The 115,343-nt window shown below is 42.5% G+C and carries 93 protein-coding genes and 2 tRNA genes (1 of these 95 only partly in view); 44 read left to right on the forward strand and 51 right to left on the reverse strand.

Going from position 1 to position 115,343, the window contains the following annotated elements:
- From L6773_RS04710 to L6773_RS04730, 5 genes are all read left to right on the forward strand, one after another.
- Window positions 1-462, forward strand: partial view of a Gfo/Idh/MocA family protein gene (locus tag L6773_RS04710; protein WP_237852702.1) — the end only. It extends 615 nt beyond the left edge of the window; 462 of the gene's 1,077 nt are visible here — the last part of the coding sequence; the start codon falls outside the window, past its left edge; the stop codon is at window positions 460-462.
- A gap of 118 nt (window positions 463-580) precedes the next feature.
- Window positions 581-925: a hypothetical protein gene (locus tag L6773_RS04715; RefSeq protein WP_237852703.1), complete on the forward strand. Its 345-nt coding sequence runs from the start codon at window positions 581-583 to the stop codon at window positions 923-925.
- A gap of 51 nt (window positions 926-976) precedes the next feature.
- A complete protein-coding gene (locus tag L6773_RS04720) occupies window positions 977-1,156 on the forward strand; it encodes a hypothetical protein (protein WP_237852704.1) in 180 nt (59 codons plus the stop codon).
- A 400-nt stretch (window positions 1,157-1,556) separates the two neighbouring features.
- Entirely contained in the window at window positions 1,557-2,012 is a 456-nt protein-coding gene (locus L6773_RS04725; protein WP_237852705.1) for a transposase, read from the forward strand.
- A gap of 396 nt (window positions 2,013-2,408) precedes the next feature.
- Entirely contained in the window at window positions 2,409-3,434 is a 1,026-nt protein-coding gene (locus tag L6773_RS04730; protein WP_237852706.1) for an alpha/beta hydrolase, read from the forward strand.
- A 135-nt stretch (window positions 3,435-3,569) separates the two neighbouring features.
- On the opposite strand, the gene L6773_RS04735 is transcribed toward L6773_RS04730, so the two are convergent.
- A complete protein-coding gene (locus L6773_RS04735) occupies window positions 3,570-4,370 on the reverse strand; it encodes a carbon-nitrogen hydrolase family protein (protein WP_237852707.1) in 801 nt (266 codons plus the stop codon).
- A 177-nt stretch (window positions 4,371-4,547) separates the two neighbouring features.
- Between L6773_RS04735 and mce the strand changes: the two genes are divergently transcribed.
- On the forward strand, window positions 4,548-4,949 hold the full coding sequence (mce, locus tag L6773_RS04740; RefSeq protein ID WP_237852708.1) for a methylmalonyl-CoA epimerase: 402 nt from the start codon (window positions 4,548-4,550) through the stop codon (window positions 4,947-4,949).
- 69 nt (window positions 4,950-5,018) lie between these two features.
- Here mce and L6773_RS04745 read toward each other — a convergent pair whose 3' ends face one another.
- The 6 genes from L6773_RS04745 to L6773_RS04770 all read right to left on the reverse strand — a co-directional run bounded on the left by L6773_RS04745 (window position 5,019) and on the right by L6773_RS04770 (window position 11,157).
- Window positions 5,019-5,618 carry a riboflavin synthase gene (locus L6773_RS04745; RefSeq protein ID WP_237852709.1) on the reverse strand — a complete coding sequence of 200 codons (600 nt, stop codon included), beginning with the start codon at window positions 5,616-5,618 and terminating at the stop codon, window positions 5,019-5,021.
- Window positions 5,619-5,621: 3 nt separating this feature from the next.
- Window positions 5,622-6,740, reverse strand: a complete 1,119-nt coding sequence (ribD, locus tag L6773_RS04750) for a bifunctional diaminohydroxyphosphoribosylaminopyrimidine deaminase/5-amino-6-(5-phosphoribosylamino)uracil reductase RibD (RefSeq protein WP_237852710.1) — start codon at window positions 6,738-6,740, stop codon at window positions 5,622-5,624.
- Between the two features lie 111 nt (window positions 6,741-6,851).
- Window positions 6,852-8,606, reverse strand: a complete 1,755-nt coding sequence (locus L6773_RS04755) for a peptidylprolyl isomerase (RefSeq protein WP_237852711.1) — start codon at window positions 8,604-8,606, stop codon at window positions 6,852-6,854.
- Window positions 8,607-8,747: 141 nt separating this feature from the next.
- Complete coding sequence (locus tag L6773_RS04760; RefSeq protein ID WP_237852712.1) at window positions 8,748-9,677, reverse strand: MlaD family protein; 930 nt, start codon at window positions 9,675-9,677, stop codon at window positions 8,748-8,750.
- Window positions 9,678-9,682: 5 nt separating this feature from the next.
- Window positions 9,683-10,423, reverse strand: a complete 741-nt coding sequence (locus L6773_RS04765; protein WP_237852713.1) for an ABC transporter ATP-binding protein — start codon at window positions 10,421-10,423, stop codon at window positions 9,683-9,685.
- A complete protein-coding gene (locus L6773_RS04770) occupies window positions 10,420-11,157 on the reverse strand; it encodes an MlaE family ABC transporter permease (protein WP_237852714.1) in 738 nt (245 codons plus the stop codon). Before L6773_RS04770 ends, L6773_RS04765 begins: the two co-directional genes overlap by 4 nt.
- A 274-nt stretch (window positions 11,158-11,431) precedes the next feature.
- Between L6773_RS04770 and aroC the strand changes: the two genes are divergently transcribed.
- From aroC to L6773_RS04795, 5 genes are all read left to right on the forward strand, one after another.
- Window positions 11,432-12,613, forward strand: a complete 1,182-nt coding sequence (aroC, locus tag L6773_RS04775) for a chorismate synthase (RefSeq protein ID WP_237852715.1) — start codon at window positions 11,432-11,434, stop codon at window positions 12,611-12,613.
- Window positions 12,603-12,950 (forward strand): tetratricopeptide repeat protein, encoded by a 348-nt coding sequence (locus L6773_RS04780; protein WP_237852716.1) that lies wholly within the window; start codon window positions 12,603-12,605, stop codon window positions 12,948-12,950. The genes aroC and L6773_RS04780 overlap by 11 nt, the downstream gene beginning before the upstream one ends.
- Window positions 12,931-14,109, forward strand: coding sequence for a LysM peptidoglycan-binding domain-containing protein (locus L6773_RS04785; RefSeq protein WP_237852717.1), 1,179 nt, complete (start codon window positions 12,931-12,933; stop codon window positions 14,107-14,109). Before L6773_RS04780 ends, L6773_RS04785 begins: the two co-directional genes overlap by 20 nt.
- A 5-nt stretch (window positions 14,110-14,114) precedes the next feature.
- Window positions 14,115-14,834 (forward strand): CPBP family glutamic-type intramembrane protease, encoded by a 720-nt coding sequence (locus L6773_RS04790; protein ID WP_237852718.1) that lies wholly within the window; start codon window positions 14,115-14,117, stop codon window positions 14,832-14,834.
- 182 nt (window positions 14,835-15,016) lie between these two features.
- Window positions 15,017-15,592: a sigma-70 family RNA polymerase sigma factor gene (locus L6773_RS04795; RefSeq protein ID WP_237852719.1), complete on the forward strand. Its 576-nt coding sequence runs from the start codon at window positions 15,017-15,019 to the stop codon at window positions 15,590-15,592.
- Here the strand turns inward: L6773_RS04795 and L6773_RS04800 are convergent.
- The 5 genes from L6773_RS04800 to L6773_RS04820 form a co-directional block, all read right to left on the reverse strand.
- Window positions 15,589-16,869, reverse strand: a complete 1,281-nt coding sequence (locus L6773_RS04800) for a sensor histidine kinase (RefSeq protein WP_237852720.1) — start codon at window positions 16,867-16,869, stop codon at window positions 15,589-15,591. The genes L6773_RS04795 and L6773_RS04800 overlap by 4 nt on opposite strands.
- 79 nt (window positions 16,870-16,948) lie before the next feature.
- On the reverse strand, window positions 16,949-18,202 hold the full coding sequence (gene clpX / locus L6773_RS04805; RefSeq protein WP_237852721.1) for an ATP-dependent Clp protease ATP-binding subunit ClpX: 1,254 nt from the start codon (window positions 18,200-18,202) through the stop codon (window positions 16,949-16,951).
- 126 nt (window positions 18,203-18,328) lie between these two features.
- Window positions 18,329-18,979, reverse strand: coding sequence for an ATP-dependent Clp endopeptidase proteolytic subunit ClpP (clpP, locus tag L6773_RS04810; protein WP_304622108.1), 651 nt, complete (start codon window positions 18,977-18,979; stop codon window positions 18,329-18,331).
- Window positions 18,980-18,985: 6 nt separating this feature from the next.
- Window positions 18,986-20,293, reverse strand: a complete 1,308-nt coding sequence (tig, locus tag L6773_RS04815) for a trigger factor (protein ID WP_237852722.1) — start codon at window positions 20,291-20,293, stop codon at window positions 18,986-18,988.
- Between the two features lie 39 nt (window positions 20,294-20,332).
- A tRNA-Leu gene (locus tag L6773_RS04820) sits at window positions 20,333-20,419 on the reverse strand.
- 199 nt (window positions 20,420-20,618) lie between these two features.
- Between L6773_RS04820 and cutA the strand changes: the two genes are divergently transcribed.
- The 4 genes from cutA to L6773_RS04840 all read left to right on the forward strand — a co-directional run bounded on the left by cutA (window position 20,619) and on the right by L6773_RS04840 (window position 23,354).
- Window positions 20,619-20,981 (forward strand): divalent-cation tolerance protein CutA, encoded by a 363-nt coding sequence (gene cutA, locus L6773_RS04825; RefSeq protein WP_237852723.1) that lies wholly within the window; start codon window positions 20,619-20,621, stop codon window positions 20,979-20,981.
- Between the two features lie 3 nt (window positions 20,982-20,984).
- On the forward strand, window positions 20,985-21,722 hold the full coding sequence (locus L6773_RS04830; RefSeq protein WP_237852724.1) for an enoyl-CoA hydratase/isomerase family protein: 738 nt from the start codon (window positions 20,985-20,987) through the stop codon (window positions 21,720-21,722).
- Window positions 21,719-22,570, forward strand: coding sequence for a LytTR family DNA-binding domain-containing protein (locus L6773_RS04835; protein WP_237852725.1), 852 nt, complete (start codon window positions 21,719-21,721; stop codon window positions 22,568-22,570). The genes L6773_RS04830 and L6773_RS04835 overlap by 4 nt, the downstream gene beginning before the upstream one ends.
- Window positions 22,571-22,670: 100 nt before the next feature.
- The gene (locus L6773_RS04840; RefSeq protein ID WP_237852726.1) at window positions 22,671-23,354 is read left to right on the forward strand and encodes a DUF2306 domain-containing protein; all 684 of its coding nucleotides are present in this window, start codon (window positions 22,671-22,673) and stop codon (window positions 23,352-23,354) included.
- Here L6773_RS04840 and L6773_RS04845 read toward each other — a convergent pair.
- Window positions 23,347-24,582 (reverse strand): M48 family metallopeptidase, encoded by a 1,236-nt coding sequence (locus tag L6773_RS04845; protein WP_237852727.1) that lies wholly within the window; start codon window positions 24,580-24,582, stop codon window positions 23,347-23,349. The genes L6773_RS04840 and L6773_RS04845 overlap by 8 nt on opposite strands.
- Before the next feature lie 198 nt (window positions 24,583-24,780).
- Here L6773_RS04845 and L6773_RS04850 point away from each other — a divergent pair, with 198 nt between their 5' ends.
- The 7 genes from L6773_RS04850 to L6773_RS04880 all read left to right on the forward strand — a co-directional run bounded on the left by L6773_RS04850 (window position 24,781) and on the right by L6773_RS04880 (window position 30,976).
- A complete protein-coding gene (locus L6773_RS04850; RefSeq protein WP_237852728.1) occupies window positions 24,781-25,713 on the forward strand; it encodes a ring-cleaving dioxygenase in 933 nt (310 codons plus the stop codon).
- Window positions 25,714-25,846: 133 nt separating this feature from the next.
- Window positions 25,847-26,506 (forward strand): alpha/beta hydrolase, encoded by a 660-nt coding sequence (locus tag L6773_RS04855; RefSeq protein WP_237852729.1) that lies wholly within the window; start codon window positions 25,847-25,849, stop codon window positions 26,504-26,506.
- Between the two features lie 52 nt (window positions 26,507-26,558).
- Window positions 26,559-26,930 (forward strand): hypothetical protein, encoded by a 372-nt coding sequence (locus tag L6773_RS04860; protein WP_237852730.1) that lies wholly within the window; start codon window positions 26,559-26,561, stop codon window positions 26,928-26,930.
- Window positions 26,931-27,071: 141 nt separating this feature from the next.
- Window positions 27,072-27,578 (forward strand): hypothetical protein, encoded by a 507-nt coding sequence (locus tag L6773_RS04865; protein WP_237852731.1) that lies wholly within the window; start codon window positions 27,072-27,074, stop codon window positions 27,576-27,578.
- A 126-nt stretch (window positions 27,579-27,704) separates the two neighbouring features.
- Window positions 27,705-29,252: a cation:proton antiporter domain-containing protein gene (locus L6773_RS04870; RefSeq protein ID WP_237852732.1), complete on the forward strand. Its 1,548-nt coding sequence runs from the start codon at window positions 27,705-27,707 to the stop codon at window positions 29,250-29,252.
- A gap of 2 nt (window positions 29,253-29,254) precedes the next feature.
- A complete protein-coding gene (locus L6773_RS04875) occupies window positions 29,255-29,902 on the forward strand; it encodes a DsbA family protein (RefSeq protein WP_237852733.1) in 648 nt (215 codons plus the stop codon).
- A 168-nt stretch (window positions 29,903-30,070) separates the two neighbouring features.
- Window positions 30,071-30,976: a diacylglycerol/lipid kinase family protein gene (locus L6773_RS04880; RefSeq protein WP_237852734.1), complete on the forward strand. Its 906-nt coding sequence runs from the start codon at window positions 30,071-30,073 to the stop codon at window positions 30,974-30,976.
- Here L6773_RS04880 and L6773_RS04885 read toward each other — a convergent pair.
- Window positions 30,970-31,170, reverse strand: coding sequence for a hypothetical protein (locus tag L6773_RS04885; protein ID WP_237852735.1), 201 nt, complete (start codon window positions 31,168-31,170; stop codon window positions 30,970-30,972). The two genes, L6773_RS04880 and L6773_RS04885, sit on opposite strands and share 7 nt — an antisense overlap.
- Before the next feature lie 125 nt (window positions 31,171-31,295).
- Here L6773_RS04885 and L6773_RS04890 point away from each other — a divergent pair, with 125 nt between their 5' ends.
- The 4 genes from L6773_RS04890 to L6773_RS04905 all read left to right on the forward strand — a co-directional run bounded on the left by L6773_RS04890 (window position 31,296) and on the right by L6773_RS04905 (window position 37,132).
- Window positions 31,296-32,588, forward strand: a complete 1,293-nt coding sequence (locus L6773_RS04890; protein ID WP_237852736.1) for a choice-of-anchor B family protein — start codon at window positions 31,296-31,298, stop codon at window positions 32,586-32,588.
- Complete coding sequence (locus L6773_RS04895) at window positions 32,585-33,502, forward strand: aldo/keto reductase (protein WP_237852737.1); 918 nt, start codon at window positions 32,585-32,587, stop codon at window positions 33,500-33,502. The genes L6773_RS04890 and L6773_RS04895 overlap by 4 nt, the downstream gene beginning before the upstream one ends.
- A 93-nt stretch (window positions 33,503-33,595) precedes the next feature.
- Complete coding sequence (locus tag L6773_RS04900; protein ID WP_237852738.1) at window positions 33,596-35,689, forward strand: T9SS type A sorting domain-containing protein; 2,094 nt, start codon at window positions 33,596-33,598, stop codon at window positions 35,687-35,689.
- A 213-nt stretch (window positions 35,690-35,902) separates the two neighbouring features.
- Entirely contained in the window at window positions 35,903-37,132 is a 1,230-nt protein-coding gene (locus tag L6773_RS04905) for an aminotransferase class I/II-fold pyridoxal phosphate-dependent enzyme (protein WP_237852739.1), read from the forward strand.
- 45 nt (window positions 37,133-37,177) lie between these two features.
- Here L6773_RS04905 and L6773_RS04910 read toward each other — a convergent pair whose 3' ends face one another.
- Window positions 37,178-37,717: an HIRAN domain-containing protein gene (locus tag L6773_RS04910; protein WP_237852740.1), complete on the reverse strand. Its 540-nt coding sequence runs from the start codon at window positions 37,715-37,717 to the stop codon at window positions 37,178-37,180.
- 131 nt (window positions 37,718-37,848) lie between these two features.
- On the opposite strand from L6773_RS04910, the gene L6773_RS04915 reads away from it, so the two are divergent.
- Both L6773_RS04915 and L6773_RS04920 read left to right on the forward strand, forming a co-directional pair.
- Window positions 37,849-38,931, forward strand: a complete 1,083-nt coding sequence (locus tag L6773_RS04915) for a serine hydrolase domain-containing protein (protein ID WP_237852741.1) — start codon at window positions 37,849-37,851, stop codon at window positions 38,929-38,931.
- A 553-nt stretch (window positions 38,932-39,484) separates the two neighbouring features.
- Entirely contained in the window at window positions 39,485-41,584 is a 2,100-nt protein-coding gene (locus L6773_RS04920; RefSeq protein WP_237852742.1) for a S9 family peptidase, read from the forward strand.
- A 258-nt stretch (window positions 41,585-41,842) separates the two neighbouring features.
- Here the strand turns inward: L6773_RS04920 and L6773_RS04925 are convergent, their stop codons facing one another.
- Window positions 41,843-42,094 (reverse strand): hypothetical protein, encoded by a 252-nt coding sequence (locus L6773_RS04925; protein ID WP_237852743.1) that lies wholly within the window; start codon window positions 42,092-42,094, stop codon window positions 41,843-41,845.
- A gap of 228 nt (window positions 42,095-42,322) precedes the next feature.
- Here L6773_RS04925 and L6773_RS04930 point away from each other — a divergent pair, with 228 nt between their 5' ends.
- The 3 genes from L6773_RS04930 (at window position 42,323) to L6773_RS04940 (ending at window position 47,738) form a co-directional block, all read left to right on the forward strand.
- Entirely contained in the window at window positions 42,323-43,363 is a 1,041-nt protein-coding gene (locus L6773_RS04930; protein ID WP_237852744.1) for an MBL fold metallo-hydrolase, read from the forward strand.
- 270 nt (window positions 43,364-43,633) lie between these two features.
- Window positions 43,634-46,681 (forward strand): PVC-type heme-binding CxxCH protein, encoded by a 3,048-nt coding sequence (locus tag L6773_RS04935; RefSeq protein ID WP_237852745.1) that lies wholly within the window; start codon window positions 43,634-43,636, stop codon window positions 46,679-46,681.
- Window positions 46,682-46,859: 178 nt separating this feature from the next.
- A complete protein-coding gene (locus tag L6773_RS04940; protein WP_237852746.1) occupies window positions 46,860-47,738 on the forward strand; it encodes a hydroxypyruvate isomerase family protein in 879 nt (292 codons plus the stop codon).
- A 187-nt stretch (window positions 47,739-47,925) separates the two neighbouring features.
- Here L6773_RS04940 and L6773_RS04945 read toward each other — a convergent pair whose 3' ends face one another.
- Window positions 47,926-49,098 (reverse strand): InlB B-repeat-containing protein, encoded by a 1,173-nt coding sequence (locus L6773_RS04945; protein WP_237852747.1) that lies wholly within the window; start codon window positions 49,096-49,098, stop codon window positions 47,926-47,928.
- A 266-nt stretch (window positions 49,099-49,364) separates the two neighbouring features.
- Here L6773_RS04945 and L6773_RS04950 point away from each other — a divergent pair, with 266 nt between their 5' ends.
- The 3 genes from L6773_RS04950 to L6773_RS04960 all read left to right on the forward strand — a co-directional run bounded on the left by L6773_RS04950 (window position 49,365) and on the right by L6773_RS04960 (window position 52,260).
- Window positions 49,365-49,973 (forward strand): Tll0287-like domain-containing protein, encoded by a 609-nt coding sequence (locus L6773_RS04950; RefSeq protein WP_237852748.1) that lies wholly within the window; start codon window positions 49,365-49,367, stop codon window positions 49,971-49,973.
- Window positions 49,974-50,190: 217 nt separating this feature from the next.
- The gene (locus tag L6773_RS04955) at window positions 50,191-51,009 is read left to right on the forward strand and encodes a hypothetical protein (protein WP_237852749.1); all 819 of its coding nucleotides are present in this window, start codon (window positions 50,191-50,193) and stop codon (window positions 51,007-51,009) included.
- Window positions 51,010-51,258: 249 nt separating this feature from the next.
- On the forward strand, window positions 51,259-52,260 hold the full coding sequence (locus L6773_RS04960; RefSeq protein WP_237852750.1) for a zinc metalloprotease: 1,002 nt from the start codon (window positions 51,259-51,261) through the stop codon (window positions 52,258-52,260).
- Between the two features lie 222 nt (window positions 52,261-52,482).
- Here the strand turns inward: L6773_RS04960 and L6773_RS04965 are convergent.
- Window positions 52,483-52,555, reverse strand: a tRNA-Met gene (locus L6773_RS04965).
- Between the two features lie 112 nt (window positions 52,556-52,667).
- Window positions 52,668-53,624 carry a sugar phosphate isomerase/epimerase family protein gene (locus tag L6773_RS04970; RefSeq protein ID WP_237852751.1) on the reverse strand — a complete coding sequence of 319 codons (957 nt, stop codon included), beginning with the start codon at window positions 53,622-53,624 and terminating at the stop codon, window positions 52,668-52,670.
- A 320-nt stretch (window positions 53,625-53,944) separates the two neighbouring features.
- Here L6773_RS04970 and rocD point away from each other — a divergent pair, with 320 nt between their 5' ends.
- The 6 genes from rocD (at window position 53,945) to L6773_RS05000 (ending at window position 60,428) form a co-directional block, all read left to right on the forward strand.
- Window positions 53,945-55,222, forward strand: coding sequence for an ornithine--oxo-acid transaminase (gene rocD, locus L6773_RS04975; RefSeq protein WP_237852752.1), 1,278 nt, complete (start codon window positions 53,945-53,947; stop codon window positions 55,220-55,222).
- A 198-nt stretch (window positions 55,223-55,420) separates the two neighbouring features.
- The gene (gene lat, locus L6773_RS04980) at window positions 55,421-56,764 is read left to right on the forward strand and encodes an L-lysine 6-transaminase (protein ID WP_237852753.1); all 1,344 of its coding nucleotides are present in this window, start codon (window positions 55,421-55,423) and stop codon (window positions 56,762-56,764) included.
- Window positions 56,765-56,787: 23 nt separating this feature from the next.
- Window positions 56,788-57,678, forward strand: a complete 891-nt coding sequence (locus L6773_RS04985; protein ID WP_237852754.1) for a cytochrome c — start codon at window positions 56,788-56,790, stop codon at window positions 57,676-57,678.
- A gap of 231 nt (window positions 57,679-57,909) precedes the next feature.
- Window positions 57,910-58,449 (forward strand): carboxymuconolactone decarboxylase family protein, encoded by a 540-nt coding sequence (locus L6773_RS04990; protein WP_237852755.1) that lies wholly within the window; start codon window positions 57,910-57,912, stop codon window positions 58,447-58,449.
- A 101-nt stretch (window positions 58,450-58,550) separates the two neighbouring features.
- A complete protein-coding gene (locus L6773_RS04995) occupies window positions 58,551-59,450 on the forward strand; it encodes a cytochrome c (RefSeq protein ID WP_237852756.1) in 900 nt (299 codons plus the stop codon).
- Window positions 59,451-59,591: 141 nt separating this feature from the next.
- Window positions 59,592-60,428, forward strand: coding sequence for a helix-turn-helix transcriptional regulator (locus tag L6773_RS05000; RefSeq protein WP_237852757.1), 837 nt, complete (start codon window positions 59,592-59,594; stop codon window positions 60,426-60,428).
- A gap of 13 nt (window positions 60,429-60,441) precedes the next feature.
- Here L6773_RS05000 and purL read toward each other — a convergent pair whose 3' ends face one another.
- Window positions 60,442-62,679, reverse strand: a complete 2,238-nt coding sequence (purL, locus tag L6773_RS05005; RefSeq protein ID WP_237852758.1) for a phosphoribosylformylglycinamidine synthase subunit PurL — start codon at window positions 62,677-62,679, stop codon at window positions 60,442-60,444.
- Between the two features lie 239 nt (window positions 62,680-62,918).
- Window positions 62,919-63,629, reverse strand: coding sequence for a YjjG family noncanonical pyrimidine nucleotidase (locus tag L6773_RS05010; protein WP_237852759.1), 711 nt, complete (start codon window positions 63,627-63,629; stop codon window positions 62,919-62,921).
- Window positions 63,630-63,868: 239 nt separating this feature from the next.
- On the opposite strand from L6773_RS05010, the gene L6773_RS05015 reads away from it, so the two are divergent.
- From L6773_RS05015 to L6773_RS05025, 3 genes are read left to right on the forward strand one after another with little or no spacing between them, the layout of a single operon-like run.
- Window positions 63,869-64,456: a LemA family protein gene (locus L6773_RS05015; protein ID WP_237852760.1), complete on the forward strand. Its 588-nt coding sequence runs from the start codon at window positions 63,869-63,871 to the stop codon at window positions 64,454-64,456.
- Between the two features lie 12 nt (window positions 64,457-64,468).
- Window positions 64,469-64,921 (forward strand): TPM domain-containing protein, encoded by a 453-nt coding sequence (locus L6773_RS05020; protein WP_237852761.1) that lies wholly within the window; start codon window positions 64,469-64,471, stop codon window positions 64,919-64,921.
- Complete coding sequence (locus tag L6773_RS05025) at window positions 64,911-65,684, forward strand: TPM domain-containing protein (RefSeq protein ID WP_237852762.1); 774 nt, start codon at window positions 64,911-64,913, stop codon at window positions 65,682-65,684. The genes L6773_RS05020 and L6773_RS05025 overlap by 11 nt, the downstream gene beginning before the upstream one ends.
- A 139-nt stretch (window positions 65,685-65,823) precedes the next feature.
- On the opposite strand, the gene L6773_RS05030 is transcribed toward L6773_RS05025, so the two are convergent.
- The 28 genes from L6773_RS05030 to thrA form a co-directional block, all read right to left on the reverse strand.
- Window positions 65,824-66,705 carry an SDR family NAD(P)-dependent oxidoreductase gene (locus tag L6773_RS05030; RefSeq protein WP_237852763.1) on the reverse strand — a complete coding sequence of 294 codons (882 nt, stop codon included), beginning with the start codon at window positions 66,703-66,705 and terminating at the stop codon, window positions 65,824-65,826.
- Between the two features lie 337 nt (window positions 66,706-67,042).
- Complete coding sequence (locus L6773_RS05035) at window positions 67,043-69,466, reverse strand: GH92 family glycosyl hydrolase (protein WP_237852764.1); 2,424 nt, start codon at window positions 69,464-69,466, stop codon at window positions 67,043-67,045.
- 51 nt (window positions 69,467-69,517) lie between these two features.
- A complete protein-coding gene (locus L6773_RS05040) occupies window positions 69,518-70,822 on the reverse strand; it encodes a GH36-type glycosyl hydrolase domain-containing protein (protein ID WP_439653423.1) in 1,305 nt (434 codons plus the stop codon).
- A 159-nt stretch (window positions 70,823-70,981) separates the two neighbouring features.
- The gene (locus L6773_RS05045) at window positions 70,982-74,209 is read right to left on the reverse strand and encodes a GH92 family glycosyl hydrolase (RefSeq protein ID WP_237852766.1); all 3,228 of its coding nucleotides are present in this window, start codon (window positions 74,207-74,209) and stop codon (window positions 70,982-70,984) included.
- Between the two features lie 143 nt (window positions 74,210-74,352).
- On the reverse strand, window positions 74,353-75,639 hold the full coding sequence (locus L6773_RS05050; protein ID WP_237852767.1) for a glucosidase family protein: 1,287 nt from the start codon (window positions 75,637-75,639) through the stop codon (window positions 74,353-74,355).
- A 353-nt stretch (window positions 75,640-75,992) separates the two neighbouring features.
- Complete coding sequence (locus L6773_RS05055; protein ID WP_237852768.1) at window positions 75,993-78,746, reverse strand: GH92 family glycosyl hydrolase; 2,754 nt, start codon at window positions 78,744-78,746, stop codon at window positions 75,993-75,995.
- A gap of 78 nt (window positions 78,747-78,824) precedes the next feature.
- The gene (locus L6773_RS05060) at window positions 78,825-81,230 is read right to left on the reverse strand and encodes a GH92 family glycosyl hydrolase (protein WP_439653424.1); all 2,406 of its coding nucleotides are present in this window, start codon (window positions 81,228-81,230) and stop codon (window positions 78,825-78,827) included.
- A gap of 132 nt (window positions 81,231-81,362) precedes the next feature.
- Window positions 81,363-82,130, reverse strand: coding sequence for an SDR family NAD(P)-dependent oxidoreductase (locus tag L6773_RS05065; protein ID WP_237852770.1), 768 nt, complete (start codon window positions 82,128-82,130; stop codon window positions 81,363-81,365).
- Between the two features lie 9 nt (window positions 82,131-82,139).
- Entirely contained in the window at window positions 82,140-83,114 is a 975-nt protein-coding gene (locus L6773_RS05070) for a DUF4432 family protein (protein ID WP_237852771.1), read from the reverse strand.
- Window positions 83,115-83,182: 68 nt separating this feature from the next.
- Complete coding sequence (locus tag L6773_RS05075; protein ID WP_237852772.1) at window positions 83,183-84,262, reverse strand: lactonase family protein; 1,080 nt, start codon at window positions 84,260-84,262, stop codon at window positions 83,183-83,185.
- Between the two features lie 43 nt (window positions 84,263-84,305).
- Window positions 84,306-85,382: a mannonate dehydratase gene (locus tag L6773_RS05080; protein ID WP_237852773.1), complete on the reverse strand. Its 1,077-nt coding sequence runs from the start codon at window positions 85,380-85,382 to the stop codon at window positions 84,306-84,308.
- Window positions 85,383-85,399: 17 nt separating this feature from the next.
- Window positions 85,400-88,870: a glycoside hydrolase family 38 N-terminal domain-containing protein gene (locus tag L6773_RS05085; RefSeq protein WP_237852774.1), complete on the reverse strand. Its 3,471-nt coding sequence runs from the start codon at window positions 88,868-88,870 to the stop codon at window positions 85,400-85,402.
- A 22-nt stretch (window positions 88,871-88,892) separates the two neighbouring features.
- Window positions 88,893-89,444 (reverse strand): hypothetical protein, encoded by a 552-nt coding sequence (locus L6773_RS05090; protein ID WP_237852775.1) that lies wholly within the window; start codon window positions 89,442-89,444, stop codon window positions 88,893-88,895.
- A gap of 193 nt (window positions 89,445-89,637) precedes the next feature.
- The gene (locus tag L6773_RS05095) at window positions 89,638-91,209 is read right to left on the reverse strand and encodes a RagB/SusD family nutrient uptake outer membrane protein (protein ID WP_237852776.1); all 1,572 of its coding nucleotides are present in this window, start codon (window positions 91,207-91,209) and stop codon (window positions 89,638-89,640) included.
- 22 nt (window positions 91,210-91,231) lie between these two features.
- Window positions 91,232-94,384 carry a SusC/RagA family TonB-linked outer membrane protein gene (locus tag L6773_RS05100; protein ID WP_237852777.1) on the reverse strand — a complete coding sequence of 1,051 codons (3,153 nt, stop codon included), beginning with the start codon at window positions 94,382-94,384 and terminating at the stop codon, window positions 91,232-91,234.
- 264 nt (window positions 94,385-94,648) lie between these two features.
- Window positions 94,649-96,025: a sugar porter family MFS transporter gene (locus tag L6773_RS05105; RefSeq protein WP_237852778.1), complete on the reverse strand. Its 1,377-nt coding sequence runs from the start codon at window positions 96,023-96,025 to the stop codon at window positions 94,649-94,651.
- 6 nt (window positions 96,026-96,031) lie between these two features.
- A complete protein-coding gene (locus tag L6773_RS05110; RefSeq protein WP_237852779.1) occupies window positions 96,032-98,689 on the reverse strand; it encodes an ROK family protein in 2,658 nt (885 codons plus the stop codon).
- A gap of 66 nt (window positions 98,690-98,755) precedes the next feature.
- A complete protein-coding gene (locus L6773_RS05115) occupies window positions 98,756-99,481 on the reverse strand; it encodes a GntR family transcriptional regulator (protein ID WP_237852780.1) in 726 nt (241 codons plus the stop codon).
- A 436-nt stretch (window positions 99,482-99,917) separates the two neighbouring features.
- Window positions 99,918-100,769 carry a DUF5777 family beta-barrel protein gene (locus L6773_RS05120; RefSeq protein WP_237852781.1) on the reverse strand — a complete coding sequence of 284 codons (852 nt, stop codon included), beginning with the start codon at window positions 100,767-100,769 and terminating at the stop codon, window positions 99,918-99,920.
- Window positions 100,759-101,322: a YceI family protein gene (locus L6773_RS05125; protein WP_237852782.1), complete on the reverse strand. Its 564-nt coding sequence runs from the start codon at window positions 101,320-101,322 to the stop codon at window positions 100,759-100,761. The genes L6773_RS05120 and L6773_RS05125 overlap by 11 nt, the downstream gene beginning before the upstream one ends.
- A 19-nt stretch (window positions 101,323-101,341) precedes the next feature.
- Window positions 101,342-101,818 carry a c-type cytochrome domain-containing protein gene (locus tag L6773_RS05130; RefSeq protein ID WP_237852783.1) on the reverse strand — a complete coding sequence of 159 codons (477 nt, stop codon included), beginning with the start codon at window positions 101,816-101,818 and terminating at the stop codon, window positions 101,342-101,344.
- 39 nt (window positions 101,819-101,857) lie between these two features.
- On the reverse strand, window positions 101,858-102,316 hold the full coding sequence (locus L6773_RS05135) for a cupredoxin domain-containing protein (protein WP_237852784.1): 459 nt from the start codon (window positions 102,314-102,316) through the stop codon (window positions 101,858-101,860).
- A 50-nt stretch (window positions 102,317-102,366) separates the two neighbouring features.
- Complete coding sequence (locus tag L6773_RS05140; protein ID WP_237852785.1) at window positions 102,367-103,725, reverse strand: outer membrane beta-barrel protein; 1,359 nt, start codon at window positions 103,723-103,725, stop codon at window positions 102,367-102,369.
- A 5-nt stretch (window positions 103,726-103,730) separates the two neighbouring features.
- A complete protein-coding gene (locus tag L6773_RS05145) occupies window positions 103,731-104,258 on the reverse strand; it encodes an RNA polymerase sigma factor (protein ID WP_237852786.1) in 528 nt (175 codons plus the stop codon).
- 114 nt (window positions 104,259-104,372) lie between these two features.
- The gene (locus L6773_RS05150; protein ID WP_237852787.1) at window positions 104,373-105,242 is read right to left on the reverse strand and encodes a hypothetical protein; all 870 of its coding nucleotides are present in this window, start codon (window positions 105,240-105,242) and stop codon (window positions 104,373-104,375) included.
- Between the two features lie 620 nt (window positions 105,243-105,862).
- Window positions 105,863-107,170, reverse strand: a complete 1,308-nt coding sequence (gene thrC / locus L6773_RS05155; RefSeq protein WP_237852788.1) for a threonine synthase — start codon at window positions 107,168-107,170, stop codon at window positions 105,863-105,865.
- 73 nt (window positions 107,171-107,243) lie between these two features.
- On the reverse strand, window positions 107,244-108,191 hold the full coding sequence (locus tag L6773_RS05160; protein WP_237852789.1) for a homoserine kinase: 948 nt from the start codon (window positions 108,189-108,191) through the stop codon (window positions 107,244-107,246).
- A 92-nt stretch (window positions 108,192-108,283) separates the two neighbouring features.
- A complete protein-coding gene (gene thrA / locus L6773_RS05165) occupies window positions 108,284-110,758 on the reverse strand; it encodes a bifunctional aspartate kinase/homoserine dehydrogenase I (protein ID WP_237852790.1) in 2,475 nt (824 codons plus the stop codon).
- Window positions 110,759-111,114: 356 nt separating this feature from the next.
- On the opposite strand from thrA, the gene proC reads away from it, so the two are divergent.
- Entirely contained in the window at window positions 111,115-111,924 is an 810-nt protein-coding gene (gene proC / locus L6773_RS05170; protein ID WP_237852791.1) for a pyrroline-5-carboxylate reductase, read from the forward strand.
- 195 nt (window positions 111,925-112,119) lie between these two features.
- Here the strand turns inward: proC and L6773_RS05175 are convergent, their stop codons facing one another.
- Window positions 112,120-114,618, reverse strand: coding sequence for an acyl-CoA dehydrogenase (locus tag L6773_RS05175; RefSeq protein ID WP_237852792.1), 2,499 nt, complete (start codon window positions 114,616-114,618; stop codon window positions 112,120-112,122).
- A gap of 12 nt (window positions 114,619-114,630) precedes the next feature.
- A complete protein-coding gene (locus tag L6773_RS05180) occupies window positions 114,631-115,218 on the reverse strand; it encodes a TetR/AcrR family transcriptional regulator (RefSeq protein WP_237852793.1) in 588 nt (195 codons plus the stop codon).
- Window positions 115,219-115,343: the final 125 nt, after the last annotated feature.

Here is a 115,343-nt window from a genome sequence, read left to right on the forward strand (position 1 = left end):
ATTGCAGACGACCAATACAACTACGGCCAGCTGCAGGTTCGGTTTGATGATGGTTCCGTCGGCTGGTACGAATCCGGTTGGGGCCCAATGATGAGCGAGCAGGCCTATTTTGTGAAAGATATCATCGGCCCAAAGGGAAGTGTGAGCATCAGCAAAAATACATTTGACCTGCCTCGCGGTTCTTCTGCAGATATTTCATCTCATACCTCTGTTCAAAAATTCAGGCTTCATCATTCCGAAAAAGACGAAAACGGGAAGCTCACCAAAGACGATGAGATCATTGACGCACCGGATGAGGCGAGCCACGATGAACTCTGCTACTTCGAGCAGGAGTATTTTCTGAAAGCAATCAAAGAGGATCTGGATTTGTCCGACCATTTGAGAGAAGTGGTTCACACGCTGAAAATTGTGTTGGCGAGCGATGAGTCGGTCAAGACAGGCAAGGCGGTGGATTTGGGATAACTAGATATTATTCAAACTATGAAATAAATTATCTGGTATCCACAATAGCACCATTATACTGTAAGTTGAATCATCATATTATTTTACAATGTCTATACCGCTATAAAAATAAAGTAAAATGTTATTCTTATTAGATTTATCCGCAAGTAATTCAAATTCATTATCAACTGAAAATTGGATCTCAATCGGAGTTTTATTAGTAGCATTAATTACACTGATTGTGAATTTTTTTCTAACTCGTTCTCAAATTAAAACTGCTTTAAAATCAATTAAGCTTCAGATTAAATCTTCTCAGGAAATTGCAAAGGAGGAAATTAACAGAGACGTCAAATCTACCAACAGAATGGTCTGGATAAATGAACTTAGAGATTCTGTAAGCGAATACGTTGCTAATCATGAATACATTAAATTGGCTTCTCAAAATGATTCAAATACTAAAACTGGAACACCCTCACAAGAATGAAAAGAGGGATTTAAAAGATGGACAACACTCTCCTATAAAATAGAACTCTTATTGAATCCAGAAGAAGAGAAATCAAAAGAACTTAAAAAGTTAATGGTTCAATTAAATGAAGCCACTGATTATCATTCAAAAAGGAAAGAAGAGCTATACGAGGAAACTAAAAATTCTATTCTTTCAGTAACCAAAGAGATATTAAAAGAAGAATGGGAAAGAGTAAAAAGGTTAGAATAAGAATCATATCCTTGAATGTAAGTTAATTACGTAAAAATATCATTGGAATTCGTTTTTTAGCACAAATGAGTAAAAAAAATCTTTAATATTAACAAAGAGCAAAGTAAAAAAGACAATTGAAAATCTTTCAGACTCGTTTACAATAGATGAACTAATCGATCAACTAATCTTTATTGAAAAAGTTGAAGAAGGAATTAGTAGTGTCTATCGAAAATATAACCAGGCTGAAAGCCTGCAATAATCCAGCCTGGGGCACTCGCCCCAGATAAAAGCAAGGGAAGAAACCAAGGAAGGCTGACAGCCTGAAAAAGACTCTACTAATCCATTGCACAATATTATGTGTAAGGGATTGCGGATTTTCGGCTCATACTATAAACCGTTAAGAAATTCAATTAATGTTATGAGCCAATCCTTATCTATTCTCTATACCCATGCTACATTTGGAACAAAAGGACGTAATCCCTGGATTAACAAGGAAATCGCCAATGATTTACATGCATACATGGCATCTATCTTCAAAGCGCTTGATAGTCCTGCTGTGATCATAAACTCCATGCCGGATCATATTCATGTGTTGTTTCGCATGTCAAAAACCGTAACATTAGCTGAGGTTATGGAAGAGATAAAAAAAAGCTCATCCAAATGGATGAAAAATCAGCCAATGGGAACACCATTATTTTATTGGCAAAGAGGATACGGAGCATTTTCTGTGAGTGGTTCACACCTAGCTTCTGTAACCAGATATATCACCCGCCAAAAAGAGCATCACAAGAAGTTAACATACAGAGAAGAGGTTGAACGCTTGATAAAAAAATATAATGTGGAAGAATATAATCCGGAGTATTATTGGGATTAACTCCAAGTTAAATCAATAGATGGTTTCCTGAATGGATATGGTCTATAGCAGGCTTACAGCCTGCCGCTTTAATGGCTATATACACCTGGGGCGAACTGCCCCAGGCTGTGTTCTGTCAGGCTTTCAGCCTGTATTATTGGAATGTTCGGATAGATACAGGTAACCAATTTTTGTAAATAAATATAACCGGGACAGCCAAACTTGGAATCATGGACTGTTTCTCTAACAACATCCGATGCTCAAGCCCCGGCATTTCACTTTTTTATAGTGTCTATTTTTGACCGGGAAGGCTATGGAATTGAAATAGTAGTATATGTTTAGCGAATTAAATAGATTAATCGCTTGTAACTGCCAAAATGAAACGCATCTTCAATGCTTAGCATCAATCCGTTTTCAATGAAAAAGATCTTTCTCGTTATTCCCATTATATTTCTGAGTGTCCAAGTTGTCCAGGCCCAGCAAGGGACCAAGGAGCGCATAAAAGTTTACAGTCATGCCATTGAAGGCAATCTCATTGGTGATCCTGCCGAGCGCGATGTATCCGTTTACCTGCCTCCTTCTTACCAGGAAGATACCAGCCGCCGTTTTCCAGTACTGTATATGCTCCATGGATTTACGGATTCCGACAGTCAATGGTTTGGATGGGAAGATCATTGGATTAATCTTTACGATGTAATGAACCAGTCGCTGGCAGAAGAGCTTTCCAGGGAGATGATTGTGGTGATGCCGAATGCTTATAACCGTTTCAAGGGAAGCATGTATGCCAGCTCGCCGACCATCGGCGATTGGGAAACCTTTGTCACGAAAGAATTGGTGGAGTATGTCGATGCCAATTACCGCACATTGCCCGATGTAAAAAGCCGTGGGCTCGCCGGGCATTCAATGGGAGGATACGGGACCATTCGCCTGGGAATGAAAAACCCGGATGTTTTTTCATCCATCTACATGATGAGTCCATGCTGCATGGAAGGAGGAGTAACCGACAACAAAGAATTTATGGATACAATGGAGTCCTTCACTACAATCAATCAGTTGGAGGATGCCTCTTTCTTTGAATTAGCAACGCTGGCAACATCTGCCGCCTTTGCTCCCAATCCCAATAATCCGCCTTATTATCTCGACCTTCCATTTGATGATGGCGAAATTCGCCAGGACATCGCTTACAAAATTGCCGCAAACCGAACACTTTACACCGTTGAGCAATACATCCCCAATTTAAGAAAGCTGGAAGCTATTGCCATGGATGCCGGATTACAAGATCAAGGTATTCACGCATCTACAAAAAAGCTGCATGAATTATTGGATATGTATCAGATATCGCATGAATATGAGAGCTATGAAGGTGATCATATCAATCGTATTGCCGAACGCATTCGAACGAAGGTACTGCCTTTCTTCTCAGAACATTTGGTTTTTGAGTAGGGTTAACGCGTACTCCTTCACTGGGAATTTAGTTTTGGGGTAGCGAAAAAGGTTTTTACCCTCTGAGTAAGTAGCCTTAATAATGGAGAAGAATATCCATCAGACCGCTCAAAGCGTTCAGATGGGTACGTTTTTTTATAACACCCGATGCTCAAGCGCCGGAAGTTTTCTCCTGACCTCTTTAAGATCATCAAGCTTCAACTCAGCCATCGCCATTCCGGGTTCTTCTCCGGCATCAGCGAAGATATTACCCCACGGATCGATAATAAGTGCATGTCCATGGGTTTCTCTTTTTTTACCATGTTTGCCGGTTTGAGCCGGAGCCACAACGAATGCGCTGTTTTCAATAGCTCTTGCTTTTAATAGAGTTTCCCAATGTGCTTTCCCGGTAGGCCGAGTAAAGGCAGCCGGAACAAACAAAATATCCGCACCCTGTTTCACTAACTCGCGGTAGAGTTCGGGAAAACGAACATCATAACAGATGGATAGTCCGGCTTTCATTCCAAATTCAAAAAGCTCTGCAACCACGATATCTCTTCCAGCCTTAACCATATCAGACTCCCTGTATGTTTCTTTTTCGGAAAGCTCTACATCGAACAGGTGGATCTTATCATAAAGCGCAATTGTCTCTCCATTTGGGTTGATCAGTCTCGCACAATTGGACACTTTCCCGTTTTCAACCGGTACCGGATAACCTCCGCCAAGCAGATAGATCTCAAATTCTACCGCCCATTCCTTCAGCGCTTTTTCCGTGGCTCTTGAAATCTCTTCAGCCTGTTCCAATCGTTTTTGTTCATCTCCCATGAATGCAAAATTTTCGGGTAGAGCAACCATATCGGCTCCCTTACCGGCGGCTTTTTTCACAAAGTTGTAGGCCATCTCCAGGTTTTGACCGAGATTGGGCTGGCTATTGAGTTGTATGGCTGAAATTTTCATTCTCTTGGTTCTCTGTTGTTAGTAGTTGGTTGTTGGTTGTTGGTAAAATTGAGAAAAAACCAATAACGACCAACTCAATTGGCCAATCTATCCGAAGATCAGTAATTCCCTTATTGATACTCAGGTTATGACTGAATAGTTTATTTTAAAACGGATCAACCAAAAGAACGGGAAATCATGTATATCGATCATATAGGAATTGCTGTAAAAGATCTTGAGGCAGCTATTGAAACCTACGAAAAACTACTTCAAACTCCTTGCTACAAAAGAGAGGTTGTGGAAAGCCAAAATGTAGAGACTGCTTTCCTTCAAACCGGTGAATCGAAAGTTGAATTACTGGGCGCAACAGATCCTGAATCTGTGATCAACAAATTCATAGAGAAAAAGGGCGAAGGAATGCACCATGTAGCGTTTGAGGTGGATGATATTCAAGCCGAAATTAAAAGACTCAAATCAGAAGGATTTACACTTTTGAGTGATAGTCCCAAGCCGGGAGCCGATCAAAAACAGATTGTATTCCTGCACCCGAAAAGCAGTAATGGAGTTTTAGTTGAGTTGTGCCAAACTGTTAAGCAGTAATCCATCGGATGAGAAACTTTACAAATCTTCTGAGTAGTTAGTAAAAACTCATCCGATGATTTTTAGAGGCTAATTTTCCTCTTCCCGGCTTTTCAAATACTTGAGTATATACTTTCCGAACACATCAAATTCGAGGTTCAGGTGGTCTCCCACTGTTCTTGATTTGAAATTAGTGTTCTCCCAGGTATAAGGAATCACAGCAACGGTACAGACATTATCATGATCCCTGGCTACGGTCATGCTAATACCATCGATTGCTATACTACCCCGACCCACGATGTAATCTGTATGTTCTTCAGGAAATTCAAAAGTTAAAAGTACATCGGCTCCCTTTTGGTCGATTTTTGTGACTGTTCCCACAGTATCTACATGACCCTGTACAATGTGACCTTCAATCGCTTTCTCCAGTGTTAATGACCGCTCAAGATTTACGGGATCTCCCACCACCAGGTCTCCCAGGTTGGTCTTACTGAGTGTTTCATTTACGCACTGTACATCGAATGAGTCGTCATCAAAAGATACAACAGTCAGGCAAACGCCGTTTACCGCGATACTTTCATCCACATGCACTTCCGAAACAAAAGGTGCTTTGATACTAAGCTCTTTTGCCCCGTCCATTTGCGTTACTTTCTTTATAGTACCAACTTCTTCAATAATTCCTGTAAACATAATTCAAAGATTTGCTGTTAATAAAATATCCTGGCCTGTTTGCTGCCAGTTATGATCCCTGAAGGGTACAATATCCTCCATCCTGTTGATATCAAGATTGACGATAGATTTGGTACCCCCTCCTAATAATTTTGGCGCTATGAAAAGCTGAAGACGATCTACGAGACCTCTTTTTAAAAGTGCTGAAGAGAGCTGCTGTCCACCCTCTACGAGAAGTGATGTAATTCCATGATCAGCCAGTTTTCTCATTCCTTCTTTCAATCGTGAATGGCCGTTTACTTTCTCCACGTGAATAATCTCACCCCGAAAATAATTGCTTTGTAACATCTTAAGCATTGGGTCAGCCTCGTCTTTAGATTTCTTCCTGTTGTGAGTGATCACAATCGTCTTTTCCTCAAACTGATCGGAAAACAGGTTTAAATTTCTCGGCAGTTCAAATGGACCATCAATAACCACACGTTTAGGTTGACGTCCCTCTACCAACCGAACTGTTAATGACGGATTATCGTGCAGTGCTGTATTTCGACCAACCATGACCGCATCATTCTGACTTCTCCATATGTGAACCTTCTCCCTGGATTCTTTTGAGCTGATCCATTTTGAATCACCGTTTGGCGCCGCAATGTATCCGTCAGCAGTTTGAGCAATTTTTAGCGTTATAAACGGCCGGTTGAACTCTATATAGTGAAGCCAGCATTCATTCAATTCCTTAGCTTCCTTTTGCAGAATTCCCGTATCCACATCAATTCCCTCATTTCTAAGAAGCTCCAACCCGCGGCCATTTACTTTTTCGGATGGATCCTTCATCGCCACTACAACCCTTTTGATCGGTTTATCCGCCAACATTTGAGCACAGGGTGGAGTTTTTCCGTGATGAGAACAAGGTTCAAGAGTGACGTAAACAGTGGCATTTTTTAAGTTATCCGCATCATCAACTTGATTCATTGCATTTACTTCAGCATGTGCCTTACCGTAGCGTTCGTGATAACCCTCGCCAATTACATCACCCTCTTCCGAGACAATCACACATCCTACCATCGGGTTTGGAGACACATATCCCCTTCCCTTTTCTGCCAGGCTGAGGGCACGCTGCATCCAGATTTTATCTTGCTTTGCCGTCACGGATTTTGATTTTAAAAATGAATCCTCTAATAAATAGGGACTTCTTAAAAATAAAAAAGGGTAAGAGATTTCCCTTACCCTATCATCAAATAAAACTAATTTTTTGTCTTACTATTGCAACATTTCTCTTCTGTTATCAACTATATCGGCTTCAGCTTTTAGCTGATCCAAAAATACTTGATTAAATGCCATAAACTTCTGCTGTTCGAGACGACTTTGGATCTGTTGCCTTTGTGTATCTGTTATGTTTGCCGGATCAGCCTCAGAAAGTTCAGTCACCTCTATAACGTATACACCATTTTCGCCCGGTATCGGCTCAGAAAGATCGCCTTGTTCCATATCGAAGATCTCCCCAATTACACCAACTTCGCGACCCGCATCAGGAATGCGTGTGGCTGCCATTCGCAGATCCTGTACTTCCTGGATCTCTTTGTCGGATGCCGTGGCTATCGCTTCCAGGCCGGAATTGTTTTGGTACATCTCCTGTACGCGTTCGAGCATCATATTTTTTCGCTTTTCGTTGATTACAAGAGTTTCAACCTGGCTTCGAACTTCTGGAAATGGACGCGGACCTTCGGGTGTTTTTTGAATCATCTGAACAACTAAGAAAAAGTTGTTTGTTTCAATCGGTTCAGATATTTCATCTTCAGAAAGACTCTCCAATATCCGTAAGGTGCTTTGACTTTGTCCGATTCCGGGAATAAATGAACTTCCCTTTGATGCCGTGCCTTCCTGCACCTCAAGTTCTCTGCGCTCCGCTTCCTGCATAAAGCCTTCCGAGGATGCGTAGAATTCAAACTCGCTCGCTTGTTCTGCAAGCCGGTCGATCGTTGCAATCGGATCTGCCACTACCGGATAGGAAAGAACACCAAACTTAATTTCATTTCCTCGTTGATCTACTTTTTTGAACACATGAGGATCACCGTTAATCATCACCACATCCGATACTTCACCTACGTCAAGATCCACAACCGGTTGATATTCTTCCCGAATTTCATCAGCCGGCACATACGCGCCTGTATAATCGACAGTGGATCCATATCTGTCGAGGAAAAGGGAGTCATCCTGAGCATTTGCAAATGCTCTACCCAAATCTGCTACCTCATTCACAATGTTGGTTGTATCCTGCGCGGTCGGAGTTTTATCCCAGCTTACATATCTGAATCGATAAGTTTCAGCTCGTTCGAAACGATCTTGATTGTCCTGGTAATATGCACGCAGCTCCTCTTCTGTTGCCGTAATTTCTTCTGCTGGAATATCAGCATAGGGAAATCGCAGATATCGAATATTCGCGTACGAATTTTCTTTGATATACTCGTTTCTAACCTCAAGAGAATTTACTTTTAACCCTGATGAGATATAGCTGCTCATTTTTTCCTGGCGCCGGGTATCACGAAGCTGCTGTTCCACTTGAATCCAGGCCTCGCTGTTCTCAGGAGATTCAATGGCCGCCCGAAGTGCAATTCTGTCGATCGTACCGTCTTCAGCCTGGAACTGCTGACGAATAAATGGGGCGGGATTCTCGCCGGTAACCATTTCAAGCAACTCATTGTCAGTTACTGTAATACCGATCTCGTTCATCTTTTGCTGAATCAGTTCAGCTGCAACAAGGTCTTCCCAAGCCTGGTTTTCGTATGTTGCTCTCATTTCCGGGTTAACCGATCCGCCGGTTCTCTGTTGATACTGCTCGGTATAAAAATTCACTCGCTGATTGTATTCATTCAGAGAGATGGCCTCACCGTTTACACTTCCAAGTGAACGCGGACCCACTGTCAGCGCATCAAAAACCTGTGTATCGGCCAATACCCATAAAATTCCAAATGAGAAGATCAGTATCCATAAAATGGAAGCTGTACTGTTTCTCATTTTTTCCATTACACCCATAGGAAAACCTCAAAAAATCTATTTAACTGTTAATAACTGCGATTATTTAATAGCCACGAAATATACAATAACTCTGCACGAAGCACAACGGATGGAGATCGATGTTCATTGCCTAAGCAATCTTTAGAACACTTCAATGATGCTCATATGTTTGAGATATTTCCCCGGATCTTCATTAATGCCCTTCACCAGTTTGTTCAGTTCTATTGTCAGTGAATCCAGGTTTTCATACACTGAGGGATCATTGATTAGCTTGCCCATCGTACCCTCCCCGTTATTCAATTTGTCCAGGAGTTGATTAAGGCTTGCTGATGCCGTTTCAAGTTCTTCGCGCACAACGGAAAGTTCCCGCACATTTTCTTCGAGTGAAGTCATAAGACTATCAACCTTAGGACGGTTGTTCGTTGCCAGTGTATCCAATTGACTTATAACACGGCTGCCTGATTCAATGGCCAAATCGATGTCTCCCCGCTTTTCTTCCAGAAGATTTGCGACTCTTTCCGAAGAATCCAAAAGATTGCTCAGTGTTTCGTCGAGTTTACCGCGGGTTTCATCATCCACGGTTTCATTCAGCTGGCGTAAAAACTGGTTTAATTCGTTGATGGAGTTAGACACATCCGAACCAAGCTGTTCTCCCTGATCACCAAGAGTTTCCATGATGGTTTGGGCATACGTACCTGCAATTTCATCACCTGTTTCCACAAACTGAGAGGAACTGCCCATCTCAATTACTATTGATTTTCCTTCAACAATACCAAGTGAAGTGAGGTTTGCCCTGGAATCTTCAGGAATATTTACATCTGTATCGATACTCATACCCACCTGTACATTGTTTTCGGGGGTCAGTTGAACAGAATTAACCGACCCAACGCGAACACCTTTAATATACACCAGGCTTCCGTTACTGATTCCATCCGCTTTTTCAAAGGTACTACTTATATTTAGTGACGTTCCAAATATGGGTACATCGCGCATGAAACGAAATCCGATAATGGCTACCACCACCGCCAGAAAAACGGTTATTCCTACTTTAGCTTCGTTGCTCAATTTCATTTTGTTTATTGTTTTATTTGATATTCACTGGCCGTGATAAAATTGACTAAATCTTTCTGATTGCTTTGTTTCATCTCATCGATGGTTCCAAACCAACTTAGCTTCTGTTGATCTAAAAATGCAACTTTATCGGCTACTTCCAACACACTATGCATATCATGAGTAACAACAATTGAAGTCACATCAAATTGACGGGCCATATCTAAAATCAATCCGTTGATTTCATCTGCTGTTTGCGGGTCTAAGCCGGATGTGGGTTCATCATACATAATATACTTTGGCTCCAGGATAATCGCCCGCGCCAGTCCCACACGTTTTCTCATACCGCCTGAAAGTTCCGCCGTTTCCTGTTGTGCTGCATTCTCAAGGTTCACGTAACGCAGCGCCCTCATTACATTCTCATGAATTTCCTCTTCGTTTTGATTCGTAAAGTATCGAAGAGGGAATGCTACATTCTCAAACGTATTAATGGAATCAAAAAGTGCAGATCCCTGGAAAAGCACTCCAAACTTCTGCCTGAGCAATCGCTTGTCCACATAATCCAGGTCAAAAATATTCTTTTCATCAATGATGATCTCACCTTCATCCGGGGTTAACAGAGCGTTGATATGCTTTAGCAAAACGGATTTACCGCATCCTGAGCGACCGATAATCGCGGTAATATCTCCTTCCTCAATTGTAAAGGATACGCCTTCCCATACCAAAAGGTCACCAAAACTCTTTTTTAAATTTTTAATCTCAATCATAATAACAACGCTGCTAAAATAAAATCAGCTAAAAGAATATAGATACAACCCAATACGGTAGCCTGGGTGGTACTGTTTCCCACACCTTCTGCACCCCCTGTGGCAAAATATCCTTTATAACAGGCTATAGATGTAATGATAAACCCAAACACGAATGATTTCACCACTCCGAAGGCAACATCCCAGGGATAAAAATACATCCGGGCTCCTTCAAGAAAATCAGCCGGAGGAACCTGGCCAGAAAAATAACCTGCAGCCACACCGCCTGCCAATCCGCAAACACTTGCTACTATATAGATCACCGGGAACATCAAGATACCGGCAAGCACCCTGGGAACAACTAAAAATGAAACCGAATTAAATCCCATCGATTCAAGCGCATCAATCTGTTCACTCACGCGCATGGTTCCTAATTCTGTTGCAACCCTCGCCCCTACCTTTCCGGCGAGAACCAGTCCGGATATCACCGCAGCGAGTTCAATTAATATGGATTGCGATACAATGGCACCAATCGTTGAGAGAGGAATAAATGCAGACTCGAGCTGGTAGGCTGACTGCAGAGTCATTACAGAACCGGTAAAAATTCCAACTAAAATAATAATGGGTACCGAGTCGTACCCCACCTTAACCAATTCCTGAAAGAGATTCTTTCGATAGGTGCTGAACTCCGTTGATGAACGAAGTCCTTGGTATAACAGGGAACTGTATTTTCCTAATTCTTTAAATACACGCATGTAGCGTACTTCTCATAAAAATTTATTACCTGAGCTCCTTTGCTCAAAGTTTTGAACCGCTAATATTACAAAAGTTTTATCCAAAATGCGGATACCTTCAAACAGCAATAATAGCACATAAAAACTACAAAAGGTTTTTGCAAATTGAAGGTTTTTGACTCAATTATTCCACACTATTTTTATAGAAGATGATTCAAGCAGTTCGTCTTTATATCTCTTATTTTTCCCCACACTGTTTGTTAACTTATATTTTTTAACTGATATCCAGAATTTAATGATCCGATATTTTACAGCAGGCGAATCTCATGGACCCGGCCTTACCGGAATTGTAGAAGGTGTTCCGGCCGGGCTTGAAATTACAGAAGAATACATTGAACAACACCTTGTCCGCCGGCAAAAGGGGTATGGACGCGGTGGTCGAATGGCTTTTGAAAAAGATCATGCGGATATACAATCCGGTGTTCGATTCTCTAAAACCATGGGAGCCCCCATTGCGCTGTCGATGGTAAATCGAGCCTATGAAAAAGATGACAGCAACTGGCCAAAGGTCATGGCCAAAGACGGTGAACGTGGAGATGTTGAAAACATAACACTGCCCCGCCCCGGCCATGCAGATCTCGTTGGACTCCAAAAATATAGATTTAAAGATATTCGCCCCGTCATTGAACGATCCAGCGCGCGCGAAACTGCTATGCGCGTGGCTTGCTGTTCCATTGCACGAAAATTCTTAAAGGAATTTGGTATAGAAATTGGCGGCCATGTAATCCAGCTCGGTAAGATTGGGTATAACGGGTGGGACTCTGTAAGAAAAGCTGCCGATCCACTTGCAGAAAATGGTGCTGAATCGATCTACAAAGCTGCGGATGAATCAGATGTGCGATGTTTAGACGAAGAACTCAGTCATGAAATGCGAGAGGAGATCAAAATCAAACGAAAAGAGGGCACCTCTCTTGGCGGTATTTATGAAATTGTTGTGACCGGTCTCCCGGCAGGATTGGGAAGCCACGTTCACTGGGATCGAAAACTGGACGGACAGTTGGCCCAGGCTATTGTCAGCACCCAAGCAATGAAAGGTGTTGAGATAGGTCTCGGTTTTGATGCAGGTAAAACGCACGGCCATAATGTACATGATGAAATTATTTATGAAAATGATTCATTCAAACGCCGAACTAATCGCCTTGGCGGCTTTGAAGGCGGGATGACAACCGGCATGCCGATAATCATTCGCGGAGTGATGAAACCGATTCCTACCATGATTAAGCCTCTGAAAACCGCCGATATCGAAACAAAAGAGGAGCAGGATACCCGATATGAACGATCAGACGTATGTGCACTTCCGCGAGCTGTGGTGGTAGTGGAGAGTGTCATCGCACCGGTGATTGCCAATGCCATCCTCGAAAAATTCGGCGGTGACTCTATGTCTGAAATTCTCGAACGCTATCAAAATGAAAAGTAGCCGGCAGAAAATAAGAGACCTTGCAGCACAACTGAAAGAGCATCCAGACGATTCCTTTACAAAATTTGCACTGGCATTGGAACTGCTGAAGAAAGATGACGTTAAAAAAGCGAAGGTTTTGTTTGAGTCGATTTTAAAACAAGATCCAGATTATTTAGGCGTTTATTATCATCTGGGTAAACTTTATGAACGGACGGGTCGCATGAAGGACGCTCAACAGATGTTTACAGACGGCCTTGAAATCGCAAAACAACAAAAAAATGAACGAACGGCCCTCGAATTGAAGGAAGCGCTTGAAACTATAAATATTGAATTGAATGATGATTCTATCTCTTAAAAAAATTTTTCTTTCCTCTCTTATTTTATGCATCTCAATTTTTGCGGATTTTTCTGATACTGCATTCGCCCAGCAGCAGTCTCAACAGGAGCATACCGTACAGCAGGGTGAAACACTCTTTAGCATTTCTCAACAATATGGTGTAACTGTTGGAGAACTGAGGGAATGGAATAATTTACAATCGAATGAACTTCAATTGGGACAGGTTCTTATTGTGGCACCCCAAACCAATGAAGATAGAATTCTACATGAGGTGCAAGCCGGTGAGTCCCTTTTCGGAATTTCACAACAGTACAATGTTACAATTGCTGAAATCCAGGAATGGAACAACTTAGAGAATACAAACCTGGAAGCTGGTACTGATCTTATCATCTATCCTCAGGAAGAGCGAACCGAAGAACAACCCTCTATTGATGATCTTGAGGATATGGACGAAGAGGAACGAACTTCGATTGTTGAACGATATTCTGAATCAGCCGCTGAAAGTGAAACCTACACCGTAAAAAGTGGAGATACTCTCTACGGTATTGCACGCCAGCATGATATGACTATTACAGAATTGCGGCAGATTAACAATCTTCAAGATGACATGCTCCGGGTTGGGCAGCGAATCACAGTGAAAAAGATCCAAACAGCTCCATCTGTCGCTGAAGGTGCTGAGAACTCTACTCCACAAGGTAAATTTGCAACTTATCGCGTTCAGAGTAATGAAAATACACAAAGAGTTCTCGACAAATTTAATATGACACGGAATGAGTTTGAAGCTCTGAATCCGGGAATGGATGCAGGTAATATTTCACCGGGTCAACAGATTACGGTACTGTTGCCTCCCACACGGAATTTCGACAATCCCTACCTCCCCGATGCTAACCTCGAAGATCTCGGAACGGTTCCGGTGATGAGCTATTCAGAGGGTGATAAAGCTACTCCCACAACCAGCGGAGAGCTATACAGCCCGGACCAGCTTTCGGCTGCGCACTCCAATATGGCACTTGGAAATGTGATTTTTATTGAAAACCCATCCAATGGAAAGGGAATTTTCGTTCGCGTTAATGACAGACATTCAGGTGAAGGGTTAAAATTATCACACAAAGCCTTCAGTATGCTGGATTTTTCAAGTATTGAACAGCCGGTTGTAACCATCTACCTGGACAACTGAAAGCTGTGCAGCGAAAGTCGCGTTCATACCTGGATCAAACCGGAGGGATTTTATATAGTTACCTGATCTCCATTCCTCTTTTGATTTTATATGAACTTCTGATTTGGATTTCACAGCCCCCGGATCAAGCTGTTCGAATTTCTGTAGATATTCTGTTCAAGTCCCTTTTCCAATTTCTGGGAGTCAATGCAATTTCGGCAACTCTTCTTGTAGCTGCTTTTATTGGGGCTGTAGTTTTATATCGGAAAAGATCTGAACTGCCGCATCTTCGATCATCTTATTTCCTAACAATGATCCTTGAATCCGCAGTTTATGCGGTATTAATCACCGTGGTGATTGTTGGTTTGCTGGAGGCAGTTTTAACAATGAATCTATCTGAAAGCATCGAAGCACTCAGTAAAGTTCAGTTATTTGCCCTATCACTGGGAGCGGGACTTTATGAGGAGTTGTTCTTCAGGGTGATTTTAGTAGGGGGTTTATCACTTATTTTTATGAAATTTCTTTCAAAAAAGACAACCGCTTATATAATCTCGGCGGTTATTGCAGCTCTAATATTTAGTGGGGTTCATTATGTTGGCCAATTTGGTGATTTTTTTACACTTGGATCGTTTTTATTCCGGTTCCTATTTGGCTTAGCACTAAATGTTATTTATGTTACGAGAGGGTTTGGGATAGCGGCATGGACACATGCTTTGTACGATATTTTCGTAATTTCACAAATGTAATGATAGGAACGAATTAATTATTCATTCAGGTTTAAAGTAGATGTAATTAAAATCTACTCACCCGATCAATTCTATCAATTAGTTAAATTGATATCGGTGTTGTAAATTCTATTTGAATCAAACGAGTTGATTGTTACTTGACCAATAATTAAAAAAACTGTTCTGACAAACAACGCATAGGGATGGCAGAACTCACAAATAAAGAATTAAAAAAACAGGAAGATTTTAACGAAGAGATCATTCCTCATCTGGATGCATTGTACAACTTTGGCCTTCGGTTAACTTCTGATCCGAATGATGCTGAAGACCTCGTACAAGATACGATCGTTAAAGCTTATCGCTTTTTCAGCAGCTACGAGAAAGGTACGAATGCCAAAGCCTGGTTATTTAGAATCCTGAAAAATTCATACATCAACAATTACAGGAAGAAGTCCAAGAAACCCCAGCAGGTTGATTATGATGAAGTCTCTACTTTTTATGAGACGATCCGTGCTGAACGAACAGACACTTCCGATCTCGAAGATAAAATGTTCCGAGAGCTTATAGATGACGAACTCTCCAATGCTCTCGATAATATTCCGGAGGATTTCAGAACCGTTGTTCTTCTCTGCGACGTAGAAGATTTCACCTACGAAGAGATAGCCAACATGCTGGATGTTCCCATCGGTACAATTCGATCGCGGTTGCACCGAGGCAGAAACTTATTGAAAGCCGAACTTATGGATTACGCTGCCAAACGGGGTTATGCCGGCGATTAAATTGGAAGTGTAATTCGAATTATTGTTCCCTTGTTGATCTCTGTAGAATAGATAAATATTTTCCCTTTGTGATACTCTTCAATAATTCGTTTTGTCAGGCTTAATCCAAGTCCCCATCCACGTTTTTTCGTACTGTAACCGGGTTTAAACACCTCTTTTAAATATTTCCTGTCGATACCCGATCCCGAATCCTCCACATCAATTATCATTTGATTTCCGTCCTGGTGCACTGTAATGGCTACATAAGCATCAGCCACTGTTTCCTTAATGGCATCCATGGAATTTTTGATGAGATTTTCTACTGCCCACTGAAACAACTCCGGATTTAAATGTGCTTTCGTATCCGTTTCGATCTTCTTTCGAACATCAATCGATTTTCCAAGTGATGGCAAACGACGTTTCATATAGGAAATCACTTCATCAATTATCGGTTCCGGGTGAACCACTTTAAGCTCAGGCTGTGATCCGATTTTATTGAAACGTTCAGCGATTCCTTTCAGCCGGGTGACATCATTTTCAATTTCATAAGCAATAGATAAATTGTCTTCATCATTTTGATTTTTATCCTTCAAAAGTTGAAGCCAACCATAAATACTGGATAAAGGTGTCCCCAGTTGATGAGCAGCTTCTTTGGTCATACCCACCCATAAATTTGATTGCTCTGACCTTGTAATACTTTTATATGTGATGTAACCCACCCCAAGCAGAAGAGCCAGGATTCCAAATTGTACATAGGGGAAAAAGCGGAGATATCGCACTGTTGGACTTTCACCATAATACACATACTGGTTCTGCATTTGTTCATCATCACCAAAGGTAATGGTGATGGGTTCATGAAATTCAGCAAAACTTTCAGCTAATTCTTTTACATCTGTTTCTTCGTCTTCTATGAATCGGTAATGTACCGGGAAACCAGAATCATCCATTACAATAACCGGTATATTGAAGAGGTCGGGAGGTGTAATAATCTCTTGTGTAACAAAATCTTCCGTAAATCTTGCCGCCTCTGCCGATCGAATCATTCTCTCCAAACTGTCGGGAACATTCGGGTACATACTGAGCATATCAGCCACCCGGTTCAGTGTTGTACTTACCTCAAGGTGAACAGGATCATAATTGAACTCAAATGCTTTTGCCCAAAGCTCCACACTTTTTCTCTCCTGCTCCATAATCCTATTGATAAGAATCTGGTTATATATAAACGAGGCACCGGCCAAAAGAATTAGAAGGGAAACAAGGATAATCTTTATCCGGCTGGATGGAAGTAGTGTATTCATGGTTGAGCCCGATTAAAAGACAAAGCTTAAACGCCAAAATTACATGAACACACAATGAGTAGGCATTGTGTGCGGGCAGTTAAGCAGTCGCCTTATGTTTTTCGTAAATCGGAGGAGCCTTTTTCTCAACAGTTTCACGTGTTATGATGCACCGTTTTACATTTTTCATCGAAGGAATTACAAACATGATCTCCAGCATTGATTCTTCCAGGATAGATCGTAATCCTCGTGCACCGGTTTTCCGCTGACGCGCTTTTTCTACAATTGCATCAAGTGCTTCCTCTTCAAATTCAAGCTCAACATCTTCCATATTAAACAGCTTTTTATACTGCTTTGTGATGGCATTCTTTGGCTTGAGTAAAATTTCGATCATAGCTTCATCGGAAAGTTCCTCGAGTCCGCATATCACGGGCAGGCGGCCAATCAGCTCAGGGATCAGTCCAAATTTCTGGAGATCTTCCGGCTCGACGTGTGTAAATATTTTGGGATCATCCTTATCAAATTTTTCCTGATCCTGAGAATGGAAACCCATCGCACTGGTTGATAGACGGCGTGCAATCACCTCTTCCAACCCGCTGAATGCTCCTCCGCAGATAAAAAGTATTTCTGAAGTATCCAGCTGTATAAAGCTCTGTTCCGGGTGTTTTCGACCGCCTTTCGGTGGAATATTTGCAGTGGTTCCTTCAAGAATCTTTAAAAGGGCCTGTTGTACACCTTCACCGGACACATCGCGAGTAATGGATGGATTGTCACTTTTCCGGGATACTTTATCAATTTCATCGATATACACAATTCCGCGCCGGGCTCGCTCAACATCGTAATCGGCAGCTTGCAACAAGTTGCTCAACATGCTCTCAACATCTTCGCCTACGTAACCGGCCTCGGTTAGAACCGTCGCATCAGCAATGGTAATGGGGACATCAATAATATTGGCAAGTGTTCTGGCAAGAAGAGTTTTTCCCGATCCGGTTGGCCCCAACAACATAATGTTACTCTTCTCGATAACGGTGTCATCAAGCTGTATTTCGGAACTCCCGGAAATTCGCTTGTAGTGATTATAAACCGCAACGGAAAGTGTTTTCTTTGCTCCCTCCTGGCCAATCACATACTCATCAAGCCTGTTTTTAATCTCAACCGGTTTGAGTATCGGCTTATACTGCTTTTCGCGACGACGCGCCAGGGATGAGAGATCGCTCTGAATGATACTGGATGCATCTTCTACACAGTGATTGCAAATATATACATCCGGTCCGGCAACCATAGAATTCACGTCATGGCTGGATCGCCCACAAAAAGAGCAATAGACCGAGTCGTTATCTTTCTTTTTACTCATAGTTGGTTGTATTTATTGCTTTAAAGTATGCAATCTCAACAATTTTTCAGAAAAATTCTGAGAATTGCAGTGATCTACTTCGAAAGGTAGAATCAGAAAATTTGAAAAAAGAAATTATTAGCGTAACTATTTTTTCCCGTTGCGACGCATAACGGAATCAATCAAACCATAATCCTTGGCTTCATCCGATGTCATCCATTTATTTCTGTCTGAATCTTCAACCACCTTGTCAACAGGCTGCCCGGTATGCTCGGCCAGAATACTGCTCAACTCTTTTTTGAGCCGTATAATCTCCTGGGCTTCAATCTCTATATCACTGGCCTGTCCCTGAACTCCACCCAACGGTTGATGAATCATCACTCGTGAGTGTGGGAGGGCGTGTCGTTTGCCTTTGGCACCGGCCGTCAATAAGACTGCGCCCATAGATGCGGCCATACCTACACAAGTTGTAGATACATCGCTTTTTACAAATTGCATGGTATCATAAATGGCCATTCCAGCAGACACAACGCCACCGGGACTGTTTATATACAGGTTAATATCTTTTTCAGTATCCTGCGAATCAAGGAACAACAATTGAGCTACGATAGAACTTGCTACAGCATCATTCACCGGCGTACCCAAAATTACAATTCGGTCTTTTAACAGCCGTGAATAGATGTCATATGCACGTTCGCCGCGGTTGGTAGTTTCCACTACCATGGGCACCAAGTTGTTTTGAATTTGATTAATATCGTTCATCTCTGGTAATTCAAATAGGGGTTGTTTGTAATTCATGGTAATCTATACCTGTGGAATTTGTTGCTTTTCGTTTTCCTCTTCTCTCTTCTTACGAAATTCATCCTTTGAGAGTTCATTGATAGTAACTTCTTCAGTCAACTTATCAAAAACTTTATTCTCCCTGATATTATTGCGTAGATTTTCAAGTTGATTCGGGTTCTGAGCATAATAACTCTTTAACTGTTCAGCTGTTGCTCCATACTTTGCAGCTTCAACCCCGATATACTCGTCAATATCTTCCGGTTTAATTTCGATATCATCAAATTTCTCCTGGAGTTTATGGCTGATAAATCCCCACTTAGCCTGTTGCACGGCCTGCTCACTCATATTTTCTTTATACTCCTCAACATCAAATTCGGGTGGCAGATCGCCGCCGGACTGCTGCTTGGCGTATTCAACAAAATTATTTTTGATCTGTTCGAGCATCACTTCAGGTACTTCAAATTCATGGGCCTCGGCCATGGCCTGGATTGCATCCTGGCGAAACATCTCATCAGATGACTGATCATAATAATCCTGCATCTGGCTTTTAATGTAGCTCTTGAACTCATCTACATTTTTTGCCTGGCCGTTGGAGTTTTGTTTTGCAAATTCATCATTCAGTTCAGCTTCATGGTTGACTTCAACTTTTTTAACATGAAGTTCAAATCTGTCTACTTCTTCATCTTCGCCAAGCTCCATCTCTACAACATCACCAACTTTATGGCCAACAAGGTGTTCGCGAAAATCAGCTGCCGCATCTTGTCGAAGGTCCAGCTTTTGGTCTTCATCCTTTTCTCCCTCAATAGGATTTCCATCCTCATCTAATGAAACGGCGTCAACTGTTACCCGGCTTTCTTCAGTAATCTCATCTTCCACCTCTTCCCAGTTACCTTGTCGCTGAAGTGTTCGTTCAATCTCCTCTTCAACTTCTTCATCGGATACATCATGCACCATCTTGTCGATGGCAATCTCTTTCAGATCTTTTAGCTCAAACTCAGGTTTTGCACCAATTTTAAAAACAACCTCAAGCTCATCATTCTCCCAGCTCATATCCAGCATCTGGGTTTCGCCAACCGGCTCATGCTCGGGTACAATCTCCTTTTCATAAACCTCTTCAACATAACTGTTGATCTCTTCCATTTCGATCTCTTTTCCAAAACGCTTCTTAATGAGACCAATTGGCACTCGTCCGGGTCGAAAGCCCGGCATCTGAATTTGAGATTTATACTTTTTATAGGCCTTATCAAATTTTTCAGACAAGTCTTCTCGATTCGCCTTGATTGTTATTTCCTTGTCTACGGAGGTAAGTTCCTCAACGGATAGTTCCACTTGTGTTACCTAAATGTTTTTAAAATATTTGGATTGAGTTGGTACGAGAGGGGGGACTCGAACCCCCACACTGTTTAGAGTACCAGATCCTAAATCTGGCGCGTCTACCAATTCCGCCACTCTCGCGCAAATTCTGATAAATTTTTATCAGAGCCTGATAAAATACGGTTTTTCGACTGTGGTTTCAACTATTCAATTTTGTTTGAATACAGATGCCCATAAGCTTTAATTTCGCTAATCTTATTGCTTTTTTCAGAAAATTCATCCAACTATTCTCTGATATTTTGTAGCTTTTAAGTTCAAATTAAAACTGTTGTAATTACCCATGTTCAGAAATCTCCGCTTTGTTTACGTAACCACGAAAAATCGAGATGAAGCTAAACAGATTGGCAGCATCATTGTAGAGGAAAAACTTGCCGCCTGTGCCAACATCATCGATGGAATGGAATCTATTTATCACTGGAAAGATAAGATCGAAACCAGCAGCGAATGTATCCTAATTTTAAAAACCAGTTATAGCAACGTTGGAAAAATGACCCGCCGGATTAAAGAACTCCATTCGTATGAAGTTCCCTGTGTCATCAGCCTGAACATCGCCGAACAGGAGGGCAATCCCGACTACCTGAACTGGATACGAGATTCCGTCCGCAAACCCCTCCCGCAGGATGAAGACCTGCGAACCGACTAACCCATGTCTTTAATCATCAAAAGAGAACCGTTCATCACAGAGGCAGCTATTAACCGGCCAGAGGTGATGAATGCGATCAATTTTGATGTGATGGATCAACTTGAGTCCCTGCTGGATGAGCTTGAGAAAGATGAGAAACTGCGGCTTTTTGTACTGACGGGTACCAACAACAGCTTTATCTCCGGTGGTGATCTGCGTGAATTTCATCAAATTAAAGACGCAGAAGGTGCAAAAGAGATGACGCGCCGGATGATTTCGATTCTCGAGCGAATTGAGAATTTCCCCTGCTGGACGCTTGCCGCAATGAACGGACCTGCGTATGGCGGTGGATGGGAAACGATATTATCTTTTGACTTTCGGATCGCAATATCAACGGCTGCAATTGGTTTCACTCAAGGAAAATTCTACCTGCCACCTGGTTGGGGAGGCATCACAAAACTGACCGAGACTGTTGGCAGAAATCGAACCCTCTATTGGTTAGCCTCACAGAAAATAATTGATGCAAAGACAGCCCTGCAATCCGGCTTGATTCAAGATGTTTTTGACAGTAACGACTATGAAGAGAAACTTGCACGCCTGAAAAAATCGCTGATTAAAAACGACCGGAAATTTATCGAGTATATCAAAAGAAGAGATCTCCAAAATTCACAAGATGAGATTGAACCGTTCAGCACTTTTTGGGAGAGTGAGGAGCACCTGGAACGAGTGGAAAAATTTCTCTCACACAGGAAAGAAAAATGATTCAGTTTCTAAACAAGCCGTATCCTTTCGAATACTCAGTAAAAAAGTATACCTGGATCACCATTGGAACGACTCTTTTTGTAACATTCTTCCTCTTCTTTTTTCAACCCTTTGGCCTGTATGTATTTGACGGATTAAATTTATTTATCATCTCCCTTGAATTCGGATTGGCAACCGGGGCCGTCATGGCCGTCTCATATTTTTTGGTGATACCATTGTTTCCGAATTTTTTTAATGAGGAGAACTGGACTGTCATCAAACATATCTGCTGGGTGGTTATGCTGCTGATCAATATCGCAATTGCAAATACTCTCCTGATGTACCTTCTTGATTTAGGCAGCATTTCATGGAGAGCAATTCTTATCTCACTTGGACAGGTAATGGCTTTGGGAATCATCATAACCACTATTATTGTCTCACTCGATTACCTTCGGCATTTCAAAGAAAATCAAAAAGAAGCTCAAAAAATCTCTGCCCATCCCGACCTTAAATCTGATTCAAATAAAACCATCTCTCTTTTTTCTGAGAATGATAAAGAACAGCTTCACCTAAAAACAGAAGAACTCTTGTATCTCACATCTGCCGATAATTATGTGGAAGTAGTATATCAATCAGGTAAAAAAATAACTCAAAAGCTACTTCGTGGAACACTTCAGCGAGCTGAGGAGAAAATCGATCAACCCGGCATCATCCGCTGCCACCGTTCATATATCGTAAATCTTCACCAAGTGGTCGCTGTGGATGGAAATGCCCAGGGTTACGAGCTCAACTTAAGAGGGTTGGATAAGCCTATTCCCGTCTCCCGATCCTACAAAAAAGACGTTATACGTTTTTTAAAGGGCACATAAGCCTGTAATTCATCCCTCCATTCATATTTTCATCCCATAAACCAAAACAGAGAAGTTTCCTTTTTTATTATGGGCTTGAATTGAAACCCAAAAAATAATTATGACTTCAGGCATGCTCATTATTCACATCATCGCAGGTTTTTTGGCTCTTGTTACCGGTGCAATTGCCATATCAACGAAGAAGGGAAAAGGAGTGCACACAACGATGGGAAAAATTTATTTCTGGTCAATGGTTTTGGTTGCTGTCACATCTCTTTACCTCTCCGTTGTAAAAGTAATTCCATTTTTATTTTTAATTGCCATATTCAGCTTCTACTTGACTTGGAGCGGGTACAAAGCTATCCATTGGAAAAACAGATCTTTACCTACCTTTTTTTATTGGTTTGATTCAATTACCACTCACATTGTAGCACTTTTCGGAATCATTATGATTTTACTTTCTGTGCTCACTTGGTTTGGCATTCATGTCAATGCGGTGATTTCATCATTAAGAATTGTCTTGCTGGTGTTTGGAATCGGCACGCTCATATTTACATTCGAAGATCTAATTCTTCTGTACCGTAACAAATCTTCAAAAAAATTCTTGTGGATGTACACTCATATCGGTCGGATGCTGGGAGCTTACATCGCCACTTTAACTGCATTTTTAGTGGTGAATGGAGAATTCTTTCCTTCACCACTCATTGCGTGGCTGGGCCCCACAATCATAGGAACTCCCCTGATCATCTATTGGATTCGAAAGTACCGCTTGAAAATGGAGCCTAAACCAAAAACGGCTAACTGATATTTCGGATGGCTTGAATTCTCTTCAACACCGGTGGGTGCGAATAATTCAAAAACACATAAAATGGGTGTGGTGTGAGATTACTCAAATTATCCTTGGAGAGCTTTTTTAGAACATTGACCATCTCTTCTGAATTCTGGATGGTTGTTGATGCAAAGTGATCCGCCTCGTATTCATGAGAGCGACTGAGCTTCTGCATCGCAATTCCTAAAATAGTTTCGATGGGTGAATAGAGCATTCCGAAAAACAGGAGTCCTGCATAAACACTCATCTGATCCATATAGAATGCATCAAAAAGTGCCGGTACCTGCAGAAAGATGGAAAGCAGCGCAAACATAATTCCGGTTTGCAGAATGCTGATCCCCATATTTTTGATGATATGTTTCTTCTTATAGTGACCAATTTCATGTGCCAATACCGCCACCAGTTCCTCTTTGGTATGATTTTCAATCAGTGTGTCAAACAGGGCGATCCGTTTGTTCTTTCCAAAACCGGTAAAGAATGCATTCGATTTTGAGGATCGTTTTGATCCGTCCATTACATAAATTTCCTGCAGGGGGAAGTCTACTTTGTCGGCATAATTCTCGATCGCTTCACGAAGTTCTTCATCCTCAAGAGGCTCAAATTTGTTGAAAATGGGCATAATCCATGTCGGAGCGATGTATTGCATCACCAAAGAAAAAGCCGTCACTACAAGCCAGGCATAAACCCACGCCCACGTTCCGCCATACTCAAAGAAGGCGATGATTCCCGCAAGAAGCGGCGCTCCTATCACAACAGAAAGCAACAGGCCTTTCACCCGGTCCATCACAAATGTTTTCGGCGTGGTTTTATTGAAGCCGAATCGCTCCTCAATCACAAAAGTGGAGTAGATACTGAATGGCAGAGAGATAATTGTTTTAGCGATGATCAGCACACCGATAAAGATTAACCCGGTGACAATCACCCCAAAATCAAAGCCTCTCGCCCACTGGTCCAGCCAGTTGAATCCCCCGGCAAACCAGAAAACAAGAAGCAGAATCAAATCAAATGTGCCTGTAATAAATCCAAACTTCGTTTGTACCCGAGTGTATTCCTGTGATTTGGCATAGGTCTCCTCATCATAAACACCATCAAATTCATCCGGTAGCTCTTTGGATAACGCTTTTAAATTCAGGCGATTAGAGACGATTTCGAGCACAAAATCAACCAAAATCGCAGCTAAAATTATGACTGTAAAAATATTCATGAACAGTTCTCAGGTATTAATGACTTCTTTTTTTGACTAAAAATTTTTCAACTTCAAAGGTACAAAAAACGCGCCATACCAGCACATTATGTTAAACTGATTTCATTTTTGGATTGATATAGTCATTTAATTTAATATTAAACTATTTTTCTGAAATTTTAGTTATTATTGTCATACACCCATCAAACAGAAAACACTATGGCAGATAAAATAAAAGGATTGCACCATATTACCGCGGTATCGGGTCCGCCGAAACAGAACTATGAGTTTTACACCCGGGTATTAGGGCTTCGATTTACAAAGAAAACCATCAATTTCGATGATCCGGGAACCTATCATTTGTACTACGGAAATTATGAAGCCACTCCCGGCAGCTCTATCACATTTTTCCCGTGGGAAGCTGTTCCGCAGGGCATTCCAAAGACAGGGGAGGCTACCGTTGTGTCGTATGCTGTTCCAAATGATTCCATCGATTTCTGGTCTGATCGTTTCAAAAAGCATGGTGTTGAGATTCTGGATGAAGTGAATCGCTTTGGAGGCCAGGGAATTCGGGTAAAAGATATTGAAGGGATGATGATTGAGCTGGTGGAATCTGAAGGAGTGGACAGCATCAAACCGAAAAAAACGGAAGGTATTCCCAATAAATCTGCTATTCGCGGATTTTACGGAACCACACTTTCCCTGGCTGATATCGGACGAACCGCTGAATTGCTTCAAGAATTCGGATGGGAAAAATCAGGAGAAGAATCTAATATTACACGATTTCTATCTGAACCCGAAAACCATCTTGGAGCTGTCATTGATCTCAAAAAAGAAAACCTGAATGGCCGGTTTGGCCGCGGATCGGTTCACCATATCGCGTTTCGTGTTCCCGATGATGACACACAGCTCGCATGGCGTGAAAAGCTGAAAGAGCTGGGCTTTAACCCAACACCGGTACAGGATCGGCAATATTTCAGATCGGTCTATTTCAGAGAACCGGGTGGTGTTTTGTTTGAAATTGCGACCGATATTCCAGGTTTTACCAAGGATGAAGAGTTAGAGAATCTTGGAACAGATCTAAAACTACCGCCCTGGTATGAAAAGCACCGGGAAGAGATTGAGAGCAGATTGGTGCCACTGGATTCTTAATTGTAAGCCGGACAGCTTGTCCGGCTCTTGAAATATACATTGACAAAAAATTTTGTTGCTAATTATCCGCTTAGCATCTGTAAACTTTAATTAAATTTAGGAGGTAACGGACAGGCTGTCTGTTGTACATTTTATGTTCAGAGCAAATTCCGAAAAACCATTTCACGGACCGCACCAGAACTCAAACATTGTCACTCATGGAGTCTCGCCGGAAGACGCTGAACTTGCGATGGTCATGATACATGGCCGGGGTGCTACCGCGGAAAGTATTATTACACTCTCCAATGAGTTTGATACCGGAAATATCCACTATCGAGCGCCCCAGGCAAACCAGTTTACGTGGTATCCTCACTCTTTCCTTCAACCCACCGAGCGAAATGAGCCCGGCTTATCCTCGGCTCTTCAGGTACTGTTTGATATCGTTTCTGACCTGGAAGCCGAAGGGATCCCGAAAGAAAAAATCGTCCTTCTTGGATTTTCCCAGGGTGCTTGTTTGGCTACTGAATTTATTGCACGGCATCCCGCAAAATATGGCGGATTGATTGCATTGAGCGGTGGACTCATTGGCGACTCTATCAATCAAGAAAACTACGACGGAGACCTTGAGGGCACACCCTATTTTGTAGGATGTTCAGATGTAGATCCCCACATTCCTGTTGAACGTGTAGATGCTTCAGTGAACGTGTTGGAGAAACTGGGCGCTGACATAACAAAAAAAATCTACCCCGGAATGGGTCATACTGTTAATCAAGACGAGATTAATCATATTATACAAATTCTTGCATCACCTTAACAAAGATTTGCCAAAAGCGTATTATGGGTTGTAGAATTTTTATATTTATTTGATGAATATTTTTTCAAAAATAAATTCTGTTTTCCTGGCCGCAGCGGTTGTATTCTCAACATTTGGCCAGCTGCAAATCTTACAGGGTGTTGAGCAGGGCTTTACCCATACAACAGCGAATGATGCTGCTACATATTCTAACATTACCAGTCAGAACATCTGGGGTGTTATCAACCTGGACGGCAGCAATTCATTATTTAATCTCTTTTCGAATTCCGAGTCTGAAGAAGACCGGAAGAACAGTTTAGAGTCGATAACAGGGCGAGAATCTGCACTCACAAAAATTTCCTCCCTTTATCTTTTACTTGCAAGAGATATTACACTCAGCCCCTCAATAGAAGACTTACTCTATCCTTTCCACTTCTACTTTTAGATAAACTCATCTTTGATTTTATCGAGGCTCAATTTCTGAGCCTTACTTCCTTACAAACAACTATACACTCCGAAACAGGTATTTCTCAAAGGATCTGTTTCATGGATTTGGAGTGTATCTAATCAAAAAAATTATACAAAGATGAAAGTAGATTTACCCTCTCTGATTATTGGTATATGTGCACTGGCCACGTTTGCAGTGCCGATTGCATGGTATCAAATATCAGAAAAAATGAAAGAAAAGAAATTACATAATGAGATATCTCGTTATGCCCGGCAAGAAAACTTAACCCTTACCAACGAAGAAGTTTGGGGAGATCAATATGCGTTGGGCATAGACAATAACAGCAGAAAAATTGTCTATTTAAAACACAGTGAAGATGGCGATCAAAAAGAGTTCATTGATCTTTCAAAGGTTCAAAAATGCAAAGTTTCGAACGGTACAAAAACCGTTCACGATGCAGATGGAAAGAAAAATGTTCTCACCAGTATTGATCTGCTATTCCATTTTCGGAATTCTGGAACAGGAGCTTTATCCCTGGAAGTTTATAATGACTCAAATGGACGATCACTGACCTACGAACTTTCTATAGCCAATAAATTGGCACGAAAAATTGGTTCATTAATTGATACAAATACTAACAGTTAAAAATTGACCAACTATTGAAATAAATTCCGGGGCATTAAAAATTGTCCCGGATTTTTAGCTTACGTGTATCACTCTAAAACAATTGGTACCTTCTGCATTCAATTGTGAAACACAAATTGCATGTAAATGGATATCATTTGGATAGGCGTTGCTTTCTTATTTGGATTTGGTGTATCAAAAATTAAACTGCCTCCTTTGGTTGGGTTTCTCCTGGCAGGAATTACCTTGTCTATTGCAGGTTATGAACCCGGTGAAATGCTACACGAGATTTCACATCTTGGGGTGATTTTTTTGCTGTTTACAGTGGGTTTACACATCCGTCTTAAAAATATTCTTCGATTTGACATACTTGGCGTAAGCCTCTCTCACTTGCTGCTTTCTGTGTTAATTTTCACACCGATTGCCCTTGCTTTTGGTTTTGAGCCTCAAGCCGCTCTTATCATTGCCATTATGCTTGGTTTTTCTAGCACTGTTTTAACAGCAAAAAACCTTGAACGACGCAACGAACTCGGTGCTTTCTATGGCCGTTCAGCAATTGGTATCCTGATTGTGCAGGATCTCGTTGCGATTGGACTCATCGCCTACACGGGTGGCGGCGCACCTTCCTATTGGGCACTATCACTATTTGCATTGCCACTGACCCGACCTCTTATTTTAAAATTACTGTCCGGTATTCGAGAAGATGAGATTTGGATGCTTCTGGGACTTGTACTTGCTCTCGGCGGAGCCGCTCTTTTTGAATTTTTCAATGTTTCAGGTGAGCTTGGTGCTCTTGCGGCCGGAACTTTACTGGCTTCGGATGAACGTGCTGACAAAATCGGGAAGAAAATGTGGGGAATTAAGGAAGCTTTCCTTGTTGGCTTTTTCCTGGAAGTTGGACTCACTGGTTTTCCGGATTCAACCGGGTTCTATTTTATCGGGGTACTCCTTTTGTTACTCCCCATAAAATCGATGCTCTTCTACATCCTTTTTACCTGGTTCCGATTTCGCGGCCGAACCGGTTTTTTGGCAACTATATCTCTCACTTCTTACAGTGAGTTTACACTTATTGCCGGTACCGTTGCCATTCAAAATGGGTTTCTGCCGCAGGAGTCCCTAGTTGTGATGGGCTTATTAACGGCCATCTCATACGCGTTGAACTCTCCCGTTAGTATCAAAGAAGAGAAAATCTGGAACGCTTGGCACGATTTCCTCATGAAATTCGAGCGGGAAGGAAAGCATCCGGAACATCAGGCAGTATCTCTGGGATCGGCCGAGTACCTGATCGTTGGGATGGGAAATGCCGGACGTGCTGCTTATGACAAACTGAAGAACGACGGTAAACCTGTAGTTGGAATGGACATCGACCCCGGCCGGATTGAACGAAATCTTGCCGAGGGAAGGCGTGTTATTTATGGGGATATCCAGGACCGGGATTTATGGCTGAGTCTCGAACTTAAAAATATAAAATCAGTGATGATCGCCATGGGTAATCAAAACGTTAAAGTAAATGCTACAAAAACTCTTCGGGCTACCGGTTTTGATGGATTGATCTATGTCTTAACAATGCGCGAAGAGGAAGCAAAAATTATGCAGGAAGCCGGTGCAAGTGCGGTTTCCATCCCGATTAAAGAGGCCGGCGAACGACTTGCTGAATTGAGTGCTGAAATTGAAACCAAAAGAGCTAATGCTTAGATATGAAACCAACACTGATCTACGCTAATGATCCCCTATGCGGATGGTGCTATGGATTTCATCCGATAATGAAACGGTTGCATAACCGTTTTAATGACGATTTGAATCTAAAGGTTATTCCGGGTGGACTTGCAACGGGAGAAAATGCACAAAAAATTGCTGAGGGCTACGATTATATCCTGAATGCACTTGAACGAGTTGAAGATACCACAGGTATTGAATTTGGAAAAAATTTTAAACTTCTCGCTGAAGAGGGATCTTATTATTACGATTCGGAACCATCCTGCAGGATACAAAATGTGGTTAACGAATTAAATCCAGACAAATCGCTTGAGTTTGCCGGTTCGTTGCATCAAGCCATTTTTGTTGACGGAGATAATTTAAATGAATGGGAAACATTTGAAACCTTGCTTGAAGGTCATTCTGTAGATATTTCGAAAGCCCGGCAACTCTACGAGAGTGATGAAATCAAAATACAGACTGAAGAAAATTTCGAATGGTGCGCCAAAAACGGGGCTACTGCATTTCCCACCTTACTTTTGCAGATCGGTGATGAGATTGGTGTCATGTCCCGAGGTTATCGCCCGTATGATATTCTTGAATCTCATTTGCATCATCTGCTGAATAACATCAAAAAAGTACAGGATTGATCTCAATTTTCTTAGATCAATAGCCGGGTTAATGCCCAAGAGATGAGATCATTATGCTTTATCCTTTGACTGAGGTGAATTGCGATAGTTTATTTTGGCTATCAGATAACCTATGTCTGTGATACTTAAGCCATTTTTAAATAAACATCCTTTGCAGTAGTATGCGGTATGCAAAATCAAAGTATTCGCATCTGTTTCATCTTTAACCCGGCAGCTAACCGGAATCGCTCTCTACAGCATATCGATTGGCTGAGACGTGAAGCTTCAACATTGTGGGAGAATTATGAGATTGCGATCGCAAAAGAAGGGGAATCACTGGCAGAGCTCGCAAGAAAGAAATCTAACTTATTTGATGTAATAGTAGCTTGCGGCGGGGATGGAACCGTCAGTCAAATTGTGAATGGCCTTGCCAAATCGGACACAGTGTTAGGATTACTGCCCATTGGATCCGGGAATGATTTTGTAAAATCACTCAGCCTCCATAGATCATTGTCTGAATGTTTGAAGATTATCCATCAAAATATCATTGCTGAAATCGATTTAATACAAATTGATGGGGATCGGAAAGGTTGGTGTGCCAATACGATTGGGATCGGTGTGGATGGCTGGGCCAACTACTATGCCCAGCAGGCAACCTGGCTAAAGGGTAAAATCAGCTACTATTACGGAGCTTTAAAAGCGATTCTGAAATTCCGCGGATGCCAAATGGATATCCAATCAATAGAATATTCTAACAAAGATGAGTATGTGATGGCAACGGTGTGTAACGGAAAATGGGAAGGCGGTAATTTCCTGGTTGCTCCAAATGCTGATCTGCTAGATGGCAAACTAGACCTGCTCACGATCAAAAAGGTCCCCTTGCTATTACTACTCTGCTACCTTTTGAGGTTTCGATGGGGTCCTGCGGATTGGATGAAAGGAATTAAAACATTCAGATCCGAAAAAATTGAGATTTCTACCTCCGTTCCGGTTGCAGTCCACAGTGATGGTGAGCATCTGGGCTCTGACATCCGGCATTTAAAACTGACTGTTGAACGAAATGCTTTAAAAGTTCTCGTTCCAAAAGATTACTGAATCTGGTAATATTCTTCGTAAACGTAATTCCACAGACCGGCAAGGTTAGAACCTTTGTTATGTGGATTTTTTGAAGAGGATGATTTCATGGCGTCAATACAAGCTCTTTCTCGGGCGTGGCGAATAGCTTTCATTTGATGTTTTGTAGGATTCTCTATCATTTCTTCGTACTTCTCAATATCAGAATCAGACATAATATTTATTGTATATTAGAGGTTGATGGGTGGTTTTTTTATGACTAAAAAATGCTCTTTAAACCATGCTTTAATAAGCACTCCACAAAGCCACAACATTATCTTTAACGAGTTTTACGCATAAAATGTTTCGTTATTTCCTTGTTTTAAGCGTTTTATCTATACTCTTCTTCATTAGCTGTGAGTCAAATACCTCATCAGAAGCCCCATCTTATACCCCGTGCAGCAATGGAAAATCTGAAGTATATGAATGCAAAAATATCGACCTGTATGCACATGTTGACATCTCTGAACTCTCCGGCGATGAATTGAGTGATATCTGGGGATGGATTGACCCGGAAACCGGTAAAGAATATGCTATTCTTGGATTAATTAATGGAGTAGATATTGTAGATGTTACAGATCCCTCGGATCCACGGGTGGTTGGGTTTATTCCGGAACCGGGGGCAAGCCAAACAAAATCCGTTACATTCCAGGCTCATGATGACGGAGGCGGTTTGAAAGGAAACTCCCCCTGGAGGGATTTGAAAGTACACAGGAATACACTCTATATTGTGAGCGAACAAGCCGGTTATGGGCTTCAATATTTTGACCTCACTCAACTTCGGGATGTTGAAGATCCTCCCGTTGAATTTTCCGAATTCCAACGATATAGAGAGTTCGGTAATGCACACAATATCTTTATTAATGAGGCCAGTGATTATCTCTATGTAGTCGGCAGCACAACCGGCTTGTATTGTGCTGAGCAAGGGGGCCTTCATATGATTGACATCTCCACACCCGATCAACCCAAATTTGCCGGGTGTTTTGTTGATGAAAACGCCGGTGGATTTACAACCAACGGCTATATCCATGATACTCAATGTGTTATCTACTCCGGCCCGGATGAAGATTACCAAGGCAAAGAAATATGTTTTAATTCCAGTGAAGAAGTTTTTTTGATATCCGATGTGACTGAAAAAAATAATCCCACCTCCATCTCAATGGAAACCTACTCTGATGCCGGCTATATTCACCAGGGCTGGCTGTCTGAGGATCAGCGTTATTTCTTTATGAATGATGAGCTGGATGAGAGATATAATCACACCAACACCAAGACCTATGTTTGGGATCTGCAGGACCTGGATGATCCTGAAATGATTGGGCACTACCAGCATAGTACTCCATCGATCGATCATAATTTGTACATTAAAGGTGATCTTATGTACCAGGCAAACTATACGGCCGGCCTAAGAATTTTGGATGTTCGTGATCCTTCTCCTCAAAACATTTCAGAAGTTGCTTATTTTGATACAACACCCGGTGATGAATCTGTTACCTTTGGCGGGTTATGGTCGGTATATCCATGGCTTTCAGGTGACAAAATCATCGTCAGCGATATAAAAAAAGGACTTTTCATTTTAAGATATCAACCATGACACAATCTGCATCAAACCGAATTAAACTGCATAACAACGGTCCTGAATTCTCGAAACTGGCTGCGGGCTTTTGGCGACTGAATGAGTGGGATATGTCCACGGCCGAACTCATCGATTTTATTGAAAATTGCCTTGAAATGGGCATTACAACCATGGATCATGCAGATATCTATGGCGATTATCAAAACGAGGGTATTTTCGGTGAAGCGTTAAAAAAGCGCCCGGATCTTCGTGAAAAAATGGAAATTGTATCCAAGTGCGGAATATGCCTGCCGGTTGAAAGTCGTCCGGAGCACAAACTTCAGCACTATAATACAACTGCTGAGCATATCCGTAAGTCGGTCGAAAATTCACTCAAAGAATTAAATACCGATTACCTGGACCTTATTCTTATCCACCGCCCCGACCCATTGATGGACGCATCAGAAATGGCCGACATATTTATGAAATTGCACGAGGAGGGAAAAATCAAACATGTGGGGGTATCTAACTTTACAACTTCGCAGTTTCAGCTTTTTCAAAGTAAACTGGATTTGCCGCTTGTTACAAACCAGGTAGAGTGTTCTCTGCTTCACCTTCATGCGATCTACGACGGCACTTTCGATCAATGCCAGGAAAACAACATCTCTCCTATGCTTTGGTCGCCTTTTGCGGGCGGTCAACTTTTCAACGGAAGTGGAAAGCGAATCAAAAGAATCAGAAAAGTCGGGAAAAAACTTTGCAGAAAATATGATGTTGAATTCGATCAGCTTTCGTTGGCCTGGTGCTTTTATCTCCCCTTTAATCCACTAACTATACTTGGAACGGGAAAAAAAGCACGTGTCAAAAAAGCTGCGAATGCTCTTAATATAAAATTGGAGCGCCAGGATTGGTTCAGGCTCCTTGAAGCATCCCGGGGTGAACCGGTACCATAGAAAATTTTATTTCCTTTTGAACTACCGGAAACCAGTTTTTAAGAGAGATATTTAAGATCTTATTATTTTAGTCGGGCAATTAAAATAAAAAAAATGTTCCGGATCTATTCGTTTATTGGTGTACTTTTTATCTCATTCATTCTTGGAAGCTTATTCAATAACGGAATTATAGCCCAAAATCCGATTCGAGATGTTGCAATTTTTGAAGTCAACTCCAACAACGATGAACCAGATCCTGCGCGAACTCACTCAGTAAAACATTTAGCAAATGTAGCAGGAATATCATACATCATTACCCGTGATATAAATGAAGCCTCACTTTATGCTGTAATTATTGCAACAGATGGATTCGACGGCCTAAATCTTTCCGACGTCCAGAGAGATACAATCAAAAAATATATTCAAGATGGGGGAATTCTAATCAGCACCAATCTGAAAGACCCGGGTTTATATGATATTGCAGGAATTTCAGATCAAGTCTTTTCACGAAGCCGTTACTCCGTCAAATTCGATGTTACCAAGTCAAAAAATATTTTTATTTGGATTGATGAACCGGAAGAGAAAACAATACTCATCGGAAATGAAAGTAATGGAAATTCAATTTTCAGCAGATCGTATGTAACCGAGAAGGCGGAGGTTTTAGCTAAATTTGATGACGGAACTCCGGCTTTTATTCGTAATCAGTTTGGTAAAGGATACTTTTATACATTCGGAAACTCCTTTAAGGATTTGATCATCCGAAGCCAATTGAATTTTGATTTCTCTGCTAACCGAACCTATTCGAATGGATTCGAACCCGCATCTGACGTTTTCGGTTTAATTTTTCGCGGAATTTTAATTGAACATATACCAAATCTGGTATGGAAAAACACCTCGGCTTTTAACAGTCGGTCAACTGTTATCCTAACTCACGACATCGATGCAGAAAGTAATATGCAATGGATGAACAGGTATGCTGATTATGAAAACAGCCTGGGCATTAGAGCTACGTATTTTGTAACCACCCATTATATTGATGATGCGCTTGACGGTGATTACTACTCAGGGTACAGGGATGCCGTAGCAAATCTCAGAGATCAAAATCAAGAGGTTGGAAGCCATTCCGTTGGTCATTTTCCTGACTTTGCTGACCTTCCCTATGGAACTCTGGGAGAGGATATCTTCACCTATCAGCCCGGACATCATGGAGGAAAAACTCAAAATGCAACTCTTCTTGGAGAACTTGAAGTTTCAAAAAAACTGCTTGAAGAGGATACTGGATTACCTGTTACCTCATTCAGGTCCGGCCATTTAATTTATCCTGACAATCTGATAGCCGGCCTTGATACACTTGGATACAAATTTAATTCGTCCTATTCGGCAAACGACGTTCAAACCTCCTTTCCATATTCACCTTACAAAACGAGGTCTTTCAGCGGTACTGAATCAGGGATTTTAGAAATACCGGTCACAATTTCCGATGTCCTATTTAATGAATTTACTACAGAAAATTACGTGCTTGCTGCAGATTTATGGAATAACATTACGGAAAAATACTATGCAAATGGCGCACCAACGGTACTCCTGATACATCCTAATCGGGACCTGAAACTTCGTGCCTTACATAGATATCTCGAAAATTTGCCACGTAATGTGTCCATTCAGTCGATTCAATCATTTGGCAATTTTTGGTTGCAGCGAAATAATCTCAGCTTTTCAAGTTCCCTGGAAAATAATAGTCTGCAAATTCAGCTTAAAAATTACCAAATACTCCCGGATAGTTTATCCCTGAATATTTCAAATGGTGCTTATTTGGATGATATAGAAATAGTGGGAAGTGATGGTAATCAAATAGCTTTTTTGAGCCAAGTAAACGACGATAATACAGTGCTCATATATATTCAGGAAAATGAAGTAAAAAATCCCTCATCAATCATTCCAAAAAATTCTGTGGAATTGTGGCAGAATTATCCAAACCCGTTCTCAGGTAAAACAATCATCAAATATTATCTGAAGAGACCTTCGAATGTGCGAGTTGATATTTATACTATTACAGGCAGAAAAGTGGAAACGTTGATAGATGAATATCAGTTTTTAGGTCCGCACTGGGTAGAGTTCGACTCTAAACAATATTCCAGCGGACTTTATATCTGTAGAGTGAACACAGATAACTTTTCAGCAGTTAAACTCATGACACATATTAAATGAATCCAGATATCTTACAAATGAAAGAACTTTCTGCTTTGGTGAGTATTCAAGCCATTGTAAAAAAACTATCAGCATTGTGATTACTTCTATTTGCTTGAAGCTAACTTTTGACATGCTTGCCAATTTCCTTACTTTTGACCAATTCAAATGAACTTCTAAAAATAGTATCGCTTACAAATAAACGGGCAAAAAAAATTAGCTTAATCTCTCTTTATGGATCTATTTAAAAAGCTGGAAAACCGTCCAAGTCCTTTAGGTGAGTTTACTTCAGACGGATACGGCTATTACACATTCCCCAAGCTTGAAGGACCTTTGGGGCCCAAAATGAAATTTAATGGTAAAGATGTAGTTGTTTGGAGTATAAACGATTACCTCGGTATCGGTGCGAATCCTGATATCAGGGAAGTTGATCATCAAGCAGCCAAAAAACACACATTCAGCGTACCGATGGGTGCCCGGCTTATGACGGGTAACTCGGATCAACATGAAGCACTTGAAAGAGAGCTGGCTGATTTTGTTCACAAACCTCATGCCCTGCTTCTTAACTACGGCTACCAGGGCATCATGAGTGTAATTCACGCTCTGGTTGATCGAAATGACTTTCTTATTTACGATGAATTAAGCCATGCTTGTATCGTTGACGGGAAACAACTTGCCATGAGTGATAAATCCGTTTATCAGCACAATGACATCGAGAGTCTTGAGAAACAACTGAAAAGGGCTACCTCAAGGTCTAAAGAAAATTCTTCAATCCTTGTTGTTACCGAAGGAGTTTTTGGGATGACCGGTGATCTCGGGAAGCTTAAAGAGATTATAGCGTTGAAGGAAAAATACGACTTCCGTCTACTTGTGGATGATGCTCACGGATTGGGTACTCTTGGTGATGACGGTTCAGGAACCGGAACCCATTTAGGAGTTCAGGATGGTATTGACATCTATTTTGGAACCTTTGCAAAATCAGTTGCGCTTATCGGTGCTTTTGTGGCAACAGAACCGCGTGTAGTGGAGTTTCTTAAAGCGAATGCGCGAAGCCAGATTTTTGCCAAATCCCTCCCGTTGGCTATTGTTGAATCAGCCAGGGAGCGCATAAAGTTGATCAGAGCCAATCCTCAATGGAGAGAGAAATTATGGGAGAATACTCTGAGACTCCGAAATGGCCTGCGAGAAATCGGTTATAATGTATTACCGTCCGAAAGTCCCGTTACACCGGTTCTGACAGAAGGAAGTACTGATCTCTGTACCACAATTATGCGCGAACTCCGTGAAAATCACGGCGTTTTTGTGAGCGGTGTTGCCTACCCGGTTGTACCGCGCGGCATGGTTCTGATTCGGTTGATCCCAATGGCATCTCACACCGACAAACATATCGACAAGACGCTAAATGCTTTTGAAGCGATCAAACCGATAGTTTTTCAGAATGTAAGTGAAAAAATTTCTGCCTGATCTTTCTTTAGGCAATAAAAATTATTCAATTGAATAGTGCTAAAGCTATTTTGGTAGCCTTAGCACTTTAATATTTAGTCCTTTTGTTGGCATATCCCAGCCAGTAACCGAGTTGACAATTGCAAAAAAATCAAAGTCATTCGTTTTTGGACTGATCTCTTTAGCTATGCTTTTTGGTAAGTAACCAACATCAAACCCATCTTTATTAGTTACCATTATAGCGTTAGGATCATGGGGATTATCAGGCTCAGGTATTAAATCTAAAATTTCTCTACTGTTTAGAGTCCGCAATATCTGTTGTCTTGGTTTTCCAGAAATAGAATTATGTGAAACTCCAGCAACTTTTGTGTCAGTTACGACTTCAGCTTTAACAATTGAATCAATATTATATCCTTGATTGTAAGTTAACTTAGTTCGATTAGCTTCAAATTCTTTTTCTTTTTGCTTCTTCTTCTCTCTTTCTTCACGCCTCTTCTCTAATTTTTTTAAAAGATTCTCCTTCTCTTTTAACTCTTTATTTTTTTTAAATGAAAGATATCCCCAAATAATTACTGCTATCAGTATTATACTAATTAAGCTATTCATAATATTTAAATCATCCTTTCTTAACTTCCCTCACAAATTCACAATTCAAAAAAAGAAAATTATAGTTTACTTACATATTATAATTTGAGACTCTGCATCTTTCATGTATGATCAAACAATGAATAATTTTTATGCTATTAAACCATATTAAGGTTCCAATATTCTTCACAACTTTTCTTTTTGTCTTTATTGCTTGCGATAATTCATCAACCGGAAGTAAAGAGGATTCCGGTCCCATCCCCTCCGAAAACCTTGAAGCTGTTCTCTCTTATACAATGGAAAATGAAAATGGCGGACCTAAGGGGCAGACTCTTTTAATTTGGCATGACGGAGAGATTCTCCTTGAAGAGTACAGTGAAAATTTTGACGGCCAACAACTCCACAATATTTGGAGCGGATCAAAAAGTTTTGCCGGGTTGTTGGCTGCCATTGCGGTACAAAATGGACTTTTCACATTTGATACAGCGCTTGGTGAACTGATTCCGGAATGGAACCCTGAAAGCGAACGCGGGAAAATTACCATTCGACAACTACTCAATCTAACCTCCGGAATTGAGACAGCTTCAATTGGAGATACCAATCAAACCGCAGAGGAGTGGTTGGCAGCTGATATGGAATTTGAGACAGGGGCAAAATTCACATACGGCCCCACACCGTTTTACATTTTGTCGTGGATTTTTATGGAGGTTTTTGAAATCAACCCGGTATCGTATTTAAATGATAATTTGTTTTCTCCTCTCGGCCTGGTACGCGGAGATTGGTCGAATGTAGATCTGATCTATCCGAATTTATCATTTGGAGCCAGGTATCCTGCACTCGACTGGCTTCAGGTGGGTATCATGCTGATGAACAAAGGTTCACTAAACGGCAATGTAATCATAGAGGAAAATCTACTTAATGACCTTTTAACCCCGAGTGAAACGAATCCCGGTTATGGAATTACATTCTGGTTAAATACACCTGTTGGGCAACAAAAACGATCAGCATTATCATTACCCGGGCATGCAAAATCCCAAAGCACCAGCAAGATGATATCAGATCTCATGCCGGACGACCTCTTTATGATGTCGGGGGCATTTGGGCAAAAGCTCTACATATGCCCTTCACTGAACCTTGTCATCGTAAGATACGGTGTTTTTTTAGTCGGCGGCATCAGTGATGAACAGTTCTTTTTGAGATTAATGGAGGGAGTGGATCAAAATACTTTAGAATAAAGAATTCTGAACAAGGAATAACGAATCTCGAAAATTCTGAATTTTGAATTTTGTCTGCTCCCGAAAGTTTTCGGTTCAACTCTCGTTTTGAAGGTCTTCCTTCGAAATGCTCACCTGAAGCTCCGCTTCTACTCCTTTGGGTCTAAAAACTTGACAATGGTCATTCCCATTACCCCTCGACAAACATTTTGCTTTTATCTCACTCCTCAACTCGGGGTTTTTATATTTTGACTTTTATAACCCAGGGTTACGCTCGTTTTACTCGCTTACACTGGGCTATTTTATTTAACTCCTTCGGAGTTTTTATAAATTGCTGAAACTTCACTGTTTACTGCTTGTTGATCACTGAATAACTGCAAATCACTTGATTCAAACTCAGAATCCCGTTATCGTGTCAACAAAATAAAACAGTCGAAGACATTGTATTTTTTCTTATCACTACAATCTATTGCAATAGGCAAACTGTAATTTGCTGTTTCTGAGCATATAGCCAGCGCTAAAAATACAATGTCTCACACTCATCCGATGACTCTATAATCTAGAACTATATCTCATGCGACGTTTTTTATTTTCTTTGATCCTGCTTTTTGGTTTTACTTCACAGGGTGTTTTTTCACAAAATGTCCCAACCGACCTTACTCTCAAGAAAATTTTTCTTGAACCAATGATCCCCGGAATTCGCCCCGATTTGGAATTTGTTTCCGGAGATCAATCCAAAATCTTTTTTGAGTGGAATGATTCATCCTACTACGAAACCGGTTTGTATTCTGTAGACTTGTATGGAGACAATCTTGAAGATGTAGACGATGATGAAGTATACGAGCCCATACACTCACCGGACGGGTCAAAAATGGCCTACATAAAAAATGATGACATCTATGTTGCTGATGCAGATGGATCGAGTGAGCAATTAGTTGTACAATCACAGGAAAGTGAATCCGACCTGAACTGGTCACCCAATAGCGAAAAGCTTGCGTTTGTGATGGACGGCAATGTGTGGGTCACAAACGTTCAATCCCCGGCAATTCAGCAAGTGACGAAAAAAGAAACAGACGCACCTGATTTTAATATTTACGAGTGGGTGGGTAACGATCAACTTGTTGTTGGCCAGGCTGACTATTCGGATGCCCGAACCATCTATTTCCCTGAATATGTGGATACGTTTGTGGAACCGGGTGGTGATGTGCGAGGTATCCCCGAGACATCTGTTTTTGTCGCTTCTCTTGATACGACTGCTCTTGATACACTCGAAACCGGTACTCATCGATCAACCTACAGTACATCTAAAGATGGCCGATACGTTGCAATTGATTGGGCAGATGCACCGTTAAAGCATCGAAAAATCATAGTTCATGATCTGCAGGAAGGTTCAAGAATTGTTGCTTTCGAGGATTCAACAGACGGATGGATCACGGATAGCTCTACTGAACGCGAAATGGCATTTTCACCTGAGGATGACCGGCTTTTCTTTTTATCTGAACAAGTCGGGTGGAATCACATCTATACAGTACATGCCGATGGATCAAATCTCACACAGCATACGGATGGCGATTATTACGTACCCTGGGCGAGCTGGATTGATGATGAAACCATCGTATTTGCCAGTAACGAAGAAGATTATGGCGTCCGACAGATCTATACTTTAAATGTTGAAAACAGTGATGTTACGCAACTGACTGAAGAAACAGCTTATCGATATGAATTTGAACTGACACCGGATCGATCGAACCTGATCTATGCAAAAACATTTTTTAATCGACCCTATGATCTGTACCGGCTCAACCTCGAAGATGCGGATGAAGAGATCCAACTGACAAACTCAGTCCCCGAACGTTTTTACGATTACGACTGGCAGCGCGAGGAGTATGTTCGGTTTACGGGTCGCGATGGTGAAACGGAATTATCGGCTTCACTGCTCTATCCTCAAGATTATGATGAAAGCCGGGAATACCCGGTTGTAGTGTTTGTTCACGGTGCCGGATCGCTACAGAATGTGTACCAGGGATGGTCTGAAAATTACTGGCGCGAATACATGTTCAACCAGTTATTGAACAAGCATGGGTATATCGTACTGGAAGTGGATTATCGCCACAGTCTCGGGTACGGACGCGATTTTCGTGAGGATGTAACCAACTGGATGGGCAAGTACGAAACACAGGATATCGTCGACGGACTCGATTGGGCTGAAGAGCACACCGGCGGAGCACTGGACCTGGACCGTGTTGGAATATACGGCGGAAGCTACGGCGGATTTATGGCACTATACGCCCTCACCGCTGCTCCAGAACGGTTCGATGCCGGTGCCGCACTTCGAAAAGTAACCAACTGGCGAAATTACTATTACGCCAATCCATGGTATACCCTTCCGCGTCTAGGTGATCCGGAAGAAGTTCCCGAGCACTACGACCGAAGCTCTCCTCTCACCTACGCCGAGGAATTAGAGCACCCCGTTTTGCTTCTTCATGGACTTGAAGATGACAACGTCGGGTTCCAGGATGCCATGCAATACACCGAGAAACTGATCCAATCCGGCCACGAAGAGTTCGACCTGATGGTCTACCCTTCTGAACCGCACAGCTTCACCGATGCAGATTCCTGGTATGATGAGTATCGACGGATTTTTGAGTTTTTTGAGGAGGAGCTTAAGGAGTAAAACGGTAGACGGTAGACGGTAGACGGTAGACGGTAGACGGTAGACGGTAGACGGTAGACGGTAGACGAATGTAAAAAGAAAATGGCGCAAGCGTCCCGCTTGTGCCATCTATTCGCAAAGATAATAGAATATTTAACTTCTCAATGTTTAAATACTATTCATCAATTTTTGGTGGAGAAATTGGAGCCGTAAAATAACATCTAATCGATTGGCAATATTGATGTGTGTGTAGCGAGTATCTTAAATGAGCTATGACTGTTAAGATTGCTCTTTAAGAACCCACAATCCCTCTGGATATGTTTCTTCCGAGTGAATGACTCCCCGGTCTCGCAACCGTCTGCCGATCCAGGTAAAATCATATTGCCAGCTCCTGAAATGCCTTCCTGAGGCGTGCAGTTCTTTTTTGTGCTTCTTCCATGTTCGTTTAGCAACCTCTATCATGGATGCTCGTCCACCGAGATCGTGTAATGCTTCAATCGCCCATTGATCGAGATCGTTTTTATCAGCCATCGTCATTAGATTCAATTATCTCTTGCGTGAATCAGATTTTGTACCCAACAGATTATAAACAGAACATTATATCCACACAAATTTTGATCTATGCTGACTTTCAGCCAAGAAATATGCGATTCAGACACTTTGTGATTTCACTCTTCGACATTCATTCATCAGTCCCGTAAAAATCTTATTATTCGACCTCAATTTTAAAACTCAGCTTAAATCTTAGTGAAAAAATTAATGCTCTGGATACTCAGCCTGCTCGTAATTATTGCTTTAGGAATATCTTTTTTGGGCTGGTGGTTTTCCACACCTGGATATGACGGCCCCTCATCCGACCACTTCAACGGTACAACGTTCGAAAATATCAGCGACGTTGAAGCAAAAGGTTTTTTTGATTTGATAAAATGGTCATTCAGTCGAGATGAAGGTGAGTGGGCGAAACTGACTGATGAGGATGTGTCATTTGCTGAAAAACCCTCTCCAACCGTTGACAATTCTCTCGCAATCACATTTGTGAATCACGCTACATTCCTTATTCAAACCAATGAACTCAATATTCTAACCGACCCGGTATGGAGTGATCGTGTGAGTCCCCTGAGTTTTGCCGGTCCTGAACGAATGCGCCCACCCGGCCTTAAGTTTGAGGATCTCCCTGAAATCGATATCGTACTTATCAGCCACAATCACTACGACCATCTGGATATTGAAACTCTTAAAAAACTCGATTCGGTGTATTCACCTGAATTCATCGTTCCGCTTGGTGTGGATCTATACCTGAACCGGGAAGGGATCTCCAACACAACTTCTTTGGATTGGTGGGAGGCAAAGCCTGCATCTGAATCCATAAGTATTACCTCGGTTCCCGCTCAACACTTTTCAGCACGCGGACTTTTTGATCGAAATAAAACACTCTGGGCCGGGTACGTCCTGGAGACAGGTTATGGAAATGTATATTTTGCCGGAGATACCGGTTATGGTGACTTTTTCAAAGAGATTGGAGAGAAATTCAATTCCATCACTGTTGGGCTGATTCCGATTGGAGCGTATAAACCTGAATGGTTTATGGGACCCATTCACGTCAACCCCGAAGAGGCGATCCAGGCTCATAAAGACCTGAATGCTGAAATCAGTTTTGGAATGCATTTCGGAACTTTTCCACTCGCCGATGACGGCATGAAAGAACCGATCAATGATTTTACCGAAGCGATGCAAAAGCCTGAAAACACGGGGGTAAATTTTAAATTATTAACGGAGGGGGATTCGTTCGTGTTACAGTAATTCAGGAGAGAACATGTTTTAGCCGTGTATTGATAAAAGATATTCTAAATCTGAACTAAAGACACCGAAAGTTGTCTGATTTTTCGTCTGCTGAATCCACTTCAGCTACCGAATTCGTGTTATGGGATGAAACTCGGCAGCCCAAAAACCCACTGTTAACTGTTTACGGAGAACTGCTAACTGTTCACTGCCCGCCTGATTCCCCTTTTGCGAATAAAAGTTTTTCAATTACATTGTCCCTGATGTCTACTAAAGCATGATAGATTTTGTATGAACAATTTTCTGAAAAAATTAACACCTGCTGCAATCGCAGCTGTTTCCCTACTTCTCCCTCTCTCGTTTTCAGGATGTTCTCAGCAACAGCAACCAAATTATAATGAACTCACCGACGAGCAGAAACGAAGTGCGGAATATGCTCTCGCCGGTTTAGAAACACGTAATGGATTGGAAACCACGCTTTTCGCCGCGGAGGATATGCTGGTCAACCCCACCAATATGGATGTGGATGCGGAAGGCCGCGTTTGGGTAACAGAAGGCTACAACTATCGATCGAATCTTAATCCTGAAAATCCTACTAAAGAAGACGGTGACAGAATCGTGATTCTTGAAGACACGGATGGCGACAACAAAGCGGATACCAGTCAAGTGTTTTACCAGGGGAATGACATCAATGCAGCACTGGGAATTATGGTGCTGGATAACCGGGTGTTCATCTCACGAAGTCCGCACATTTTTGTGTTTACGGATACCGATGGAGACGACAAAGCCGATCAAAAAGAGATTCTTTTCAGTGGAATTGAAGGTGTACAGGATGATCACGGCGTTCATGCAGCTATGTTTGGCCCCGACGGCAAACTCTATTTCAACATGGGAAATCAAGGAAAAGTTATCCGGGATGCTGAGGGAAATATCATCGAAGATATTTTTGGGAATGAAGTAAAAACGGACGGAAATCCTTTCCGGCAGGGATTGGTATTCAGAAGTAATTTGGACGGAACTGAGTTTGAGGTGTTAGGCCATAATTTCAGAAATAATTACGAAGTTACGGTCGATTCATACGGCACTGTTTGGCAATCCGATAATGATGATGACGGAAATCGCAGTGTACGCATCAACTACGTGATGGAGTATGGAAACTATGGCTATACGGATGAACGTACAGGTGCCGGTTGGCGTGCGCGCCGTACCAATATGCCTGATGATATCCCCTCGCGTCACTGGTATCAGAACAGCCCGGGTGTGGTCCCGAATTTACTTCAGACCGGGGCGGGATCCCCCACGGGAATCGTTTTATATGAAGGTGATTTGCTCCCTGAACTCTTTCACAACGCGATGATTCACGCCGATGCCGGGCCAAATATTATCCGTTCCTATCCAACCCAAAAAGATGGCGCTGGATTTACAGCCACCATCGAAAATATCCTGGAAGGTGAACAAGATCAGTGGTTTCGGCCATCAGATGTGACAGTAGCGTCGGATGGTTCCATTTTTGTATCGGATTGGTACGATCCCGGAGTTGGAGGCCACCGGATGGGCGATCAGCAGCGGGGACGAATTTTCCGAATTGCTCCTGAGGATACACCTTACAAAGTTCCGGAATTTGATTTGAGTTCACCTGAGGGGGCTGTCGAAGCGCTTAAAAATCCCAACCTGAGTTTACGGGCTCGGGCTTGGTTAAAACTTCACGATTGGGGCATGGATGCCGAAGAAGCATTGATTGAACTTTGGGAATCCGACAATCCGAGGTATCGTGCACGGGCGCTTTGGCTTTTAAGCAAGCTTGAATCAAATGGCACCGAGTATGTTGATGAGGCACTGCAAGATGATAATGAAGATATTCGAATCGCAGGGTTTCGAGCTGCTCGGCAGTTGAAGGTCGATATAATTCCTTATGGAAAACAGCTATCTGATGACCCCTCACCTCAAGTACGTCGCGAGGTAGCCATTGCCCTACACAGAAACAACTCTCCGCAAGCTGCTGAATTATGGGCACAACTTGCTGTACAACATGATGGGAATGACCGATGGTATCTTGAAGCGTTGGGAATTGGGGCGGCCACTCAATGGGATTCGCATTTCGATGCCTGGCTAAATGAAGTTGACGGCAATTGGAATACACCCGGCGGACGTGATATTGTTTGGCGTTCACGGGTGAATACGTCCATCCCAATACTGGGTGAAATGATTAAAGATCCTGAGACTGCATTGGATGAAAAACTCCGCTACTTTCGTGCTTTCGACTTTCATACCTCTTCACAAAAACAGGATGAATTGATCAGCATTCTGCAAACGGACCTGCCAAATCAAGATCAGATCGATTTACTGGCACTCAATCATTTGAGTCCGTCAGCATTAGAATCACCCATTGTTCAGGAAAAACTTGAGGATGCGATGGCTTCCGTCCGGGGTACCCAAGAGTATCTCGATCTGGTTGAAAAATTTGAATTGGAAACACAACATGATGAACTGCTCCGGCTTATGACCACTTATCCCGACAGCAGTCTTGGAATCAGGGCAGCAAGTTTATCCCTTCAAAATAATGGAACGGAAGTTATCAATGCAGTTTTGCAGGGTGATGATCCGGGTAGGAAAGAAACTGTGATTGAAGTTCTCGGATATGCCCAATCGTCTCGATCCCTTGAGACACTTCGGGAGTTTATGATGAATGAGGATAATGATCCGGAGATGAGGCAAAGTGCAGTTTTAGCTTTTGGGTCAGGATGGGGTGGCGAGCAACAACTTTTCGAGATGGTCAATAATGACGAAATTCCAGAACCTTTAAAATTAGCCGTTGGCCAGGCACTCGCCGATTCCTGGCGGGGTGACGTGCAAACCCTAGGTAATGATCTGATTGGAGAAACAGCCGTTGAAAATGAACTGCCTCCCATCGCTGATTTGGCTTCGAAGGTTGGTGATTCACAAACTGGCCGGGAAGTTTTTGCCACATCTTGCCAAATCTGTCACCAGGTGAACGGAGAAGGAATTAATTTTGGGCCAGCATTAACAGAAATTGGCTCAAAACTCCCAAAAGAGGGATTGTACGATGCAATTATAAACCCCAATGCGGGTATCAATTTTGGATATGAAGGTTATATTATAACGATGAAGGATGGCTCGCAAACAGCTGGGATCATCCAGAGTGAAACTGAAACTGAATTAACCTTATTGATGAATGGCGGATACACGTCTATCATCAATAAATCAGAAATTGCCAGCCGGGAAGAGATGGAACAATCACTGATGCCGGAAAATTTACACGCTCAAATGACCCGGCAGGAGTTAGTGGACCTGGTTGAGTATTTAACGACTTTGGAATAGATTTCCCCCCTTCGAAGGGGGAATGTGAGTTCGATCCGATTTATCGGAATCGAATCGAACTCGGGGGATGTACCGTCATTTTGACTTTTTACTTCCCTTAATCCTGCTTACGCCCCGACGTATCGAGGGCAGGCAGCAGGGAAACCAATTGCGACAACATCAAAATAAACCAAAACACATGACCATAACACGACGCAATGCCATCACAAAAATGGGAGCTGCTGCCGGTTCAACCGCACTGGCAGCATGGCTCGGAAGCCTTGAAAAATTGAACAACTCATTACCCCAAGACCTGAAAGGACGTGTAAAGCACTCTGCTTGCAGATGGTGCTATAACGATATTCCCCTGGAAGATTTGGCAAAGGGAGTCAGCGAAATAGGAATGCACTCTATCGAGCTGATTGGACCCGGCGAGTGGGAATTAGTAAAAGAATATGGCCTCACCTGTGCGATGCCCTGGGGAGCAGGGAATGGTATTGAAGAGGGGTTTAATGAACCGAGTTTGCACGACGAACTTCTGGCAAGTTATGAGGAAGTGATTCCGCAAGTTGCCGAGGCCGGACTGGATAAAATTATCTGTTTTTCCGGAAATAGAAACGGTATGGATGATCAAACCGGACTCGAAAACTGTGCAGCGGGGTTACAGCGGTTAATGAGTACGGCCGAAGAATATGATGTTACGGTATGCATGGAACTTCTAAACAGCAAAGTGAATCACCCAGACTATATGTGTGACCATACAGAATGGGGTGTAAGGCTTGCAGATCGTGTTGGTTCCGATCATTTTAAACTTTTGTATGACATCTATCACATGCAGATTATGGAAGGAGATGTGATCCGAACCATTCGGGATAATCATCAGTACATTGCACACTATCACACGGGCGGTGTACCCGGCAGAAATGAGATTGATGAAACCCAAGAGCTCTACTACCCGGCCATCATCGAAGCAATCCTGGAAACGGGATATGAAGGGTTTATCGGCCAGGAGTTTATTCCAACCTGGGATGACAAACTCGCAGCCCTGAAATCAGGTGTTGAAATCTGTGATGTCTAGGACAGGTTTTAAAATTTAGTCTACAAGATGAAATGGCGCAAGAGTCCTTGGTCGACGAAGCTTTAGCGTAGTCGATTCGCTTGTGCCTGAATTTTTCTGATTTACCGTTGTTCACAAAGGTTATATGGCCTGACAGATGTCGCTCAAACACGCTGCCAGGCCATTTATCAACCTCTCTCTTTATTCCTTAATCAATATTCAATTGAATCGACGTTCCGGTGCCAACCTGGTTCATTGGAGAGTACTGTTTCTTGGCACTGACGGAGGGTTCTCCGATCACATAAGTTTTCATGTACGTATTGCCTTCATACTCAAACTCCCATACCAACGACCAATCCTGGAATGTTTCCGCATCCGTCGTTTCACCTTCGAAGGTCCCCTGGAATGGGTATTGTGTTCTTGGTTCTAACGGAGCAATACCTTCAAAATCAAAAACTCCTACTACATCATCGCTCTCATCAAGGACTGCAGTTTCAATTAAGGTTATTTGGTTTAGAAGGAAGTTTGTGATATTCATTTCGAACCGTACAACATTGCCGTCTTCCTCCACAATCTCGGTTGTTTCAAAAATAAACGCGTCTTCAACCGAACTAAAAAATGCGGTAATATCCAGGTCTTCCGTAATTTGATATTCAAAATCCATCTCAAGCATCTGGAAAGTTCCGGATTCATTAAACCATCCAAGGAACTCATTGCCAGGATCGGGGTCGGCCTCAAATTGCACAGTCTCGTTGTATTCATACATTTCCTTATCCGGATCTATAGAGACATCTCCCGGTCCTTCGGCTCGAATATCAACCGTAAATTCACTCACCTCAAAAACAGCCGTTACTTCCTTTGGTCCGTCAACGGTTACCTCTACAGGGTTTTCCATACTTTCAACAGCTCCCTCCCACCGGGCAAATTCATTTCCCGTCTCTGAGTTGGCCAATAATTGTACAATTGTGCCATGCTCATAATCTGTCATTTTTGCCTGAACGATGGTCTCTGTTACAGTCCCCTCACCCTGAATATTGACCGTAAGCGGGTACTGCTGTTTTACAAACCGGGCATTGACCGATTTGTCCGAATCCATCATGACCATCACCGGGTTTTGTGCTCCGGTTTGATCTCCCTCCCAGCCATCGAATACCCAATTTTCGTTGGCAGTAGCCCGGAGTTGGACTTCGTCTCCATCCTTAAATTCACCTGAAGCCGGGCTCACCGTTCCACCCGCTGCTGGAGTACTTGAGGTTGTTAATTGATACGTCGGTTTACTTTCCGTACCGCATGAGAGTGTAGCAGTAAGAAGAGCTGATATAATTAGCGAATAATAAACAACACGGCATATTGAAAAGGGTGTTTGGATTTGATCCGGCATAGCATTTCCGTTTGAAGGTTTCGGGATATACTATGCTATGCACCATTTGGTGTTAGATTGGATCATCAACCCAAAGAATATTTTTGATAGTGAATTATGTGAAAAATCGATAACGGAAAAGCCTTGATTATGCTTTCAAACACCAATTAGGCCTTCTTATCAGGCATTCCACTACTTTAATACTCAAAGATTTTACTTATCATAATGATCTACAAACAGAATTTTTTTTATCGCACTATAAATCAAGAATCAAAGAGTTTCCCGGTATGAATAGCCATTTTCTAAGACTTCTACTCCTTTCAATTGTAATCTCAGCTTCATCTTTTGGCTGCCAAAACAGAGAATCAAGTTCAGAGAAAACCTTAAGTAAAGAAGATCTCTCCGCTTATAAACAAAAAGGGGGTGAGTTCGTTGAGGCAACCCAAAAAGTGCTGGCATCCAATTTAGTTGGAGCCATACAGGAAAAGGGAACTGAGGGAGCCCTTGAGTTTTGTAATATTCAGGCGATTCCTCTCACCGATAGCATGGCAGTAGAATTGCAAGCACACATAAAAAGAGTGACAGACCAACCTAGAAATCCGGATAATTTAGCAAACGAATCGGAGTTGGAATATATCCGATCTGCCAAATCAGATCTCAGTGAGGGTAATGAAGTGACTCCGGCCATACATTACGCCAATGGAAAAGTTGTTGGGTATTATCCCATCATCACAAATCAACTATGCATGCAGTGTCATGGCAATGAGAATTCACAAATTAATCAAGCGACTCTTGAACAGATCAAAACTCTTTACCCGGATGATCAGGCTACCGGTTATGATGTTGGTGAATTGCGAGGGATTTGGGTTGTAGAGATGGAGGAGCAGTCAGAGTAAATTCAAAATGCACCTAATAATATTTTGAAAAGATAAAAAGCTCAAACCAATTTAGCATGGTTAACGTAAGTTTTATTAGACTTGACATTAACTTCAAATAGAACTAAATAGCAATTGCTTCATTAATAGGGACTAATATAAACAGACGAGTTACGACTCCATTAAACAGAAACCGCATGTAAGCTTGTCGATGCATGTATAAACGAATGGAGAAAATATGTCTTTAAAACAAGTAACTAATCTACTCTTTATCCTTTGTATTTCCCTGGGATTATCACTCTTCTTATCCAATTATTCATACGGTCAGGATAGTGATGATCAACTTTATCTGATCTTTGAATTTATGGAAGTGGATAATGAACAAGAAACCGCCTACGCAGAAACAGAAGAATTTTGGAGCAAGGTACACCAGGAACGTGTTAATGCCGGTGAAATCGTTGGTTGGGATTTATGGTCATTGCGACCCGGCGGGGAAAACCAGGGAGCTCAATATCTAACCGTGACACTTTTCAATGATCCTGTTCAAATGATGCAACCAATGAACTGGATGGAGCATTTTAGTAATGCATACCCCGATATGAGTGACGAAGAGTTATCGGCTGAATTAGAGAGAGGTGCAGCAAGCCGTGATTTAGCTTACAGGTATTATATCCAGCAAGTTGCATACACAGATTCGGACTATGAGATGGGTATTGGCACAATTGCACAATTAGATTTAATGAAAGTTAAGTTTGACAGTGTAACAAGCTATGGTGATTATGAGAACACCGAAATAGAAGTCTTTATGCCGATTCACCAGGAGATGGTAGATAACGGTGAAAAAGAGAGCTGGAGTCTTGTACGGGTAATGAACCCGATTGGCAATGATACCTTCTTTAGTCACATGACGATCAGTTTCTTTCAAGATTGGGAACAATATTACTCATCGGGCATGTCAGCAAATTCTCTTTCTGAGCAACTAATGGTTCAACAGGGATTAGAAACCCGTACGATGGAATGGGTGTACCTGGCTACATTAATAGATATGGTACGATAACCACATTTTTTTGAATTATATATCAAAAAGGCTCAAGTGCATAAGCAATTGAGCCTTTTCGTTTTCTGGTATATGAGTTCCCATATTATTGATATCACTGAAATACCAATTCTAATATCTAATGATTAAATAATCCTAATATTTGATCGAAAAGTACAATACTCCATTACTTATTTAATCGATTATGTGCGTACAATCGGGTAATTCAATTCCCGATTTAACATTAATCATTAACATAGGAATAATTGTATGAAAAAATATTCAATTTACGCCTTAGCTGTTGCATTGGCTACGTTACTAGTTATCACAGGATGTGATAGTCAGTTGACAGAAAATAGTGAGACTACTGATAATCAAACACTTGCCTATCAGGGATCCATGGATGCCAACTCGGATCAGTCGGATTTTATTGAATTTAGTATCGAAGAGATCATGAATTCATTGAACGACAAATTGGCAGCTGAAGGGCTTAACTACAGGGTACGGATGGCCGAATACATCACGGCTGAGGGAAGCGGGGAAGCTGGTAATACCGTTTTTGCCAAAGATGTAGGCAATAAACAGCTAGGAACTGACTTCGTCCCCAATGATGCACGCAGAACCTGGAGTAATCCGGGTGCACCGGGTGATACCGATGATATAACGTATGCGATTGATCAAACTCCCGGACCTGCGGGAAGTACACCATTTTTGGGGGGACTTTCCGGTACTGATGCAACTGCCGCTATCCAACGAGCAATGGGAACCTGGGATGCTCAAACTTGCTCTGATCTATCTTTGACAGAGATTTCAACTGGCATAGACATTAGTGCTACACTATTTTTCTTTTCCGGTGGATTTATTGGAAATCCCACTGTAGTTGCAGATATACAACATGCGGGCTTTAATGTTAATTGGGGCAATAATATTCTTGGAGTCGCATTTTCTTTTGTATTTGTCGGACCCAATGGCCCAACAGATGTGGATAATAATGGGAAGACAGATAAAGCATTCACTGAAATTTATTACGGTCCGTTTTTCCCTTGGGCTGATGATGGCACAAATCCTGACCTCGAAACTGTTGCCCTGCATGAAGCTGGTCATGGCCTAAGCCAAGCTCATTTTGGACAAATATTTGTCACAAAAAGCGGCAAGTTCAAAGTCGCTCCTCTGGCCGTTATGAACGCCGGTTATACTCAGGTCCAACGAGATCTGAAAGGCACTGACAAAGGCGGACACTGCAGCAACTGGGCAGAATGGCCAAATAATTAAATTTAGCAAGCTTAAAATTTAGGGAAACCTAGACAGCTGGGTTTCCCTTTTTCATTATGAGATGTCATCCGAGAGTCAAGATCAGAAGTGTAACCGATAAAAATTCTTATCATAATCAGGTGAATAGAGTGTATAAACCGTGTAAATCATAATCCCTCTTGATGGATTTGTTAGCAAAATAAATAAGGCCCAACTGCGTGAGCAATTGAGCCTTTTTTTTAGTGGCGGGGGCAGGATTTGAACCTGCGACCTTCGGGTTATGAGCCCGACGAGCTACCAGCTGCTCCACCCCGCGATGTGTTTTCAATAAGACTTTAAAGTTAAGGGGAATCTGATTCGAATGCAATCAAAATAGAACATAAATTTTCTATTTTTTAACACTACTCACTACTCTAACACAGATTGCATTAGGCCTCCCATGTAAATGCTTCTCGAATGCGTTCAAGACTTTTGGGTATGGCTGTCATAGGATCTTCTTTTCCTTCAAATTCGATGGAAACATACCCCTCATAGCCGACATTATGAAAAATTTTCGCGACCTCGTCGTAGTCAATGTCCAGTGTGTACCACGTTCCGCCGCCGTAATAGGTTTTCGCCTGGATCAGTACGGTCTCAGGGGCCATCATCTCCAGTTGTTCTCGACGGCGCTCAAGGAAATTGCCGGTATCTGTTGTTGCTCTCAGCCAGGGCGAATCGATAGCATCTACAATTCTGAGTACACCTTCGGCAGTTCGTCCGAGTCCCCAGTGATTTTCCAGACCTAGCGTTACACCACACTTTTCGGCGGTAGGGATACACTGTTCAATCGCATCAATCACCCATTCAAATCCCTCGTCTTCCGTATATCCTTCGAGCACCGGTTCGATCCCTTTATTGGCCATCAATTCATCGAACGAATCAATCGTACCCCATCGGCCCGTGTTCAATCGCATGGTGGGAATACCCAAGTTGTAGGCCAACTCGATTTGGTGAATTGTTTTATCCACTTCCTCTTGCCTTTTATCCCTATCCGGGTATACAAATCCCTGGTGGGTGGAAAAACCCATTAAGTCTAAACCTGCGTGAAACGCTTGCTGCTTCAATTTCTGCAGGTAACTGTTCTCTTCGGATTCCATTTGAATGAGCAGAAGTTCAATCCCGTCAAATCCCATCGCAGCTGCCTGGTCGATACAGTATTCAATAGGTGTCTCCTCTTTCGGTCCATCAAATCGCCAAAATGAGTAGGTAGAGACCCCTATCGGGTTTCTTTTTACACTCGAGGATGTTTCATCTGAATTTCCTTTTGCTAAACCGGGAATGAGTCCCGCGGCCGGTAGTGCGAGTAGTGATTTTTTCAGAAATGATCTTCGATTTTGCATTGTCATAGGATGAAGTTTTAGTTAGAAGTCACAGAAATGTAGTAAAAAATCTGTAGGGATGGAGTTGATTTCAGGATGGTATCATTTCAATTTTCGGCCGAGAGCTTTCTATCTGTTTAGCATGAACGGAGAACCCGGACGACTTTGACTGGAACTCTCCCGATGGCTGTTGGGATCATCCTCTGTAAGGTCACTTTATTTCTTCTCACAATGACCAAATCAATTGCGCTAATTCTCATCCAAATAATCTGAAAATTAGTATCGAACACTGCATGTTAAATTAGTATCTTTATAGTTTGTTATTACTTAATAATGCATTTATACCTATGATTTCTTCAAAAGAAGCGATAACTCTCGAAGAAAATTACGGAGCTCATAACTACCATCCCCTGCCGGTTGTTCTTGCAAAAGGCCGGGGTGTATATGTGTGGGACCCAGAGGGAAATCAATATTTCGACTTTCTTTCCGCCTACTCTGCCGTAAACCAGGGGCATTGTCATCCCAGGATCATAGGTGCACTCAAAGACCAGGCAGATACTCTTACTCTAACCTCCCGGGCATTTTATAATAATAGACTTGGCGAATTTGAGAAGTATGTCACGGAGCTGTTTGGGTTTGATAAAGTTCTTCCCATGAACACAGGAGCCGAGGCCGTTGAAACTGCAATAAAGATATGCCGGAAATGGGGTTATGAAGTCAAAGGGATATCGCCGAATAAAGCCAAAATTGCGGTTTGCAGTAACAATTTTCACGGGCGTACCACAACGATCATTTCATTCTCTAATAACCCGGAGGCTAATACAAATTTTGGGCCTTACACTCCCGGATTTCTTAAGGTTGAATACAATAACCTTGAACAACTGGAATTGGTACTTCAAGATGATTCTGTAGCAGGCTTTTTGGTTGAACCCATACAGGGCGAAGCCGGAGTCATGGTACCCGATGATGACTATATTGAAAAGGCTAAAGCGCTTTGCGAGTTAAATAATGTTCTTTTTATAGCCGATGAAATTCAAACGGGAATTGCCCGAACCGGCAGCCTTCTTGCCGTCTGTGGGGATTGTAATTGTAAACAAAAATGCGAAAGACAACCCTCAACCTACATAAAACCGGATATTTTGGTACTTGGTAAAGCGCTTTCCGGCGGTGTTTATCCTGTCTCGGCTGTTTTGGCTGATAAAGAGGTTATGAATGTAATTAAACCGGGACAGCACGGATCCACATTTGGAGGAAATCCTTTGGCTGCCAGGGTTGCAGTGGAGGCTCTCAAAGTTGTCCAGGATGAAGACCTGATGAGCAATGCAAAGCAGCTCGGAAAGCTTTTCAGAGATGAGATGAATAATTTAAAGCAAGAATGCGACCTGATAAAAGAAGTTCGCGGAAAAGGCTTATTGAATGCCATCGAAATTAACGATAGTCCGGAGAGCTCCACTGCATGGAATATCTGTGTTCGGTTGAAAGAGAATGGACTGCTTGCAAAACCAACGCATGGTAATATTATTCGGTTTGCACCCCCGTTGGTTATGACGAGGGAACAACTTGATGAGTGTGTTGATATCATAAAGAAAACTGTACTTGAATTTGCCGGGCAAGAACATCTCTAAGCTTGCCGGATCGAAATTCAACTAGTTCTTTTATAGTTTTCCAAAAGCAACATACATTTTGTGTTGATGATCACTTAAGTTACACTTGAACCTCTAAAGTATCATCAGATTCCACTTATCCTATCGTTGTAAATGGACAGTGGAATTTCTTATTCTATCTGCAGACGCTCAAAAGAGAATCTAATTTATTATTGGAGTATGAAACATCACATAGACCCAAAAAATGTTCGGTCTACCCTAAATAAACATATCCTGGCTGATGGTTACGAAATTGTATTAGACCTTCAAAAAAGTAAGGGAGCCTATCTACACGATTCTGTTTCGGGAAAAAAGTATCTCGATTTTTTCACCTTTTTTGCCTCTAATCCACTTGGCATGAATCATGACCAACTTGCAGGTGATCCTGATTTTGTGAATAAACTTGGTGAGGTTGCTATCAACAAACCTTCCAATTCTGATATCTATACGGAGGAGATGGCTCAATTTGTGGATACATTTTCGAGAGTGGGAATTCCTGAATACATGCCCTATGCGTTTTTTGTATCCGGAGGAGCATTAGCTGTAGAAAATGCTCTGAAAGTAGCGTTCGACTGGAAGGTTCAGAAAAATTTCGAAAAAGGGTATACGGAAGAAAAAGGTCACAAAGTCCTGCATCTTGAAAAAGCGTTTCACGGGCGAAGCGGCTATACAATGTCTCTTACCAATACCGATCCAAATAAAACAAAATACTTCCCAAAATTTGACTGGCCACGGATACCCAACCCATCTGTAGAATATCCGCTTAATGAAACACGAAATGCACTTGTTCAGGAGAAAGAGCAGGTGGCGTTAAACCAGGCTCGTAATTACTTTGAGATGCATCCTGATGAAATTGCATGTATTATCCTCGAACCGATCCAGGGGGAAGGAGGGGATAACCATTTCAGGCCTGAATTTCACCAGGGGTTACGAGACCTCGCAGATGAATTTGAAGCTCTCCTGATCTATGATGAGGTACAAACCGGAGTAGGACTGACAGGAAAGTTCTGGGCTCATGAATACTATGTAAAACCGGATATTCTTGCCTTTGGAAAAAAGGCACAAGTATGCGGAATACTGGCAACAAATAGAGTTGATGATATCGATACAAACGTCTTTCACGTATCCTCGCGAATCAATTCAACATGGGGTGGAAACCTGGTAGATATGGTTCGGTTCGATCGAATACTTGAAGTTATAGAGGAGGATCAACTTGTAAGAAACGCATCAACAATGGGAGGTTATCTTCATGAGAATCTCAACAATTTGGCCGAAGAGTATGAAGAAATCTCCAACCCTCGCGGCAAAGGTTTATTTTGTGCGATCGATCTGCCAGACAAAGAATCTCGTGATGCACTTAAAAAAGAATGCCTGAAGAATCAGCTTATGATTCTTGGCTGCGGTACTAAAACCCTGCGTTTTCGGCCACCTCTTACTATTCAAAAAGAGCATATTGATGAGGGAATTGGTATCTTAAGAGAAAGTCTTAAAGCTATATTGGATAAGAAAACTGCCAAGCTTTAAGCTGTTGAGAAACATCGACGTATATGCCTGATTCACAAGAGAAACAGACATCTTTTCCTATTCAGCTCGTTGCAATTCCGGCAACCGTTATTGTTCTAATCTTTACAGTTATTTACCTGCATACGGAATCAGATCGTCAGCGAACTTATCCACTGACTGAGTACGATATCGATATTCCGAATGATTCTCTGTCTGTTGAACACGGCAGAAGAATTTTTACCATTCGGGGATGTGTGGACTGCCATGGGGATAACGCTGGAGGAAAAATCGTAGAATCAGGTGTTCTTACGGGTACAATCGTTGCTCCGAATTTAACGACCGGAAACGGAAGTGCACTTGAAGGATACACCGGTGAGGATATTGTGCGGGTAATCCGCGAAGGCGTAAAACCAAATGGACAATCTGTTGTATTGATGCCTTCCCACAAGTTTCGCGTAATACATAAGCGAGATATTGAATCATTGGTAGCTTATTTAAGGCATTTACCTCCTGTAAACAGAGATCTGCCTGCAACCCGTTTGAACTTCCCTATTCGGTTCTACTATTTCCTGAACAGGGAGTTGGGTTTGTTTCCCGCCAATCTGATACAAAGGCCGGTGGAATTTCCTCAAATTGACTCTACCGATGTTTACGAAAAAGGCCGCTACCTTGCCAGTTCATGCGTGGGTTGCCATGGGCATCATTTGGAAGGAGGCCCTGTTCCGGGAGCTCCACCCTATTGGCCTGAGGCACCGGATCTCACCGCATCGGGGCCCTTGGGCGATTGGACTAAAGACCAATTCAAAACAGCGATGAAAAACGGGGTCACACCCGATGGGCGCCATCTCGACGAGCAGTACATGCCATGGCCTGCATTTGGCCAACTTACCGATGAAGAGTTCGATCTGATCTGGAATTACCTTCAAACCCTTTAGCTTTCATAATTGAACGTCAGCTTGATACAAGTTTATTGAAAATCTTCATTTTGAGTCTGCATTGTCGGCAGACAGGCGAAGTTCCGGTCGCTTTTGGTCGGGGCAGGCTCAATGCGACGAATTCAATCATTTAATTCATCATTATCTCGAACTGACGGTAATTTATTTGATTGGAAACTCTTAATTACGTTTCTTGCTTCTAAATAACATGTCACGAACAAGTTACGAACCATGGCTTATATTGATCTTAAAAATAATCTTCCGGGAATTATCGGTTTGATGAAATACCGGCCTGAAACTGCAAAACCCCTCAACGAATTAGCAGAAATACTTTTAAGGGGCCCTTCTACACTGTCTTCGGCAGAGCGGGAGATGATAGCATCTTATGTATCTCATCAAAATGAATGTCATTTTTGCCACTCTTCTCATGGAGCGGCGGCTGCACATCACCTTGACGGAAATCTTGATCTGCTTGATGACATCAAGAAAAACTTCCGGAATACGGAGATCTCACCCAAACTCCGAATGCTGCTGAATATTGCTAAAAAGGTACAAATACTGGGAAATAAAGTATCCGAAAAGGATATTGAAGAAGCCAAAGCCAAAGGAGCAACCGACAGGGAAATTCATGATACAGTTTTAATTGCTGCTGCATTCTGTATGTACAACCGCTACGTAGACGGACTCGGAACATGGGCTCCTGAAGAAAAGGATGCCTACAATGAAACCGGCAAAATGCTTGCAAAAGAGGGTTATTTGGATTCTATATAAATATGAGTTAAAAGTATTTGGACCCTTGTATCTTTAAATTCTTGTTATTACTATCGCTCTAATTCTATTGGTTTTAAAAAATAATATTGGGGGGAAGTATAATGAAGATTTTAAAATGGGCTGGGATACTATTGGGAACAATTGTGGCACTATTACTTATTTTTATTGCTGTCACATATTTCATTTCAGAACGACATTTCAATGAAACCTACCAAATAGAAGCTGAAACAGTTGAAGTTTCGACCGATTCCTCTGTGGTTGCTCACGGTGAGCACGTTGCAACGATCCGCGGCTGTATTGAATGCCATGGTGAAGGATTAAGCGGACAAGTTTTTATTGATGATCCTGCCATAGGATTACTTATTGCGACGAACCTGACTGACGGTGAGGGTGGAATTGGCCGGGAGTACACCAATGAAGATATGGTAAGAGCCATTCGAAATGGTGTCAACAAAGATGGTAAACCGGCCATTTTTATGCCATCCCACGAATATAATCCAATTGACAGAAGCGATCTTTCAGCGTTAATCTCATACATCCGGAGTTTAGAACCCGTAGATAACGTTCAACCGGAAACCGAAGTGGGCATGGTTGCTCGTTTCCTTTATATGTACGGAGGCATGCATCTTATACCCGCACGAATGATTGATCACAGCAAACCGATACCTGATCCTGTTGAAAACAGATCTCCTGTAGAAATGGGTGAATACCTGGCTGTAACTTGTACAGGATGCCATGGAGCGGGGTTTGCCGGCGGAGCGATCCCGGGCGTACCACCAGAATGGCCGGAAGCTCCCAATATCACTCCTGCCGGAAATATCGGTAACTGGACGCTCGAAGACTTCAAAACAACCATGGAGTCAGGTGTGACGCCTGAGGGCCTGGAACTTACCCAGCCATATATGCCGTGGCAAATGCTGGGGGCAATGACAGACGAAGAGTTAGAAGGGCTCTATACCTATCTGCGTTCTCTGCCTGAAAAAGAGACCGGTACAAGATAGACTCAAAGCGTTTTGTATGCTCTTTTCAAGAAGTCTCAATACTTTAATTCATTTTTTATAGATTGATCGTACGGCAATTGAACTGACCACTAAACAGCTGTTGTTCGGCGTAATAGTTAGTCCTAAAAGATCAATCTTGTAATGGATTATAAAGAATACTGGCCACCTAAAGAGATTTCACATCTTGTAGAGTGTTTCTGGACGAATACACTTCACCCTGACGATTTCCAACAAGAGTACGATTTCATTATTCCCGATGGCGGCGCCGATGCTATTTTTATGCTGAACGGTCATTACCTTAGAGAGGATGAGGAAAACAGTACTAAATACCTGGTAGACCAGTGTAGTTTTGTAACTCCATTTCAGCGAGCTGTGAAAGTTTATCAAGAACCCTACACTACATGTCTTGCTGTTCGGTTCAGGCCGGAAGCTATCCAGGCGTTAACCGGTGTAACCCTGGGTGAATTGGACCGGCCCGCTTATCCACTCTATGAAATCATGCCGGAACTCGCCGACCTTGTGATGTCCCAAATCTCTAAAAAGAGTTCGGAAGCTGAAATCATTCGTCGTTTGACTGGTTGGCTATCTCAAAAACAAATTGAGCCTTCTGCCAATGCAATAGTTACCCGATTTATTGATCAAACCATTCAATCGAAAGGCAAGGTTGGAATCAAAAATTTTTGTGGAGAGCTACAGGTACATAAATCAACCCTTGAAAAAAATTTCAAACATTACACGGGTTACACCCCAAAAGAGTATTCAAAGGTGATACGTTTTAATTTTTTGTTAAACCGTATTCTATTTTCCCCGATGAACCTGACGGAAATTACATATGAAATGGGGTTTTTTGATCAAAGTCATATGATCCGTGATTTCAGAAAAATTACGGGCATGAATCCAACCGATTTCATTGAAAAGAAGTTTACAGTACCCAAATTAGCAGCAATGGCTATATCCAATAAAAGACTTTACCTGTAAGAGTCGGCAGAATCTACACTTCCATCGCTTTCGGGATCGCTCCCTCGTACCGGTTGCTCATCTCTGAAATTTGAATTGAAACCACATCGTTAATTGTAAGCTCTGAGCCGCCTACTGTGCCAAACTCGTGAACAGGGATATTGAATTTCTTAAAGTGATCTGAAACAGCCTCAACCTTTTCGGGGTCACAAGAGATCACAGCACCTGACTGAGCCTCACTGAAAAGAATTTCATGGAGTGATCCGGCAAAATCATCGATAGAAACATCAGCTCCCTTCGCTCCAAATATTGCCATCTCCGCAAGTGTCGTTGCCAAGCCTCCATCCGAAATATCATGAACGGCATTCAGGTTACCGGACTTAATCGCCTCCAACAATGATTCCTGCAAAATAGCTTCAAAGTCCAGGTCAATATCGGGTGTGTCACCGGTTGTTAAGTGATGAATGGTATTCAGGTACTCGCTTCCACCAAGCCCCTTTCGTTCGGCACCGATGTAAAGAACGGCATCTCCGTCGTTTTTAAAGCCGGGTGTCATGCGATGTTTTTCAACATCCTCTACGATACCCAGCATCCCAATTACCGGCGTTGGAAAAATTGCTCCCTTCGGGTTTTCGTTATAGAAACTCACGTTACCTCCGGTCACCGGGGTATTCAGTTTCCTGCAGGCATCACCCATTCCGCCCAGTGCTTCTTTGAATGTCCAATACACGTCAGGTTTGTATGGGTTCCCAAAGTTGAGACAATTCGTAATCGCAACAGGTTTTGCTCCGCTGCAAACCACATTTCGTGCTGATTCGGCAACTGCAATCTGTCCGCCTTTCCGTGGATTCAGATAGACATACCGGCCGTTGCAGTCGGTCTTCACGGCAAGGCCTTTTTTTGAATCTTTGATTCGTATCAACCCTGAATCGGAAGCGCCCGGAGCGTTTACCGTATTCGTTCGAACAGTGGTATCATATTGCTCATGCACCCACCGTTTGGATGCAATATTTGGTGCGTTCAGCAGATCCAGCAGAATGGTTTTAAAATCATCGGAGTGCTGAAGTGTATCGGTATCAAAATTTTGAACAGTATCCAGATACTCGGGTTTTTTCGCCTCGCGGACATACTGTGGAGCTCCGCCACCGAGTACCAGTGAATCTGCAGGCATATCCGCTTTGACTTCACCATCCTTCCAGTAAGTTACACGATCGCCTTCCACAACCTCGCCGCAAACTACGGCGTTCAGATCCCATTTTTCATACACGTCGATAATTTCCTGCTCCCTGCCTTTTTCTGCGACAATCAGCATTCGTTCCTGGCTTTCACTGAGCAATATTTCATACGAAGTCATACCCTCTTCCCGCATCGGAATTTTATCCAAATCCATATTCATTCCCAGTCCGCCTTTGGCTGTCATTTCTGAAGAGGAGCAAGCAATACCCGCTGCTCCCATATCTTGCATCCCAACTATAGCGCCGGTTTTCAACGCTTCAAGGCTGGCTTCGAGGAGCAGTTTTTCGGTAAATGGATCACCTACCTGAACACTTGGACGCTTCGCTTCACTTTCTTCGCTGATATCTTCTGAGGCAAATGTGGCCCCGTGAATTCCATCCCGTCCTGTACTTGATCCTACAATCAGCACCGGGTTTCCAATTCCTTCTGCAATGGCTGATGCAGTCTCTCCCACTTTTACAATCCCCACACTCATCGCATTGACGAGCGGGTTTCCTTCGTAGGCTTCATCAAAGTAGATCTCTCCGCCTACCATCGGGATTCCGAATGAATTTCCATAATCCGAAATACCTCGAACCACGCCATCCAGCAAATATCGAACACGCGGATTTTCCATGTCACCAAATCGCAGGGAGTTGAGTGACGCGACTGGCCGGGCACCCATTGTAAAAATATCACGATGAATTCCCCCGACTCCTGTTGCAGCACCCTCATACGGTTCAATAGCTGAGGGATGATTATGACTTTCAATCTTGAAGGCGCAGGCCAGCCCGTCTCCAATATCAACCAAACCGGCATTTTCCTCTCCTGCCCCGACCAGAAGCTGATCGCCTTCGCGGGGTAGTTTCTTGATCTCGAGGATGGAATTTTTATATGAACAGTGCTCACTCCACATCACGGAATAAACTCCCAATTCAGTAAAAGTCGGGGTTCGACCGAGATAGTCTTTAATCATCTCGTACTCATCTTCCGTGAGGCCGTGATCGATTGCTAATTCAAGGTTAACTTCTGGTTCTTGCAACGTCGTCTGTGACATCAGATTTGTTAAATTTTTGGGATGGTTGGATTGGTACTAAAACTACAAAAAGATGAGCTTCGAATCTTTGTTATTTAAGGAAAACCTGCGAGAGTCCTCCCGAGAAGTCGGGGTCGCAGAGTTTATAGTATCACTAAGAAGAAAGAAATGGTTTTTTTGTGTTGGCTATAAAACTATGATCATTCACTTTTTTTGTGAATTGCAATCGTCTGAATTTCTCAAAGAAAAAATACCATTTCTCAAGTACCTTTCCCACTTCCATTCAAATAATTCGTAAGCATCGGGAATTGGTCGAACTGGAAATCGGCAGTTTGGTCTTCTTCAATTTCTGAGACAAACATTGTAAACCAGGCCGTGTTCCAGCCGGCATTTCTGCCGCCTACAATATCCGAGGAGTAGGAATCACCGACATATAAGATAGATTCACGGTCAACCCCTGCCCTCTCCGTTGCCACATCAAATACTTTTTGATGCGGTTTCATCACACCGATCTCTTCCGTAATCACAAAAAGATTGGTGTATTGGTCGAGCCCCATTTTCTGAATCTTCATCTGCTGGGTTTCGAGAAATCCGTTAGTTACAATCCCTACCGGATGTTTCTCCACAACTTTTTCTAATGCTTCCCGGGCACCTTCAACCCAGCTCCAGTGATTTTGATAGAACTGCATATAATTGTATCCAATCTCTTCACTTCTATCCGTGGAAAGTTCGAGTTTATCCATCGTGTCATGAAAACGGGAAATCTGCAGGCCATGCCGGTCGATCTTACCTTCCTGGTATTGCAACCAGAGCTTATGGTTGACTGATTTATAAGTACTCAGCCACTCATCCTGCGATACCTCTTGTAGTTCCGGAGTTGATTCATACAGGTCGTTTTGAGCTGCTGCTTCTGCGGAATCGTGATTGAGAAGTGTATTATCAAGATCAAAAAAGACAAAGTTTGGATTCATTTACGAAATTTTCTTTATAAGGTAATTAAGTATTCTACTGCCTGTTATAAGCTCCTTAATGATACATGTTCTGAGCCCAAGTATCAGGAAAAATCCGAAGGAATTTCTTTGATATTAATGACATCTTCACTCATCTTTACAAAATATTAATGTGTAATAGAGGTTAGATCTTGAACCCATTCGGAGGATCTTTCGTATATTCGTGTTGTTTAAATCTTCAAAAAAAATAAATTACTCAAATGAATATTAAAGTTTGGATTGCAATCGGGGTTGCGGTTTTGCTGGCCTTTTACGGAATCAGTGTAAATAACAGCCTTGTGGAACAGGAAGAGACTGTAAACCAGGCGTGGGCACAGGTTGAAAATCAATATCAACGGCGGGCTGACCTTGTTCCAAACCTTGTAAACACCGTTCAGGGTGCCGCCGATTTTGAACAGGAAACCCTCACAAATGTGATCGAAGCAAGGAGTCGTGCCACATCTATTAAGATAGATCCGTCTCAATTGAGTAATGAATCAACGATTCGCCAATTTGAGCAGGTTCAGGGACAACTCGGAAGTGCACTTTCAAGGCTATTGGTGAGCGTGGAACGCTACCCTGAATTGACGGCCACGCAGAATTTCCGGGATCTTCAAAATCAGCTCGAAGGAACGGAAAACCGCATTGCTACCGAAAGAATGCGATTTAACCAGGCCGCACAACAATACAATACATCTATTCGCAGATTCCCGGCAAGCCTGTTTGCCGGCCTTTTAGGTTTTGATCGCAAGTATTATTTCGAAGCCACCGAAGGAGCCGAAAACGCACCAGAAGTCTCATTCGATTAAGCCCAGCGAATTATGCCAGCCAGAGAATTTTTATCTGAACAGGACGAAGAAAAAATAGTACAGGCGATTGCCGAGGCCGAAGAGTTTACCACCGGCGAGATTCGGATTCATATCGAAGCTAAATGCAAAAAAGATCCGGTTGAACGTGCGAAAACAATTTTCGGCCAACTGGAAATGCACGAAACGGAAGCCAGGAATGGAGTCATACTCTATATCGCCACGAAAGATAGAAAGGTTGCCATATTTGGCGATGAAGGAATCAGCCAGCAGGTTGAAAATAATTTTTGGCAGGATGAGATCGATAAACTAATCGGTGAATTTAAACAGGGAAATTTTGAAAAAGGTATTGAATCTGTTGTTGGGGACATTGGTAAAAAGTTAAAACAATTCTTTCCCAGTGACGGTGCCGATCCCAACGAATTGGATAATGAAATTACATTTGAGGATAACAGGGATGATGACTAAACCCATGTTGACCCGTTTAAAAATAGTTCTACTCACACTTCTAATCGCAACCCCATTATCTGCCCAGGATTTTCCGGATCCAACCGGGCACGTGAATGATTTTGCCAATCTTCTGGGGCAAAGAGAGGTGCAGAACCTTGAAAACAAGCTGAGAACCTACCGGGATACCACCTCCAATGTTATTGCCATTGCTATTGTAGAGAGTCTTCAGGGGATTCCGCGCGAAGAGGTGGCCACAACCATCTTCAATGAATGGAGAATGTGGGAAGGTGAGCGCCAAAATGGAGTCTTAATTTTGGTAGCGCCCAACGAGCGCGAAATGCAGATTGAAGTTGGCTATGGCCTTGAAGGTGCTATAACTGACTTGCAGGCAGGCCGCATTGTAGATGAAATCATGCGACCCAATTTCCAACAGGGAAATTTTTACACCGGCTTAGAGAGAGCAACATCGGTTCTGATGCAGCTTGGTGCCGGCGAATACGATGCTGTTGATCGTGCTACAAATGAAGATTCAGGCAATTTCAGTTTTATTGTCATTGTCATCATCTTCATCGTTATCTACACACTTGTACGCGCCAGTGGCGGCGGTAGAGGCGGTGGCAGGCGAGGCCGACACACACTCGGTTCAAACGGAATTGTTTGGGGCGGCGGTGGTTTCAGCGGAGGCGGATTCAGCGGTGGTGGCGGTGGTGGCGGTTTCGGCGGCTTCAGCGGCGGCGGAGGTTTTGGATCCGGTGGCGGCGGTGCCGGCGGGGGCTGGTAATCAGCCTCTCAACAGACATGGTATTTTTTCGTAAAGCTTTAGTTCGTGTTAATTTTACGAACTTACGTAAGACTGAGGTGTATCATTAACGAAAAGAAAAAATACCCTATTTCACATCGAATGAGATAACCGATGCTAACTACATACGATTTCCACCGCCTACCTGCAGTACTTGTCCCGTAATCCATTCAGCCTGATCGGATGCAAAAAAGAGTACTGCCTTTGCAATATCTACCGGCTGTCCGATTCGGCGAAGTGGGTAGGTTTCTGCAAGCTCCTTTTCCATTTCAGCTGGCATCCACCCGGTCTGAACTGCACCCGGAGAAACAACATTAACAGTGATTCCATACGGTCCCAGCTCCGTTGCAGCTGAACGTGCGTAGCTTTCTATGGCAAATTTACTCGCACCATAGGAGACATTAGAAGCGTGACAACGAGCTCCGTCTGTTGTAATATTGATAATGCGTCCCCACTGTCCATCACTCGCGATATGCCGTTTTGCAAATTCGGCCATCATAAGGGCAACTGCTCTGCTGTTGACATGAAAATGTGTGTCATGGGTATCGGCAGATAAGGTTTTCAGAAAATATTCTTCGGCAAAAACAGGATCTTTTTCTAAAGCTTTTTCAGATAAAAACGTATCAGGTTTGTCGAATGCGGCATTGTTTACAATAATATCGACCCTCCCCCATGCATCCTCAACCCGGTCAAACAGTTTCGGAATATTGTCTGGTTCCGCTAAATCCGCTTCCAACGTCATGCATTCTCCTCCCAGGCTACTAATCTTTTCAGCAACCCAATCCGCAGTTTGCCCTATCTCACGGCAATAATATGAACTGCCCGGAGCAGTGGCTTCTTCTACGCTTTCTTTCGTTTCACCGTACAGTTCGGGGGGCTGTCGAAGATAAGTAATCAACACTTTCGCCCCTTCCCTTGCAAAAGCGATCGCTATAGCAGCACCAATCCCATGATTGGCACCTGTTACAATCACAGTTTTTCCATTTAAGCCCGTATCAATCATGACTCTTGTATTTAGATGAATGATGTATAATCAATTCTCAACCAAAGTAATCCATGTAATTATGACTCTATCCAAGATCTGTACTTTGTATGATATTCATTCCCAGGTTGATATCGACATCTTTATTATACATAATTAAAAAATCCCGGGCACCTTCTATGCCCGGGATCCGGTGTTATCTGCCACATGGGTTATGATGCGACAATATTCTTCTAAAGACTCAACTTATAGTTTCTGTAAGCATCTATATTTCAATCTTGCCAAAATTGATATGTATTTAATTTGAAGTCATCAAATATCTATTCCTGATTTATTGAATTTGATTTTCCAAATCTTATTAATCCAACCCCCAACTTTTTACTGCATTTGGCGAAGATTCAAGATGTAAATGTCCTCCATTAATAAAGGTATCCCAGGGAAAATGAATCGAATTCAATGCCTCTCCATTCAAAACAGCGGAACGAATATATTTATGGTTTGAGGGATCACCATCAACCGTGATCACAAATTCATCCCCGCGAAAATGGTCCGGATTGAGTTTAATCCGAACTCTTTCAAACATGGGCAGTGATAACTGCAGTGTGGGCTCTTGGTCACTCCCACCCGCTACATCAAACAGGCCCATTCCGGCAAGAACAAACCAAGCTCCCAACTGTCCCTGGTCCTCATCCTGGCCCAAACCGTATCCCCGAATGGGTTCTGTTCCGTAAAATGAATCGCTGATTTCCCGAACCCATTTTTGTGTGAGCCATGGGCTTCCTGAATAATTAAAAAGCCAGGAGATGTGCAGGCTGGGTTGATTTCCATGGTTATAAACCCCGCCCACTCCGGCAAATGCATCGATCTCTTCACTGCTTGAAAAATTTACTTTTTCAGCCATTTCAAAGAGGTTATTCAGTCGTTCATTAAAGGTATCTTCACCAATTTTTTCCACCAATCCTTCCGGGTCATGCGGAACATAAAATGTATATTGATATGCATTCCCTTCCTGGAAACCTCTCCACGGTTCAGACGGATCAAAGTTATCTATAAAATTCCCATCCAGATCACGTGGCCGGATATATCCTGTATCGTCATCATAAAGTATTTTCCAGCCGTGTGACAGATCCATAAGCCTTTCGTAATCATCAGACTTGCCCAGCGATTTTGCCATTTGAGCAGCCGCATAGGCACTAAAGCTGTACTCCATCGTGTGTGACGCCGCAAACCGGGAGGACCGATTCGTGGAACCGGAATAATACTCACCGGTATTCTCGAACGGTACATAGCCACGCTCAAGAAACGCTTTCACGTCCCTTTTCCCTGCACCATAAGGCCGATTGATCCAGCCAAGCTCATTTCCGCGAACGGCTTCCCACGCTGCTGCAGTATCCAGTCCCTGAATGCCCCTGTTATATCCGGATGCGATAAACTGCCCTACAAAATTTGTCCCAACCCCCGACACATATTTAAAAGCTGCCATGCCATCAGACAGCCAGCCTGTTTCTTCAAAAAAGTCGATATGAGTATTCAGGTATTCGCTGAGGTAGTCCGGATAAGCCATCGCCCAAAGGGTGCCCAGGTTCCAGAATGCACCCCATACAGCGTCGGTATTATAGTGGTGATATAATGGGTTGCCACTCTCATCTAATGGGATCTGACCAATACTATGATCGTTTTTCCGATAAGTTCCACTTACATCACTGGCCAATCCACGTCCCAAAAGCGCGTGATACAAGCCGGTGTAAAACTTGACTTTATCCTCTTTTGAGCCTCCTTCAACGGCAATTCTGCCCAACATCGATTCCCATTTCTCTTCCGACTGTTTCCGGGCTTCTTGAAATGTCAGCTCATCTGCTTCGGCCTCAAGATTCAGCCTGGCCTGCTCCGTGCTGGTGTACGACAATCCCAGCTTTACCGTAACACTTTCCTGTTCATCTGTTTGAAAAGTGACATACATGCCGGCCCCTTTTCCCTGGACGGATTCCTGCCCCGGATTCCTCTTCTCATTCAAAAAAGTCCCAAATGAATCCGGTGTTTTGTCCAGCCGTGCCACAAAATACATCGCTACCGTGGCCCCGGTTTGATAGTTTTTAACATACTCAGGAAGTGTAATCACAAACCCTTCAAATTCACGATCCGACACTTTTCGTACTACGGCATCGATCACTTCACCACTCTCTCCCTGCCTGTTACCGATATCAAACAGCAGATGTGACCGATCCGATTCAGGAAATGTATAACGATGGAAAGCAACCCGCGGAGTAGAGGTCAATTCTGCTCTGATATCGTAATCATCAAGGATAACACGATAATATCCGGGGCTGTCAACTTCATTTTCTTTAGAAAATCGAGATCGGTATCCACTGTCAGGTTCTTCCAGATCACCCGGAATTGTGATCAAATCTCCTGTGGTTGCCATCAATGCAACGCCTCCAATCTGGAATTCCCGAAAATTCACAAAACTTTCTATCGATTCGTGACGCGGATCGTATCCCACAGCTTCCCAGCCGGATGGATTCCCATAATGGCCGTCCGTACTTGCAGAGGGCTTAGCCATTCCAAATGGATTAGCTGCCGGTGTATAAAAAAACCAGCGTGAATGGGCTGAGCCGATCACCGGATCTACATAATCACTAAACCGCTCTGACTGGGCCGAAAGAGTCTGCAGATTCAAAAGAGCTAAACAGAAAAGCAGGATAACGAATTTTAGAACTGATTTTACGGGCAAGGATTTCATATCCGAGAGTTCATCCACCTTCATCGTATTACTTATAAGCATATCATTGTACCTTAATTATTGGAGCAGGCCAGCGAGCAGAGATCATACCAATTATTTATTTTCATTTGCCCACTGGTTAAACATTTGAATCGCTTTTCCAAGTACTCCCGCCGAGCCTTTGAATTCTGCCGAACCGGCCGGAGTCCCATCCATTCTATACCATTCATAAAACCCATCATTTTCGATCACTCTTTCCAACATCGGCTGCGAAAGTTCGTAGGCTTCCTCTACAAAGCCATGTTTGATCAACTGCTGAATCATTCTGCCACCAAACCAGGTCCAGTCGCCCCCATTTTGGTATTCGTAAGGAGCCGAAACATTTTCACCCAAAACGTTTGAAGGATAGGCGGGATAGAGTGTTAATCCTATTGAAGGAGCACCTGCCAACTCAACATTTTTTTTCATCTGTTGAGCGACTTTGGCAATTTCATCACGGCTTAGAACACCGGCCTCAATAGCGACTGCTGTTCCGCCGTGGTAATGGATTTCGTTTTCATCGAAATCGTCCGGAAACGGCGAGCCGTCGATATAGATATGGGGAATAAATTTTTGACTATCGCCATCCCACAGGTGCTTTCGAATATTTATGATCAGTTGTGTATTTAATCCCTTCCAATATTCTTTGTCCTCTTCAGGGCTTAGCTCAGCCATATTTTGAGCGGCAATAGCCAGCATGGCGTTGTCATAGACATCAATACTCCAATGTGTTAATTCATCCACATCAACAATTGCACCGCCTTCAACTTGAATATCTCCCCAATCGAACGTGGTAGCGCCGATAATCAGGCCATACTTTCCTGAATATCTCTCATCCAGTAAAAAATCCACCGACCCTTTTAAACGATTATAAACCGTATTTCCTGCTACTGTTTCGTTCAATATATCTGTATCGCCGGTTTTGTCGACGTATTTATAAATGGCCTGGATGAGTGATGTTTCCTGGTCAGACTCAACCGTATTTTTAAAGCCAATATGATTGGGTGCCGTAGCCGACTCATACGGATGCGGATCGCCCCAGGTAAATCCTTCCTTGCGGACATATCCATCCAGCATCTCTCCATTCTCCTGTTGAAAGTGGAAAAACATCAAGAGGTTTTCTCGAATCACGCTATTATCATATTCCTCACACGACAGCTCGATAAATGTATTCAAGTCGCGAGACCACACCATTTGATACCCTGAACCCGCATAAAACCCTTTTTTCATCAGGTTACGGGCCATGCCATCCACTTTAGATATCGTAGTATCTGTCAGAATTTTCTCTGCAAGTATTTTATTCTCTCTGCTTTGATCTGCAGAAAATATGAACATCAATCCACTGAAAATGAACAGGCTGAGCTTCATCTGTTTATGTATGTATTTGTTTGAGAACCATTTTCATACTTTTCTCACCAACCATTGTGTGAATGGTTGAATCTTGATATCGGGTAAACCACTATCGCTTTACTGTATTTGGTTGTATCTACGGCTGTTCGGTACAAGCTATCTGAAAATCGAGTGCTCTTCTCAAAAAAGTTATTCACTTTCAATAACTCCCCACTCTTTATTTGGCTCCGGTCCCATTTCAAGAATGAGCGATCCCCCTTTCAGTAATTCCGATGCATCAAAGTAAAAGGTGTCTAATTCTTGTCCATTGAGTGTTGCACTCTGTACATACTTGTTATTTCTTGATGCGTTCTTCGCTTCTATGACAAATGTTTCACCCCGGCCGTACATGCCCCCAAGGTCAATCTCTACCCGTTCAAATAGAGGACTTGCAATTTCATAGATTGGGTCCACGCGCGTACCGCCGTCTGTTTGGAAAAGACCGATAGATGCCATCACAAACCAGGCACTTAATTGTCCCTGGTCTTCATCTCCCAGGTAGGCGTTTCCAACCCCAAACCCGTAAAATCTTTCCATAACAGCCCGGCTCCATTTTTGAGTGAGCCACGGTTTGCCTGCCCAGTTGAAAAGAAAAGAGAAATGTAAAGACTGTTGATTTCCCTGGTCTACCGGGATGTCCCAATATTGATCATTGACAGCATTAAACCGCAGAGGATAACTTTTTTCAAATCCCCAGATCAGGTTGTCTACAAACCGTTCTTTCCCGATGTAATGGATAAGTTCGGTTACATCCTGCGGAACAAAATGGGTCAGCTGCCAGGCATTGCCTTCCACATAGTGGTGATTTGCCCCGGACGCAAATGGGTCAAAATCCTCGAGCCAATTTCCGTCACTGTCCCTCATGTGGGCAAAACCTGTGTCGGAAATGGCATTTTTCCACCAGTATCCGCGGTCATTAAAGGTTTCATAGACATCACTCTTTCCTATCGCTTTGGCAAGCTGCCCCACCGTCCAGTCATCGAATGAGTATTCCATTGAGTTGGAGAAACGTCCCTTATCGTATGGAACATACTCGTGTTCAAGGTAAACGGTAAGATCCCTGTTGCCGGCAAATCCGTCATGCACTTTTTGAGCCGGAGTGTTCTGCATTTTCACGGCAGCTTCGAGTGCTTTATCTGCATCAAAATCCCGTATCCCCATCTGGTAAGCCCCGGTGATGAGTGGAATTTCGTGCTCAGCAACCATCACCGGTATATAGTTCATACCGGCCGGGCCTTTGGCTAACCATCCGTATGCATCATACATAGCCAACTGTGAATTCACCCAACGGCTGCTCCACTCCGGTGTGACAAGGTTCCAAAACTGGTTTAGGTTCCAGAATGTATTCCAAAATGCATCACATCCCAACGCAACATGATCAGGATCCATCAGCTTGTGAACAGAGCCATCCGTTCCACGCCACTCCCCATTCACATCACTCCAGGTATTCCTTGTGCTCAGAGAACGGTAAACTGTATTGTAAAATCTCTTTTTCTCCAGGCGGTTATTTGTGCTGATGAGCACTCTGCTCATTAACTCGTTCCAGGTATCCACCTGGTGTTGTCTCACGGCTTCAAAATCCCATCCGAACGGTTCGCTCATCTCAGTCTCCAAATTCTGAGCGGCATTCTCAATACTCACCAGGCTAATTCCTGTGCGAACCTGTACCACCGGTTCTTCTTTATGATCAAAATAGATAAACAAGCCGGCATCTGTGATATCTTTTGCCGTAAGCTGGTCGCCTTCAACAATTTCATCCTCAACCCATCCACCCATGGAAAGGATTGGCTGATCGAATTCCATAACAAAGTGAACCGTGTAATCCTGTTGTGCATCACTACTCCAAACACGACCTGAAAACTGATCGGAATACCCCTCTAACCGGTAGTCAGAGACTTTCCTGACGTTTACCTCTTTAAGAACATAATCGTACTCTGCCGGGATATGGAAATCAATCAACACCCGCGCACTGTCTCGTTCCTCGGGAAACGTAAAACGCATCAAACTGCTTCGGGTCGTTGCGGTGAGTTCAGCTTGAATGTCGTAGTCGGTTAAGTTCACTTTATAGTAACCGATAGGGGCTTCCTCACTTTTTTTATCGATCCGTGAACGGTACCCTGAATCCGGTTTTAACTCATCCCCGATCTGTGTTTGTAACCGCCCGTTTGTCGGAAATACTCCAAGACCGGCCATCGTCCACTCATGGATATGGCTGAAAGCTCCAACACTTTCAAATATCGAATCATACCCTGCCTGCCACCCCGAGTTTTGATTAATGGGAGAAAGTTTCACCATGCTGAATGGCATCCAGGGGCCCGGTGCGTACATCCAGCGGGCATGGGCCGCTCCCATCCTTGTATCTACATAGTCCGAGAGTGCTTGAACCTGCTGAGGTGATCGTTCGACCGAGCCCGATTCTAACTCCCGGCCATCTATTAAAATTGCATACTCACTTCTCATTTCTTGCGATACTGCGGGCATCAGTACTTCAAAATCGTATTGGCCCATCTCAACAGTTTCTTCAAAAATTTGTTCTCCGTCCAGTTCTACACTCAATAGCGGGGATCCTTCAAAGTGCTCCGTTTTTACCAACAGCGGTTGAAATTCATCCTGGCCTTTTACGACCTGGTATTCGGCCGGCCTTACATCTCTCACAAATAGCTTTTCTACGTTGCGCAATTTTAGTTCGGGTCCCTCTAATCGAACCTGGTCGAATTTAATCCACGAACCTTCCAGGATGGTAATGTTTATCTCATTTCCATCCTGTTGTATCACATTTTGATCAATTGGAATTGATATTGTGGTTGGTGTGGCATCAGCATCTTCGCCTCTTAAAGCCTCTTCATTAATAAATTCCTCATTTCTTGCAGGCGAACGTTGTGATTCCCGGCTATAACCCTCTGCTTGAAGTGCGTATCGCACCTCCTGACCGTTAATGTGAACTTTCACTACAGGTAAAAACTCTTTTGCGAAGTCAGCCAGTTCAATGTAGAGAGTATAGTTGCCGTTCTCCGGCTCTTCATCAGCAGAAAACAGAATATTTACCGAGTTACTTCGCCATCCGGATGTAGGCCACGTACCTCCCCAAGTGTCAACGGGACCCGGCAAAACATAGGGTATATCTTCTTTCTCATCGTGAAAACCGATTGCAAAAAAATTATCCTCATAGCCAAAATCCTCATATTTAAAATCCTCAAAGCCATCAGGAGCCAGCGCAAATTCATCAGCTAAGTTGTCTTTCTCTCCGATACTCCAAATAACCTCATGATGAGCTTGAGTAATAAGAACCGCATTACGTTCTGAGGTATTTATAGCAAGTAGTATTGTTGGAAAAGCAAACAGTACACAATACAGGATTAAATATTTGATTTTTTTCATATTGTTATTGTATTAAAATCGGGAGTTCTTCATAACACGTCAGACGGCTGATTTTGCCGTCAGACGGATACCCTAAGGCTTCATAAATCCGTCTTACCGCAACCACAGCGGTCTGACGGGAGGGTTCAATTTGAATTTTCGGTTTATTGATTTGCAGCCCACTCTTCAAACATTTCGATCGAGGTGTAAAGTACTCCCGCCGATCCTCTGAATGTTCCTGAACCCATCGGCTCATTACTTGGAGTGTACCATTCATAAAAACCATCGTTTTCTACAACTCTTTCGAACATGGGGACGGCTTCTTCATAAGCTTCTTGTACAAATCCGTAACGGATGAGCTGCTGAATCATACGACCGCCAAACCATGTCCAGTCCCCGCCGTTTTGGTAGCCGTACGGATACATCCCTTCATTCATGAAAAAGCCTTCAGGGTAGGGCGGGTAGAGTGTTAATCCTATAGTGGCGGCATTTGCTGCCTCTACATTCTCCCTCATTCGCTGCAAAGCATCATAGACTTGATCTTCAGTAAGCAGTCCTGCTTCAATTGCAACTGCCGTGCCTCCGTGCTGGTAAATTTCATCTTCATTAAAATCATCCGGGAATGGCGAATCATCCAGGTAGCGATGTGGTACAAATTGTTGATTTTCTTCTTCCCAAAGATGATTCATAACATTTACAGAAATGCTCTCGTGAATTTCCATCAATGCGTCTGCTTCTCCAGGCAACATTTCAGCAAGGTTCTGAAGTGCGATCAAAAACATGGCATTATCATAAACATCCACTGCATAGTGAGTATCTTCTGTAAGGAATACTCCCCACTCGTGTTCAGGCTGTACATCTCCCCAATCGGCAGTGGTTGCTCCCCAGATTAAGTCATACTCCTCACTGAATCGCTCATTCATCAGAAAGTCGACAGCGAATAGCATTCGTTCTGCGACGGTCATCTCCCCCACAGTTTCATCTAAAATAGTGTAATCACCCGATCTGTTTACATATTTATAAACCGCTTGTATCAACGAGGATTCATGATCCGTTTCCACTGTATTTTTGTGTGCCATGCGGTCCGGTTCAAGATCTGAATAGATATAATCATATCCGCCCTCTTCGTCTTCAGCACGCGGGATAAAACCATCAACAATTCCGCCCTCATCGCTTTGAAACCGAAAGAATATCAGTAAATTTTCTTTAACAACTTCCTGATCATGCAGTTCCAATGCCAGTTCTATGAATGTATTATAATCCCTGATCCAAACTTCAGAGTAGCTGTCGCCCGCATTAAATCCGGTCGATACAATTTCAATCGCCTTTTCTTTGACAACCGGAATATTTGGGTCGTTACTAAGCGAATCAATGAGTTCGTGATTCGAATTACCTGCAGTACAAGAACTGAGGATAAAGAGAGATAGAAACAGAAGGTATTTGTGTATCATTTTGACATGTAATAAGAATGAAAAATTTCAAAAAAATACGGCTCAGGAAAAAGGAGTCCCTGAGCCGTTTACTGTTATCTTAGCCGTTATGCACAAGTCCGTACTATGATTAACACTATCAATATTCGAGAGCCCGACCTCTTCTCTGCATATCGCACCTAATCTTTCAATTAGGCATAATTTCGCGAAATAATGCCTTTTGTTATACGATTCCAATACCCAATTCATTTTCGCTACAGATGGCAAGATTCAATGTCGCCTTTTAAATTATAAATAAAGAAAAAAATCATTATGTACAAATGTTTAAACATTTAATTAACGACTAAAATGATTCTTTTTTCTCGTAATCTGTACTAATCCACCCAATTTTTATTGGGTTCCGGCCCGAGCCAAATTTCAAGAATACCGCCTGCTGAAAATTCCTTATGGCTGAACCAAAATTGATCCAGAGAATTGCCATTCAATGTTGCTTTTTGGATATACATATTTTCGGTTGAGTTATTATACGTTTTAATAACGAACTCCTCCCCTTCGTAATAAGCCGGATCCAGTTTTATCGTGATTTGATCAAACACCGGGCTGGTAATCTCATATACAGGATTTATAGAGGCAGTACCTCGAAGACTAAAAATCCCCATAGACATTAAAGCACTCATTCCTCCCATCTGCCCCTGGTCTTCATCATGTCCGCCGTACCCTTCCCCCGGAGTCACAGCTCCATATGCTTGTTCATTAACTTTGCGTACCCAATATTGCGTCAGCCAGGGCCTATCGATGTGATTGAAAACATGAGCTCCGGAAAGTCCCGGTTGGTTGGCATAACTCACGTGACCGTCACTATATCCAAATACAAAATCATCCGGTTGAGCCTGTTCAAATGCAAAGTTTAATTTTTCGCTTACCTGTTCATATCCCCCCATCATTTCCGACAGTCCGGCAATATCATGAGATACCGACCAGGTTCCTTGCCACGAGTTTCCTTCAACCCAACCTGAACCGTCCAGGGGATCCTTGTGAAGCCAGTTCCCTTTTTCATCTTTTGGAAAGATCAAGCCTTCTTCATCATTAAACAGGTGTTTCCATCCGACTGAACGATTTAAAAAGTATTCAGAATCTTCATTCTTGCCTAACCCCTTTGCCATTTGAGCCAACGACCAGTCCTGGAAGTTCGCCTCAAGCGTTCGACCTGCATTGTTAATGAAATATCCATTCTGAAGGTAGTGGTCAGTAACCTCAAGCATTCCACCCGGCATATGATTGGATTTCATAGCTTCAAACGCATGTTCATGATCCACTTTCGTCAATATTCCTTTTGTGTATGCCGAGACTATTAGCGGAGTTGCCGGACAGCCGGTCATGATGTAGGAATAGCCACCCACGTTAGGTCCCCTGGGAAGCAATCCTCCATTATCGGCATATTGAACAAGCGAGGCTGAAAAATCATCCAACACTTCCGGCCACGCCAATCCCCATAGAATATTCAAATTCCATTGGGTCAGCCAAAAAGCATCTGAATTGTACATGTGAAACCTGCTTTCACCCTGCTCATCTTTCGGGACTTTTCGAACTTTTAGTCTCGCATTCATCGTGTGCGAACCGACTCTGTCTCCCTGCGTATAATCAGGGTAATCACCACTGTAGTCATCAATCTTACTCCGCCCCATCAACACATGCCACAGATCCGTGTAGAACTTTGTCTTTTGATCATAGGATCCTCCTTCTACATCAATTTTTCCCAGCCAGTGATTCCACTCTTGCCTTGATTCATTTATTACCTGTTCAAAGTCCCAGTGGCCTCCCTCTTTGGCGAGATTATTCCGGGCATTTTCGAGACTGGTATATGAAACCGCAAATTTAACGCTGATCTGATCTCCGGGGGTAACCTTATACCTTGCACTTACACCAGCAGTTGGTGCATCGTGGTAACTTTGTCCCTCATTTTTTGGTGTACTTCCGGGTCTTCCTTCAAGATTATTTATATCATGAAAATATGTTTCACCGTCCCATCCGTCCAATCTTTCAAAAGGACGGTCGAACTCAGCTGCAAAATAGATCTTTACATGATCGGGACCTCCCCAGAAGCGGCCGGTCGTATTAAAATCCCCTTCGATCTTTGTGTTACTCACTTTGGTTACATTTGCGTCTGTCATGGTAGAGGTACCCACATATCCGCCCAGATTCAGAAGGATGTCAGCCACCGTTTCTGTTGTATATGTCAGACGGTAGTAGCTGACCCGATCCGTACTTGTTTGTTCAACCCACACGTAATAGTCCTCAAGATATTGCCGATGATAACCGGGCTGAACGATTTCCGCGTCATGAGAGAATGATGATTTCCAGTATTCTTCCCCTTTCAAAGGATCAATATCTCCGGTTGTAGGCATCATGGTGAGTCCAGATAACATCCAGCCATGTATTTGAGGGTACCCTAACACCTCTGTTGTATTGTAATTATACCCACCGCCATCCTGGTTCTTATTTCGGGTCAATGGAGCTGCACCAATCATTCCAAAAGGTCGTCTTCCGGTGATAAAGAAAAAATATCTTCCTCTTGTAGTTTCGATATACGGATCTACCCAAGATACATAGTCAGAACTCTCATCCGGAGCAGCATACACTTCAATTTCCGATAGTCCCAAATTCAACCCATCACCATCCGTCACTTCAAAGCGAACCCATTCGACCTCTTTTGGCGGAAATGTGATCTCCTTTGGGCTGCCGTCATTTGGAATCTGGAATACACTTATCTCCTCTCCGTCACTAAAAAATAACGTACCTCCGGCCGTGTGGGTTTTTTCATCTGCCCGGTCAAAGAGAATAATTTTATTTATTTTTTGAGGAGCATCCCAATCCAGTTGAATCCATGGATAATTGATAGCTCCCCAGGAAGTGATACCGCTCTCCGAAGTCCACTCCCCGTAATTGGCAATTCGAATAATCCCATCCGTAACGTTCGAATCACTTTTTTCTTCACCCCAATTATAAGAACTCGTTACCGTTGCCACCGGGGCAATATTAGATGAACTCGATATCTTCCCTGACGTCAAGCCGGACTCAGTTTGGGCTTTTATACCTTCAGCCATCATTCCTGTCAATAGAATAGCCATCAAGAAATAAATAGTCCTCAACCTCATAAAACGGCAGATTTTTTTAAGAAAGTTTTGGCTCATCATTAACCATATATTTTAATTCTCAGGCTCCGACAATGATGGTGGAGCGTCATCTTGTTCGCTTCCCCAATCTTTGTTGGGTTCGGCTCCCATCTCTAAAATGAGTGTCCCTCCATCTGCCAGTTCTGAATGATAGAACCATGGCTTATTTAGAGGTTCTCCATCGATAGTCGCCGACTGGATATACCTGTTTTGATCTGAATTATTCCTTGTTTCAATGACAAATGTATCACCTGTATAATAATCTGAATCAAGTTGAAACGTGATCTTATCAAAAATCGGGCTTCCAATTTCATAAACGGGATTTGACGCCGCTCCTCCATTTACGGAAAACAGACCTGTTTTAAAAAGCACAGCAAGGGCACCCATCTGTCCCTGGTCCTCATCACCATTGTACCCGGTTTCTGGTGATAAACCCTGGTACACTTTTTCAGTCACTTCACGTGTCCATTTTTGTGTTAGCCAGGGACTTCCGGAATAGTTAAAAAGCCAGGCCATCTGCTGGGTTTGTTGATTCCCGTAATTAACATACACTCGCCTCAGCTCTCGTAATGTCTCCTGGGCATGAGCACTTCCGGATGTAAAGTTATGTTCCCGGGCTCGTTCAAAAGCGTTATTTAATTTGGAAGTGAAATTTTCCCTTCCATCCATCAAGTTGATCAGGCCCTGAACATCATGTGGCACCCACCATGTGGATTGCGCCGCATTCGTTTCAACCCAGCCCTCACCGTACTCTAAAATGTCGAAGGGTTCCTTCCATTCTCCGTTCTGGTTGCGCACCCACATCCAGGTAGAATCGGCATGCCAAAGATTTTCATAGTTTTTGGCTCTTTTGGAAAAGCGATCCTGATCTTCAGAATATCCGAGGCCGGCAGCCATTTCGGAGAGCGCCCAATCCTGGTAGGCATATTCCAATGTCTGTCCCGCTCCGTCTTCGTGAAAGCCACAAGGCTCCTCATTTAGCGGGAAAGGTATATACCCTCTTTCGATATATTCATCCAGGCCACCGCCGCAAAACGTATCATGTTCATAACCGGCCTTTGCCATAATGCCACCGGGCATATGGTTCTTTTTCATACCCTCATACGCTTTTTCAACATCAAAATTTCGAATCCCTTTTGAATAGGCACTTGCGATAAAGGGTGAAAATGAAGCACCTGTCATGACAAAGGTATAATTGCCGCCCGAAGGTCCCCGCGGTATCAAACCACCGTCATCATACATGAGCAGCATTGAGTTTACAAATTCCTCTGATATTTTAGGGTAAGCCAGGTGCCACAGGATGTTCAAGTTCCAATGCGACCCCCAAAAAGAATCGGAATTATAGTGATTAAATAACGGCTCTCCCGAGCTATTCAGGGGGATCTGACCGATCCGTGGTTCATCGCCTGTCATATCTATATATTTCCCATTCACATCACTGACGGTGCGTCTTCCCTGCAGAGCTTTCCAAAGATCTGTATAAAACCTGCTTTGCTCTTCTTCTGTACCTCCTTCCACCTCAATTCTTGTGAGTGCTTCATTCCACTCGTTCTTGGAGTCTTGTACAACTTGATCGAAATCCCAATGAGCAAGTTCGGTATCAAGATTGAGCCTGGCCTGTTCAGTACTTACATAGGAGATGGCTACCTTCATCAATCGTTCTGTATTATCCCGGGTACTGAATTGTACATATCCCCCTGTATTTTCTCCTTCGATGATCTCATCTGCCTCAAGGAGTTCACCATCTTCCCAACCGCCAAACGTATCGAAGGGCTGATCAAAATCAGCAACAAAATAGACTGTGAATGGTTTCGGCCTTCTTATTGTGGGTTCCATCACGGCGTACCCTTTCAGCTCAGTATCACTTACCTTTTCTATATATCCACTTTGTGTGCCGGAAGGTCCCAACATTGTAGTAAAATCAAAATGAATATAACTGCTGTCTGTCGGTGGAAACTGGTACCTGTGAAAACCAACCCGCTTAGTAGAAGTTAGTTCTGCGGTGATATCATAGGCATCCAGTGTGATTTTATGATACCCGGCTTCTACTACCTCCGAATCGTGGCTATAAGGTGAGCCGTATACCTCAGGTCCCATGTGACCTCTGAACTCGCCATTGGTGGGCAATACAGGAATTCCTGAAATCTGCCAGCCGTGAATATGGCTAAACACTTTAACTGAGTCTTTATCGAATTGATATCCTGATTCCCAGGCCCCATTTAAGTCCATATCCGGGCTCAAATTCACCATTCCAAAGGGCCTCGTGGCAGAGCTAAAAAATAACCACCTTGAATTTGAGGCATCTATCAGCGGATAGACCTTGTCCACAACTCTCGACTGATTATTTTCTACAATATAGGTTCGAGGTTGACAGGCACTGAAGAATCCAATTACAGCAATAACTACTAATACAGTCCAATTAATCTTTAAAGATTTCATCATTTTTCTAGGTACACATTTTTTGGGTGACACAATAATACAACCATTTATTACTACATGAGACCGTTTTTGTTATTAAGCTTTTGAAAACATTTTTACAAAGCTGTTATGACATTTTCTAATAGTTTTTTATCAATCCTGCTTTTTACTCCCTGCAACCATAACACCCAACCCGCCATCAACACGAATAGCTTGTCCTGTAATAAACTCTGCTTTCTCACTTGAGGCAAAAAAGATTAGCTCTGCAATTTCAGATGGGTCTGCTACACGATTGGCTAAATGCATATCTTCACACTCCTTATAAACTTCTTCAGGATTTGGTGACTCCTGTATGGCTTTTTGAAGCATGGGTGTATCCACGGTTCCCGGACAGATCGCTATCGAACGTATTTCGGGACTGTAATCAACAGCAATGCTTCGTGTAAGACCTAAAAGAGCTGTTTTTGATGTTGTATAGGCAGCCACCTTCTGCTGACTCAAAAATGCCTGGACACTGGAAACATTGATAACAACGCCTTTTCCGTTTCGAAGCATCGAAGGAATGCATTCCCTCGCACAGATGAAATGACTTTTCAAATTTACATTCATCACCCTGTCCCAAAGCTCATCTGATGTTTCTGTAACGGCACCATAAGGGTTGATTCCGGCGTTGTTGACAAGCACACTAATTTCACCGAACCGGTCGATCGCTTTTTCAACTGCTCTCACTACTTGATCTGTATCAGAGACATCACATTTGATAAATTGAGATAAATCTCCCAAACTCTCCGCCAATTTATTCCCTTCTTCATCATCCACATCAAGAATAGTGACATGATGAGAGTTTTCTGCGAATAAACGTACACAGCAAGCCCCGATTCCTTTGGCACCTCCGGTTACAATAATGTGCTTTTGCTTCATAATTATTCCTTAACTGTTATCCACCGGAAAAGCCTTTATCGATGTTTTTTTAGTTTCGCGGGGATCGAGACGCAACCACTCACCTCTCTGAATAGCTCCTTCAGGGTCGGATGGACTCTTAGATGTCCAGGGTTCTAATGCTATTGCATACGTATTGCCCCACCAGGGAGAGTCTTTGGTGCCATATCGTTCCTGCCAAAACCAAACATATTCATAAAGTGAGGCATCCCATTCTAAACCGAAACCGATCTTTTTTTCCTTGTTCATAATGGTGTACCTGCCTGTATCTCCAAACCCGGATAAGTAGGCAAGATCCGAATAGGGCTGTTCATTTTCCGCCGGAATAAAACTTGCGTCATCTTCCTCTCCCAAAATGGTTAAAGCCTTTGGCCATTCAGTTTCAATTCCCGGTTTAAATCGCCTGTGATCCGGCATATTGGGTTCTGTTTCCATCTTTTTTGCATTGATTTCAACGGTTGCTCCGTCTTTTAAGAATGGCATACCAAAAGCAATATGCTGGCCCCACATCATATCAAAATGAGTATTCGATTCATTTGAAACAGAAGAGGATATATGTAATTTCGGGCTATTGTTTGTGAGCGTTATTGTTTTTTCGACCATTAATGGAGTACGCAGTGGACGAACCCAACATTTCAGAGATACTTCTTCCTGGCTGTTATTAATGATGCTATAGTCCCAGGGAATCGCCCATGCTTCACCATGCTGACCAAATATAGAACCCCGGTAATTGAAAGAGGGGCTGTTTGGCAGTGTTTCCTGCCATCCGCCATAGTAATAGTCCTCCATTTGATTGGCTGTATCCCGTATCTGGGGAAAAGTTTTTTGAGGATTCTCGATCTCTCCGGGCAACCGTAAAAGTAAATTCAGGTCTGCAGGTTTATACCGAAATTCAAAAATATCAGCTCCACGCCCCACAAGTATACCCACTCTTATCAGGTCATTTTCTAACCAGACAACTTGCATACCATTGTATTGCCATTTGTCTGTGATAAAACACCGATTCTTTGGAAAAGATATCATAGCAAACCAGCTTAGGGAGTTAAAAATTGAATACTTACCGGAGTTCCACATTCAAAGGATGATGCGTATTCACCTACAGGCAGACCAGACTCATCGTCCAACCGAAATGGCACAATGGAGTCTGTGTCCTGGTTAGCTACCAGTAACCAGGTGCCTGTAGGATCAACAGCAAAATCGCGGGGAGTTTTTCCCCTGATTGAAAACCAACTTTCATACTTCAACTTTCCAGATTCACCAATAGAATGAACGATAATACTATTATGCCCCCGGTCGGATACATAAAGGGCTTTATGATTCGGGTGAATGCGAATTGCTGAACCGGCAGCCTGCCCTTCATACTCTTCAGGAAGAGCTGCGATATCCTCAATTAAACTCATATTCCCGGTTTCCTGGTCCCAATCATAAACCAATATATGTGAGTTCAGCTCGCAGTAGACGTATGATTTGTTTAGCGGTTCATTCCAGACTAAGTGCCGAGGACCATATCCCGGAGGCACATCAATACTCCTTATGATATTCTCAAGGTCGGCCATATCATGAATCCAGATTTTATCGCTTCCCAAATCGCAGACATACAACCATTTATTATCGGGAGAAACCACTGCCTGGTGAGCATGAGAATCTTCTTGTCTTTCTACATTTGGTCCACTCCCCTCATATGTAATAATCTCTGTAGCTGGAGAAATTTCGGACCCGTCAAAATTATACGCTGTAAGCTTACTATCCATGTAGGAACTGAGGAATATTCGTTCTCCGTTGCGGTCAGACGCAATATGGCAGGTAGATTTTCCGTGTGAAGGTTGGGTTGATAATTGGGATAGTGAGCCATTGCTGCCAATTGAAAAAACACTCACAGATCCAATCTCAGAGAACCTGTCGATCGCAGCAAACAGGTACTTTTCGTTCGGACTTTTATCCAGATACGTAGCATTGACTCCCTCTTCACAGAGGCTGTTTTTTTGAATGTTTCCTGTTTTTAAATCAAGAGTACAAGAAAGAATGCCATCCCCATTTGCAGTGAGAACATAGGGACCTTCATCTGAATATGAACCGACGAAAAAATTTACAGTTTTACCTTTTTCTTCATCCATCTCATCGCTCATTTCTATTGAAATTTCGTTTTTAATTAGATTTTCAGAAGTACTGAAGCAGAGCTTTTATATAACCCATACTGAACGCCATCCCGGCATGCCATGGTGCTTCGCAAGACATTTGAGGAGCATGGTCCGGAATAATCATACCCCGGTAATCGTGTTTTCTGAGAATTTGTACGATTCGAGCCATATCAATATCACCCTCATCCACAAAAGTCTCTTTGTAATACGGCACCCTATTTCTGACATTTCTAAAATGGATATAGCCAATCTCATCTCTTTTAGCAAAATGCTCAACCGTCTCATAGATATCTCCTGAGGCCATCTCGGCTATAGTCCCCAAACAAAGTTCCATAACGTGATTTGGGCTTTCACTGGTTTTAATGATCTCTTTAAAATGATCCGGTTGATACCCAAGCCGTGGCTGTTTTCTGATCTCTTTAAGGGGCGGGTCGTCGGGATGCATGGCTAATTGAACACCGGATTCTTCTGCAACAGGTAAAATTTCATTTAAAAAATCCCGATGTCGCCTGATCAATTCCTGTCGGCTGATCGGTTCGATGATATCTCCAGGTTGAATCTGTGAAGAGTCATAAATCATATTCCAAACCATTCCACGTGGAATAGGAGTGTCGATAACTTCAGACTTACCTTCCATCCCTACAGCAACCGCACCACCACGTGCAAATCTCCCCCTTATTCTGCCGGCAACTCCAGCCAAAGAGAAATAATATCCCAGGATTGGAATTCCGGCCTTTCCCATATTTCGGACGAGTTGTTTGACATTCTCAACCTGTTCATCACGTTTGGGACCATCCAGCAAGATGTCATGCCAGAATACGGGGTTGATATTCTCCAGGGCTTCCAGTTTAAGGCCGTGCTTGGCTAGCCGTTTCTTCAGTGAAATCAGCGTCTCGTACGGCCAAACTTCCTCTTTTTTTGCAATGCCCCATCCCATTTCCTGGTCTCCTACGGGCTGATCTGTCCTGTTCTCATCCTCACCTTTGTTAAAATAATCGGTGAGATGCGCAACAATGTGGGTAGCACCTGCTTGCCGTGCAAAGGCAAAGTGTTCATCATCGAGCATCTGTTTATATAAGCCAAACCCTAATTTCACAATGTAAACCTATCCTGTTATTGGTCAAACAACCTGCTTTTTGTTACGAGCCTGATCGTAGTGTATCGATTCGCCTGATATGGGATACTTACCACATTATTTTCAACGCGCAATTCTCTCTGGTTCTCTTCCACTCCATTTGCCAGGTAGGCCGCATCAATATCCAGCAGGTCTGTTGACAATTCGGTTTCACCTTCTTTACCTGCTGTTTCAAGAAGTCTGAGTATCCATCCATCTCCATCCTCAGCCTGTTTAAGAGTAACAAATTGTAAGTTTTCTGATTCTGTTAAAGAAAAGAATTTCCCTTTTTCAGCGGACAACGGACGATCTTGTGCCTCTACACCGGCCGCCCAGGTAGAAAGAAGCGGATACCCAATTATCGGGCTCCGAATATCGGCATCAAATTGAGCCAACTCTTCCCGACTCATATTTTCACCACTTGTAATGGAGTAACTGAAGATAAATTCTCCCTCCTGGCTCGCCTTGTAATTGGTAAACCAGTAGTTGTTCATCACGTAAGAGAAAACATGGCCATTCTCAATATCTAAATGAGTAGGCCACTCCCCACGATTAATATCGGTCAAAGTAAACAAAGGAGCATCCGGAGAAGCCCATGCTATTGAATAATTACCGTCGTTTACCCTAACAAGATTTTGGGTCGTAAACCATTCTCGTGCCGCCCCCGGAAGTTGGTCCTCATTTGGACGCAACCAGCCATTTTGAATTTGATAGGCAACCTCAGGATCTTCGGACATAAAAGGAAAAGCAAAATAAACCCCCTCTTTATCCAATGTTGATGCTTTATGAACCGTGTTAATAATATCAACCCGTTTGATGTCATTATATAACCTGTATTCGCTGCGAATCATCGGTGTGATTTGCGACCGGGCTTCAACTATGATCCTCTGTCCAACAGATGTCTCACTATTTTCTATAATTCTGACATCTGTAGGTTTATGGATCTGCAGGTCAGCCGGCGGTATCCCCATGCCGTGGTTGATAATTTTTGTATCCTCACCACCACTTACATACAGATATTCGTTCAGAGAGTATGAGGCGTTTTCATCGACAATCTCTTTACCGGATTCTTTATCATATACACGAATCAGTCCACCTGTAGTGGTATCTACTGTCAGCCTGTAATACTGATTCTCAGCAGTGCTACCTGAAAATTCATCTTTTTCAGCTGGTGGAGTATCTGCTGATCGTATCTCATAACCTTTATAGCCCATCGCAGGAATATCTCTGGCTATAAAGCGAATTTTCCTATAACCATCCTGCTCGTAAATTACGTCGTATTCCACCGGTATCTCTTTCTCCAGGTCAAAGAGATATTCCCCGGCGTTCAGTTCTAACTCAACTGGATTGGATCGCATCCAGGGCTGCCAGTTGTACGCAAAAACGGTACTCCCTTCAACCTTAAATAACTGACTAACCCGGTTCAGTGAACGTGTCAAAACTGTACGTGTGCTCAAGTCAGCTTTGTTTGCGTAATTCTCTTTGATCTCCCACTGTCTCGTCACAAATTCTCTTTCAGGCTGACTGATTGCATTAAAGGCTCCCCAGGTATGTTCATTATAAAAGAGTATGTTTTTCCAAATGTCATTGAATAGTTCAGACTTATAAGAATATCTCGGCATCAACATTGATGAAAAGCTTGCTGCAGTTTCAGCCATTGGCAGCATCTCTTGGGCCTTCTGAACTTTTTTGGTTGCCTTGGAGGTCGAGGCAGCTCCATCTTCCCAGTAGGCACCCGCTCCCCCTCTGTACGTTTTGAGTTCGTTACTAAAATTTTCATCTATATAATCATAGAAATCTGCATCTGAGGCGGTCACCAGTTTGGGATATTCAAATTCTGAATTCCACTCTTCAATGATGGTAGCATCGGCATCTTCCGGAATCAATGCATTATCCACGTAGGCTCCGTAGATCATAATTGCGTCTGGTGCGTAATCTTCTCTGCGATAACGCTCCAGTGCCTGGGGAACATTTACCTTCATAATGTCGAGATTCGGAGGACCCTGCCAGCCTCCAACCCTTGTCAGCCTGGCCAGGTGCAGATAGCTCCTGGCATACCATTTCATAATTTTTTCTCCGTTCATCCCCTCCCAATAGAATGGAGATTCTTCATTGAGATTACTGAATCGAAGAATTGGAGCCCTGGTTTGATTACTTCCGACTACAAATCCTTTTACTCCAACATCCGTAAGCAAAGTCGGAAGAAACCAGCTGTGTGAAGGGGCGTCCGTTAACGAGGCCCAATTGAAATCAATTCCATGGTCCCGGTGCAATTTATACGTGTAGTAAGTAGCCCTATAGAGCTCTTCTCCGGATGAAAGACCCGTCAGAAGATTTAAATACAAAGCATTGACCGGCGCTCTGCCTTCAACAGAATACTCCAGAAATTTGTTTTTGTAATAATCGGTTCTGCTTTCCAGGTAATTATCAACCAGCCAGCTCGTCTCGAAATTGAACACATAAGATGGATACTGATCCAGCACCTCAAGCACACGATCTGTATTACGATTATCCAGCTCATTCACGTGTGGCTGCAGGTCGGTAAAACCTACATCATTATGAACCCGGGGCGTTACAAAAAGCGTCCATTTTTTTTCGGGTACATATTGCTGTTCAATACTCACTGAGTTCTGATCCAGACTCACGTTAAGGGTGATCTTTTCGGCAGCCTCTAAGTCTGGCACCATGACCTTTTTCCGCAGTAATCCGAAATCATACCCATCGCTATCAAATGAAGTAGTAACTCGTTCATTTTCAAACTCTATCTCTGCTTCGCCATTCTCAAAAGAAGATTCAAAAGGTATCTCAAGATGAGCTACCCCCTTTAGTTCTCCATCTTCGTATTGATAGTATACACTTGGTTTCAAATGGGGAGGTATCGACGTCACGTCTTGATTTTCATTATTCTCAAAACTAATTGCATCATAAGACATCCCCCCCACACCGATAGGAACAATAGTAATTTGATTATTTTCTTCATGAACCCACTCCCCATTAATCGGTACAACTAAACGCTGTTTTGTTAGAAGTAGCGAATTTGCTTCTCCGTCATTTGCATCCTGTTTAACGTCGTATTCAACCGAAAATATTCCATTTTTTCCGTTTACGGATATCTCAATCAGTTCCGGTGATCCGGTGCTGTAGATTAGATCCAGGGTTAACCTGTAGTTTTCTCCCTGGTGGTCTGGCAAATCAAAAACTATGTTATAAGGGCTTTCTTTTTCACCTTTAATAGGCGACTTCGAACCCAAATGCCGGCCGGGAAAATCGGGTGATTGATGCTCAGAAACATCAAAAGTAAGCTCCTCCTGATGACCGGCCTTGAACTCTATTGATAAGCCATCGTTTTCACCAATTTTCCATATATACTCACTTTGATCAACTATGGACTTCGCATTTGAAAAATTTACAAATGCAGGATATACGAAAATTGAAATTATGCTAAATGAAAGTAGAATTAATTTCTTCATATTATTTACCAATTTTCATGAATTAGTTCGATGATGCCTTTGAATCAGAGAGCCTGTTTTTCTCTTTCTTATCTCTGCTCACTAATTCAAATTCAACAGAATTTCTATCGCCCTCTAGTTGTGCATTCTCTTGGTGTTCTGATTTTTTAAATCGCACTTTAGTAACATGCGAACGACTGGTAAATTCACGTAGTTTTGATTCAATTCTTAATAAACCACTCCTTTGATCTTCTGTTAAATTATAGTGGGCCCTGAAAATGAGATGATGGGTGTCATCCACTGTAATCCCCGTTTTATCAGTGTGTAGTGGATTATTATCCAGTTTTAAAACCAGGGCTTTATTAAGCTTGGTGATTATTTCCTGTTTACCGTCTGAAAATCGATCCCAATCAATCACTCCATTTTTAATCATCTCTCTTCCGCCTAAAGCTTCTAACTCGAAAGCGTTCATCCTAAGCTCTAAGTGTAAAACCGAGTCTCGTTGAATGACTGTCAATTCACTCGTATAAATATCATGGCCATTGGATTGAGTATAACCCAGAAATATGATCGATAGGGCTAGTACTATTTTCATCAGTCCAACGTGTCTAACTTTACGTGCAGATTCCATTCTATTATTCCTATTGCTGTTATTTTATAAGCAAAGTGAATGTAAACCAGGTTTATTCGACACAACAAGTCATGGTAAACGGGTAGGAAAGTAGAGATTATAAAAGGACCCGGTCCATTGTTGACCAGGTCCTTTAAGTTTAACGACCGATATTCTACTAATATCCCGGGTTTTGTGTCAACTCAGGATTTCTCTGTATCTCGTCACTTGAAATTGGATATAACAAGTGTTTTTCCTGGAAAGGTACACCCCTTTGATTGGTTGCACCAATAACGTCAACAAACTCAACTTCCCCGGGATTACTTTCTGAGGATGTTGGATATTTTCTTGTACGTCGAACATCGTCCCATACTTTAAAATCAAGGGCTAATTCACGTAATCTCTCTTTCCAAACTTCCTCAACAAATTCTTGTTCGGAAAGCCCGGAAAGTTGGTTGACAATAACACTTCTGTCAGTTTGCCAATAGGCTCTGTCCCTGACATCTGCAAGATATCCAACCGCTTCAGAGGTAACACCTTCGGTACGGGCAATCGCCTCAGCTGCAATTAATAGTACAAGTGGATACCGAAGAGCATGAAGATTATTACTACCCACACCCGTTTCAAAGACAGCAGCGTCTTCGTGCCATAGATATGGTGCATGTTCACCGAACTCAACTTGTTCACCACCTTCAGTTTCGTAATAATGATGGAACATTTGTTGATTTTGAATTCTGAGATCCATTTCAGGATCAAAGAAATTTATATACTCATCCGTTAACAGATAAGCGTTATATCCATCGGTATATTTTACACCCGGAGCTCTGCTGGACCGTGGGTAAACTAAACTTGGATAAGGGTTTGAGCTGATATTCGCATTAAATTCAATGTCATATATGTATTCTCTTTCAACCTGGGAGTTACGAATAACATTGTATGCACTCTGTTCGGGAGTTGGCCCATTCTGAATGAGTTCATACTCACCTGAATTGATAACAGACCTTGCTGCTGCAGCTGCATTTGCGTACATACTTTCTTCACCCTGTACGGGAAATCCGGCCATCTGCAAATAGACTTCTGCCAAAATGGTTTCAACGAGTCCACGAGTAACCCTGTAGTTATTCATGGGAAATGGTACGGTTGATAATCCACCATTGTCTCTTGCCCATTCTAAATCTGCTATTATCTGCTGATATACAGTTTCAGCGTTATCTCTCGGGACAAATATGCCGCTGAGCCCTTCCACAGGCTCCATCACCAACGGTACATCACCAAAATTCTTAACCAAATTGAAGTAATTGTAGGCTCTAAAGAATCTTGCCTCAGCTAAAAGCCGGTTTGTTTCAGCTTCAGAGAGTCCTTCAATACCGGGAATATTTGTGATAGCTAAATTTGCCCTGGCAATAGAGTTGTAATGACCTGACCAAACTGAGTTTAGCCATTGCGATAAATTAACCGGTGTTAATGACAGATCTTTAACAACCTGAACGCCCACCCTGCTTTCCGGGTGCTCGACTAATCCCGATAAATAACCGCTGCGCATGGCATCTACGCCATCCCAGTAACTTGTGGAGAAGTTATACCAAGAACCTGCTCCGCTTCGATATAGCGCATTCACAGAACTCCTGGCATGTGCCGGTGTCTCATAAAACTGATTTACAGAAATTTGAGTTTCGGGCGTTTCCGTTAAGAAATCATCACAAGAAACCAGTACTAAAAATCCAATAAATATTATTAAATAATTTTTCATGACTTTGTTTCCTTAAACAATTTTAGAATCTGAGATTTAATCCGAGAGTAAATGTTCTCGCCTTCGGATATTGGTAGAAGAATATATTTTGAGCGTGCAAATTGCCGCCCCAGGAAGTTGCTTCCGGGTCATATCCTTTGAACTCATCAGAATGTATTACAAATGCGTTTTGTAAACTTGCAGTCACTCTTAAGCGAGATATCCCAACTGTTTCAAGTACGGATGGGTTAACATTATATCCGAGTGAAAACAGATTACCTCTGATATACCAACCAGGAACGATCCAATGGCTATCTGCCTGTGAATTTTGACCGGCATAGGAGAAGTGACGAATCTGTTGAACCATTGTATCCTGGTTATCAGGAGTCCAAGAGTCGTACAATTGTGTAGCAAGGCCACTGGTTAATCCCATTCTGTCTTCTGATGAATGCAAAAATTGTTGCATTATGTCAGCACCAAAAGAAAACTGGAAATCAATGGTGGCATCAAACTGCCCAAAGCTAAATCTATTGATAAAACTACCAGTCCAATCCGGCAAACCATTCCCAATAATCTTTTGGTTATCGGACCTTCTTGCTTCACCAACCACACGGCCGGCTGCGGCAGCCTCTTCGGGATCATCCCAGGTACCTAATCTTTCAAATCCCCAGAATGTACCAATAGATTCTCCAACTCTGAGGATGGTTTGACTACCAGACACCCAGTATGGGCCGGGAAATATATCTTCATCCTCAACTCCAAGAGATTCTATCCTGTTCTTGTTATAGTTAAAGTTTAAGGTTGTCGTCCAGATAAAATCAGCGGAGCGCGCATTGTATGATGTGATTTTAAAATCGACTCCTCTGTTTGACACGGAACCGATATTATCGGTAATGGATGTAAATCCTGTCGTGGCAGGTATTGGACGACTTAATAACAAGTCATTTGTTAATTTATAATAATAGTCACCTTCAATTAAGATATTCTCATTGAACAAATTGATTTCAGCACCAATGTTGAACATTTGAGTTTTTTCCCATTCTAAATCGGGATTTGGAAGCCGTGTCGGGAATGTAACAGGTGCCCGGTCTCCACCAATCAAAGATGTACCAGAACCAATTGTAGCAAGTGATTGATAAAGGCCAATCTCAGTGTTACCGGTTATTCCGTAAGAAGATCTTAATCTCAGATAATTAATAAAATCAACATCTGACATAAAGTCTTCATTGGTAACAACCCAGGATGCACCTATTGATGGGAAGAATCCATACTTATTATTCTCTCCAAATCTTGAAGATCCATCTATCCTCGCAGTAAAAGTTGCAGAGTAGGTATCATCGTAGGTGTATGTATTTCTCGTAAAGTAGGAATTCATCGTCCAGTCATTGGAATCAGACTGAGGCTGACCGGGACGTGTTGCAACACCTACGTTATTGAACCTAAAGAAGTCATCGGTAAATCCTTGGGCACTAAACCAGTTAGCCCTGTAATCTCTTTTCTGCCAACTTGCACCCAGGACTGAATTGAGTCGATGTTCGCCAAAATCATTCAAGTATGTCAGATAGTTCTCATTTTGCCAATAGAGTGTTTCATTATTGTTAATGTAAACATTCCCATCGGGGCTGCCTCCACAAGAAAACATTCCTACGGGGCAATAGTCATTCATTTCCATCAGTGTATTATCTACACCAAACTGCGTACGAAACTCAAGATTTTCAGCTAATTGTAATGCAGCAAATGCATTACCGAATAAGATGGTTCTTTTTCGCAACCTGTCCGATTTTCTAAGAAGGTGAACAGGATTTGTTTGAGCTTCAAATGAGAATTCATTGTCTTGAATTTGTGTTGCATCCGGGAAACTACCGTCTTCCCATTGAACCGGGAAAATCGGAGGGAATTCAATAATGGTTCTTCTTGCACTCGTTCCACCGCCTCCCTCTTCAATATTATTTTCATTGACTCTTCCTATGGATAAATTTGTACCCATAGAAAGCCAATCAGTTGGACTTGCGTCATACACCAATTTCAAGTTGAGGCGTTCCATGTAGGAATTCAGAAAGACACCTTCTCTGTCGGTATAATTTAAAAAAGCACCAAAAGAAGAATTTTCTCCACCCCACTGAACACTCAACTGGTGATCTTGTGAAATAGCAGTTCTGGTAGCTTCATCCTGCCAATCGGTATCGTAAAGAGGGTTCCCCTGCGAGTCAAACAATCGAGGATCTGTCGGATCTATCACAGGCGGTTCATCTCCTCCATATGAAGGATACTTTGGTGCATTCTCAAAACCAATCCTTTGCACTTCCATGAATTCTTCAGCATTCAAAACATCCATTTTACCGGCTCTCGTACCGGCACTTAAACTGCTTTCATAACCAACAGTTACTCCTGTACCTTCTCTACCCCCTCTTTCGGTAGTAATCATAATTACACCATTGGCACCTCGGGCTCCATAAATAGATGTTGCTGCAGCATCTTTTAACACCTCTACACTTTCAATGTCGTTAGGATTCATAAACTGAATATCCTCTCTTACAACACCATCTACTACGTAAAGAGGATCAGCATTCGCATTTATCGTTCCAACACCTCGAATTATCACCCTGTTACTTCCGGTCGGTGAACCAGAGTTTGTCATAATATTCACTCCTGGAACTTTTCCTCTTAAACCTTGCAGAGCATTAAATGACGGCATTTCTTCAATGTCATCTCCTGAAGCAACCCCAACAGAACCGGCAATGTCACTTCTTCGCTGGACTCCATATCCAACGACTACAAGTTCATCCGTTAAAAAAACTGCTTGTTGCATTTCTATATCAATCTCGGTTCGACCATTTATTGGGATCTCTTGAGTTTGATATCCTATATAAGAAACAACAAGTGTGTCATTTAAAGATGGAACTGGTAATTCAAAATTACCGGATATATCCGTAGTTGTTCCGGTTGTAGTACCTTTCAATACAATGTTTACGCCTGGAAGCGCTTCCTCAGTTTGCAAATCAGTAACGGTCCCTGTAACGGTTTCCTCTTGAACCTCTTCACTTGTCCCACGATCATTACTATTAGCAATCATCGGGGATGTGAAAATCAGAAACAAGACGAGACTACTGATGATCTTTATTCTTAAAGAATAAATACATTCAAATACGCTGAAAATATTTGCGTATAACCTGCCTGTAACTATCTGGTTTTCCATAGCTATTACTTTTGGGTTAATTTATGTTAAGACATCAAGGATTTTCATCCACCTATTATTCAAATAACGGAAATAATCTACATTGTGCAAATGTTTAAACAAATATTGGCTTCTTTAGAACGAGTACAGATATGCCTCAAAAAAGATGAGCTAAGTTGTGAACAATCAGGTAGATGAGCTTGTATTAAATAATCTTAATAAATATAGTTATAAAGGGTAAATAACTGAATAAAAACGCACTTATTTATTAAACTTATTTACTCTCTATTGCCACATTTTTTGAATCTCTTCCAGTGATTTTCCTTTGGTTTCCGGCACCATTTTGTAGATAAACCAAAAAGCAATCACACAAAAGACTGCAAAAAACCAAAAAGTAGTTGAAGCTCCACCCGCTGATAACAACATTGGGGTTAACTGCCCTACAATGGTATCAGATATCCACATCGCCATGATGCTCAAAGCCAGTGCCCGTCCCCTGATTCTATTTGGAAAAATTTCTGATGCGATCACAAATTTCAGAGGACCGATAGAGAAAGCAAAGCAAGCCAAAAAGGCTATCACACTTATTAATAGGAAAACACTGCCGGTAGCACCTATATAGAAGAAATATCCTGTTAACAACAGGGAAATGGTTGCACCTGCTGTACCAAAAAGGTAAAGTGGACGACGGCCCAAACTGTCTACTTTCCACACAGCGATAAACGTAAAAATCATATTAGCAAAACCCAGGAGTATCTGGCTGATTAATGCGTTATTCACTTCCATACCTGCTTCGTTTAGAATTCTGGGCCCATAGTAAATAATTGCATTAATTCCACTGAATTGAGAAAACACGGGCAACAAGATTCCAATGATCAAAGCTTTTCGTAAACCGGGCTTAAACAGTTCTCTGTATGAGCCATCCTTCTCTTGAAGGGTTTGATGAATCTCTTTTTCACTCTGCTGTGCTTTTTCTCTGCCCATGATTCGTTCCAGAACAGACCTCCCTTCACCCTCTCTGTTTTGATTATATAACCATCTGGGACTCTCAGGAATCATAAAAATACCGCCTAAAAAAAGAAGTGCCGGAACTGTTTCAATACCAAACATACCCCTCCAAACTTCATCCACAAAAATGAATTCCAGAAAGGCCCACATATTATAACTGCCTGCCGTTTCAGTAAGATTCAGTACAACAGCGTTGGATATATATGCAAACAATATTCCCACAGTTATAGCAAGCTGGTAGAAGGTTACCAGACGACCACGAATATGTGGCGGCGCAATCTCAGAGATGTATAAGGGTACCACATTTGAAGCTATACCTACCCCTACTCCGCCAAGTAATCTTGCCGTTATCAGCCATTCAAAACTCGGAGCCGCAGCTGTACCCACTGCAGAGAGGAAAAATAGAAAAGCGGCTGTTTTCATGGCAGATCGTCTTCCAAGGCGGTCGCTAAACTCCCCGGATGCACTGACTCCTATGATGCAGCCAATCAATGCCGATGAAACAAACCATCCTTCCTGTACAGCTGTTAAATTAAACTGATCCTGAACAAAAGTAAGCGCCCCCGAAATAACCGCCATATCGAAACCAAACAGGAATCCACCTGTAGCAGCAATCAGGGTTATGAGTACCAGGTAAAATGTATTCCCTTTCAACAAAATCTATTTCATGAATGCTTTTAAGACTTTTGCTTTACCCGCCTCATTATTTTCTATTACATATTCACCGGTTGCGGCGGGTATCACAATTGTTTCTGCGTAACGAAGTGTAATTTTTTGATTGTCGCTGATAAGGTTGACTGATTCACCCTCAACTAAATTCAATACGTGAAATTTGTTTTCTGTATATACACGGATAGATGTTTCGAATTCCAGCCGCTCTGCAGAGTAAAGATGTTCTTTATGGGTAGGCAGGTTTATAATTTCCCAGTCATCCCCATTATCTTTTATTTCCGGTTTACTGATCAATTCCTTCCCGACTGATTGTCCGTTCCGCCCAAAATCCAGGTTTTCCATCGCCCTGCTGATATTCAGGGGCCTCGGGTTTCCATCCAGATCCACACGCTGCCAGTCATAGATTTTGAATGTGAAAATGTATGGTGTGTTGCTGATCTCCAAAACCAAATTATTTTCCCCGGAACAGTGAATAGTACCTGCAGGAATCAAAAACAGATCATGCTGTTTTGCCGGAAATGTCTGTACATATTTTTCGACGTCTGCCTTTTTTCCAGTTTCTTTGCATTTCTCAAATTCATCTTGAAATTGGCCCGGTTTAACATTTTCCTGGAACCCCAGATAAACATGAGCATCCGGTTTTGCATCCAGAATGTAGTAGGTTTCATCCTGGGTAATCAGTTCCCCAAAATTCTCTTTGATATAATCCAATTTGGGATGACATTGCAATGAAAGATTTTGCCCGTCCATTGTATCGAGATAATCAAATCGCAACGGGAAATAATTACCATATTCTTCTGCATGCTGGCCAAGAACTGCTTTATTGTTGTGATACAAGAGAAATTCAAAACCTGCTTCCAGCATGATGCCATCACTTTCAAAAATAATTCCATTTTCAGGGGCAATTATTTCGAAAGACCAGGCATAATTCTCCGCATCGGGATTTAAACCTTCAAACCGTTCTTGCATCCAGTGACCTCCCCAAACCCCGGGTTCAAACCATGGCCTTACCCGAAATGGACTCTCCACCATTTGCTCCAGGCCTTTCCGGAAATAATTCCCTTCGGTCCAGGTAATTGTTTCTGGACGTTGGCCATCCACAAAAATCGTAATCTCCGGCAGCAACTCTTGTTTGTGCTTATTACAAACCGGCCAGTCTACAAAGTAGAACCGTTTGTACATTTTCTTTGCATCATTGGGTTTGGATGCCCCAAGATTGGTTACAGATCCTACCCTGGATCGATATTGAATTTCATTTTTAGGTTGATCTATATAAACAACCGGTCCCTCCCAACCAGCAAGTGCTGCACCTGTACCGTAAAGTATAGAAAGTGTATTCTGATCATGTGAAATTTGCGATAGGGATTCTTCATTAAAATAGTTTTTCATCTTTCCGGGATAATTAAACCCAAACAACGGGTCATCACCACCCAAATATCCCTTAAGCATGCTATCTATCTCATCTTCAGGTTTAAAAGCCGCCTCAATACTATACCAGTGTATATCTGTTCCTGTCGAAATAAATTCACGGTTCAGGTTTTTAATCACCTCTTCCCAAACCGTACCCACATTTCCATCAACGACTATTTGATTGGAGTCTTGCTTGAGGATAAACTCCACCAGTGATTTATACCCAGTATTTATCTTCCCGTCTGAAAGTGGAAATGTAGGATAGATGTCGTACCCATCAGGTTCTTCCTTATTTTTCAAAACCGGAAGTACAGGTGACACAGAGTTCCGTATCGCCTGTGGTTCATCTTTTGATGCTTTGTGAAGATGAGCAGAAGCTCCCAAAAGCGAATATTCTGACGTTTTATCTGCTATGTAGAGCTCAACACTATTTTTGAAATGATCCCGAAATGATTTACTAAAAAGATGAAATGACTGAAAGATATTACCTCCAAAAACGATGCTGTCTACCTGTTTTTCACTGAATAAGTCATTCAAATATTCTGCAAGATTTTCCCCAAAATGATCAAAAATTTCTTGAACTGCCTGGTCATTTTCCGCTTTTTCTGCCAGCTCTTTCACTCCGGTAATTGTATTCCCATTGCCAATATTAATTTCCTTAGCCTGGTTTAAAAACCATTCTGTAGAAAAGTAATCTTCAGCAATTCCATCCCTAAACCTGCTTTTATAAAGGGCATTTTCGTCCAAAAATCCCGAGAATAGTTCTCCCTCCGAATAGCTGGCACTGCCAATTCCAGTACCCAATGTTATACCTAAAACTCTTTCCGACTGTAGACTTTTTTGATACAATACCCCCAACAAAAAAGACTGGGCATCATTTAAAAAAGTTATTTTGTCAACTTTAACTTCTTTTGAGGCCAGCGTATTTATTAAGCTCATTTTCAAATCCAAACCAAACAGAGATTTGAATTTATGATCTATACAGCTGACACCTTTCTTGTAATCAAAAGGGCCCGGTATTGATATCGCAACACCATCAATTTTTTGAGAAGTGGTTAATTGTTTTGAAACAGCAACAATGCAATCAGTTATATCTGCAAGCAGTTCTTCAACATTTGCATTGTTATTTATTGGTTGATGGCAGGTGTATTCTACTTTTTTATTGCCATTTTTAAAATCGACAAGTCCCGAAGTGATATGGCTTCCACCAATGTCAAGCGCTATGTAACAGCCCATTTTCTAAAATGTATAAATGTTTGAACATATAATAGTAGATAGTTATTATTCCAAAAAATTGCCAACTTATTTTCTTTCAAACCGGATTGAGTACTTAAATTTATCACTTCGATAGTAACCAAGATTATATTCGATAGGACGTTCTCCGGCATCTAAAACAAGCCTTTTTCTAAAAAGAATGGGTTTATTTTTTTCTATCTGCAGATATTCTGCAATTCTAATATCTGCTTCAATAGCATCTAATTCTTCTTCTGAATATACCGGAACAACAGAATGCTTTTCTTCAATAATTGTATAAAGAGAGCAGGTATAATCCTCATTTTCATCAAGCTGAGTTCGAGGATGAAACCAAGATACAAAATAAACAAAGGGGGCTATTCGATCCCCGCGCAATCTTTCCAGCTTGAATAGTTTTTTATCCTTATTAACATTCAGTTTCTGATAGACTTCCCCCGGGGCGTACTCAAACTCGGCTTTAACGAAATAATCCTTTACGGTTATCCCCTTCTTCTGCATCTCGTTACGGAAGCTGTGCCATTCAGAAAGTTTGGTGGTTATTGTTCTCTGTGCCAGCACTGTTCCTTTGCCCGGTGTTCTCTTTAGCACGCCCTCATTTACGAGATTCGCAATACCCTGCCTGACGGTATTACGGGAAACGCCAAACTTATTTGCTAATTTTTGTTCTCGAGGTAAAAAGCTGCCATCATCGTATTTACCACTTTCTATCTCTTGCCGGATATAAGATTCAATCTGTTTATAAAGTGGTATACCCGACGTCTGGTCAATTTTCATAGTAGACTTTTCTAACCTTTTTTTTGATAATGACATATTTGCTTTTGGCACTATTTTCAATATCAGACGCTTTTTTAAGCCAACGCAATATTAATTTTAAGTTAGTTAAAGATATGCTAAAGTTGATAATTTTTTAAGGATTAACAAATGAGGCATTGTTAACCGCCAATACTACAAATAAATCTTTAAAAAAACCGAATCCCGAATTTATTTTAACGCGTTTACCGGTTAGAGCTCTATTCCCGCCACTTGAAGGGGCTTAACTGGTAAACGCGTTACTTTAATTAAATGAATATTTAGTTGTTGCCAAGAACCCCGAAATAAAAATCAAAATAATTCAGTATCGTAAATCAACCCCCGGGATTTCACTCCCGGAGGTCGCGTTGGGAAATACAAATCTATGGACTGATTGATTTCCCAGGGCACCAAGGATCCTTTATCGTCCACCCAGGCCAAAAACCCGGTGAATATTAAAACCAAATCGAAAATCTCCCTCCCAAAATCGATCCCGGTTGTTCGCCATAACAAACTGCTCATTATGCCATTGAGAACTGGCAAAGAAGATCTGGAAAACATGTCCGCCGGTATTGATGTTCAGAGCAATGGCCATCGCATCTTCCGTACCCGGATTTCGATCACCAAAAACCGGCAGATATTCTCCGCTTAAAGAAAATTGCTCATTCAGTTCTACATTCAGCAGTACTCCAAGACCCAGCAGATCTTCTTGAGCTTGTCCAAGAGTTCGATTGAAATGAGAATACATAGGGCTTAGCTGAACAGAAAAGCCGTTAAATTTCTTTGCAATCATTAAGGACGTGAAGTAGCTCAGCCGATCCGAAAATTCCAAACCGAGTCCGGAAAGTGTTGAAATTCCGGTGGCTCCTTTCAGGGCAATACTTAGTGGCACTGAACCATCGGTCGTCTGTCTCAACAGGTTCATTTTGGTTGATACATCAACTACTTTTCGAAACGTCATTCGCCCAAGGCCAATTGAAACCCGATCCGTGATCCCGTAAATCAAACCAAGCCTTGTGTTGGCGCCATCATCTAAACCAAAAAAGCGATCAATTCCTCCGTCAACCAAACCAAAAGTATGGAGAACGGACGAGTGAAGATCATTCCCCGATGGGTTAATGGTAGTACTAATTCCCACATTTTTGGTTGCCCAAAACGTATCCTCAACCGGCGTGGAAGTGACTACCCGCTCCCGCTCCAATTGTGCATAACAAACGGCGGGCAGGCACAGTACAAATCCCGTAATCAAATAAATAATGGAATTAGGTTTCATTTGTTTCATCATCCTGTAGTTCAAGTTCTGCTTCAATTCTAACTTCGATCTCCTCGTCAACCCTGTAGAAAAGTATACCGGGTGGTTCAATCTTGTAATCTGCCATATTTAAAATCCAGGAGGCGTTTAGCTGAAGACCGGCACCTGTTTTTTGAAGAGTTCCTTCTACTTCTATGTTTTGGGTAACCCCGTGAATGGAAAAATCACCTGTAACAGTTACATTCTGTTCCTCCGCAGATTCGGGATCATATGAACTTGTAAGCGAACCCGTAAACTCGGCAAATGGATGCTCTTCAACCTCAAGGGTTCTGTACATATCCCGGTCCCGTTTGCCATTCCCTGTATCCAGTGTTTGCAGATCGATGTAGAAATCCACCAGGTTCTCCTCCAAATCAATAAGGCCGTTCAAATGTTCAGATCTCCCGGTAAATGAGTGAAGTGGCACACTCGATGTAAACGAAACACGACCGGTTTCAGTAATATAAGATTGAGCCTGAGCGGTTGTGGAAAACATCAGAATCGCGATAAAAATAGACACTGAAAAAATTTTCATAATAAACCTCACTGAACTTCTAATTATTTTCTGCACCCTCGTCAATCCATTCTCTTATCTGTTCAATTCTGTCTGAAGACAAGAAAGGTCCACCCCGCGGCATCCTTTCACCAATTTCTGGATTAGGTTCGATCTTGTCTATCAGAGGACTGTCATCCGCATTACCGGGCCGAACAACTTGAGTACCGTACTGATCGCCCACACTGTTAACAACATTCTCATAATTATTTAAGCGTACACCACTGTCACTTCTCCCGATGTGACAACTACCACAGTTCTGACTGAAAATCATCTGAACATTTGAGAAAGTCGGTTCCAGTCCGATCTCCTCCGTATCATTATTATCGTTATCATTGTTATCGTTGTTATCTCCAAGAGGGTCGGTACTGCCACCACTACTGCATGATAATATCAAAAGCGGTAGCGACAGAAATATCAGTAATATCCAAGTGCGTGGTATTACATCTGTAAGAGTAAAATGTTTTTGCATCTTCATAATTTTGTTTTTGAAAGGTGGTTAAGGTCTACTATTCAATTACTCTTCTGTAACTGTCACTTCAGCATCCATTCCGGGATGGAAATCACAGAAGTAGGCAAAAGTACCTGCTTCATCGAATGTAAATGAGAAGACTCCGCCGGGAGAAATGCTGCCACTATCAAAAAGTTCACCGGCATCGTCTGCCCCTCTTTCACCACTTGTCACAGTGTGATTTGCATTGCTTTTATTTGTCCATGTAACTGTTGTGCCGGCTTCTACCTCAAGATTAGAAACGTTAAAAGCATTGCCATCCATCCATACTTCATTGGCTTCCTGGTTCTCTACAGGTTCTTCATTTCCCTCATTGTTTTGATTAGGATTATTATCAACAGATGTTGAACTGTCTGACCCACAACCTGCAAATGAAATGAGTAAAGATGATAGAAGGGTTAACATCAATAGTTTTTGAAGTGATTTAATATTAAAGATATTGTGTGTTTGTTTTGTGGTTTTCATAGAGATACAGGATTATAGATTAAAGGATTTGACGGGTGAATCTTGACATTTCACATGCTGAATCGATAGTTAAGCGATAAAAAATTACCAAATGAATAAAGCTCGACATCGCCCCAACCCACTCCCTTTAGTGGAACTTTGATATGAGGTTCGGCTCGGATCGACCAGCTCGGGGAAAGGTCGTACTCAACCCCAATAGAGAAACCGGCATTGCTGAACCAGTGTCGTGTGCCGGTTGCGTCGCTCCATGAACTATCCAACCCCTGCTGATTCCCCTCGTACTGAAACTTGTATTCCTCATTCACCATGATGTATGAGGAGAGCCCGGCAGTCGTGTAAATACGGGATCGGTCAAAATTGAACAGGTTGGCTTTCAGGTTGATTGGAATATCCAAAACCACACAGACGGCACTGGTACGATCCGGCATTACTCCATAGTTCCAGCCTTGAGGAGGATTATATGCATCTCCATCTGCTTTATATTTTACATTTGAAATGGCTATACCGCTGATGACCGAAATATTCTTACTGATAGCATATTCTGCCAAAATACCACCTTTAAACCCGGGACTATCGAAATTGGACATACCGCTGGCTGTACTTAAATCCGGTGAAAGTACAATACCAACTGCAAATCTTGAATCAGTTGCAAAAGCAGATTGATTTGAATTAAAACCATTTTTGGCAGGTAGAGGTGCCGTTCTTATCGCACTTGTCCCGTTCTCAGGATCACCATTATAAGTTTGAAATCTGCTGTATGAAGATGTTGATTTTAAGTCAACCGCTTGATTTTCTGAATGCACGGTTGCAAGCATGGACGAACGATTGGGGAATAGTTCACTCGGCTGAACCGATTGTTCCGGGATGGTTTGCCTTGCTTCTGCAAATGCTCTCCCGGGCAGATGTTCTGGCTCATCAGCTAAAGGTTCATCTTCAGTAACTGTCGCGATCGATTCTGAATCGTTATTGACAGTAGTGCTTGGTTGTTGATCTTGCCCGGTTGTTTCGGGTTCATTCACAATTACCGAGCCTTCACTTTCATCTGCAGCTTCAGCTTCATTCGCCTGATCATTCGATTCAGCTGTTTCCCTTTCAGTAAGGGCTAAATTTTCTTGAGGATTAACAGGTTGATCATTTGGCTGAACCTGTTCAGTTTGATTCAACTGTTCAGTAAGTTCATTTATTTTATTGTGGTTTTGAACGGTGTAATAACCAATCAGGGAAAGAATCAATATAGAGGCAGCTGCCAGCCATCGAAATCGGCGCCGGTAGTAGATCTTCATATCCCGGGCATCCAGCTTTTTCTCGAGCTTCAGCCAGTCTTCCTCCCGATAAGAAATATCATATTCCTCTGCCTTTTTTCTAAAAAGACGTTCAAGGGGATCGTTATGGTTCTGTTCGTCACTCATATCATTTACATTAAATTTTTCTCCAACAATGCTCTGAGGTTGCGCTTGGCTTTAAACAGGTTCGACTTCGATGTTCCCACCGATATACCAAGCAACTCTGCAATCTCCTCATGTTTAAATCCGTCAATCACATACAGGTTAAAAACCGTTCTGTACGCAGGGGAAAGTTTTTGTACCATCTCAATAATTTCATCATAAGTCAGCCCGCTGATAATGGTCTCATCCTGCCCAATTTCCTCAGAACTTTCATCGAGGCCTTCCCAGTTCTGGTACTTTTTATTAGCGTTGAAATGATTAATCGCCGTATTTACAATAATCTTGCGAAGCCAGGGTTTGAACGGGCGGTGGCGGTCGTACTTGCGTATGTTATCAAACACCTTCATAAACGCGTCGTTCAAAGTAGCTGCAGCCTTGTCACGAGAATCCGCATACCGCATGGTGATGCTCATCCCGTAGGCATAGAACATCTGGTACAGCTCTTTTTGATTTTTCCGGTGCCCTTTACGGCAGCCGTCAATTATTTGGCTCAGCAAGACGTTTAGATTTCAGGAAATAATTGGTTGTGATTTTAGAAATTCAAATATGCCTCTATTTAACAATACAAAGGGAGACAGAAAATGGTTGCTTCTAAAAATCTTCAGGTAGTATTATTCTGGTTCGGGTGCTTGTTGAACATCCATGTTCACAATGGGCCATATGCCCGGGTTTGGGAAACTGACACCTTTCGTATCCCCGCGTTCGGTATCCTGCCCAAAATAATAGAGGGGCCATCCTTTGTAGGTTAGTTGCTGTTCTTCACCGTGAACAGAAATTTCACCAAAGTTATCTACATCTAATCCTGTAGGCAGAGATTCAATATCAGTATGATAAATGGGCCAGACTCCGTTGTTGCTAAAATCCTCAGCGGTAAAGTTGTTGGTATTTGCTGCATCAAATGCAAAACTGTAGATCGTTCTTCCCTCTGCATCGGTAAAATAGGTTGTATTTTCTTCGCCTATTTCATATTCGCTGGTGTAATTGTTGCCATCTTCACCAACCAGTTGACCGTTGGCCACCATTAAAGAATAGTCGGGTTTGGCAACAAACCACACACCGTTTGCGCCATCACCGTTAATCTCGCCTGCTTCATTATCATTGGTAAAATAGTAAAGAGGCCATCCGCGGTACGTCGTTTGGGATGAACCATCCGCACGGGTTATTGATCCTACATCCCCTATCTCAATACCATTCCCGGATTCCACATCTTCCGAGTGGAAAACGGGCCAGTTGGCCAGGCAATCACCTTCGCACCTGCTCTCCCCCTGTACATCACGGGCAAAGAAGTAGAGTGCATTTCCATCTGCATCCGCAAGAATATTTCCGTGTGATTGAGTGGAAGTTACTTGCAAATAGTCTTCGTCTTCGTCGGGGCCGGTACTGTCGTCACTACAACCCATAAAACCAAATCCGATAACAGTTAAGATTGCTACAAAGAACACTTTTAGTCTATCCGAAGAGATATTTTTTAAAACTTCCATATTATCATTTTTTGATTATTCAATTAGAAAGGAGGTATCCATCTTGTCATAGATAAAATGGGTACACCATTTTTATTCAGTCTCTATTAGTCCATACAGCAATAAAGAGGAAAGGGTTGCCTCTGGATCTCAATTTTTTTGAAGAAATAAATGTGAAGCCCGGGCAAGAAGCTAATATTTGATGAAAGCTTTTAAGAATTTGCAGGATAAATCCGGCATAGATGTGCCACATCTCTCATTTCCATGAAAAGGTGGATATCATTATTAAACTCGGCGAGAAAGAAAAGGCTACTATTGATCAGTATAAAATCTTTAAATGACTCAAATCACTCAGATTGCTGGCGCAACTCTCTCATTGCTGGCGCAAGTGTCTCACTTGTGCCCTTTTTACTTAAAACAGAAATCCTGTGCAAAACCCAGCACTAAACCAAAGCAACTTCCCGAGAAAATAACCTACGCTCTATCGACTAAGAATTGCTTGAATCCCTCAAAATCACTCCCAATCGATGTTGACTTCTTCGCTAATTGCTGGCGCAAGTGTCCCACTTGTGCCCCTTGTACTTATAAGAAAAGCGTTTTGAATATCTCCACACTATATAAACGAAACCCTGCAAAAAAATTTAAGCTCTATTGATCAAAAACTCCTTAAACCCCTCAAAATCACACCCAATTGTCGTTGACTTCTTCTCTTTTTCCAGCCAGACTTTTAACCGATCCGGAACATCAATCTCTTGGTTGATTTCCGTTTCAATCACATCCCGAAACTTCACCGGGTGTGCCGTTGCGAGTGTAACCGTTGGAATTTTCATTCCCCTTTCGGTTTGATATTCTTTTGACGCCCGATACCCAATCGCTGTATGCGGACAAAGCAGGTAACTGAATTTTTCAAAAACCTCTCGAATGGTTTCGCGGGTTTCCTCATCCGTATAGGAGTAACCGGTGATCTGATCCCGAATGGCTGAATCAGAATCTCCGAACAGATATTTGATCCGTACAAAATTACTCGGATTTCCAACATCCATCGCGTTGGAGATCGTTTGAACAGAATCGCGTGGTTGGAACTGATCACCCTTTAAATATTCGGGCACGACATCATTTACATTCGTTGCAGCCAGGAAATGTTTGGCCGGCATGCCCATCTTCATGGCCAGGAGTCCCCCGGTCAGGTTTCCAAAATTCCCACTCGGCACGGAGAAAACAGGCATTTCTATTCCTTTTTTCTGAAGTACACTCACGGCATAAGCATAATAAAATGACTGTGGTAATAACCGTGCAATGTTGATGGAATTCGCCGAACTCAATTGCATTTTTGAGTTTAGTTCATCATCGATAAATGCCTGCTTCACAAGACGCTGACAATCATCAAAAACGCCTTCCACTTCCAAAGCCGTTACGTTTTCTCCAAGCGTGGCCATCTGCTGTTCCTGGAGATTGCTTACTTTCCCTTTGGGAAACAGGAGACAAACTTTCACTCCATCCACCTTATAAAATCCGTGAGCCACCGCGCTTCCCGTATCGCCGGAAGTAGCAACTAAAATCGTCACCTCCTGCTGATCTTTTCTGGCTTGCTCGGAAAAGAGTCGTGCCATAAATCGCGCGCCAAAATCCTTGAATGCAAGTGTGGGTCCGTGAAAAAGTTCAAGCACAAAATTATTCCCTTCAACGGGTGTAATCGGAACCGGAAAGTTGAAGGCATCATTGATTACAGAGTTGAGTTTTTCATCAGACAACTCCTCTCCGAAATAAGGCTTGGCCATTTCGAACGCAATCTCATTGAAACTCAACTCCTTGAGAGAACTCCAAAATGAATCCGGCAGAACGGGAATTTCTTCAGGCATATAGAGTCCGCCGTCGGGGGCGAGGCCTTTTCGCATTGCCTCGAGAAAGGTTACGGGGTTTGAGTTTTTGTTTGTACTTATGAATTTCATGTCTCAGGATGCAGATTTCAAGTTGCAGGGTACGGCATTTCTCGTCTCATGTCTCAAATCTCAGAACTCAGTTCTAAACTACAGAAGCTCCTTCGGTATTAATTTTTGAGATGTGAAGATTGTATTCCAGGCCAATGCTTTTCAGTACGGTTCCCATTGCTTTCCCAATCTCTTCGGCTTCATCCCGGGATTTGCTTAGCGCAAAAAGCGATGGCCCAGAACCGGAAATGCTGCAACCGAGAGCTCCGTGATGGAGTGCAGCTTCTTGCATCTCTGAAAATCCCGGAATCAAAACAGCTCGGACCGGTTCAATAATTTCATCATGCAAAGATCGGCCAATCAAATCGTAATCATTGGTATACAACCCGGCAATCAGGGAACCCAGGTTCGCCCATTGTGTGACAGCTTTTTGAAGAGCTACTTGCTTCCTTAAAATCTTGCGGCTGTTCTTGGTCTGAATCTCAATTTCCGGATGGATAATTGTGCAATGCAATTTATCAGGAGTGTTAAGTGAAATAACATCCGGTGGTTGATGCGTTTTCACTAAAATAAATCCGCCGATCAGGGCCGCTGCTACATTATCCGCATGAGCCGTTCCGCTGGCTGCAAGTTCTCCTTCCACAGCAAATGGTAACAGATCATGACGTGAGAATGGTTTTCCTAAGAGTTCATTCACGGCAAAAACCGCGGCGGCCGAACTGGCAGCGCTGGAACCAAGTCCGCTGCCGAGTGGCATTTTCTTCTCGATCTCCAGATCAATGCCGAATTCCCGTTCCTCGTCCAATTCTTTCAGCATTGAAAGGACAGCAAGTCCCGCTGTATTTTTTTCAACTTCTTTGGGGAGTTTTCCTTCTTCACCCGAAATGGATGTGATTCGTAAACCGGGTTCTTCTGAATATGATGCGGTTACATAATCTCCCAATCCATGAATGGCAAAACCAAGTACATCAAACCCACAGGCAACATTGGCAACGGTTGCCGGGGCGAACGCTTTGATTTTATTTGGGTTGGATTTTGTCATTGAAACAGATTGAATTACAAATATCGAACAAGGAATAACGAATTATGAACTTCTTCAAAATTCGACATTAGATATTCGGTTTTCAATATTTGTTAGAACCCCGCATTGCTATACGCCTTGGTATTTGCAACTCGCAAAATATCAGAAATAATTCCCGCGGCGGTTACTTTAGCGCCGGCACCCGGTCCTTTTATCACCAATGGATTGACATCATAATTGGAGGAGTGGATCGCCAAAATATTGTCGCTTCCGGACAGGTTGTAAAATGGATGATCTGACGCGATGGTCTCCAGCTTTACTTCTGCATTTCCATTCTCGAATCGTGCAATATAGCACAATTTTTTTCCTTCATCGGCGGCGGCTTTCCACATTGATTCAAACTCATCATCAAACTCTTTCAGCTTCTCAAAAAACTCATCAATGTCTTTTGTATCCCGTGCTTCTTCGGGTACCAGATTCTGAATATCAATATCATCAAAATCCAGTTCATAACCAGAAACACGCGCCAAGATCAATAACTTTCGTCCCACATCGAAACCATTCAGATCTTCCCGCGGATCCGGTTCAGTGTATCCCATCTCTTTCGCTTTCATCACGAGGTCACTAAATCCAACAGAATCGTCAAAACTGTTGAACAGATAACTTAATGTACCAGATAAAACTGCTTCAATTTTATGAATGTGATCCCCCGTTGTTACCATCTCGTTGAGTGTTCCGATCACCGGCAGGCCGGCACCCACATTGGTTTCATACTTATAGGCAGCGTTATGTTGCTTGGCCGTTTCGTGCAACTGATCAAACAACTCCTGGCTGGTTGAATTTGCCAGTTTGTTTGGAGTGACCACCGAAATACTCTCTGATAAAATTTCATTATAAAACGATTTCAACTCAGGGCTTGCCGTACAATCCACAAAAATGCTGTTCGGCAAATTCATCTGCTTCATCTCCTCTACAAAGTTCTTCAGATTTGTCTTCTTACCATCCTCACCCAAATGATCTTCCCAATCAGAAAGAGAGATCGATTCCTCACTCAGTAACATTTGTCGGCTATTTGCCAACCCCTTGATATTCACATCTATCTGGTACTCTTTATAAAGTTCTTCGGCATGATCACTCAACATTTCAAGCAGTGTGCTTCCGATAAGGCCAACTCCAACCAGGAATAGATTCATTGTCTTCACACCAGAAAGGAAAAACGCATCATGCAGCGTGTTCATCGCTTTTTTCTCATTATTTCGGTCAATTACAAACGAGATATTTCTTTCGGACGAACCTTGTGCAATCGCTACAATATTAATTCCGTTTCTTCCGAGTGCATTAAACACGCGACCTGCTATTCCCGGAATTTGACGCATATTATCGCCCACCACAGCCACAATCGAGAGATCGTTTTCAACCCGAATTTCATCGATGATATCTGCCTTGAACTCTTCCGAAAACTCTTCAGAGATAGATTCCTTTGCATCAGCGGCAAATTCAGGCAACACGGCCAGTGTGATGGTGTGCTCAGACGAAGACTGCGTAATTAAAATGATATTGATATTCCGCGCCGCCAAAGCCCCAAATATTCTCGAGGCCACCCCGGTTACGCCAATCATTCCGCTGCCTTTAATTGTAATAAGAGCTACATCTTCGATAGATGACAACCCACGAATGATTCCACCTTTCTTCTTAATCTCCTTCTTGATCTGCGTTCCTGGATGCTCCGGCTTGAAGGTATTTTTGATGAGAATCGGAATCTCAGATTTAAGCGCCGGTTGAATAGTTGGCGGGTAAATTACACGAGCACCAAAGTGCGACAACTCCATCGCTTCCTCGTACGAGGCATGTTCAACGGAGAACGCATTTTTCACTTTCCGGGGATCAGCAGTCATCAACCCGTCTACATCGGTCCAGATCTCAATCACATCTGCTTCCAGGGCCGCCCCAAATAGCGAAGCTGTGTAATCCGATCCGCCCCTGCCCAAAGTAGTACTTTCTTGATTTTCAGTTGATGATATAAAACCGGTGGCAACCACAATATTTTCATTATGATCCTCTAAATAATTCCGGATATTTTGAAAGGTTTGAGCTGTCAAAACCCGGGCAGAGCCGAAATTATTGTCCGTTTTGATCAGGTCTCTTGTATCGGTGTAAAGTGCTTCCATTCCCTGATTTTGCAGGGCAGCCGTAAGTATTTGGGCAGAAAAGCGCTCGCCAAACCCAACAATAAAGTCAAGTGTCTTTTTGGTAAGTTCACGAATCAGCGATACTCCCTGCAGTACATCCTGCAGTTCATTCAACAGAAGTTTAAAAGAAGTGATCACTTCACTCCGCTTGCTAACCGGGAGCAGGTCGTTAATCGTATCGATATGGCGTTTGTCAATTTCATTCAGCCGATCTTCGAATGAATCATCACCCGCTGAGGCAAGGGTTGCCGTCTCTATCAATTTATCTGTTATACCGCGCAGAGCAGATACAACGACTACAATTCTTTGATCTTTCTGTTTCGACTCAACAATAGATATCACACGGCGCAGGGCATCCGGGGATCCCACTGAGCTCCCGCCAAATTTTAAAATCCTCATGTATATGGTTTCTATTAAGCAATTACCAAGACGGTACTTCCCGTCTAACCACTCAATGCGGTTAGACGGAACTCAAATAAATTTCTTTTGAATTTATACATCCAAAAAGGAAGATAACCTTAATTTTAGCTATTCATTACGCCGTAACCAAGATTTTTTTATAATTCACTAATCAAAGTTGTAAAAGCGCTTCCACTTATTTCTGTCTCTTTTTGGTCATTCATGGTTGTAGGTTGAACATCTATTGCTTTAGTTGGTTCCAAACAAGAAGTATATATTTCCAGTAATGAGCCTACTTTTCTGCAGTTTGGTTCGTTATTATCACTTACTAGCTCATAATAAAAAATCTATCATACATGGACTTCAGCGATAAAAAAACTGCCATATTGGGCGCCGGTAATATTGGGTGCTCTATTGCCAACGGTTTAACCGCCTCAGACATTTTCAAACCATCTCAGCAAACGTTAACCAGGCGCCGGACTGATAAACTGAGTGAATATACTGAAAAGGGTTACAATGTAACTTCCGATAACATTGAAGCCGTTAAGAACTCAGATATTCTTATCGCATGCGTTGAACCACATCAGTTAGATGGATTGCTGAAGGAGATCTCATCCGCGCTAAATCCCGAAAAACATCTATTGATTTCCGTTGTTTCTGGAGCGAAAATATCAGACATCAAAAAAAATATACCTGATGGAGTAGCCGTTGTGCGTGCCATGCCAAATACTGCAATCGCCATCCGGGAATCTATGACATGTATATGCTCTGAGACGCTAGATAATGGTACCATCGAAACCACAAAAGCTATTTTTGATACCGTTGGTGAGACATTGGTAATCCAGGAAGAGCAGATGTCTTCTGCTACTGCTCTGGTTGCATGCGGAATTGCTTTCTTTTTGAGAGCGATACGTGCAGCATCACAGGGTGGAATTGAGATTGGATTCAGTTCACAGGAATCTCTTGCAATGGCCACGCAAACAGCAAAAGGGGCAGCATCTCTTCTTGGTTCAATGAAGAATCATCCAGAATACGAAATTGATCGTGTAACCACGCCCAAAGGCTGTACCATTTCCGGTCTGAACCAGATGGAACACGGTGGATTCAGCTCAGCCATGATTAAAGGAATTCTGACATCCGCAGAGAAGGCTGAGAAGCTTTATTAAAAGAGGACTTTGCAGAACCAATCATCTGTTTTCCCGAGTAGGCGGGATCGTAACTTCTCATTGCGCTCAAACTGACATCCTATTGAGCGCAGCGGAGCGAAGTCGAAAATGTGTCTGGTATTTCAAGCCCCTCTAAAAAAAGAAAACCCACAGTCATGCTGACCTGTGGGCTGGGATTGGGAACTCAATAAAATCTTAGAGTAGTACAGTATCTTTGTCCGGGTCTTTCAAGCCGGCATCCTTTTTCGGATCAACTGCGCTTTTGTCGTATTCTTCTAACGTGAATTCGTCCACTAAGATTGTGTCGTACCTGGCTTCCTCAGTTTTTCGAACCATCTCAGCCTCTTCCTCTGTGATGATATCTTGCTCAAGGGCTGAATCCAGTTGTTTCAAAACATGAGTTTTTTTCAGCTTCTTAGCCTTGGTTGCTTTATACAGCTTTTTATAAACCGGGTACGATTTTTCAACCCATTCCAGCGCGTATTCATATTTACCCATCGCTTCCTCGCGGCTGGTTGGAATATAGATATCTTCCGTCATGCGGTCTCGTTGCTCCCCTCTCGTTTGCATTGCCTGGGCAACTTTATGTCCAAGTTTATCAGATGGCTTTTTCCCGATCCTGTTTATTCTCGACCAGAGAGCAACCGGCCCTCTGAACAACCAACTCAAACCCGGAACTTTGATTTCTGAAAAGATCTCATCAAAAGCGGTTTGTATTCGTGAGAAAGCTTCATCCATCGCCCATTCAAAGTAAACCCGATCTTCTTCCTTTTTCCCTTCAATTTCAAACCGGCGAAGTGTTGCAGCAGCGAGCAGCATCCAACTCAAAATATCCGCATATCGGCCGGAAAGTTTCTCTTTCATTTTGAGAGCCCCTCCATAAGATCCAAGGGCGATATCCGCCATAAAAGCAAACGTAGCCGAAGCCCAAGCCAGTTTCTTGTAGTATTTTGAAGCGGGTCCGCCAACCGGGGAGCTTGCGAGTCGCCCCCGGGTTACACTCAACACCATCGACCGAATCATATTTTGCACGGCGTGACCGATATGTTTCCAGAAATTATCATCAAACTTTTTGACGTCTTTATTCATCAATGCTTCAATCTCTTTCAAGGCGTAGGGATGACTTCGAATAGCGCCCTGGCCAAAGATCATAAGAGTGCGGGTGAGAATGTTTGCTCCCTCAACGGTAACGGCAATTGGCATAGCCATATAGGAGTGAGCGAAAATGTTTCTCGGGCCGCGTGATATACCCGAACCACCAACAATGTCCATCGCATCATTAACGATTTCTCGCCCCAGCTCGGTGAAGTTGTATTTGGCGATGGCTGTCACAACGGCCGGTTTTGCTCCTTTGTCGAGAGCACCGCAGATGTATGTTCGGGCCGCACCCAGCAAATATGTATATCCACCAATTCGAGCCATCGGTTCCTCAATTCCCTCAAACTTACCGATGTTCAATCCAAACTGTTGACGAATCGCCGCATATGCACCAATCGCGCGGGTTGCAACTTTCGCTCCTCCAACGGACTGTGCAGGCAGTGAAATTCCTCGTCCCACAGCCAGTGATTCCATCAGCATACGCCAGCCGTTCCCGGCTCCATCTTTTCCACCGATAATTGCACTTACCGGAACCACAACATCTTTTCCGCGAATCGGGCAGTTGTAAAATGGAACTCCAAGCGGATCGTGCCTCTTTCCAAGTACAACTCCTTCGGTATCACTGGGAATGAGTGCAGCAGTAATTCCAAGCTCCTCACCTTCGCCCAATAAATTTTCGGGATCATACAGTTTAAACGCCAAGCCAATTACAGTTGAAATAGCCGCAAGGGTGATGTACCGTTTCTCCCAATTGAGTTTGATATAAAGCTTTCCATCCTCACCTTTGAAAACTTCACCCCGGCTTTGCATTGCACCTGCATCCGAACCGGCATTCGGTTCTGTCAATGCAAAACATGGAATCTCCTCTCCTTTGGCAAGGCGGGGCAAGTAATGATCTTTCTGCTCTTCCGTACCATAATGCATCAGGAGTTCGGCCGGGCCTAACGAATTGGGGACCATTACAGTCGTGGCTAAGGGGCCGCATCGTGAAGCAAGCTTCGCAACAATCAAACTATGGGCATTTGCAGAAAACCCATGCCCCCCATATTTCTCAGGTATTACCAATCCAAAAAAACGTTCTTTCTTGAAATAATCCCAGGTTTCTTTATCAAAATCTCGTCGTTGGAAAACATCCCAGTCGGATACCATGGAGCACAACTTCTCTACCGGGCCATCCATAAACGCCCGCTCTTTTTCAGTTAATTCGGGATATTCCTCCTCACTCAACTTCTTCAAATCAGGTTTTCCGGAGAAGAGTTCGCCCTCTACCCAAACCGTTCCGGCATCGATGGCAGTTTGTTCTGTTTCTGAGATTACCGGCAAAATTTTAAGCTTTTCTAACAAGGTCATTAACGGTCCTGAAAGAATAGATCTGCGAATCGGTTTGATATTAAAAACCAGCGCAAGAACCAGATAAACGGCCAGTAACCAGGTGGGAGCCCCAAGTCCCGTTAATGCAGCAAAACCTGCAATAGCCCATAACCATAGCGGTGTACCGGTAAATCCGAAAAGAAAGAGTAAAAAAATGATGGATGGCCAAACGATCCATCCGGACATGCCTTCAAAAAATGTGAGTTGCTCCAGTAGTGTTTCCATAATGGTCTCCTGTTATGCGGGTGTTTTTTGTATGATAAATCCCTGGATTACATGTTCAATCGCCTGATCAATAAATTCCTTTTGTGGTATACGGGTGTCGAGTCTTTTGTTGAGAATTACCGAAACGACTCCGTGCAGCTGAGCCCAAAGCGTATATGCGCTGATTACCGGGTTTTCTACATCGATTAAATCTTTTTGTCGACCTTTGTCGATGATCTCCGCCAAAAGTTCATAGGCGCTTCGTATCTGCTGAAATTTCTCTTTTGGATATTCCGGCATCTCCTCGGGACGAACCATATAGATAATTTCATATTCTTTTGGATGATCGAGAGCAAATTGAATGTAGCACCTTGCCAGGTCTTCCAGTTGCCGGATTAAATCTTTGGAAGAGTCGATTTCCGCAAGAAGTTTCTCTTTTAAATGCTCAATGCTTTGATCAATAAGAGCAAGAAGAAGGTCATCTTTATTATCGAAATGAAGATAAATACTTGTAGCGGTGACATTTGCCCGCTTTGCGATATTGCGCATGGACAGTTTTCCAAACCCGCGCTCAATCAACAACTCCCTGCTTACTTCTAATATTTCGTTTCTCAGAGACATGGTTCGTTTTCAGTTAACACTGTTAAGTTAACAGTTCTAAATTATCAAAATTGTATTTAATGTCAACATTCAACTGATCAACAACATCTTCAAAGAAGTATTGGTATTATTACATTCAGACTTTT

It is taken from the genome of Rhodohalobacter sulfatireducens (genome assembly GCF_022012475.1).
Taxonomy (GTDB): domain Bacteria; phylum Bacteroidota; class Rhodothermia; order Balneolales; family Balneolaceae; genus Rhodohalobacter; species Rhodohalobacter sulfatireducens.

Coding starts and splice junctions, on each gene's coding strand:
- L6773_RS05100 (WP_237852777.1), bottom strand. CDS start 94,384: ATGGAAAACCAGATAGTTACAGGCAGGTTATACGCAAATATTTTCAGC.
- L6773_RS04875 (WP_237852733.1), top strand. CDS start 29,255: ATGAAACCAACACTGATCTACGCTAATGATCCCCTATGCGGATGGTGC.
- L6773_RS04755 (WP_237852711.1), bottom strand. CDS start 8,606: ATGAGAAACAGTACAGCTTCCATTTTATGGATACTGATCTTCTCATTT.
- L6773_RS05150 (WP_237852787.1), bottom strand. CDS start 105,242: ATGGAAGTTTTAAAAAATATCTCTTCGGATAGACTAAAAGTGTTCTTT.
- L6773_RS04795 (WP_237852719.1), top strand. CDS start 15,017: ATGGCAGAACTCACAAATAAAGAATTAAAAAAACAGGAAGATTTTAAC.
- clpP (WP_304622108.1), bottom strand. CDS start 18,979: ATGAATTACAAACAACCCCTATTTGAATTACCAGAGATGAACGATATT.
- L6773_RS05025 (WP_237852762.1), top strand. CDS start 64,911: ATGATGACTAAACCCATGTTGACCCGTTTAAAAATAGTTCTACTCACA.
- L6773_RS05045 (WP_237852766.1), bottom strand. CDS start 74,209: ATGAAAAAAATCAAATATTTAATCCTGTATTGTGTACTGTTTGCTTTT.
- mce (WP_237852708.1), top strand. CDS start 4,548: ATGTATATCGATCATATAGGAATTGCTGTAAAAGATCTTGAGGCAGCT.
- L6773_RS04860 (WP_237852730.1), top strand. CDS start 26,559: ATGAATATTTTTTCAAAAATAAATTCTGTTTTCCTGGCCGCAGCGGTT.
- L6773_RS05180 (WP_237852793.1), bottom strand. CDS start 115,218: ATGTCTCTGAGAAACGAAATATTAGAAGTAAGCAGGGAGTTGTTGATT.
- L6773_RS04905 (WP_237852739.1), top strand. CDS start 35,903: ATGGATCTATTTAAAAAGCTGGAAAACCGTCCAAGTCCTTTAGGTGAG.
- L6773_RS04845 (WP_237852727.1), bottom strand. CDS start 24,582: ATGAATATTTTTACAGTCATAATTTTAGCTGCGATTTTGGTTGATTTT.
- L6773_RS04900 (WP_237852738.1), top strand. CDS start 33,596: ATGTTCCGGATCTATTCGTTTATTGGTGTACTTTTTATCTCATTCATT.
- L6773_RS05010 (WP_237852759.1), bottom strand. CDS start 63,629: ATGAATCCAAACTTTGTCTTTTTTGATCTTGATAATACACTTCTCAAT.
- L6773_RS04880 (WP_237852734.1), top strand. CDS start 30,071: ATGCAAAATCAAAGTATTCGCATCTGTTTCATCTTTAACCCGGCAGCT.
- L6773_RS05090 (WP_237852775.1), bottom strand. CDS start 89,444: ATGAAAATAGTACTAGCCCTATCGATCATATTTCTGGGTTATACTCAA.
- L6773_RS04990 (WP_237852755.1), top strand. CDS start 57,910: ATGGCTTATATTGATCTTAAAAATAATCTTCCGGGAATTATCGGTTTG.
- L6773_RS04920 (WP_237852742.1), top strand. CDS start 39,485: ATGCGACGTTTTTTATTTTCTTTGATCCTGCTTTTTGGTTTTACTTCA.
- L6773_RS04850 (WP_237852728.1), top strand. CDS start 24,781: ATGGCAGATAAAATAAAAGGATTGCACCATATTACCGCGGTATCGGGT.
- L6773_RS04765 (WP_237852713.1), bottom strand. CDS start 10,423: ATGATTGAGATTAAAAATTTAAAAAAGAGTTTTGGTGACCTTTTGGTA.
- clpX (WP_237852721.1), bottom strand. CDS start 18,202: ATGAGTAAAAAGAAAGATAACGACTCGGTCTATTGCTCTTTTTGTGGG.
- L6773_RS05035 (WP_237852764.1), bottom strand. CDS start 69,466: ATGCTTATAAGTAATACGATGAAGGTGGATGAACTCTCGGATATGAAA.
- L6773_RS04730 (WP_237852706.1), top strand. CDS start 2,409: ATGAAAAAGATCTTTCTCGTTATTCCCATTATATTTCTGAGTGTCCAA.
- L6773_RS05085 (WP_237852774.1), bottom strand. CDS start 88,870: ATGAAGAAATTAATTCTACTTTCATTTAGCATAATTTCAATTTTCGTA.
- L6773_RS05130 (WP_237852783.1), bottom strand. CDS start 101,818: ATGAAGATGCAAAAACATTTTACTCTTACAGATGTAATACCACGCACT.
- L6773_RS04780 (WP_237852716.1), top strand. CDS start 12,603: ATGAAAAGTAGCCGGCAGAAAATAAGAGACCTTGCAGCACAACTGAAA.
- L6773_RS05075 (WP_237852772.1), bottom strand. CDS start 84,262: ATGGATGAAGAAAAAGGTAAAACTGTAAATTTTTTCGTCGGTTCATAT.
- L6773_RS04895 (WP_237852737.1), top strand. CDS start 32,585: ATGACACAATCTGCATCAAACCGAATTAAACTGCATAACAACGGTCCT.
- thrA (WP_237852790.1), bottom strand. CDS start 110,758: ATGAGGATTTTAAAATTTGGCGGGAGCTCAGTGGGATCCCCGGATGCC.
- L6773_RS05030 (WP_237852763.1), bottom strand. CDS start 66,705: ATGATTGATACGGGCTTAAATGGAAAAACTGTGATTGTAACAGGTGCC.
- L6773_RS04940 (WP_237852746.1), top strand. CDS start 46,860: ATGACCATAACACGACGCAATGCCATCACAAAAATGGGAGCTGCTGCC.
- L6773_RS04785 (WP_237852717.1), top strand. CDS start 12,931: ATGATGATTCTATCTCTTAAAAAAATTTTTCTTTCCTCTCTTATTTTA.
- L6773_RS05065 (WP_237852770.1), bottom strand. CDS start 82,130: ATGAAGCAAAAGCACATTATTGTAACCGGAGGTGCCAAAGGAATCGGG.
- L6773_RS05140 (WP_237852785.1), bottom strand. CDS start 103,725: ATGAGTGACGAACAGAACCATAACGATCCCCTTGAACGTCTTTTTAGA.
- cutA (WP_237852723.1), top strand. CDS start 20,619: ATGTTCAGAAATCTCCGCTTTGTTTACGTAACCACGAAAAATCGAGAT.
- L6773_RS04870 (WP_237852732.1), top strand. CDS start 27,705: ATGGATATCATTTGGATAGGCGTTGCTTTCTTATTTGGATTTGGTGTA.
- L6773_RS04910 (WP_237852740.1), bottom strand. CDS start 37,717: ATGAATAGCTTAATTAGTATAATACTGATAGCAGTAATTATTTGGGGA.
- L6773_RS04840 (WP_237852726.1), top strand. CDS start 22,671: ATGACTTCAGGCATGCTCATTATTCACATCATCGCAGGTTTTTTGGCT.
- L6773_RS04800 (WP_237852720.1), bottom strand. CDS start 16,869: ATGAATACACTACTTCCATCCAGCCGGATAAAGATTATCCTTGTTTCC.
- L6773_RS05050 (WP_237852767.1), bottom strand. CDS start 75,639: ATGATACACAAATACCTTCTGTTTCTATCTCTCTTTATCCTCAGTTCT.
- L6773_RS04835 (WP_237852725.1), top strand. CDS start 21,719: ATGATTCAGTTTCTAAACAAGCCGTATCCTTTCGAATACTCAGTAAAA.
- L6773_RS04995 (WP_237852756.1), top strand. CDS start 58,551: ATGAAGATTTTAAAATGGGCTGGGATACTATTGGGAACAATTGTGGCA.
- L6773_RS04945 (WP_237852747.1), bottom strand. CDS start 49,098: ATGCCGGATCAAATCCAAACACCCTTTTCAATATGCCGTGTTGTTTAT.
- thrC (WP_237852788.1), bottom strand. CDS start 107,170: ATGAAATTCATAAGTACAAACAAAAACTCAAACCCCGTAACCTTTCTC.
- L6773_RS04770 (WP_237852714.1), bottom strand. CDS start 11,157: ATGCGTGTATTTAAAGAATTAGGAAAATACAGTTCCCTGTTATACCAA.
- purL (WP_237852758.1), bottom strand. CDS start 62,679: ATGTCACAGACGACGTTGCAAGAACCAGAAGTTAACCTTGAATTAGCA.
- L6773_RS04985 (WP_237852754.1), top strand. CDS start 56,788: ATGCCTGATTCACAAGAGAAACAGACATCTTTTCCTATTCAGCTCGTT.
- L6773_RS05120 (WP_237852781.1), bottom strand. CDS start 100,769: ATGAAACCTAATTCCATTATTTATTTGATTACGGGATTTGTACTGTGC.
- L6773_RS05095 (WP_237852776.1), bottom strand. CDS start 91,209: ATGAAAAATTATTTAATAATATTTATTGGATTTTTAGTACTGGTTTCT.
- L6773_RS05175 (WP_237852792.1), bottom strand. CDS start 114,618: ATGGAAACACTACTGGAGCAACTCACATTTTTTGAAGGCATGTCCGGA.
- L6773_RS04735 (WP_237852707.1), bottom strand. CDS start 4,370: ATGAAAATTTCAGCCATACAACTCAATAGCCAGCCCAATCTCGGTCAA.
- L6773_RS05055 (WP_237852768.1), bottom strand. CDS start 78,746: ATGGCTATTCTATTGACAGGAATGATGGCTGAAGGTATAAAAGCCCAA.
- L6773_RS04935 (WP_237852745.1), top strand. CDS start 43,634: ATGAACAATTTTCTGAAAAAATTAACACCTGCTGCAATCGCAGCTGTT.
- L6773_RS05115 (WP_237852780.1), bottom strand. CDS start 99,481: ATGAAAATTGACCAGACGTCGGGTATACCACTTTATAAACAGATTGAA.
- L6773_RS04930 (WP_237852744.1), top strand. CDS start 42,323: ATGCTCTGGATACTCAGCCTGCTCGTAATTATTGCTTTAGGAATATCT.
- L6773_RS04745 (WP_237852709.1), bottom strand. CDS start 5,618: ATGTTTACAGGAATTATTGAAGAAGTTGGTACTATAAAGAAAGTAACG.
- L6773_RS04725 (WP_237852705.1), top strand. CDS start 1,557: ATGAGCCAATCCTTATCTATTCTCTATACCCATGCTACATTTGGAACA.
- L6773_RS05070 (WP_237852771.1), bottom strand. CDS start 83,114: ATGCAAGTTGTCTGGTTAGAAAATGACCTGATAAGAGTGGGTATACTT.
- L6773_RS04855 (WP_237852729.1), top strand. CDS start 25,847: ATGTTCAGAGCAAATTCCGAAAAACCATTTCACGGACCGCACCAGAAC.
- L6773_RS04885 (WP_237852735.1), bottom strand. CDS start 31,170: ATGTCTGATTCTGATATTGAGAAGTACGAAGAAATGATAGAGAATCCT.
- L6773_RS05060 (WP_439653424.1), bottom strand. CDS start 81,230: ATGAAATCTTTAAAGATTAATTGGACTGTATTAGTAGTTATTGCTGTA.
- lat (WP_237852753.1), top strand. CDS start 55,421: ATGAAACATCACATAGACCCAAAAAATGTTCGGTCTACCCTAAATAAA.
- L6773_RS04890 (WP_237852736.1), top strand. CDS start 31,296: ATGTTTCGTTATTTCCTTGTTTTAAGCGTTTTATCTATACTCTTCTTC.
- proC (WP_237852791.1), top strand. CDS start 111,115: ATGGACTTCAGCGATAAAAAAACTGCCATATTGGGCGCCGGTAATATT.
- L6773_RS04830 (WP_237852724.1), top strand. CDS start 20,985: ATGTCTTTAATCATCAAAAGAGAACCGTTCATCACAGAGGCAGCTATT.
- L6773_RS05160 (WP_237852789.1), bottom strand. CDS start 108,191: ATGACAAAATCCAACCCAAATAAAATCAAAGCGTTCGCCCCGGCAACC.
- L6773_RS05015 (WP_237852760.1), top strand. CDS start 63,869: ATGAATATTAAAGTTTGGATTGCAATCGGGGTTGCGGTTTTGCTGGCC.
- L6773_RS05000 (WP_237852757.1), top strand. CDS start 59,592: ATGGATTATAAAGAATACTGGCCACCTAAAGAGATTTCACATCTTGTA.
- L6773_RS04865 (WP_237852731.1), top strand. CDS start 27,072: ATGAAAGTAGATTTACCCTCTCTGATTATTGGTATATGTGCACTGGCC.
- L6773_RS05110 (WP_237852779.1), bottom strand. CDS start 98,689: ATGGGCTGTTACATAGCGCTTGACATTGGTGGAAGCCATATCACTTCG.
- L6773_RS04950 (WP_237852748.1), top strand. CDS start 49,365: ATGAATAGCCATTTTCTAAGACTTCTACTCCTTTCAATTGTAATCTCA.
- L6773_RS04925 (WP_237852743.1), bottom strand. CDS start 42,094: ATGGCTGATAAAAACGATCTCGATCAATGGGCGATTGAAGCATTACAC.
- L6773_RS05135 (WP_237852784.1), bottom strand. CDS start 102,316: ATGAAAACCACAAAACAAACACACAATATCTTTAATATTAAATCACTT.
- L6773_RS04915 (WP_237852741.1), top strand. CDS start 37,849: ATGCTATTAAACCATATTAAGGTTCCAATATTCTTCACAACTTTTCTT.
- aroC (WP_237852715.1), top strand. CDS start 11,432: ATGATCCGATATTTTACAGCAGGCGAATCTCATGGACCCGGCCTTACC.
- L6773_RS04760 (WP_237852712.1), bottom strand. CDS start 9,677: ATGAAATTGAGCAACGAAGCTAAAGTAGGAATAACCGTTTTTCTGGCG.
- L6773_RS04960 (WP_237852750.1), top strand. CDS start 51,259: ATGAAAAAATATTCAATTTACGCCTTAGCTGTTGCATTGGCTACGTTA.
- L6773_RS05020 (WP_237852761.1), top strand. CDS start 64,469: ATGCCAGCCAGAGAATTTTTATCTGAACAGGACGAAGAAAAAATAGTA.
- L6773_RS05125 (WP_237852782.1), bottom strand. CDS start 101,322: ATGAAAATTTTTTCAGTGTCTATTTTTATCGCGATTCTGATGTTTTCC.
- L6773_RS04715 (WP_237852703.1), top strand. CDS start 581: ATGTTATTCTTATTAGATTTATCCGCAAGTAATTCAAATTCATTATCA.
- L6773_RS04955 (WP_237852749.1), top strand. CDS start 50,191: ATGTCTTTAAAACAAGTAACTAATCTACTCTTTATCCTTTGTATTTCC.
- rocD (WP_237852752.1), top strand. CDS start 53,945: ATGATTTCTTCAAAAGAAGCGATAACTCTCGAAGAAAATTACGGAGCT.
- L6773_RS04970 (WP_237852751.1), bottom strand. CDS start 53,624: ATGACAATGCAAAATCGAAGATCATTTCTGAAAAAATCACTACTCGCA.